Origin of the sequence: Paenibacillus oceani, assembly GCF_014705615.1 — a bacterium.
In the GTDB taxonomy this organism is placed as follows: Bacteria; Bacillota; Bacilli; order Paenibacillales; family NBRC-103111; genus Paenibacillus_AB; species Paenibacillus_AB oceani.
Genome location: NZ_JACXJA010000006.1, coordinates 173,014 through 288,356, shown reverse-complemented (window position 1 = coordinate 288,356; position 115,343 = coordinate 173,014). Strand labels below are relative to the sequence as shown.

Annotated in this window: 113 protein-coding genes and 1 other annotated feature (1 of these 114 running past the window's edge); of the genes, 88 read left to right on the top strand and 25 right to left on the bottom strand. The window is 53.8% G+C overall.

Features of this window, described 5'->3' with window-relative positions; genetic code table 11:
• The first annotated feature begins 855 nt into the window (after positions 1-855).
• Together IDH45_RS06575 and IDH45_RS06570 are read left to right on the top strand one after the other, a co-directional pair.
• A complete protein-coding gene (locus IDH45_RS06575) occupies positions 856-1,299 on the top strand; it encodes an OsmC family protein (RefSeq protein ID WP_190925841.1) in 444 nt (147 codons plus the stop codon).
• A 233-nt stretch (positions 1,300-1,532) separates the two neighbouring features.
• Positions 1,533-1,982: a carboxymuconolactone decarboxylase family protein gene (locus tag IDH45_RS06570; RefSeq protein WP_190925839.1), complete on the top strand. Its 450-nt coding sequence runs from the start codon at positions 1,533-1,535 to the stop codon at positions 1,980-1,982.
• 212 nt (positions 1,983-2,194) lie between these two features.
• On the opposite strand, the gene IDH45_RS06565 is transcribed toward IDH45_RS06570, so the two are convergent.
• Both IDH45_RS06565 and ylbJ read right to left on the bottom strand, forming a co-directional pair.
• Complete coding sequence (locus IDH45_RS06565; RefSeq protein ID WP_190925837.1) at positions 2,195-3,001, bottom strand: NAD kinase; 807 nt, start codon at positions 2,999-3,001, stop codon at positions 2,195-2,197.
• 199 nt (positions 3,002-3,200) lie between these two features.
• Positions 3,201-4,430, bottom strand: coding sequence for a sporulation integral membrane protein YlbJ (ylbJ, locus tag IDH45_RS06560; RefSeq protein WP_190925836.1), 1,230 nt, complete (start codon positions 4,428-4,430; stop codon positions 3,201-3,203).
• A gap of 447 nt (positions 4,431-4,877) precedes the next feature.
• Between ylbJ and IDH45_RS06555 the strand changes: the two genes are divergently transcribed.
• The 3 genes from IDH45_RS06555 (at position 4,878) to IDH45_RS06545 (ending at position 7,638) form a co-directional block, all read left to right on the top strand.
• A complete protein-coding gene (locus IDH45_RS06555; protein WP_190925834.1) occupies positions 4,878-5,264 on the top strand; it encodes a globin domain-containing protein in 387 nt (128 codons plus the stop codon).
• 90 nt (positions 5,265-5,354) lie between these two features.
• Positions 5,355-6,023: a DUF2225 domain-containing protein gene (locus IDH45_RS06550; RefSeq protein ID WP_190925976.1), complete on the top strand. Its 669-nt coding sequence runs from the start codon at positions 5,355-5,357 to the stop codon at positions 6,021-6,023.
• Positions 6,024-6,303: 280 nt separating this feature from the next.
• A complete protein-coding gene (locus tag IDH45_RS06545) occupies positions 6,304-7,638 on the top strand; it encodes an ABC transporter substrate-binding protein (RefSeq protein WP_190925832.1) in 1,335 nt (444 codons plus the stop codon).
• A gap of 235 nt (positions 7,639-7,873) precedes the next feature.
• Here the strand turns inward: IDH45_RS06545 and IDH45_RS06540 are convergent, their stop codons facing one another.
• Positions 7,874-9,667, bottom strand: coding sequence for a hypothetical protein (locus IDH45_RS06540; protein WP_190925830.1), 1,794 nt, complete (start codon positions 9,665-9,667; stop codon positions 7,874-7,876).
• Positions 9,668-9,731: 64 nt separating this feature from the next.
• Positions 9,732-10,844: a hypothetical protein gene (locus IDH45_RS06535; protein ID WP_190925828.1), complete on the bottom strand. Its 1,113-nt coding sequence runs from the start codon at positions 10,842-10,844 to the stop codon at positions 9,732-9,734.
• A gap of 314 nt (positions 10,845-11,158) precedes the next feature.
• Here IDH45_RS06535 and IDH45_RS06530 point away from each other — a divergent pair, with 314 nt between their 5' ends.
• Together IDH45_RS06530 and IDH45_RS06525 are read left to right on the top strand one after the other, a co-directional pair.
• On the top strand, positions 11,159-13,477 hold the full coding sequence (locus tag IDH45_RS06530; protein WP_190925826.1) for a helix-turn-helix domain-containing protein: 2,319 nt from the start codon (positions 11,159-11,161) through the stop codon (positions 13,475-13,477).
• An 84-nt stretch (positions 13,478-13,561) separates the two neighbouring features.
• Complete coding sequence (locus tag IDH45_RS06525) at positions 13,562-15,175, top strand: extracellular solute-binding protein (RefSeq protein WP_223836419.1); 1,614 nt, start codon at positions 13,562-13,564, stop codon at positions 15,173-15,175.
• An 85-nt stretch (positions 15,176-15,260) separates the two neighbouring features.
• Here IDH45_RS06525 and IDH45_RS06520 read toward each other — a convergent pair whose 3' ends face one another.
• From IDH45_RS06520 to IDH45_RS06510, 3 genes are all read right to left on the bottom strand, one after another.
• On the bottom strand, positions 15,261-16,361 hold the full coding sequence (locus tag IDH45_RS06520; protein ID WP_190925822.1) for a GGDEF domain-containing protein: 1,101 nt from the start codon (positions 16,359-16,361) through the stop codon (positions 15,261-15,263).
• A gap of 73 nt (positions 16,362-16,434) precedes the next feature.
• Positions 16,435-16,671, bottom strand: a complete 237-nt coding sequence (locus IDH45_RS06515; RefSeq protein ID WP_190925820.1) for a hypothetical protein — start codon at positions 16,669-16,671, stop codon at positions 16,435-16,437.
• Positions 16,668-16,850: a YycC family protein gene (locus IDH45_RS06510; RefSeq protein ID WP_190925818.1), complete on the bottom strand. Its 183-nt coding sequence runs from the start codon at positions 16,848-16,850 to the stop codon at positions 16,668-16,670. The genes IDH45_RS06515 and IDH45_RS06510 overlap by 4 nt, the downstream gene beginning before the upstream one ends.
• Positions 16,851-17,003: 153 nt before the next feature.
• On the opposite strand from IDH45_RS06510, the gene IDH45_RS06505 reads away from it, so the two are divergent.
• Positions 17,004-18,794 (top strand): M3 family oligoendopeptidase, encoded by a 1,791-nt coding sequence (locus IDH45_RS06505; RefSeq protein ID WP_190925816.1) that lies wholly within the window; start codon positions 17,004-17,006, stop codon positions 18,792-18,794.
• A gap of 543 nt (positions 18,795-19,337) precedes the next feature.
• Here IDH45_RS06505 and IDH45_RS06500 read toward each other — a convergent pair.
• Positions 19,338-20,597 carry a methyl-accepting chemotaxis protein gene (locus tag IDH45_RS06500; protein ID WP_190925814.1) on the bottom strand — a complete coding sequence of 420 codons (1,260 nt, stop codon included), beginning with the start codon at positions 20,595-20,597 and terminating at the stop codon, positions 19,338-19,340.
• 209 nt (positions 20,598-20,806) lie between these two features.
• Here IDH45_RS06500 and IDH45_RS06495 point away from each other — a divergent pair, with 209 nt between their 5' ends.
• Both IDH45_RS06495 and IDH45_RS06490 read left to right on the top strand, forming a co-directional pair.
• Complete coding sequence (locus IDH45_RS06495) at positions 20,807-21,031, top strand: hypothetical protein (protein ID WP_190925812.1); 225 nt, start codon at positions 20,807-20,809, stop codon at positions 21,029-21,031.
• A 786-nt stretch (positions 21,032-21,817) separates the two neighbouring features.
• Entirely contained in the window at positions 21,818-22,231 is a 414-nt protein-coding gene (locus IDH45_RS06490; RefSeq protein WP_190925810.1) for an O-methyltransferase, read from the top strand.
• Here IDH45_RS06490 and IDH45_RS06485 read toward each other — a convergent pair.
• The 3 genes from IDH45_RS06485 to IDH45_RS06475 form a co-directional block, all read right to left on the bottom strand.
• A complete protein-coding gene (locus tag IDH45_RS06485) occupies positions 22,228-23,370 on the bottom strand; it encodes a site-specific integrase (RefSeq protein WP_190925808.1) in 1,143 nt (380 codons plus the stop codon). The two genes, IDH45_RS06490 and IDH45_RS06485, sit on opposite strands and share 4 nt — an antisense overlap.
• Positions 23,371-23,461: 91 nt before the next feature.
• On the bottom strand, positions 23,462-23,893 hold the full coding sequence (locus tag IDH45_RS06480) for an ImmA/IrrE family metallo-endopeptidase (protein ID WP_190925806.1): 432 nt from the start codon (positions 23,891-23,893) through the stop codon (positions 23,462-23,464).
• Positions 23,894-23,914: 21 nt separating this feature from the next.
• Positions 23,915-24,349, bottom strand: coding sequence for a helix-turn-helix domain-containing protein (locus IDH45_RS06475; protein WP_190925804.1), 435 nt, complete (start codon positions 24,347-24,349; stop codon positions 23,915-23,917).
• Positions 24,350-24,578: 229 nt separating this feature from the next.
• Between IDH45_RS06475 and IDH45_RS06470 the strand changes: the two genes are divergently transcribed.
• The 14 genes from IDH45_RS06470 (at position 24,579) to IDH45_RS06410 (ending at position 32,421) form a co-directional block, all read left to right on the top strand.
• Complete coding sequence (locus IDH45_RS06470) at positions 24,579-24,773, top strand: helix-turn-helix domain-containing protein (protein WP_190925803.1); 195 nt, start codon at positions 24,579-24,581, stop codon at positions 24,771-24,773.
• Complete coding sequence (locus tag IDH45_RS06465) at positions 24,773-24,964, top strand: helix-turn-helix domain-containing protein (protein WP_190925801.1); 192 nt, start codon at positions 24,773-24,775, stop codon at positions 24,962-24,964. Before IDH45_RS06470 ends, IDH45_RS06465 begins: the two co-directional genes overlap by 1 nt.
• On the top strand, positions 24,961-25,107 hold the full coding sequence (locus IDH45_RS06460; RefSeq protein ID WP_190925799.1) for a hypothetical protein: 147 nt from the start codon (positions 24,961-24,963) through the stop codon (positions 25,105-25,107). The genes IDH45_RS06465 and IDH45_RS06460 overlap by 4 nt, the downstream gene beginning before the upstream one ends.
• Positions 25,104-25,331, top strand: a complete 228-nt coding sequence (locus tag IDH45_RS06455; RefSeq protein WP_190925797.1) for a DUF7667 family protein — start codon at positions 25,104-25,106, stop codon at positions 25,329-25,331. The genes IDH45_RS06460 and IDH45_RS06455 overlap by 4 nt, the downstream gene beginning before the upstream one ends.
• A 16-nt stretch (positions 25,332-25,347) precedes the next feature.
• Positions 25,348-25,806 carry a Mom family adenine methylcarbamoylation protein gene (locus IDH45_RS35405; RefSeq protein ID WP_449583067.1) on the top strand — a complete coding sequence of 153 codons (459 nt, stop codon included), beginning with the start codon at positions 25,348-25,350 and terminating at the stop codon, positions 25,804-25,806.
• Between the two features lie 213 nt (positions 25,807-26,019).
• Positions 26,020-26,196 carry a hypothetical protein gene (locus tag IDH45_RS06450; RefSeq protein ID WP_190925795.1) on the top strand — a complete coding sequence of 59 codons (177 nt, stop codon included), beginning with the start codon at positions 26,020-26,022 and terminating at the stop codon, positions 26,194-26,196.
• A 51-nt stretch (positions 26,197-26,247) separates the two neighbouring features.
• Positions 26,248-26,424: a hypothetical protein gene (locus IDH45_RS06445; protein WP_190925793.1), complete on the top strand. Its 177-nt coding sequence runs from the start codon at positions 26,248-26,250 to the stop codon at positions 26,422-26,424.
• 21 nt (positions 26,425-26,445) lie between these two features.
• Positions 26,446-26,988, top strand: coding sequence for a stage V sporulation protein T (gene spoVT / locus IDH45_RS06440; RefSeq protein ID WP_190925791.1), 543 nt, complete (start codon positions 26,446-26,448; stop codon positions 26,986-26,988).
• A 143-nt stretch (positions 26,989-27,131) separates the two neighbouring features.
• Positions 27,132-27,566, top strand: coding sequence for a hypothetical protein (locus IDH45_RS06435; protein WP_190925790.1), 435 nt, complete (start codon positions 27,132-27,134; stop codon positions 27,564-27,566).
• The gene (locus tag IDH45_RS06430) at positions 27,563-28,780 is read left to right on the top strand and encodes a DUF2800 domain-containing protein (protein WP_190925788.1); all 1,218 of its coding nucleotides are present in this window, start codon (positions 27,563-27,565) and stop codon (positions 28,778-28,780) included. The genes IDH45_RS06435 and IDH45_RS06430 overlap by 4 nt, the downstream gene beginning before the upstream one ends.
• 172 nt (positions 28,781-28,952) lie before the next feature.
• Positions 28,953-29,549, top strand: a complete 597-nt coding sequence (locus tag IDH45_RS06425) for a DUF2815 family protein (protein WP_190925786.1) — start codon at positions 28,953-28,955, stop codon at positions 29,547-29,549.
• Positions 29,550-29,652: 103 nt separating this feature from the next.
• A complete protein-coding gene (locus IDH45_RS06420) occupies positions 29,653-30,075 on the top strand; it encodes a nucleoside triphosphate pyrophosphohydrolase family protein (protein ID WP_223836418.1) in 423 nt (140 codons plus the stop codon).
• Positions 30,072-30,458 carry a hypothetical protein gene (locus IDH45_RS06415; protein ID WP_190925785.1) on the top strand — a complete coding sequence of 129 codons (387 nt, stop codon included), beginning with the start codon at positions 30,072-30,074 and terminating at the stop codon, positions 30,456-30,458. The genes IDH45_RS06420 and IDH45_RS06415 overlap by 4 nt, the downstream gene beginning before the upstream one ends.
• 7 nt (positions 30,459-30,465) lie before the next feature.
• Positions 30,466-32,421: a DNA polymerase gene (locus IDH45_RS06410; RefSeq protein WP_190925783.1), complete on the top strand. Its 1,956-nt coding sequence runs from the start codon at positions 30,466-30,468 to the stop codon at positions 32,419-32,421.
• Between the two features lie 3 nt (positions 32,422-32,424).
• On the opposite strand, the gene IDH45_RS06405 is transcribed toward IDH45_RS06410, so the two are convergent.
• Positions 32,425-32,610, bottom strand: a complete 186-nt coding sequence (locus tag IDH45_RS06405; protein WP_190925781.1) for a hypothetical protein — start codon at positions 32,608-32,610, stop codon at positions 32,425-32,427.
• Positions 32,611-32,699: 89 nt separating this feature from the next.
• On the opposite strand from IDH45_RS06405, the gene IDH45_RS06400 reads away from it, so the two are divergent.
• Positions 32,700-33,953, top strand: a complete 1,254-nt coding sequence (locus IDH45_RS06400; protein WP_190925779.1) for a phosphoadenosine phosphosulfate reductase domain-containing protein — start codon at positions 32,700-32,702, stop codon at positions 33,951-33,953.
• Complete coding sequence (locus IDH45_RS06395) at positions 33,950-34,471, top strand: hypothetical protein (protein WP_190925777.1); 522 nt, start codon at positions 33,950-33,952, stop codon at positions 34,469-34,471. Before IDH45_RS06400 ends, IDH45_RS06395 begins: the two co-directional genes overlap by 4 nt.
• Positions 34,472-34,483: 12 nt before the next feature.
• Here IDH45_RS06395 and IDH45_RS06390 read toward each other — a convergent pair whose 3' ends face one another.
• Positions 34,484-34,810, bottom strand: coding sequence for a hypothetical protein (locus IDH45_RS06390; RefSeq protein WP_190925776.1), 327 nt, complete (start codon positions 34,808-34,810; stop codon positions 34,484-34,486).
• Positions 34,811-34,928: 118 nt separating this feature from the next.
• On the opposite strand from IDH45_RS06390, the gene IDH45_RS06385 reads away from it, so the two are divergent.
• The 33 genes from IDH45_RS06385 (at position 34,929) to IDH45_RS06225 (ending at position 61,748) form a co-directional block, all read left to right on the top strand.
• Complete coding sequence (locus tag IDH45_RS06385) at positions 34,929-37,271, top strand: virulence-associated E family protein (protein WP_190925774.1); 2,343 nt, start codon at positions 34,929-34,931, stop codon at positions 37,269-37,271.
• A gap of 524 nt (positions 37,272-37,795) precedes the next feature.
• Positions 37,796-38,077 carry a VRR-NUC domain-containing protein gene (locus IDH45_RS06380; protein WP_190925772.1) on the top strand — a complete coding sequence of 94 codons (282 nt, stop codon included), beginning with the start codon at positions 37,796-37,798 and terminating at the stop codon, positions 38,075-38,077.
• The gene (locus tag IDH45_RS06375) at positions 38,074-39,450 is read left to right on the top strand and encodes a DEAD/DEAH box helicase (protein ID WP_190925770.1); all 1,377 of its coding nucleotides are present in this window, start codon (positions 38,074-38,076) and stop codon (positions 39,448-39,450) included. The genes IDH45_RS06380 and IDH45_RS06375 overlap by 4 nt, the downstream gene beginning before the upstream one ends.
• Positions 39,447-39,737 (top strand): DUF3310 domain-containing protein, encoded by a 291-nt coding sequence (locus IDH45_RS06370; RefSeq protein WP_190925768.1) that lies wholly within the window; start codon positions 39,447-39,449, stop codon positions 39,735-39,737. Before IDH45_RS06375 ends, IDH45_RS06370 begins: the two co-directional genes overlap by 4 nt.
• 111 nt (positions 39,738-39,848) lie before the next feature.
• The gene (locus IDH45_RS06365; RefSeq protein ID WP_190925766.1) at positions 39,849-40,385 is read left to right on the top strand and encodes a hypothetical protein; all 537 of its coding nucleotides are present in this window, start codon (positions 39,849-39,851) and stop codon (positions 40,383-40,385) included.
• 144 nt (positions 40,386-40,529) lie between these two features.
• Positions 40,530-40,688, top strand: coding sequence for an HAD family hydrolase (locus tag IDH45_RS06360; RefSeq protein WP_190925764.1), 159 nt, complete (start codon positions 40,530-40,532; stop codon positions 40,686-40,688).
• A 21-nt stretch (positions 40,689-40,709) separates the two neighbouring features.
• Positions 40,710-41,153, top strand: a complete 444-nt coding sequence (locus IDH45_RS06355; RefSeq protein WP_190925762.1) for a terminase small subunit — start codon at positions 40,710-40,712, stop codon at positions 41,151-41,153.
• Positions 41,150-42,412 carry a PBSX family phage terminase large subunit gene (locus IDH45_RS06350; protein ID WP_190925760.1) on the top strand — a complete coding sequence of 421 codons (1,263 nt, stop codon included), beginning with the start codon at positions 41,150-41,152 and terminating at the stop codon, positions 42,410-42,412. The genes IDH45_RS06355 and IDH45_RS06350 overlap by 4 nt, the downstream gene beginning before the upstream one ends.
• Before the next feature lie 4 nt (positions 42,413-42,416).
• Complete coding sequence (locus IDH45_RS06345; RefSeq protein WP_190925758.1) at positions 42,417-43,796, top strand: phage portal protein; 1,380 nt, start codon at positions 42,417-42,419, stop codon at positions 43,794-43,796.
• A 181-nt stretch (positions 43,797-43,977) separates the two neighbouring features.
• Entirely contained in the window at positions 43,978-45,384 is a 1,407-nt protein-coding gene (locus IDH45_RS06340; RefSeq protein WP_190925756.1) for a minor capsid protein, read from the top strand.
• The gene (locus tag IDH45_RS06335) at positions 45,360-45,512 is read left to right on the top strand and encodes a hypothetical protein (RefSeq protein WP_190925754.1); all 153 of its coding nucleotides are present in this window, start codon (positions 45,360-45,362) and stop codon (positions 45,510-45,512) included. Before IDH45_RS06340 ends, IDH45_RS06335 begins: the two co-directional genes overlap by 25 nt.
• A 53-nt stretch (positions 45,513-45,565) precedes the next feature.
• A complete protein-coding gene (locus IDH45_RS06330) occupies positions 45,566-45,913 on the top strand; it encodes a hypothetical protein (RefSeq protein ID WP_190925752.1) in 348 nt (115 codons plus the stop codon).
• A 7-nt stretch (positions 45,914-45,920) separates the two neighbouring features.
• The gene (locus tag IDH45_RS06325) at positions 45,921-47,408 is read left to right on the top strand and encodes a polysaccharide deacetylase family protein (RefSeq protein ID WP_190925751.1); all 1,488 of its coding nucleotides are present in this window, start codon (positions 45,921-45,923) and stop codon (positions 47,406-47,408) included.
• Between the two features lie 115 nt (positions 47,409-47,523).
• Positions 47,524-48,153, top strand: coding sequence for a DUF4355 domain-containing protein (locus IDH45_RS06320; protein ID WP_190925748.1), 630 nt, complete (start codon positions 47,524-47,526; stop codon positions 48,151-48,153).
• Positions 48,154-48,167: 14 nt separating this feature from the next.
• Positions 48,168-49,085, top strand: a complete 918-nt coding sequence (locus IDH45_RS06315) for a hypothetical protein (protein ID WP_190925746.1) — start codon at positions 48,168-48,170, stop codon at positions 49,083-49,085.
• Positions 49,082-49,336 (top strand): hypothetical protein, encoded by a 255-nt coding sequence (locus tag IDH45_RS06310; protein ID WP_190925744.1) that lies wholly within the window; start codon positions 49,082-49,084, stop codon positions 49,334-49,336. The genes IDH45_RS06315 and IDH45_RS06310 overlap by 4 nt, the downstream gene beginning before the upstream one ends.
• Before the next feature lie 27 nt (positions 49,337-49,363).
• Positions 49,364-49,681, top strand: a complete 318-nt coding sequence (locus IDH45_RS06305; RefSeq protein WP_190925742.1) for a phage head-tail connector protein — start codon at positions 49,364-49,366, stop codon at positions 49,679-49,681.
• The gene (locus IDH45_RS06300) at positions 49,662-49,982 is read left to right on the top strand and encodes a hypothetical protein (protein ID WP_190925740.1); all 321 of its coding nucleotides are present in this window, start codon (positions 49,662-49,664) and stop codon (positions 49,980-49,982) included. Before IDH45_RS06305 ends, IDH45_RS06300 begins: the two co-directional genes overlap by 20 nt.
• Positions 49,979-50,416: an HK97-gp10 family putative phage morphogenesis protein gene (locus IDH45_RS06295; protein WP_190925739.1), complete on the top strand. Its 438-nt coding sequence runs from the start codon at positions 49,979-49,981 to the stop codon at positions 50,414-50,416. Before IDH45_RS06300 ends, IDH45_RS06295 begins: the two co-directional genes overlap by 4 nt.
• Positions 50,416-50,769 (top strand): hypothetical protein, encoded by a 354-nt coding sequence (locus IDH45_RS06290; protein ID WP_190925738.1) that lies wholly within the window; start codon positions 50,416-50,418, stop codon positions 50,767-50,769. The genes IDH45_RS06295 and IDH45_RS06290 overlap by 1 nt, the downstream gene beginning before the upstream one ends.
• A gap of 17 nt (positions 50,770-50,786) precedes the next feature.
• Positions 50,787-51,209: a phage tail tube protein gene (locus IDH45_RS06285; protein WP_190925737.1), complete on the top strand. Its 423-nt coding sequence runs from the start codon at positions 50,787-50,789 to the stop codon at positions 51,207-51,209.
• Positions 51,210-51,258: 49 nt separating this feature from the next.
• On the top strand, positions 51,259-51,603 hold the full coding sequence (locus IDH45_RS06280) for a DUF6096 family protein (protein WP_190925736.1): 345 nt from the start codon (positions 51,259-51,261) through the stop codon (positions 51,601-51,603).
• A gap of 14 nt (positions 51,604-51,617) precedes the next feature.
• On the top strand, positions 51,618-52,052 hold the full coding sequence (locus IDH45_RS06275) for a hypothetical protein (protein ID WP_190925735.1): 435 nt from the start codon (positions 51,618-51,620) through the stop codon (positions 52,050-52,052).
• Positions 51,979-54,672, top strand: coding sequence for a phage tail protein (locus IDH45_RS06270; protein WP_190925734.1), 2,694 nt, complete (start codon positions 51,979-51,981; stop codon positions 54,670-54,672). The genes IDH45_RS06275 and IDH45_RS06270 overlap by 74 nt, the downstream gene beginning before the upstream one ends.
• 13 nt (positions 54,673-54,685) lie before the next feature.
• On the top strand, positions 54,686-55,036 hold the full coding sequence (locus IDH45_RS06265; RefSeq protein ID WP_317891154.1) for a DUF6711 family protein: 351 nt from the start codon (positions 54,686-54,688) through the stop codon (positions 55,034-55,036).
• A 3-nt stretch (positions 55,037-55,039) separates the two neighbouring features.
• Positions 55,040-56,596, top strand: a complete 1,557-nt coding sequence (locus IDH45_RS06260; RefSeq protein ID WP_190925733.1) for a hypothetical protein — start codon at positions 55,040-55,042, stop codon at positions 56,594-56,596.
• A gap of 1 nt (position 56,597) precedes the next feature.
• Positions 56,598-57,011 (top strand): hypothetical protein, encoded by a 414-nt coding sequence (locus IDH45_RS06255; RefSeq protein ID WP_190925732.1) that lies wholly within the window; start codon positions 56,598-56,600, stop codon positions 57,009-57,011.
• A complete protein-coding gene (locus IDH45_RS06250) occupies positions 57,011-58,096 on the top strand; it encodes a pyocin knob domain-containing protein (RefSeq protein ID WP_190925731.1) in 1,086 nt (361 codons plus the stop codon). Before IDH45_RS06255 ends, IDH45_RS06250 begins: the two co-directional genes overlap by 1 nt.
• A gap of 16 nt (positions 58,097-58,112) precedes the next feature.
• Entirely contained in the window at positions 58,113-58,484 is a 372-nt protein-coding gene (locus IDH45_RS06245) for a hypothetical protein (RefSeq protein ID WP_190925730.1), read from the top strand.
• Between the two features lie 69 nt (positions 58,485-58,553).
• Positions 58,554-58,958: a phage holin family protein gene (locus IDH45_RS06240; protein ID WP_190925728.1), complete on the top strand. Its 405-nt coding sequence runs from the start codon at positions 58,554-58,556 to the stop codon at positions 58,956-58,958.
• Complete coding sequence (locus IDH45_RS06235; protein ID WP_190925727.1) at positions 58,948-60,339, top strand: phosphodiester glycosidase family protein; 1,392 nt, start codon at positions 58,948-58,950, stop codon at positions 60,337-60,339. The genes IDH45_RS06240 and IDH45_RS06235 overlap by 11 nt, the downstream gene beginning before the upstream one ends.
• 121 nt (positions 60,340-60,460) lie before the next feature.
• Complete coding sequence (locus IDH45_RS06230) at positions 60,461-61,231, top strand: stalk domain-containing protein (protein ID WP_190925726.1); 771 nt, start codon at positions 60,461-60,463, stop codon at positions 61,229-61,231.
• Between the two features lie 112 nt (positions 61,232-61,343).
• On the top strand, positions 61,344-61,748 hold the full coding sequence (locus IDH45_RS06225; RefSeq protein WP_190925725.1) for a hypothetical protein: 405 nt from the start codon (positions 61,344-61,346) through the stop codon (positions 61,746-61,748).
• Positions 61,749-62,340: 592 nt separating this feature from the next.
• Here the strand turns inward: IDH45_RS06225 and IDH45_RS06220 are convergent.
• A complete protein-coding gene (locus IDH45_RS06220) occupies positions 62,341-63,753 on the bottom strand; it encodes an extracellular solute-binding protein (RefSeq protein WP_190925724.1) in 1,413 nt (470 codons plus the stop codon).
• Positions 63,754-64,026: 273 nt separating this feature from the next.
• Here IDH45_RS06220 and IDH45_RS06215 point away from each other — a divergent pair, with 273 nt between their 5' ends.
• From IDH45_RS06215 to IDH45_RS06190, 6 genes are all read left to right on the top strand, one after another.
• Positions 64,027-65,046 carry a Gfo/Idh/MocA family protein gene (locus IDH45_RS06215; protein ID WP_190925723.1) on the top strand — a complete coding sequence of 340 codons (1,020 nt, stop codon included), beginning with the start codon at positions 64,027-64,029 and terminating at the stop codon, positions 65,044-65,046.
• Positions 65,043-66,341: an enolase C-terminal domain-like protein gene (locus IDH45_RS06210; RefSeq protein ID WP_190925722.1), complete on the top strand. Its 1,299-nt coding sequence runs from the start codon at positions 65,043-65,045 to the stop codon at positions 66,339-66,341. The genes IDH45_RS06215 and IDH45_RS06210 overlap by 4 nt, the downstream gene beginning before the upstream one ends.
• On the top strand, positions 66,338-67,273 hold the full coding sequence (locus IDH45_RS06205; protein WP_190925721.1) for a Gfo/Idh/MocA family oxidoreductase: 936 nt from the start codon (positions 66,338-66,340) through the stop codon (positions 67,271-67,273). The genes IDH45_RS06210 and IDH45_RS06205 overlap by 4 nt, the downstream gene beginning before the upstream one ends.
• A 41-nt stretch (positions 67,274-67,314) precedes the next feature.
• Positions 67,315-68,109, top strand: a complete 795-nt coding sequence (locus IDH45_RS06200; protein WP_190925720.1) for an alpha/beta hydrolase — start codon at positions 67,315-67,317, stop codon at positions 68,107-68,109.
• A gap of 40 nt (positions 68,110-68,149) precedes the next feature.
• Positions 68,150-69,154, top strand: coding sequence for an SGNH/GDSL hydrolase family protein (locus tag IDH45_RS06195; protein ID WP_190925719.1), 1,005 nt, complete (start codon positions 68,150-68,152; stop codon positions 69,152-69,154).
• A gap of 220 nt (positions 69,155-69,374) precedes the next feature.
• Positions 69,375-70,679 carry a neutral/alkaline non-lysosomal ceramidase N-terminal domain-containing protein gene (locus IDH45_RS06190; protein WP_190925718.1) on the top strand — a complete coding sequence of 435 codons (1,305 nt, stop codon included), beginning with the start codon at positions 69,375-69,377 and terminating at the stop codon, positions 70,677-70,679.
• 252 nt (positions 70,680-70,931) lie between these two features.
• Here IDH45_RS06190 and IDH45_RS06185 read toward each other — a convergent pair whose 3' ends face one another.
• The gene (locus IDH45_RS06185) at positions 70,932-71,159 is read right to left on the bottom strand and encodes an alpha/beta-type small acid-soluble spore protein (RefSeq protein ID WP_190925716.1); all 228 of its coding nucleotides are present in this window, start codon (positions 71,157-71,159) and stop codon (positions 70,932-70,934) included.
• A gap of 253 nt (positions 71,160-71,412) precedes the next feature.
• Here IDH45_RS06185 and IDH45_RS06180 point away from each other — a divergent pair, with 253 nt between their 5' ends.
• Entirely contained in the window at positions 71,413-71,943 is a 531-nt protein-coding gene (locus IDH45_RS06180; protein ID WP_317891153.1) for a hypothetical protein, read from the top strand.
• A 103-nt stretch (positions 71,944-72,046) separates the two neighbouring features.
• Here IDH45_RS06180 and IDH45_RS06175 read toward each other — a convergent pair whose 3' ends face one another.
• The 5 genes from IDH45_RS06175 to IDH45_RS06155 all read right to left on the bottom strand — a co-directional run bounded on the left by IDH45_RS06175 (position 72,047) and on the right by IDH45_RS06155 (position 77,805).
• Positions 72,047-73,000: a carbohydrate kinase family protein gene (locus tag IDH45_RS06175; protein ID WP_190925715.1), complete on the bottom strand. Its 954-nt coding sequence runs from the start codon at positions 72,998-73,000 to the stop codon at positions 72,047-72,049.
• A gap of 16 nt (positions 73,001-73,016) precedes the next feature.
• Positions 73,017-73,970 carry an aldose 1-epimerase gene (locus IDH45_RS06170; RefSeq protein WP_190925714.1) on the bottom strand — a complete coding sequence of 318 codons (954 nt, stop codon included), beginning with the start codon at positions 73,968-73,970 and terminating at the stop codon, positions 73,017-73,019.
• Between the two features lie 238 nt (positions 73,971-74,208).
• Positions 74,209-75,219, bottom strand: a complete 1,011-nt coding sequence (locus tag IDH45_RS06165) for a TIGR03943 family putative permease subunit (RefSeq protein WP_190925712.1) — start codon at positions 75,217-75,219, stop codon at positions 74,209-74,211.
• A gap of 61 nt (positions 75,220-75,280) precedes the next feature.
• Positions 75,281-76,441: a permease gene (locus IDH45_RS06160; protein ID WP_190925711.1), complete on the bottom strand. Its 1,161-nt coding sequence runs from the start codon at positions 76,439-76,441 to the stop codon at positions 75,281-75,283.
• An 833-nt stretch (positions 76,442-77,274) separates the two neighbouring features.
• On the bottom strand, positions 77,275-77,805 hold the full coding sequence (locus IDH45_RS06155; protein ID WP_190925710.1) for a MogA/MoaB family molybdenum cofactor biosynthesis protein: 531 nt from the start codon (positions 77,803-77,805) through the stop codon (positions 77,275-77,277).
• Positions 77,806-78,033: 228 nt separating this feature from the next.
• Between IDH45_RS06155 and rpmG the strand changes: the two genes are divergently transcribed.
• Positions 78,034-78,183: a 50S ribosomal protein L33 gene (gene rpmG / locus IDH45_RS06150; protein WP_120751850.1), complete on the top strand. Its 150-nt coding sequence runs from the start codon at positions 78,034-78,036 to the stop codon at positions 78,181-78,183.
• A 19-nt stretch (positions 78,184-78,202) separates the two neighbouring features.
• Positions 78,203-78,462 (top strand) — a binding site (T-box leader).
• A 44-nt stretch (positions 78,463-78,506) separates the two neighbouring features.
• Complete coding sequence (trpS, locus tag IDH45_RS06145) at positions 78,507-79,490, top strand: tryptophan--tRNA ligase (RefSeq protein ID WP_190925708.1); 984 nt, start codon at positions 78,507-78,509, stop codon at positions 79,488-79,490.
• Positions 79,491-79,661: 171 nt separating this feature from the next.
• On the opposite strand, the gene IDH45_RS06140 is transcribed toward trpS, so the two are convergent.
• The gene (locus IDH45_RS06140; protein WP_190925706.1) at positions 79,662-79,874 is read right to left on the bottom strand and encodes a DUF5325 family protein; all 213 of its coding nucleotides are present in this window, start codon (positions 79,872-79,874) and stop codon (positions 79,662-79,664) included.
• Between the two features lie 342 nt (positions 79,875-80,216).
• On the opposite strand from IDH45_RS06140, the gene IDH45_RS06135 reads away from it, so the two are divergent.
• Complete coding sequence (locus tag IDH45_RS06135; RefSeq protein ID WP_190925705.1) at positions 80,217-80,441, top strand: alpha/beta-type small acid-soluble spore protein; 225 nt, start codon at positions 80,217-80,219, stop codon at positions 80,439-80,441.
• 263 nt (positions 80,442-80,704) lie between these two features.
• On the opposite strand, the gene IDH45_RS06130 is transcribed toward IDH45_RS06135, so the two are convergent.
• Positions 80,705-81,694, bottom strand: coding sequence for a metal-dependent hydrolase (locus IDH45_RS06130; RefSeq protein WP_190925703.1), 990 nt, complete (start codon positions 81,692-81,694; stop codon positions 80,705-80,707).
• Positions 81,695-81,782: 88 nt separating this feature from the next.
• Here IDH45_RS06130 and IDH45_RS06125 point away from each other — a divergent pair, with 88 nt between their 5' ends.
• The 12 genes from IDH45_RS06125 (at position 81,783) to IDH45_RS06070 (ending at position 103,959) form a co-directional block, all read left to right on the top strand.
• Entirely contained in the window at positions 81,783-82,067 is a 285-nt protein-coding gene (locus IDH45_RS06125; RefSeq protein WP_190925701.1) for a hypothetical protein, read from the top strand.
• An 866-nt stretch (positions 82,068-82,933) separates the two neighbouring features.
• Positions 82,934-84,757, top strand: a complete 1,824-nt coding sequence (locus tag IDH45_RS06120) for an ABC transporter ATP-binding protein (protein WP_190925699.1) — start codon at positions 82,934-82,936, stop codon at positions 84,755-84,757.
• Positions 84,754-86,877: an ABC transporter ATP-binding protein gene (locus IDH45_RS06115; protein ID WP_190925697.1), complete on the top strand. Its 2,124-nt coding sequence runs from the start codon at positions 84,754-84,756 to the stop codon at positions 86,875-86,877. Before IDH45_RS06120 ends, IDH45_RS06115 begins: the two co-directional genes overlap by 4 nt.
• A gap of 320 nt (positions 86,878-87,197) precedes the next feature.
• Entirely contained in the window at positions 87,198-88,850 is a 1,653-nt protein-coding gene (locus IDH45_RS06110; protein WP_190925696.1) for an extracellular solute-binding protein, read from the top strand.
• A 78-nt stretch (positions 88,851-88,928) separates the two neighbouring features.
• Positions 88,929-91,211, top strand: a complete 2,283-nt coding sequence (locus IDH45_RS06105; RefSeq protein WP_190925694.1) for a helix-turn-helix domain-containing protein — start codon at positions 88,929-88,931, stop codon at positions 91,209-91,211.
• Between the two features lie 344 nt (positions 91,212-91,555).
• Complete coding sequence (locus IDH45_RS06100; RefSeq protein WP_190925692.1) at positions 91,556-92,899, top strand: ABC transporter substrate-binding protein; 1,344 nt, start codon at positions 91,556-91,558, stop codon at positions 92,897-92,899.
• A gap of 25 nt (positions 92,900-92,924) precedes the next feature.
• A complete protein-coding gene (locus IDH45_RS06095) occupies positions 92,925-94,928 on the top strand; it encodes a glycosyl hydrolase family 28-related protein (protein WP_190925690.1) in 2,004 nt (667 codons plus the stop codon).
• 462 nt (positions 94,929-95,390) lie between these two features.
• Complete coding sequence (locus IDH45_RS06090) at positions 95,391-96,020, top strand: TraX family protein (RefSeq protein ID WP_223836434.1); 630 nt, start codon at positions 95,391-95,393, stop codon at positions 96,018-96,020.
• A gap of 116 nt (positions 96,021-96,136) precedes the next feature.
• On the top strand, positions 96,137-97,276 hold the full coding sequence (locus IDH45_RS06085) for a response regulator (protein WP_190925686.1): 1,140 nt from the start codon (positions 96,137-96,139) through the stop codon (positions 97,274-97,276).
• A 262-nt stretch (positions 97,277-97,538) separates the two neighbouring features.
• On the top strand, positions 97,539-102,929 hold the full coding sequence (locus IDH45_RS06080; protein WP_190925684.1) for a SpaA isopeptide-forming pilin-related protein: 5,391 nt from the start codon (positions 97,539-97,541) through the stop codon (positions 102,927-102,929).
• A gap of 102 nt (positions 102,930-103,031) precedes the next feature.
• Positions 103,032-103,715 carry a class D sortase gene (locus tag IDH45_RS06075; RefSeq protein ID WP_317891152.1) on the top strand — a complete coding sequence of 228 codons (684 nt, stop codon included), beginning with the start codon at positions 103,032-103,034 and terminating at the stop codon, positions 103,713-103,715.
• Between the two features lie 43 nt (positions 103,716-103,758).
• Positions 103,759-103,959 (top strand): CHRD domain-containing protein, encoded by a 201-nt coding sequence (locus tag IDH45_RS06070; protein WP_190925682.1) that lies wholly within the window; start codon positions 103,759-103,761, stop codon positions 103,957-103,959.
• A gap of 185 nt (positions 103,960-104,144) precedes the next feature.
• Here IDH45_RS06070 and IDH45_RS06065 read toward each other — a convergent pair whose 3' ends face one another.
• Positions 104,145-106,037: an FtsX-like permease family protein gene (locus IDH45_RS06065; protein WP_190925680.1), complete on the bottom strand. Its 1,893-nt coding sequence runs from the start codon at positions 106,035-106,037 to the stop codon at positions 104,145-104,147.
• Positions 106,012-106,776, bottom strand: a complete 765-nt coding sequence (locus IDH45_RS06060; RefSeq protein WP_190925678.1) for an ABC transporter ATP-binding protein — start codon at positions 106,774-106,776, stop codon at positions 106,012-106,014. Before IDH45_RS06060 ends, IDH45_RS06065 begins: the two co-directional genes overlap by 26 nt.
• A gap of 229 nt (positions 106,777-107,005) precedes the next feature.
• On the opposite strand from IDH45_RS06060, the gene IDH45_RS35190 reads away from it, so the two are divergent.
• The gene (locus IDH45_RS35190) at positions 107,006-107,155 is read left to right on the top strand and encodes a winged helix-turn-helix domain-containing protein (protein WP_223836417.1); all 150 of its coding nucleotides are present in this window, start codon (positions 107,006-107,008) and stop codon (positions 107,153-107,155) included.
• Between the two features lie 134 nt (positions 107,156-107,289).
• Positions 107,290-107,472, top strand: a complete 183-nt coding sequence (locus tag IDH45_RS35185; protein ID WP_397326985.1) for a transposase — start codon at positions 107,290-107,292, stop codon at positions 107,470-107,472.
• 675 nt (positions 107,473-108,147) lie between these two features.
• On the opposite strand, the gene IDH45_RS06050 is transcribed toward IDH45_RS35185, so the two are convergent.
• Positions 108,148-109,308 carry a TolB-like translocation protein gene (locus tag IDH45_RS06050; protein WP_190925674.1) on the bottom strand — a complete coding sequence of 387 codons (1,161 nt, stop codon included), beginning with the start codon at positions 109,306-109,308 and terminating at the stop codon, positions 108,148-108,150.
• 134 nt (positions 109,309-109,442) lie between these two features.
• Here IDH45_RS06050 and IDH45_RS35180 point away from each other — a divergent pair, with 134 nt between their 5' ends.
• From IDH45_RS35180 to IDH45_RS06025, 5 genes are all read left to right on the top strand, one after another.
• Complete coding sequence (locus IDH45_RS35180; protein ID WP_397326984.1) at positions 109,443-109,709, top strand: LPD29 domain-containing protein; 267 nt, start codon at positions 109,443-109,445, stop codon at positions 109,707-109,709.
• Positions 109,710-109,804: 95 nt separating this feature from the next.
• Positions 109,805-111,337, top strand: a complete 1,533-nt coding sequence (locus IDH45_RS06040) for an extracellular solute-binding protein (RefSeq protein ID WP_190925671.1) — start codon at positions 109,805-109,807, stop codon at positions 111,335-111,337.
• A 22-nt stretch (positions 111,338-111,359) separates the two neighbouring features.
• On the top strand, positions 111,360-113,720 hold the full coding sequence (locus IDH45_RS06035; RefSeq protein ID WP_190925669.1) for a helix-turn-helix domain-containing protein: 2,361 nt from the start codon (positions 111,360-111,362) through the stop codon (positions 113,718-113,720).
• 238 nt (positions 113,721-113,958) lie between these two features.
• On the top strand, positions 113,959-114,927 hold the full coding sequence (locus IDH45_RS06030; protein WP_397326983.1) for an exo-alpha-sialidase: 969 nt from the start codon (positions 113,959-113,961) through the stop codon (positions 114,925-114,927).
• Positions 114,928-115,000: 73 nt separating this feature from the next.
• On the top strand, positions 115,001-115,343 hold the start of the coding sequence (locus tag IDH45_RS06025) for an ABC transporter substrate-binding protein (RefSeq protein ID WP_190925665.1). Its footprint extends 992 nt past the window's final position; 343 of the gene's 1,335 nt are visible here — the first part of the coding sequence; it begins with the start codon at positions 115,001-115,003; its stop codon lies beyond the right edge, outside the window.

Below are 115,343 nucleotides of genomic sequence, written 5' to 3'. Positions count from 1 at the left end.
ATGACAGCATTGCTTGCTGAAAAAATCATACGGCGGGTTTCTGGGTCAAGGCAGCTGCATGTTGCGCAAGGGGCATTCGACGCGAGAAAGCTTCACTTGATAGCTTTTCTCTTACTGGCTTTTCACTTAACGGACATAATGCCTCAGGTGCGTTCACCGTAGCAGCTTGTTCGAATCTTATCCCCGCTTCTGGGCAAGCGGGAAGCGATTAGAAGTGGTATGTACCTCTTATTTTGTCCAAAAACCCGTTTGGACACGGAATAAGAGCGGTTTGAAGCTGCAAAAATCCGCGAAAAGGGTGCGGCCCCCACCAGTTGGCTGAAATAAGGGGTGAAGATCGCCTCTATTCGTCTCCGTCACCTTCATATGCCAAAAATAGAGGATGCCAGAGACTCTTATGTTGTGTAGTTCAGCTTAGCTGATAGCTTGTTGCTGTATTCCCTTCGTTTCAGCGCCGCCGAACCCGATTGGTTCGCAAGAAAGTTGTTTACGGGCGTATCTGAAGTCCGGTTGTGACCTTACAAGCAATCTCATCAACAAGTGGCTGGCGCTTAAGGTACCGTTCCCTCCCGTGCACAATCGTATGGGGTTGCACGTCAAAGGCTCGTATGGACGCCTAAGCTCATCAAGAGGCCGTTTCGTGGCATGGCGGAGCGTGTCTCGTTATGTTTGAATATTCGTCACAGGAAGGGGAGGGCGTTAGGAGGAAAAGGCTACCTGTTGTCGAATCTTGGAAGTAACCGAGAGGCAAGTTGAAAAAAATTGCCGATCCTTGATAATTCCGATTAACAATATAGGAATTATGTGATATTATGTGAGTAATGGATGGACAACCCGAACGAGGAGCTGAGAGAAATGGCAGTAGAAACATTTAAAGCGACCGCGCATCTGCAAGAAGGAGTCGTCGTAAAAGTACGCTCGAGAAATTTTGAATTGACGATTGACGAGCCGAAAAGCTTGGGTGGCACGGATACCGGCATGAATCCGGTGGAAGCGGTGCTTGGCGCACTGGGCGCATGCCAATCGATCGTGGCCCGCGTATACGCCAGAAAGTTTGATGTGAAGCTCGACGATTTCTGGGTGGAGCTGGAAGGCGATCTCGATTTGGACGGCTTTTTCAATAAATCCGATGTCCGCAAAGGATATTCGGATATCCGCTACACGTTCCACATCAAGACCGACGCCCCTCGTGAGCGAGTGGAGCAATTCGTTGAATTTTTGGAGAAGACATGCCCGGTTGGAGACACCATTGCCAACCCGGTTAATTTGAAGTTAAGCGGCATCGTAATTGAAAATTGAGCAGCAATTCCAATTGAAATAAAGACGTACATATAGCCGCCGGCTGATTACCTGAGGGAGCCGGTCGTCCGTTGCAGGTTTCCTCGCATGCGCCTATTTGGCGCATTTTTTTTGAATTACGGCATGGACTCCTCAAGTAAACTTTTGTAAAAAATAAAATTCGGCTGCACTTGTCACAAATCGGAATGCTCACTCGTCATGTGGATGAAACTTATATGACGGAGGGATTTGCGATGAATCAACGTATGAACATTCAACAACTGGAACCTAAAGGTTATGAGGCGATGAGCGGGCTGGAGCGCTATATCCGGTCGGGCTCGATTCCGGTGTCACTGCTCGAATTGATCAAAATCCGCTCTTCCCAAATAAACGGCTGCGCGTTTTGCATCGATATGCACACGAAGGATGCCCGCAAATACGGCGAGACCGAACAGCGGATCTACGCCTTGAACGGTTGGCGGGAAACTCCGTTTTTCACGGCGGAGGAACGTGCGGCGCTAGCTTTGACCGAATCAGTCACATTGCTGGCCGATACCCATGTGCCGGATGACGTGTACGAGGAAGCGGCCCGGCATTTCGAGCCGAATCTGCTGGCGCAGATTATTATGGCGATTGTGACGATTAACGCCTGGAACCGGATCGCGGTCACGACCCGGATGATTCCAGGAACGTACAACCCGTAACGGCAGAGCACAGCAGCATGAAGAGGCTGGCCCGAAGTCAATTTGCGATTATTGAGCTCATTTAAACTGAGTTTCCTCGAGAAAAAGACCTCAGCCTCACGTTACAGTGAAGTTGAGGTCCTTTCTTTTGGAGTTCGGGACGTACCCGGTCATGTGAACATGGTGGGGACCGCCCGCTTTCCCCGCTTACGCAGGATTCGTTAAGCTTTTGTTTACTCCACAATATCCCCGATAAACGCTTCCTTCACCCGGTTCCAGAACGGAAAAGGGCGGTACCGCACGAAGCTGACCTTCCGGTCCGCAACCATGCAGCGGATCGAGACCAGGTCGGTTAGTTGCATGTTCAAATGGTCCAGCGAAAACAATATTTTTTGACCCGGTTTCGGATAAATGTCGCAATGATGATGCTTCGGCAAAACGATCGACGAGCCGAGCGAGCGATACACGCGGTTGTTCAGCGAAGCCATCTCGGCAATCTGCACGGCCTCCAGGGACGGATGCAGGATAGCTCCGTTCAAGCTCCGGTTGTAACCGGTGCTTCCCGTGGGGGTGGAGATACAGATGCCGTCGCCGCGGAACATCTCGAACCGCTCGTCGTTAATGCGAAGCTCGGCGACAAGCGTTCCTTCTACACCTTTGAGCGTACATTCGTTAAGCGCCAAGTACGTCTCTGTTCCTTGTCCGGTCGTGATCTGGATTTCCACGATCGGGTATTTGACAGTACGGATCGGTTCAGAGGAATCGGCGGCCATATGCTGGATAAGCGTTTCAAATTCTTTAGGCTTCCAATCGGCGTAAAAACCGAGATGCCCGGTATGAATTCCGACGAAGGAGGTTTGATCCAGCCGGTCTGCGTATAAGTGAAACGCGTGCAGCATCGTACCGTCGCCGCCGATGGACACGACGATGTCCGGGCAGTCGGGATCGAGCGTCAGACCGGACGCTGCGGCCAGCTCGTGAAACCGGTCTTTGGTTCGGACGGACGTTTCGTCGCCGCGATTCACTACGTTGTACTTCACTCGTCATCCTCCTCAGAGCTTTGCCGAAGGCAAAGCTGGCATCGTAAGCAACTACAGAGCTTTGCCGAAGGCAAAGCTGGCATCGTAAGCAACTACAGAGCTTTGCCGAAGGCAAAGCTGGCATCGTAAGCATGTCTTCTTCATCATAATCAATATCGGCATACAAAACAATGCCGGAAACAGAAGGCGCACAGCGGATCTAATGTCTTCCGCGAATGAGCGGACGAAAACAACGGTAGAGGAGGAACAAAATCCCGATGATACCCATGCACCCTGCAAACAGCAAGCCCGATATGGAATACAGAAAAGGTAAAGCCGGGTAAAAACCGTCAGCGGGCGAGAATGCCGGAACGGCCGCTGCAAAGGCGGAGCCGGCCGAGGACAGCGGTCTCCACAGGACGAATACGAGCGCGGCCGCCATCAGGCCGTGCAGCAGCCGGGCGATAACAAACGGGCCGTAGCGCAGGTCGGTCCGGCTCAGCAGACTGACGACTTGAGCGTGCACGGACAGTCCGCTCCAGGACAAGATAAAAGCGGCAATTGCCACTTTGCTCATAAGCGTAAGATGAACTCCGGCGCCGGCGGCGGATTTGGCGCCCAGCGTTACTTCGAACAAGCCGTTTACGATCGCCTGGGACAGCTCCGGAGGGAAGGCAACAAGCTGCAGAACGGCATCGATTCCGAGGTACAAGCCGTTCATAATATGCGACTTCGTTAACACTTCCAGAACGACGCAGAAAAATACGACGAGCCCGCCTACGACGAGAATTAGCTTCAGCGACGATTGCAGCGCATCCCGCAGCATATCGCCGAAGGAGCGCCCGTCGCGCAGCCGTGCCTGATGCATCGCCTGCATGGCGCGCCATAACAAAAAGCGGCCGGACCCGATTTCAACGGCGGCTGTCTGCGTTTTGCCGCCGTGAAACCGCATCAGCAGGCCGAGCGCGATGCCTGATCCGTAATGGGCGACCGCGAGGATAACCGCTAGTCCGACATCATGAAAAAAACCGACCGATACGGCTCCGATCAGAAAGATCGGATCGGAAGTCGTCGTAAAGGCGACGAGCCTCTCCCCCTCTTCCCGGTTAACGAACCGCTGCTCCCACAGCTGGGCCGTCAATTTAGCCCCGACCGGATAACCCGAAGCGAACCCCATCGCCATAACGAAGCCGCCGATTCCCGGCACACGGAACAGAGGACGCATCATCGGATCGAGCAGCGCTCCGAAAAAATGCACGAGTCCGAAGCCGAGCATCAGCTCCGCAATAACGAAAAACGGCAGCAGAGCCGGAAACAAAATATCCCACCAGATCGACAACCCGCGAAGCGCGGCAGTCAGCGACGGCCCCGGAAACAAGGTCATCAGAAACGCTACCGTACCTAAACAAGCCGCCATCCCCGCCGTCTTCCAGACTCGAGCCGACACCATACCCGACACATCCCTTGCCATTCGCTGAATTTAGGTAAAAGGCGGCGAGGGACGAGAAGACAAGAAGCAGCTTGCCTTCCCCCGTCGTCTTCCGCCGCGCTTCTACATACTTATGTTTCGAACCTTGCGGACATGCAGGGACAAATCGAGTTGAAAACGGATTCATTTTTTTAGGTAAAGGGCTGATATTTCGGACCGGATATGGTAAACTAGAAAAAAGAAAAGACGGAGTGATGCGATATGATGAGTGTTGTCACCGGATTAATTGTATGCGCCTTCGTTTTTGTCATCAAGGAGACGCTCATGAGCTCGGCGGAGGAAGACATTGACAATTAACGATCCGGCCTTAAGCCGGTTAAAACGCATGGCGCCGCTTAAAAATAAGTTGGCGCCTTTTTGTTTGCTTGGTGTATAATTTAGAGAATATAGATAGGACAGGTGACGCATATGAATCCGCAGAATAGTGGGAGAAAATCCTTATACGAAGCGATCGGCGGAGCGGATACGGTCCGTCGACTGGTCGAAGCGTTTTATCCGAAAGTACAAGCTCATCCCGAGATAGGACCGCTTTTTCCGGAAGACATCACACCGGTCATGGAGAAGCAATATATGTTTTTAACGCAGTTTTTTGGCGGCCCCCAATTGTTTTCCGATGAGTACGGTCATCCGATGATGAGAGCCAGACATATGCACTTCGCCATTACGCCCGAGCGGGCCGACGCGTGGCTGGGCTGCATGAAGCAGGCGCTTGCCGAGGTCGGCCTCGAGCCGGAGCTGCAGGAATTCGTTCTCGAACGGCTGAAGGCGCCGGCCTACCATTTCGTCAATTCATAAGCTGTGTAACAATCGTGTCGGTATCGGCCGAGAAAGGATGTCGGTTCAGTGTCGGAACTGGAGCCCCTGTTTTCCATAAATGTAACGTGCATGTGCTGCGAGCAGCCGTTCAATACGTCGAGAGTGCGTCCCAGTTTCAAAAAGGCGACCGTAACCGACAGCGACTTCTGTATTCACTACAAGGCGGTCAATCCGGATTATTATGTCGTCCGCGTATGCCCGTACTGCGGATTTTCTTTTTCGGAAAGTTTCTCGGAGAGTATGACCGCGAAGCACAAAAGCGACTATTACGAGAAGCTCGGCCGCAGCTGGAACGCGCTGGATCTGACCGGCGAACGCGGCTGGAACGAAGCGCTGCAATCGTACAAGCTGGCACTCTTATGCGCGCAGATCAAAGGAGAGAAGGACCGGGTCATCGCCGGCCTGCTTCATCATATTGCGTGGATGTATCGCTATAAAGCGAATAAGGAGCAGGAAAGCCGCTTTTTGCAGTTTGCTCTGGATGCGTATGTGAGGGTGTACGAGGTCGAAGGCACGGATGTCAATAACGCGCGCCTGATGTATCTGATCGGGGAAATCAACCGGAGGCTCGGCAACTATCATAAGGCCGTCTTGTGGTTCGGGCGAGTGATCAACGATAAAAGTATTATGGATGCGGCTATGATCCGCGCTTCCCGGGAGCAATGGGTGCAGACGCGGGAAGATATGCTGGCGGCCCAGATGGAGCTGCCGGAGGAAATGAAGCAGGGCAGCAGTTAAAGCGGCGGCGCAGCGGCGCATTCACCGGGAAAGTACCGATTCATAAAGAGAAACCTCCTTTGCCGATTTAATGGCGGGAGGTTTTTTCCTTTTTAAGGAGTCTCTCCTTTGACACTGGAACAGCCGCTCTATAGTAAATCCGGTTGCATCCGCTGAAAACGGATCGTGTCGGAACTAGGAAACAGTTGCCGTATCGCAAGTATAGGCGATAGAAGCTGGCAAACTCCCTTGATAAGATTGGTGACGTATTACAGTTACTATTCAAGGGGAGGATCAACGGATGAAGAAACGTTGGATGCCGGTTTGGCTCGGAGCTGCGATCGTTATGGCAGCAGGCTGCGGCACGACTGCAGAAACGGGCGGGACGGGCCAGAAGGAGCAAGCCGAACAAGGAAGCGGGAGCGGTCTAGATACCATCGATCAGCCGGTTACGCTCGTCGTATTCGATACGACCGGCAATTGGACGAAGGACACGTTTGCGGAATCGTTCAGCGGCGACAGTATCATGAAGAAGTTCCCAAATGTTACGTTGAAATTTGCGCCGTTCCACAAAACGAGAGGCGGGCTTACGACGGATGAAATGATTGCCGCCGGCGAACAGATCGACCTTGTCGTCGGCACGCCGGGAACGATTGGGATCAGCTTTTACAACCAGAAGCTGGAGACGGACGTCGCTCCTCTCGTAAAGACGACAGGCTTCGATTTGAACCGGCTCAACCCGGGAGCGGTCCAGATCGTCAAGGAGGTCGGCAACGGAACGCTGCACGGCATTCCGTTCGCCATGAGCCATACGGCCATGATGTACAACAAGGACCTATTCGACAAATTCGGAGTGCCTTATCCGAAGGATGGGATGACCTGGGACGATACGTACGATCTGGCCAAACGGCTGACCCGGACGGAGGACGGCAAAACCTACTACGGGATGTTTGTCTCGTTTTACCATGCCGCTCTGCGCAACCAGTTGAGCTTGGACCTGTTCGATCCGGCCACCGGAAAGGCGATATTCGACAGCGGATCATGGAACAGCTTCTACGGCAATTTCTCCCGCTTCTACGATCTGTACCGGTTGAATGCGACACAGGTGATAGCCGCTCAGCAGAAAAAAATGTGGGAAGAAGACCAGATCGTGGCGATGTTCATGCCGGTTGCCGGGGATCCTGCAGTGAAAGTTCTCAAAAACTACGATTACGTGCAGTCTCCGGTGTTTAAGGAAAAGCCCGGCGCCGGTCCGCAGGCTTATCCGTTCACGCTGTACATTTCGCAGACGAGCAAACATAAGGAAGAAGCGCTCAAGATTATCAACTACATGGTCTCGGACGACTATCAGCAGATGAAGGCCGAGGACGGCACGTTCGTTCCCGCGCTGAAGAACAACAAGTTTCTCGACGTGTTCGGACGTTTGAATCCGAGCTATCAAGGCAAAAACGTGAAGGCGCTGCTGCCGTCCGTCCATGCCGATTCCAGCAAATGGAACGTGTTCATCGGCACCTATGCCAAGGAAGCGCTAAACAGCTTTATCGAGATTGCCCAAAATACGAAGGATTACAATACGGCGACCCGGGAAGCGGCGGAGCGGGCAGACAAGGCCGTGCAGACAGCGACGTTTAAGTAGACAGAAACACACGGTGTACAGCCAAGAAGGCTTCCAGGCGGCGAATGCCGTCCCGGAAGCCTTCTTGTGGTGCTTGCGTAGAGATTAGCGGGAAAGCTGATCTTTCTTTAGAGATAACAGATTGTTTACGTTCCTCACCGTCCGAAAGCGGAACGATACCGTTACTTGCTAGTAATGAGATGGCTGGCTTGGCGCCGATAAGCCTGTTCTAGCCGCTAAGAGAAGCTCTCTGCTCTTAGAATAAGCTTCTCAAGTAAGGCTGAGCGGTAAACTGGTCGGCCTGATAGACGAATATGCCGGCCGCCCCCTGAGCCGTATACGCATCGATCGCCTCGACAACATCTTTCGGGGTATGATGCATCATCATGGCCCCGATGCGCGGATCTAGCGACATGTACGAGGTCCAGCCGTCTATGCACCCATATACTTTCACGCCGGTATTGCGGCACAGCCGGACGTAGGGCTCGATGGCGGGCAGCGGATGTGTCGTGTTCAGGTTGGACGGAATCAGACCGTCCACATAACGTTCCGCGATGCATGTCTTCAAGCCTTCATAGTAGTTCCGGTGATCGGCGGGGAAGCGCACCTTCAGCTCCCGCCGTCCGCCGTCTTGACGCTTCCGCCGGTCGAGGAGTGCCCTGGCGCCTCCAATAATCTCGGTCAGCGTATCGGGCGTCTGGTGGAGCCAGTGGCGCATATAGTCCAGCACGAGCCCGTCCACCTCGTAGTTGTCGACGATTTCGCCGATCAGACGAAGGGCGTATTGCCGTACTTCCGGGAATTCGTAATCGAAATCGCTGCCACGGATCCATTGCGGGTTGTCGCGCGTAAACTTCTCCGATACCGTCGGATTCCACAAATACGGCCGGTTCATCCCGACACAGGAGGTGATCCGGGTACCGCTTCCCTGCGCATACCGGACCGTTTCCTGCAAGACGTCCCCGTTTCTAGCCAGTTTGACGAAATCGTCGTTGACCGTATTGTCATCGGCTCTGGCGGCTTGGTCGAAGCTTTCGAGAAACCCGCTGCGGTGCAGCGCCTTCGAGCCGATTCGCACGGTCTGGCAGGCGATCTCGGCCGGTCCGAGGCGGAGAAATTCCTCCAGCATATGTTGGTTCATCGTGTCGGTATCGTGAATGCCGCTGTTGATCGCATAACTGTACGGCTCGTAGTACAAGATCAGCTCGGCGGTGCGCCTTCTGCCGTAACGGGCGGCCGATGTGTTCGCGGGCTCGGCGTTCAAGTCGCGGCAAGGGACGAGCTTGACGTACGAAAGGTAGCCGAATTCGTGGTGCCCCCCGGCGGTCCGATGCGTAGGAGCGATGGAAAGCGGCTCCCCGTCCAACTGCCGCCTTCCGGCGTACAGCTCGATGTTGATCTTGGTCTCCGGTGCGGCCGTATACCGGGAACCGTTGCCCTCGAAGCGGGCGTACGGCTCGCTGCCGAATTTCAGCAGACAACGGAGACCGCCTTTGGCGATGCCGAAGTAGATGTCGTACCACCCTGCAGCCGGCAGCGAAATGGAGAGCGGGCCGGGCAGGTCCCCGCTTTTGCCTTTCAGGCACAGAGCCGAACCGGCCTGCGACGGGACGACGCCCCACGCGCGCTGCGCGGAGTCTGCGCTGTCAGACGGCATCGCTGCGACGAGCGGCTTCCAGTCATCGAGGAATACGACTCCGCGATCGTCGAGCGTAAGCGCGGCCTCTTCCTCATAGCTGCCTTCCGCCGTGATAAAGAACGCTTGAAGCTGCACGGCACCGCTATAATCGCGGACGTTCAGGTACGGGTTCCAGTACAGCCGGGGGGCCGCTAAGCCCTGCAGCCGGACGGTCCCGACCGTCTGCGCCTGGTTCCACAAGTAGGCGCTGCCGTTCAGCGCCGTTTCCGGGTCGAGGTCGGGGTAGAGACTGGCCGGTTTCCACGGTTGTCCGGCTATGCGGTAACAGATTTGACACGATGCATAAGCAAGGCCCGGCTTCAAAACAATTTCCACCAGATGACTATCCAACTGCGAAACGCTTTCGATCATAACAGAAATGCCTCCTTAAAGCGGTAAGGGAAGTGGGATATAAAGGTTTGCGAAGTCGCAACGGTTACTGCACGACGCCATTCGCGTCTTTCCAATCGCCGTTATGCGACCATAAAGGCTTGCCGATCGTCGTATCGAATATCATCGTGCCGACGGGTACGGCGGACGGATCAGGCCGGCTTGCGGAATCGTAGCTGCCGCCGCCCACTCCGCCTGCGAAAGAGCCGGTGCCGCCGGCTGACAGGCGCAGCGCGTCTCCCACAGCGCCCGATTTCGTGATGACCAGATCGCCGTTGTCCTCTTCCAGCTTGAATTTTCGTTCCTGTGTCTTCGTTCTCAAAATCAGGTAGACGTCCCCGTTCACTTTCGTCTGCTGAATCAGAAATTCGGTGTCGGGCTGGCGGCCGGCGAATGTAAATTCTTTGCTCGGCGTCTGGTTGTTGAAACCGAAGTAGCCGTTCGTTTTGCGGATCGTCATCATGTTGGTCAGTCCGGTTCCGCCGTTGATGTTGTTGCCGACGATTTTGAAATCGCTCAGTTGGTCGTCGCTTCCTCCGGGAATCGTATTCGTGCCTTGGCCGACTCCCCAGTTCACCCTGCCGCGGTTGCCGAAGAAGAGAGTCGCCCGCCGGTTGTCCGACGTTGTGCTATTGTTCATGATCATTAGCGCCGGATGATGGTTGCCCATGAACCAGGTCGTATTGCCGTCATGCTGGCCGTCGGGTTCATTGCCGGACGTGCTGGAGAAATAGCGCACCTGCATGCCGTCGCGGGACAGCGGATTCGTTGAGCCGGCATACGTCTCTCCCTTGGAGTAGTCGATGACGAGAATATCGGTATCGGTGGCGGAGAAGTCCGGGTGGGTGGATACCGTATTGCGCTTGTAGCCATAGGGCGTATCGTACGGCATGAGAATGACGCCGCCGCCCTGCGCGTCCACAGCCGCGATCGCGTCTTGCAGCGCTTGTCTGTTTTGCGCCTTCGTGTTGGAGGGGGAAGCGCCGTATAACGTCGCCTCCACATACGCGGACGACGCTCCGTAGGTCGACGAGTGCACCGAGAGCGCTTTCGCCTCCTCGCGCGGTTTGTCCGCCATAGTAGGCAGGCCGGTAAACCCTGCGGCGATCACGACCCCGGCCAGAACGAGCGAGAGCGACTGGGCTGTTTTCCGCTTCATAAGGCAACAACACCTTTCAGTTGGAGTGACTTTAGTATAGGCGGAGGATCAACTGTGGAATAGCATACGGCTGCCGGATCGGGTATACATTATTCCTTTCGGGTTGAAACCCCTTTTAAGATCATGTATCCGGATTTAAGATAGCCGGACGAGGGGGGGCGGAGGAAAAGCGCGGAACGGCACGCGCTGCGGGCTATAGCGGTAAAATCCGCTTCCAATCCCAGCGAAATCGAGGCTTCCTTGCGGACGGCCTCACCTGCTATAGTAGTTACGAACAGTAAGGTTATCCGAAGGTTCGGGGGGAATACCTTATCATGCTGCATCGCAAAAGCGTATTTGTCACCTTGCTTGTCTCCTACTGTGCGCTGCTGTTCCTTTCTCTTGCCGCAGGAGGGCTCGTCTACCGGATTATGGAACGGTCTTTGACGGCGAATGTCAACAAGGCCAACTTCGGCATGCTGGAGCAAATTCAGCAAACGGTGGACGGACGTCTGCGGGAAATCGAGCGGATGATGCTGCAACTGTCCATGAACGCGGACGTGCAATGGCTTCTGCACAATGCGGAGAGCGAACACGGCGATGCCCAGATCCGGGCGATCAGCCTGATGAAAAGTATGAACGCGCAGCTAAGTGTAAGCGATTTCCTCGATTTTGCCTTCATTTCGTTCCAGAGCCGGGACATGATCGTGACGCCTACTTCGCAAACCGGCCATGATTTGTATTTCAGGCGGATACAGCAGTTCGGCATCGCGGGGAATATGCGGCAATTTTTGGAGGAAAGCCGTCACAAGGCGTTCCTCCCTTCGCTGCAGGTGACGGAGAACGGTTCCGCCCGGACGATGCTTGCGTATGTGCAGTCGCTGCCGCTTGACGAGACGGAGGATCCGAAAGGTTCGATTGTCATTCTAGTCGACGAGCGCAAAATGGCCGGCTTGCTGGATCGTATCGAATGGGGAGGGGAAAGCTCCGGTTACGTGCTGGACCGGGACGGAAATGTGATCATCGCCACACGGGCGAACCAGGAGCTGGACGCATCCTTGCGGGCCCGCCTCGGAACGGCTCACGAATCGTTCACAGCCCGGCATGGCGGGACCGAGATGATGGTGTCGTATACGACGGGGGACAACGGGTGGAAATACGTGTCGGTCGTACCGAAATCGATCGTGATGGAGCCGATCGAGCCGGTCAAGACTTTGATTGTTCAGTTGCTCGGTTTCGCGGCCGCAGCGGGCCTGATCGTCGCTTGCGCGTTCGCCTACCGGAGCTATAAGCCGGTACGGGATATGCTCGGCGTTATCGCCAATCGGAAGAGCGGTCTTCGCCGTGAATCGATGAACGAATACGAGCTGATCCGCAGCGCTCTGATCCGTTCGTTCGAGGAGGAGAAGGCGCTCCAGCAAACGCTCGACCGGCAGGCGCCGATCATCCGGGCCAATTTCTTGTCCAGGCTCATTAAAGGCAGCGTCGACGTCAGCGTACTGGACCGCCAGTCACTCGACTTTATGGGCGTCAAGCTCGATCACCGCTCGTACCGGGTCGTGCTGATCGAAATCGAGGACGGCAGCAAGTTGATGCAGACGGAAACGGAGCGGGAATGGGCGCTGCTCCGGTTTATCGTCGCCAATCTGAGCGGCGAGCTGCTGCGGGGCAACGGTTTTGTTGTCGAGCTGGAGCGGAACCGTCTCGCGGTACTGGAGGTTGATGCCGATGATCGGCGGGAGGACGTCTGGCTGCATGAGCTTAAGCAGGCGGCCGAAGTCCGCTTCCGGATGAGCCTTGCAATCGCGGTCAGTCCGACTCGGGATGAACCGCAGCATATATGGCGGTGTTATTCGGATGCGTTGCTGGTTCTGGAGCGGCGCTTCGTGCGGGGGCCGCAGCCGATTATGTACCATGAGGAACCGGCTCGTGCCAAGCAACACATCTACCGATACCCGCCCGAGCTGGAAGTGCAGCTTATTAATCACGCCAAGACCGGAGACTACGATAAAGCGGCAAGCCTGCTGGATCAGATCGTCGAGGCTAACTTTGCGGAGGAGCAGTTATCCCCGGAGATGGGGCGGTTTTTGTTTTTCGAGGTGCTGGGTTCGCTGCTGCGCGCCGCTCATTCGACGGATTCGGAACTTTCTCCTCCCGAAGGGCTGGACGATCCGATCGCTTTTTTCGCTGAATGCGCGACGGCGGGGCAGATGCTGGAGCGGCTGAAGGAGACGCTGCGCAGCATTTGCCTGGCGGCAAAGGGCGGGCGAACTGATCAGGGGGAACGGCTTTACGGGGGGATCGTATCGTTTATCGAACGGCATTACGGGGACGGGAACTTGAGCCTGACGATGATCGCCGATCATTTTGGCATTACGGCGCCTTATTGCTCGGCTTTTTTCAAAAAATACGGGGGCGGGAACTTGTCCGAGCATATTGCCGAATACCGCGTCGCTCAAGCCAAGCGGATGCTCGCCGAGACGCCGATGACGATCGGGGATATATCCCGCAAGGTCGGCTACGCGAACCATATCGGCTTCGGCCGGGTATTCAAAAAAATCGAGGGGATTACGCCGGGCCAATATCGGGATCTGCAAAATAGGGACAAAACGGTGAGCCCGATCCCGCTCAATGAGAACGCCGGCCGGCCGTAAGGGAGCGAAGACGCTGTTGCGCCAGGGGGGATGCGAAGGCATCGTCCGGAACATAACGAGGCTGGGATGAAGGAGGAGGACGTTATGAACAAAAGATCGCTGCCGCTTCTCTTGTTGGCGATTGCCATAACGGCGGCCGCGGCATCCGGCTGCAAGGACACGACGGCGGAGCGGAGCGGCTCCGGGGAAGAGGGCGAAGCCGCAGTCAAAGCCAAAGTTTCCCCCTATCCGGCTGCTCTGTCGTATTGGGTTCCGATGAACGCCAATGTTGCCGCGACGATGGACAGCTTTGCGGAAATCGGCGTTTACCGGGAGATGGAACGGTTGACGGGGACGAAAGTCGACTTTCAGCATTCGCCGATGGGTCAGGACAAGGACCAGTTTCACTTGATGATCGCTTCCGGCAAGCTGCCTGACGTTATCGAATATTCGTGGAGCGGTGTAACCAAAGGCCCGGACAACGCGATCAAGGAAAATCGGATTATCCGGTTGAACGAACTTGTGGAGAAGTTTGCTCCGAACTTGTCGAAGGTGCTTAGGGACAATCCGGAATTTCGCCAACTGGTGTTGTCCGACGAAGGCAACTTGTACATGTTCCCCTCCTTTACGCCCGATCCCGGCTCGCTCGTCTACAATGGACTGGCGATCAGGCAAGATTGGCTGGACCGGCTCGGCTTGCCGATGCCCGCCACGCTGCCGGAATGGGAACGGACGTTGACCGCCTTTCGCGATATGGACCCGAACGGCAACGGCAGGAAGGATGAGATTCCGCTTCTGCTGGACTTGAAGGTCATGAACACGGGCCACGCCTTGATCGGCGCGTACGGCATAACGACCGGCTTCTACAACGACAGCGGCGAAGTGAAATACGGTCCGGTCGATCCGAGGTTCAAAGAATTGCTGATCGTCATGAATCGCTGGTATAAGGAAGGGCTGATCGATAAAGACTACGCTACCGTCGATCAGAAGCTGAAGGATGCGAAAATGACCGAGGGCATTGTCGGAGCGATGGCGATGAATATCGGCTATGGAATCGGCACTTATACGTCGGCTATGGCGCAGGTTGACCCGGATTTTCGGCTGGAAGGAGCCCCGTACCCGTCCCTGGAGCCCGGCGGTACGTCGATCGGCCAAATGGCCTACTCGTTCAACGGCAGGGGGGCGGCCATTAGCGCCTCGGCTGAGAACCCCGAGAAAATCGTCAGATGGCTCGATTACGCCTACGGCGAAGCCGGACAGCTGTTGTTTAATTTCGGCATCGAGGGGGAGAGCTACACGTTGAAGGACGGCTACCCTACCTTCTCCGATACGGTGGTCAACAATTCCGGCAAGCTGGGAGTCGGCTACGCGATGACCCGTTATGCGCGTGGCGCCTTCGCCGGCCCGTACATATCCGACAAGCGGTTTAACGAGCAGTACATGTCGATGCCGCAGCAAACACGTGCGGTCGCCGTCTGGTCGAAGGCGGATCATGCGAGGCTGCTGCCCCCTCTCACCCAGAACTCTGCCGAAAGCGTGAAAATAACCGCAATGATGAACGATATCCAAGCTTATTATGAGGACAGGGTTAACAAATTTATTATGGGGGTAGAGCCGCTGGAGCAATTCGACAACTTTACCGCCTCGATCCGGCGGATGGGTATCGACGAGGTTCTGCGGATGAAGCAGGCCGCCCTTGACCGCTTTATGAAGAGATAATCCGGACGATGGCAGCATCCGGAAATTTCTGGACGGCAGCATGCAAAATACCCTGCCGGTTCCGTTCCTCTCCGGACAGGGTTTATTAGTAGCGGACGGTAGCCTCGCGTCCTTCGTATAACGAGTAGCGGTTTTTTCCCTTTTTTTTGGATTCGTACAAAGCTTGGTCGGCTTCGGCGATCAGTTGGTACAGGTCGTCGCCCGCGCGATCCGCTACGGCGATTCCGATCGAGATGGAGATCGCTTTGCCGGGCTGCACCTCCCGGCCTACGAACGGATACTCGGCTGTCGTGTGACACAGCTTGTGTGCCAAGTAACTGAGCAAGCCTCTGTCGATCGAATCGCACATGACGATGAATTCTTCCCCGCCGTACCGGGCGATGTAATCCTTCTCCCCGATCGCCGCCCTCAGCAGTTGTCCCGCTTCGCGGAGCAGCTTGTCTCCTTGTAAATGCCCGAGCGAGTCGTTGAAGTTTTTGAAATTATCGATGTCGATCATCAAAATGCCGAGTCGTCTTTTGCGCAGCGTCCGGTCGGCGATCTCCAGAAAGCTTCGCAAGTTCGGCAAGCCGGTCAACCGGTCCTGGTTCGCTTCGAGCTCGAGCTGCCTTTGGATGAGCCAGCTTTTGTTCTCCTCGTTGTGCATGGCGATCAGTACGATCAGGCAAGCCAGCGTAACTGCGAACATGTACCCGTTCATCCATAAATAATCGGGGCGCAGTCCGGTCAGGACAAAATAACCTCCGACCGCTTTGACGGCAAACAGCAGCACCGCCAATTTGACCGCGACGGATAGCCGGATTCGCTCGAAACCCGCCCGGTACTCCTTCTGGTGCAGGAAGGAGCTGATGAGCGCGGGGAACAGCAGTCCGTGCAGAAGCTCGTACAGCACGTACGGCTCGTTTAAATACAACGTAAAGATCGCCGGGGGAATAACGGAAAGCAGCGCAAGCGGCAAGCCTAACCGCAAGCCTGCCATCATGATCGGAATATACCGGAGATCCTGAATGATCAGATCGGTCGGGATCGGAAGCAGCATCATAAGGATCGAGGAACACCCGGTGAACAGGGGAACGAGAATCATTTCGTTCATGCCGCCCAATACGCGGGTACGCAGCTTCAGCGCGACGTAGCTTAGAGCAATCAAGGTACAGGAGTTCGTTACCGGTATGAGGTATTCGTTCATGCTAATCGCTCCTGATGGGCTGCATACATGTACGGAAAAACGATAACGGCACGATCGCCGTTCAGGCCGGCAATTAGTGCCGCCGGATCGGACGGCTGGCCAGCAAGTAATCGCGATCGGCGTTTACGGCGGTTATCTGCTCCCGGCAGCAGGGAAAGACGATCAGCCGCTTGCGTCCTTCGCGGATCGTCTCCAGATGCTCCGCCTTAAGCGGCAGAAGCACGTTGCGCTCGCCGCAGTACGGGCATTCGATCAAGTAAACGTCCTGCTGAATCGTTTCGTAAGGCAGCGTATTCTCAAATGGAATCATTGGTCTTTATCGGATGTCCCGGACGCAGATTCGTCCGGGCTGCCGGTTTCACTGCGCGACAGCTCCGCGAGCTTTTGGATTAAGATGTGCTGGGGCATATGCATAAGCCTCTCTAGCGGCACGTTCAAAGCTTTCGCAAGCTTAACGGCGGTATCGGGCGATATTTGCAGCGGTCTCAAAGGTCATTCCTCCAGAGGTCTTTTGGCTTTTTTTTGCTGTGCTGTACCCATTATACATCAGATCGGGGCAGTTCTCGACTAGTTTTGCGTTTCATTATTTCAAGGAAATATGGTTTAATGTTGTCATATCCGATGAAGAAAGGTGAGATCGCGATGGCACAACCGTACAGCTTGGTATGGGACTTGGATGTCTTTTTTCCGGGAGGAAGCTCCTCTCCCGAATTCGCGTCGTTCCTCGAGCGGATGGAACGGAATGTAGAGGAATTCCGTACTAGGGTGCTTGCCGTATCCGGTCGTGAAGAAGCCCCTGCTGCGGACACGCTGGCGGCTCTGGTCGAGCAGTTGCAGCAGGTGACGCTTATGCTCCGCGAAGCCGATTCGTTCGTCAGTTGTCTCGCCGCGGAGAACCAGTCGGACAAAAAAGCGGTGCAGTTGAACGGACGCATCACCTCGATCGGCGCTGCTTATACTTCGGTGCTGACCCGGTTCGACGAGCTGCTTCAGCGCGTTCCGGACGAGAGCTGGGCCCGGCTGCTGCAGTCGGAAGCGTTCACTGCGATCGCATTCCCGCTGGACGAACGCCGCCAGAGCGCCAAGGAGAAGCTGCCGCCCGAGCAGGAGTCGCTGATCGCGGACTTGGCCGTGGACGGGTACCATGGATGGGGAGAGGCGTACAACACGGTTGTCAGTCATCTCAAAATCCCGTTCGAGGAAAAGGGAGAGACCGTTTATTTGTCCGCCGGCCAGGCGGCCAACAAGCTAAGCAGCGGCGACCGCGGAGTTCGTACCCGGATGTTCTCGCTGTGGGAGAACGCGTGGGGCGAATCGGCCGATTTCTCGGCGGACGCGCTGAACCGGCTTGCCGGCTTCCGCATCCAGACTTACAAGCACCGGGGATGGGAATCGATTCTGAAAGAACCGCTGGATATTAACCGGATGTCCGGGAAGACGCTGCAGGTCATGTGGGACGTGATCGACCGGAACAAATCCGTGTTCGTCGGCTATTTGAACCGCAAGGCGAAGCTGCTCGGCCTGGAAACGTTGTCCTGGCACGATGTAGACGCACCTGTAGGCGAAGCGGCCAATGAGATTACGTTCGAACAGGCGGCGAATCTGATCATCGAGCAGTTCCGTAAATTCAGCCCGAAGATGGCCGATTTTGCCGTGCAGGCGTTCGAGGAACGGTGGATTGAAGCGGAAGACCGGCCGGGGAAACGTCCGGGCGGATTTTGTACCGCATTTCCGATCAAGGGTCAGACCCGGATCTTCATGACGTATGCAAACAACGCTTCCAACATGTCGACGCTCGCACACGAGCTCGGACACGCGTACCACCAGCACGTGATGAACGACATGCCGGCGCTTGCCCAGGAGTATGCGATGAACGTGGCGGAGACGGCATCCACATTTGCCGAAATGATCGTATCCGACGCCGCTGTCAAGCAGGCTTCGACTGACGAGGAGCGGCTTGCTTTGCTGGAAGATAAGATTCAGCGCTCGGTGGCGTTTTTTATGAATATCCACGCCCGCTTTTTATTCGAGACGGAGTTTTATGAGGAACGTCAAAAAGGGCTGGTCAGCGTCGAGAAGCTGAACGAGATGATGGAAAGCGCGCAGCGCCGCGCCTTCAAGGATGCGCTAGGGGAATACCACCCGCACTTCTGGGCGTCGAAGCTTCACTTCTACATAACGAGCGTCCCGTTCTACAATTTCCCTTATACGTTCGGCTACTTGTTCAGCTCCGGGCTGTACGCAGCCGCTCAGCGCGAGGGTGCGGCGTTCGAGGATAAATATATCTCGCTGCTTCGCGATACCGGCAGCATGACTGTGGAGGAGCTTGCCTCCAAACATCTGGGCGTCGATCTGACGCAGCCGGACTTCTGGCAAAGCGCGGTTGATTTGGCGGTCGCTGATGTAGAACAGTTCCTGCGCATGACGGAGTAGCTGAGAGCGGCCTTTGTCGTACGACGCGAAGGATGAGGCAGAGCGGTACGAAGTAGATTCGAGCGGAAGAGAGTAGAGCAAGGCGGGTCAAGCCAGGGCAGGTCAAGGCAGGGGTAAGACAAGCAGAAGTCGGACATAACCAGCAGGGCGGAGCCGTGGGAACGCAGACGGACCGCCCTGTGTTTTTAGATTGCGAAACTTGAATAGCGTTTTTGATCACAGATTGGGCATACTCAACGGTCGCCATCGAGTAGCGGAAGTGTGACTTCCGTTATTTCCGCAAAGTACGTCATTCTCATGCTATAGCGGAAGGATCGTTTCCGTTATTTCGGTTTTCTGGGGTGAAATAGACGGTTTTGCTGAAAATAACGGAACTAAATGTTCCGCTATGCGCCGTATTCCTGCATCGTTCATCAGATAACGGAAATAAAACTTCCGGTAAGTAGAAGCTTTATAAGTGGCAGAAGTCTCCCACGCTCGGTTCTAAGTGGGGTTCGAAAATTTGCAAGATTTGCAGACAGCCCCTTCACTTCCGTCTGACATTTAAATTTTGAATATTTGAATCGTGCGCTGGAGCTGTCCGGCCGTCTGCATCAGTCGTTCGGATTGGGTGACCAGTGCGTCGACGACCGAGATCTGGTCGTTCATCGAGGCGGATACTTGTTCCGTGCCTGCAGCGGATTGCTCGGTGATTGCCGCGATGTTCTCCATCGTAGCCGACACGAGGCTGGCGCTTTCGAGCATCCGGTCGCTTTCCCGGGCGAACTGGGCGATCGTCTCCGCTATGTATTCAATGCTGACTACGATTTGCGCAAATATGGCTTCCGTCTCGTGGATCAAGTTCGTCTGCATCTGCACGATTTCCTGGTTGTCGGCCATCTGGCGGAGAGCGAGCTCGATGCCGTCGTCGATGCTGCGGACGAGTCCGAACACTTCCTTCGTCGAGGAGGTCGCTTCCTCCGCGAGCTGGCGCACTTCCTGGGCAACGACGGCAAAACCTTTGCCGTGCTCGCCGGCTCTGGCCGCTTCGATCGAAGCGTTCAGCGAGAGAAGGTTCGTCTGTTCGGCGATTTCCGAGATCGTTTTGGTAATCCGGGAGATGCCTTTCGCCTGCTCGGCGAGACGGTCCATCGTCTCGGATACGGTTGCCGTCGCCTCGACGTTGCGCTTCATCCCTTCGCCCTGGCTGACGACTGCCCGCTGGCCTTGCTCCACTAGATGAATCATCGCTTCGGACTTGTCGTTCATTTCTTTGGTCGAGCCGGTGTAAGCGGTTACTTTAACTTCGATATCTTTGATTGCGGAAGAGATGTATGTAATCTCCTCGGAAATTTTGCTGGAGCCGGACGCAAGTTCGTTGGCCGATTGCGTCACCTGGGTCATAACATCCTTCAGTTGCCTGTTCTTATCGCTTCCTTCGCGGCTCGTATCGACTACAGAACGGGTGATGGTCGTCGTTTCGTTGAGGATGCCCCGCAGCTTGTCGATCATCTGGTTGAAGGTTTTGCCGAGCTCGCCGAGCGCGTCGTTGGAATCGACTTGAACTTTCATGGAAAAGTCGCCCTTGGCGATGTTGAGGGCTACCCGGGAGATGCTTTCGATCGGTCCTGTAAGCGCTCTCTCCAGAAAGCTGATGAAAGGAATGCTGGCGCCGATCAATACGAGCAGGATCAGCAGCGAACTGACCAGCGAAACGTCCGACATCGAGGCGAACACGAGTGTCAGAAACGAGAAAACCGCGACGATCGTATAGCAGCCGAGCTGCAGCTTCCTTTTGAATGATAAATTGTGGAAAACGTTCACGATGATTCGACCCCATTTCCCATATATTAGTACGGATGACTCTGATTATAGCATGACGGGTGTTTATCGGTCTATTGTCTTATTTCGAATGGGTAAAAGTACTCTACCCGGCGGAGCGGAGCGTACTATAATAATCATAAGGACCCCCGAATTTTAGCGAAATGCTGCGAAAGTTATACGTACCACGCGGGGAAATGAGGGAGACACGAATGCCGCTCGACAACTGTAAAAGCTGCGGGAAGCTGTATATCCGGCACCAGCGGACGTATTGCGAGGCTTGCCAGCTTCAACATAACGAATACTATTTTACGATGCGTGACTATTTGAAATCGAATCCGCGAAGCACCGTCCTGGACGTGCACGAGAAAACCGGAATCCCGATCTCCAAAGTGCTGGAGATGCACAAGGAAGCCTACACCCCGTTCGGCCGCTGAGTCCGGAACGCCATATATATACAGGAAGACCCGTCCTTTGCTGGAGCGGGTTTTTTGCGCGTTTCATCCGAGTACCGGGGGAGACGCGAATGCCGCTCGACAACTGCAAAAGCTGCGGGAAGCTGTATATCCGGCACCAGCGGACGTATTGCGAGGCTTGCCCGGTTATTCGCCGCATCTTTGTGGTGGCGAAGCCATCGCGATTGCTTCTTCGGAGAGGAGAGAGGATGAGCAAGGATCGCGCCGGCAGGTACCTTTATGGGTAAGAGCGATTTGTACCCCTTATTGGTTTAAAAATCCGAGCTGGTGCGAGAATAGGAGCGGTTTGCAGCTTCTAATATCCCCTCAAGCCCCGATATTCCACCGAACCGGCAGGAATAAGAGGTGCAGACCGCTCTTAATCTCAAGCTTCCAGACGGAAGCGCTCTAATAAGAGGTCCAAATCGCTCTTAACCTCAAACAGGCAGGAGAGAGTCGGAAGAAGGGAGGAGCGAAGAGAGGCGCGAAAACAGGCGCGAAAACAGGCACGAAAAGAGGACTGACCTGACCCGGGAAGGACGAAGATCGGATCGCTATGTCTTCCACTAACCCATTTCTTACTGCAAGTTCTAATCGTTTGTTATAAGATTTTGTTACAAATTTCGCATAGTTAGGACCAATTTACTAAATTTCGTGGCTTATTTTGTAAATTGTTGTTGAAAAAGGAGGAGAAGGTGATTATAATGAGACGTAAGACCCACATAAATTACACCAAATGTCATATTATTGAAAGAAAGGAGGGAACTTATGATTTCGAATCAGCTGTCACTGTCCCGGCAGCTGGACATGATGTTTAAAGAACTGCAGCCAGAGCTTTCCCAACTATGCTCCGGGACCATTTTCGTACAAATTCGCAATAACATTATCGGAAAATTTGGGATTCGTCATCTGCCTTTCGAAGGAGCGGACGGAAAGGTTGAACCGCAATCGTCCGGTCTGTCCGATATTCAGCAGCGTTCGTTGCAGAAAATGTCGATGGAGGCACTGAAGTACAAAACAAGCTGGACGCACGGAGAGATCAATTTCGACTTCACCGTCCGCCAAAACAAGCTTTGCGCAAGCGTGCAATTTGAGTCGAACTACATTGAACCCTATTATATCAAGCACTACAAGGCGAGTTTTCAATTTTGCCCACATTTTGCCCACGTTAGTTTGTGTTAAAAAAGGACTTCGCTTAATTGTTTGGCGGCGTCCTTCTGCATGTTGGGGAGGACATGAGCATACGTATCGAGTGTCGTTTTTATTGTTGCATGCCCGAGCATTTCTTGTACAACCTTTGCATTCACACCGTTCGCAAGTAAGGTCGTTGCAAAGGTATGCCTAGTCCCATGAGAAGATATTTTCGCAACCCCTGCACCTTTGACAAAAGAGTCGAATCTTTTATCAAACGAATTAGGATATAAAATGCCGTTTGTTTTCGGGCTGGGGAACACTAGGTTTAAAGGATTTGTAGGGCAAGCAACCTTCCACTTTTTTAATTCTTTTACTGTTTGCGGAGGAAGTTGTATACTTCTGATTGAGCTTTCTGTTTTTGGCATATCTTTTAGATAAAGCTCTTTGTTCGCTATAACCGCAGTCCTTTTTACTGTTACCATCCCATCTTTTGTGTTCACATCCCCCCATTGCAGTCCGATCAACTCCCCTTTGCGCAATCCCGATGTTAAGGCCAATAAGAACATAGTGTAACACCAATGAGGGCCTGAACCTGCAACAAAGTTTAGGAACTGCTTTTGTTCTTCTGTTGTCCATACTTTTATCTTAGTGTTCTTTCGAGAAGTCGAAGGTTTTCGCACAAGTGAAAAAGGGTTACGGAAAATCAAATTCCAACGTACTGCTTGATTGAATGCCTTATTAAGTAGATTTCCGATGTTTTGGACATGTCCAGCACTATGTTTCTCGCGCAAATCATTATAAAATTTTTGGATTTGCTGGGGTGTTAATTCGGCTAGTAGGATCGCACCTATATGCGGCTTTATGTGATTTTCAACAAACGCCAGGCGTTGCTCATACGTATTAGGTGCGACTTCTTGCTTGAGCGTATTTTCTACATAATCTAGCAAATATTCACCCACTGTTTTTTTCTTCAACTCAACATATGTGCCATTAAGAAGCTCCGACTGTATACGCGTAGCGGCGTCCTGGGCTTCCTCCTTAGTGCGAAAACCGCCTATCTCCTTTTGTTTACGCTTCCCTGTCTTCGGATCAGTGATGTCATACCGATAATACCACTTTGCACCGCATGTACAGCGCTTGCGCTCGGGTGGGCATTTACAGCCGCGCCGACGGAATGTGCCGGCCATTTTGCATCCCTCCATGGGAACGTATGTTCTATTTTTATGTATGTTAAACAGCCTTGCGGCTGGAAAGCGCAAAGTTCATATAACTGATTTACTATGTACGTCTTTTCGGAGCTGTTTTCAAATGAGCAACTTCCCCAGGAACGCCGCAAGCTTCCGCAGCTTCGTATATCGACATGCCCTCTAATAGAAGCTCGTCCGGTATTAAAAGATCCACTGCGAACTGGTTTGCCTGGCGCTCTATTTTGTCGATTGAGTGAAAGGTATTTGCTCGCAGAAAAGGTACATTAACGTTCGGGTGGAGGATGCGATGGGCCAATTCATGCGCAACGATAAACGCTATTAGGGTTTCGGGAAGACCCATCGCAACATGGATCACTGGGATACGGCGATATGTTTGATAGTACCCTAAGACCCCCTTCAAATTTCTGAATTGAATAAGAATCCCCATCATTGCTGCGATTTTTATTGGATCGCGTGTCCCGTACTTACGGATGAGCTTGTCCACGATTTCTTTGATGGTCATATACGCAACGAACCTCCAATGTCATTCCTTGCGATATTTTTTTGGAGTAAATTTCTTCTTTGCTAATTGTTTTGCAAGACGCATCGTCTGTTCCATTGACATGCGAAGCAACTCTTTTGCTTCTTCGTCGAACTCCACTTCCTCCCCGTAAAAAGAAAGGGCTTCCTTACTTTCCAATTCGCTCATCATTCGCTCCAAATCGCGGGCAATATCCCGTTCGTCTTTCGCCGTGAGCGCATAAGGGTCGGCCGGCTCCGCAACCGCAGTTAATCCCCCAGTGAAGTAATCAAGTGGCTTACCAAAGTAATCGGCTATTTTCTGGAGCTTGTCCTGTTTTGGGGTGTATTTGCCTTGCTTCCAACTTGTAAAAGTTGCTGTGGTAATACCGGTTTCTTTGGCGACGCGGTAGGGTGTGACATTCTGTTCTTTCAATAATTGCTCGAATTTCTCGTACATAGTCTTCCCTCACAATTTCTTATTTGAAAAAATGGGATAGAAAACTAAGTCAAACCTGTTGACACACTTAGAAACCTATGCTAATATACAGACATGGCTTAGATTTCTAAGTCAAAATCAAAGGTAAGACTAAGATTTCTTATATAACTTAGGTGACACTCTGATTATATAAGAAACCTTAGCTATTCGTCAATATGTCTATGTAAATATTTTGAAGGGAGGGTGTGATGTGTACGAAAGATTCCTTTCGCTATTGAACGCTTCCGGGAAAACGTCATATCAAGTATCGAAAGATACGGGTGTTTCTACTGCAACTCTATCAAATTGGAAGCAAGGGAACTATCGTCCCAAGACTGACAAGTTAAAGACTTTAGCTGATTACTTCGGTGTAACGGTGGATTATTTTTTGGAGGATGAAGCTTAATGAACAATCTCCCTGAATACCTGTCCGTTAAGCAGGTCGCTGAATTATTGGGCTGGCATCCGAACACTGTATATTTTCGCTGTACGAGTGGGGAACTGCCGAGTTTTAAAAGCGGCAATATCCGGCGGATCAGAAAGGAAGCGTATCTGCAGTGGATCGCAAAGCTGGAACAGGAGAGTGTCGCTCAATGACCCAACAAGAGCGCTTGATCAACGTATGTAAGCTGCTGGAGCTGGCCGATTTTGCAAGCCCGCAAGTATCCCGGATCACCCGGAAGGTAGCTAGGGCGCAGATCGAGCGGTATAAGACACTTAAGGCAGTCGGTGCGTCATGAGCACCGTCGACAAGCGGCTACTGGAGATCGTCGGCGCCATGCTTGAGAGGGAGCTTACCGAAGCGGAGGCTCACGAGCTGCGCGAGTCGCACAAGTTTATCGTGTACCGGGAATGGCGATACGCGGCGATCTTGAACAAGATGTGGATCGCTAGGCGGACGAAGGATTGGGCATGGTTCGAACAGCTTATGCCCGAGTACGACAAAGTAATGAAACTGTATTGAGAGAGGGTGAGAGAGATTGAAACTCGAGCTTTGCACGACAACGGAGCTCGACAAATGGATCGCTGAACGCCACTATCTCCAGTCCTCACCAGCTGGCGCACGTCTCCGGCTTTGGGTGTTAGACGACGGCGGCCGACGGATCGGGGCTATGATGTGGGGCAGGCCAACAGCACGCAGCTTGGACCGCGAAAACATCCTGGAACTTACCCGCATGTATCTGATTGACGATACGGAGGGATTCGCAGAAAGCAAAGCGCTAGCAATGGCCCGTAAGCACATTCGAAAGAACTATCCCAAGATTAAAGGGTTGCTGGCCTACAGCAGCACGGGGGAAGGTCACGAGGGCAAGATTTATGAGGCAGACAACTGGTTCCCTTTGGGGCTGACAAAGAAGCGATCGAGCGGGTGGACGTCGCGGGATGCCCGACTGGATCGGGACTTATCGCAAAAGATTCGATGGGTGAGAAGTCCTTGAAGGAGGTGATAAAGCATATGCGCGGGGCTCAGCAAACGGCGAAGGAACTAATAAGCCGTAAGGCGCTGCTGGATTGGCTGGACGTTGAGATCGACTTGTCCAGTGGAAGCGATCCGGTATTAAAAGCGGATAGATGGGCATTTCGGCAAGTTAAAAAAGCAATCGAGTCAGGGCGCTTTGATATTCCGACGACGAAGGGAGGTGATATAGCAGATGCGCGAGGCTCAGCAAACCGTGAAATGGATTGCCGATGCTTGTGACGGCGACCGCCAGGACACGGCCCGGGTGATTCCGATCGGGGATGCAGTCGAAGATTTCGAAGTGTTTTACGGGAAAAGCGAAAACGCCGCCTTGTCCCGAGGCGACGTTATCATTAAACACCAAATGTAATATTCCAACATAATCGTACCAGTCCCGGTGCGATTGCGCAAGGAGGAACGTATGTTTCCGAAAAATGGTAAGTCGTATGAGCAAATCGACGAGTGTGCGCTCGACAGCTGCAAGCAGCCGATCTATCCCGATGAAAAGGTTTGGAAGTTCGGCTGCGACGCCTATTGCACATTGCAGCATCTTGCCGAGGGGATCGGCGCCAAGAAAGTAAGCGTGGAAGACAATTAATCGAGGAGGAGTCCTTTCGATATGAAAGCAACAGGTATTGTGAGACGAATTGACGATCTTGGTCGGATCGTCATCCCGAAAGAAATCCGGCGTGTATTGCGGGTTCGCGAAGGCGATCCAATGGAGATTTTCGTGGATCGTGATGGTGGGGTCATCTTGAAAAAGTATTCACCGATCGGTGACCTAGGTGATTTCGCCAAGGAGTACGCCGAATCGCTTCATGAAAGCACTGGCCACATTGCAATCATTACCGATCGTGATACGACAGTCGCTGTTGAGGGTGGGTCGAAAAGGGACTACTACGAGAAAGATGTCAGTCCGCTGGTCGAAATGGTTATGGAGCGTCGAATTGCAACGCTTGAAACGGATTCTGGTAAATACGAAATTTGCAAAGGATTGATCGAGTTCTATAGCTCATGTGTGATTGCTCCGATCGTTCAAGGCGGGGATCCGATCGGTTCGGTCATCCTGGTGAGTAAGGACGAGGCTGTCAAAATGGGCCGCATGGAACTGAAAATGGCTGAAACAGCGGCTTCCTTCCTGGCGAAGCGGATGGACATCTAGTATGAGCAAGGTCGATATTTATCTACTACTTCCCGAGTGTGACGTTTGCGGCCAGGAGGCACACCCGACGTTTTTGAAAGAATGGAACGGTATTATGGCTTGCACTTATTGTATCCGCGAAATTAACAAGGAGGCTATCATTCATGCCAGTACAAATCACAATTAACGGCGCTGACGCCGCTGAATCTCTACGCGAATTATCCGCTTTGGCCGTAGGTCTCACAGGAAGTACTGCGGCCCTTGCAACTGCCCCAGCTCCTGTAAAGCCTGTGGAGACGGAAGCTCCAAAGCAAACCCGGCGCACGAAGAAAGAAGAGCCGGCTGTCGAAAAGAACGATCCGGTCGATGAGGATCCGGCTGCTAAGCCTGATGACAGCCGTGAAGATGACGAGGGCGACCACCGGGGCGAACCGATCCCGACAGATGTGGAGCTACGTGCCAAGGCTCAGGAAGTAGGGAAGAAGGCGGGAAAGGAAGAGGTTAAGGCTCTTCTGGATAAGTACGAAAGCTCCAACATCACCGGCATTCCGGATGACAAAAGAGTTGCATTCATGCGCGATCTGGAGGCGCTGCTATGAGTCAGCAGGCACACGCTGAACGGGCTCACGCCCTTCTGGGTGCATCCAAAGCGGAGCAGTGGATTAACTGCCCGCCAAGCGCCCGGCTGCAGGAGAGTGTACCGGATAAACGAAGCAGCTATGCCGACGAGGGGACTACCGCGCACGAGCTTTCCGAGATCAAGCTGCGGCGCCGCCTTTTCCCGTGTGATTCCAAGGAGCGTAAGAAGCTTGATGCAGCACTCGAGTACCTCAAACAAAATCCACTCTACGATGCAGAGATGGAGAATGCCGTCCAGGAGTATGTCGAGATCGTCGAAGAACGTTTTATGGCCGCCAAGGCTCGGAGCACGGACGCCATTGTACTTTTGGAGGAACGGCTGGACTTTTCCGAGTGGGTACCAAACGGCTTCGGCACCGGCGACGTTGTCCTGATCGCTGACGGCGTGATGGAGATCGTGGACCTAAAATATGGAAAAGGCGTCCCGGTCAGCGCGATCGGCAACCCGCAGATGCGGCTTTATGCCCTTGGGGCGCTGGATGGATTCGGATTCCTGTACGACATTCGCGAGGTCCATATGACCATCGTGCAGCCCCGGCTCGACAGCGTCAGCACCAACATTATGCAAGTCGACGAACTGCTGGATTGGGCGGAGACGGTTGTCAGGCCGGCGGCCGCGCTGGCCGATGCAGGCGAAGGCGAGTTCAAGCCGGGTGATCATTGCCGTTGGTGCAAGGTGAAGGCAACTTGTCGAGCCCGTGCTGACGAGAATATGCAGGCTCTCCAGTACGAATTCCAAGATCCGGCGCTGTTGTCTCTTGATGAGATCGGCTCGATCCTTTACGTGGCCGAGAAGCTGGCGTCATGGGCGAAGGATATCGGGGATTATGCTTTCGAGCAGGCCAAAGCCGGTAAACGTATCCCTTCATGGAAGTTGGTCGAGGGACGGAGTAATCGGGCTATTACGGACAAGGATGCTGCTTGGAATGTACTTGAGGATGCCAAAATCAACGGGGAGAAGCTGGATAAAGACAAGTTCCTCAAACCTCAGGAATTGCTCGGCATCGGCGAGCTGGAGAAGCGAATCGGTAAGAAGGAACTCGGAAAGCTGATCGGTGATCTGATCGTCAAACCTGCTGGGAAGCCGACGCTCGTTCCGGAGACGGATCCGCGGGCGGAGCTGAATAGTGTGGACGCTGACTTTGCGGGAGAGGATTTCTCAGATGCTGTGTAAGGATTGCAAGAATTTAAAGACCAGATCGGTCGGTTATGTGTCCACACGCTCATTCTGTGGATTGATCGGCGACAAGGGTAGAAAGAAAGGTATTGGTGTAGAACCGTGGCGGAATAAGCCACATCCACGCTGCCCATTAAAAAATCAACCATTCAAAGGAGAACGATCCAATATGGCAATCGACAATCAAGCAACCAAAGTAATCACGGGTAAAGTACGGCTCTCTTACTGCAATATCTTCGAAGCACGCGCAGATGATCAAGGCGTTGAGAAGTACAGCACGGCCATTTTGATCCCAAAGTCGGACAAAGATACACTTCGCAAGATCAAAGCGGCGGTAGACGCGGCGAAGGAGCTCGGAAAGAGTAAGTGGGGCGGTAAGATCCCGGCCAACTGCAAGACACCGCTGCGGGATGGCGACGAAGAGCGTCCAGACGATGAGGTATATGCCGGCCACTACTTCCTGAATGCGACAAGCAAAAACAAGCCGGGGATCGCGAAGCCGATCGGCAAGAGTGCGGATGGCAAGACCAAGTTTCAGGAGATCACGGACACGACGGAAGTCTATTCCGGCTGCTATGCCAAAGTGTCGCTTAACTTTTATCCTTTCGACGCGAAGGGGAACCGCGGCGTTGCAGCAGGTTTGAATAATGTGGTCAAAGTGCAGGACGGCGACTTCCTGGGCGGCCGGAGCAATGTTAACGATGATTTCGCCGAAGAGGATTTTGATGTCGACCTGGACGGCGATGATGACGATTTCATGAACTAATTCGATATAGGGGATTCGGCAACGGGTCCCTTTTCCTATCTAAATATTCGGGAGGGTGAACCCCATGCTAAGGTGGAATTCAAAACCAGGCTGTCGAGCAGCTTTGGAAGATACAGAAGCGGTAATGGAGCGGATCTTATCGAATAAAGAACGCGACTTGTTCGAATATGCGTACAGAAAAGGGTACGACGGGAACTTAACCAACATCACAACGCTAGTGAAGGCAGCGCATCAGAATGCAATTGACAAGGGCTGGTACGAGGAGCCGCGAAGCTTCGGCGAAGTTATCGCCCTTATGCATTCGGAGCTGTCGGAGGCGCTGGAGGACCACCGGAACGGCCGAGGATTAACGGAAATCTATTACGAAGGTGAGAAGCCTTGCGGTATTCCGACTGAGCTGGCGGACGTCGTTATCCGGATATTTGATACGTGCGGTCATCTTGGCATTGATCTGGAGGCTGCGATCCGAGATAAGATGGCATATAACGCGACGCGGGAGCGCCGGCATGGAGGTAAGAAGCTATGAAAATAGCTATTAATAGATGCTTTGGCGGGTTCGGCTTGTCACATAAAGCATTTCTGAAATTAATTGAGCGTGGCTGGAGGGTTACTGTTTACAGCAAGGATTATGAGTACGCCGACCCTTCGGCACAGATTGTTGATGGATCATCGATCGGTGGGTATAAACCACTTTCCGGATTCAGTTATTACAGTTTTACAAGGGATCGAGATTGTAAGTCACTGCGGACAAACCCTGACGTTCTTTCTGTTATTGAGGAGTTAGGAAAAGAAGCAAATGGGCCTTGTTCTGATTTGAGAATCGTTGAGATTCCTGATGATATCGAATGGACCATTACGGATTACGACGGGCTTGAACAGGTGGAAGAAGTCCACCGTGTTTGGAGTTAATGCCATCATGACCGTCCTCCAAATCGACATAGAAACCTATTCTTCCATCGATCTAAAAACCTGCGGCGTCCATCGCTATGTCGAGGCGCCGGACTTCGAAATCCTGCTGTTCGCCTTCGCTTTTGACGACGATCCGGTGACGGTGGTCGATCTTACTGACTACTTCGGGGTTATCCCGAAAGACGTCATGCAAGCGCTGCGGACAGACGTCACCAAGACAGCTTTTAACGCCGCTTTTGAACGGACCAACATTTCCCGGCACTTCGGTATCGATTGTGACCCGAGATTCTGGCGCTGTACCGCTGTCCATGCGCTGGCGCTCGGGCTGCCGGGCTATCTGGAAGGCGCTGCCGAGGTCCTGAAGCTTGATGCCCAGAAGGACGCCAAGGGTAAAGCTCTCATTAAATACTTTTCCGTCCCGTGCAAGCCAACAAAGACGAACGGCCAGCGGACCCGGAACTATCCGCATCACGATCCAGATCGATGGCAGCAGTACATCGAATACAACCGGCAGGACGTCGTTGTCGAACGGGAAGTGCGCCGCAAGCTGGAACGCTTCCCGGTGCCGGAGAAGGAATGGCGGCTGTGGGCGCTCGATCAGCGAATCAACGATCGCGGCGTCCGGATCGATCCGGTTCTTGTGCAGCATGCTATCGCCTGTGCAGAGCAGTATTCCGAACGGCTGACAATAGATGCAAAGGAACTGACGGGGCTTGAAAATCCGAACAGCATAAAGCAGCTTAAAGGCTGGCTAGCGGAGCGCGGATTGGAAACCCCGGATGGACTCAGTAAGGAATTTATGCCGGCGCTTCTTGATGCCGCACCTGATGACGACACGCGGAAGATGCTTGAGATCCGGCAGGAGATGGGGAAGACCAGCAACAGCAAATACGACGCCATGGCGCGAACTTATTGCGCTGACGATCGAGTAAGAGGAATCTTGCAGTTCCTCGGCGCGAACCGGACATGGCGCTGGGCTGGCCGTAATGTGCAGATGCATAACCTGCCTCAAAACCACATCGACGACCTTGCCTTGGCTCGCGAAGTGCTTCGTTCCGGGGATTATGAGATGTTGGAGCTGCTGTATGGGGCGCCGCCGTTTGTACTGTCCCAGCTCGTGCGTACCGGGTTGATTCCTTCCGAGGGCTGCCGGTTTATCGTATCGGACTTTAGCGCTATCGAGGCACGCGTGATCGCTTGGCTGGCTGATGAGCATTGGGTACTGGATGTATTCCAGGGGCACGGCAAGATATATGAAGCAACGGCTTCCCGCATGTTCGGCATCCAATTCGAGACGATCGTCAAGGGGCACGAGAATTACAAGTACCGGCCTTTCGGCAAAGTTGCCACACTGGCCTGCGGCTTTGGCGGCGGAGCTGCGGCGATGATGAAAATGGACAAGAACAAGGAGATCCCCGAGGACCAGTATGACCCCTTAGTGAAGCAGTGGCGGAATGCAAATCCGAATATTCGCAAGTTGTGGTATCGGGCGGAAGAGGCTGCGATGGAGGCTGTTCGAGGGAAGACGACGGTTAAATTAGCCCACGGCGTCCGGTACCGGTATGAAGGCGGCATACTTTTTGCCGATCTGCCGAGCGGCCACAGTCTTGCATACCCTCAGCCGGCTATCAAGCGGGACACCAAATTTGATAAAGATGGACTTATCTTTTACGCGCTGGATGAAAGGAATAAATGGGTGCCCCAGCGGACGTGGGGCGGAACGCTTGTCGAGAACCTGGTGCAAGCGATCGCCCGGGACTGTCTGGCCGAGAATCTAATGCGCCTTGATGCAGCCGGCTATCCGATTCCGCTGCATGTGCATGACGAGATTGCCGCGGATTGCCTGCGCGGCTTCGGTTCGGTCGAGGAGATGACCGGGATTATGGGTCAGCCGATCGAATGGGCGCCGGGGCTGCCACTATCGGCAGCCGGCTTTGAATGCGACTTCTATCAGAAAGATTGATGTCTATTTATCGAATTCTTGTTTGGTGAGCTCGACTTTGACTTCATGCCCGTTTTCAAGACAAATATCCATAAACTCTTGCATTTTTCCTTTTTCACCCTTTGAAAATCTAAATTCCGGGTCTTGCACATCGTCATAGACGGTTCCAATGATAAGGGAGACCTTGTAATACCATTCTTCGGAACTCATATTTATTCTCCTCCTAAGAAGTTAGTAGTAAAAGTATAACACAAAGAGATTCCTAATAGATGGAAAATGCACTCGAGGAAGTGAATGAAATGGACTTGCAAACACGGACTATGGCGACTGTGGCGGAAATCCTTGAGCAGTATTTGGACCCGGCCACAGAGGGGCAGCCGTGGGCGGTGAGCTGGAGTGGGGGCAAGGACAGCACCGCGGTGCTTGTCCTCGTCTGCCGGGCGATTCAGATGCTCAAGCCTCAGCAGCGGACACGTTGGGTTAACGTCATTATGTCCGATACCAAGATCGAAAACCCGATCCTCGAAGACTACATGCGCCGGCAGGTCCGGACGCTGAATCGCTGGAGTCGGCAAAACAATATACCTATCGCCGCGGAGATTGTATCCCGCAAGGCAAAACGGAGCTTTTGGGTCGGTATCATCGGATGGGGCTGGACGCTGCCCACGAACGGGGACGACCGTTACTGCACACACGCCCTCAAGATCGAACCGCAGAATGCCCGGCTGTCCGAAATCAATCCCTGCCTACAGCTTATTGGCAGCCGGACGGAGGAGTCCACCCGGCGGGCTACGACGATCGATAAGTACCGCGAGGAGCGCGGCAGCAGGTTCAGCGTCAGCCCATATACAGATGGCCGTAGGTTATATATGCCGATCGTTGATTATACGACGGATGAGGTTTGGCAAATCCTCCTTAACCCGTTACCGTGGGGGCCGTCGGATGAGATCAGGAGGCTGTACAAAGACGCGACCGGCGAGTGTGCGCTGATCAACCCCGGCGGCTCAGTGAAGGCGACGCAGGCCTGTGGAGCGCGCTTCGGCTGCTGGGTTTGTCCGCCGATCACGAAGGACCGGTCGACGGAAAACATGTCCAATGTGTACGAGTGGATGAAGCCTCTCACAGAATGGCGGCAGCTCCTAAAGGACGTCCATAACCCGAAGAAAAACCCACAATTGCGCAGTGGATACCGCCGGAACCGGACGCCGATGGGGCCGGGCAAAGGTTGTCTCGCCATTCATGCTCGCAAGCATTTGCTTGAACGGCTGCTTCAAACACAAGCTGATGTGAACCGGCTCCGGGAACTGGATGACAACCCGTTGCACCGCGTTCCGATCGAGCTGATCAGTCAAGAGGAAGTCGACATGATTCAAGCAGCTTGGGCCGAGGACGCGGCAAAGCGTCCTTGGCTGATTGACAATCGTGAGATGGAGCCGGGGGACTTTGAAAGGGCCGAGAAGCTACTCGCAGAGAAAGCGGAGATCCGCAAGGGCAAACGGGAAGAGAAGAAAAAGCTTTTAGCGGAAAAGGCATTTCCGGCGGTGACAATATGAACCCCTACGACTTCTACATTACGCCGGAGGAATACGCGGCTGCTGCGGCAAGGGGCATATCGGCGCGGACGCTCACGTGGCGCATCCGGGAAGCCTGCTGGCCGAAAGAGAAGGCCCTCACGACTCCAAAGCGGCAAGTCCAAGACCGAAGCCGCTGGATGGAGGTTGCCAGGATGAACGGCATTGCGTCGAAAACGGTACGGAACCGGGTGCATGTGCTCGGTTGGAGCTGGGAACGTGCGGTTACGGAGCCTCCCCGGACCGAGGAACAGACTCGGCGGATGATGCGCGACCATAACCCGGCTCGGCGCAAATATCCGCCGGAGATGCTGGCACTCGCCCGGCAAAACGGAATTAAGGATACTACATTCAGGTGCAGAATCACTAAATTAAAATGGTCGCCGGAGCGTGCAGCGACAACGCCCGTAATGAGCTCTCAGGAGAAAGGGCAGCTCGCTATACGGGCGCTGCGGGAAAAGCGCGGCGATATTAACGGCCCTATTTTTAAGAGGGTATAACCTAGAGCTTTCTTAGATTAGTAATGACTTCTTTTCAAGTCGCCCATTTATAAATCTCAAGTGAAATTCTCGTGGATCGTAGATGGTTTTAAATGTAATCTTAAATTTTTCGATATAGATGTAGTCTTGGCGAACATAGCCGTCACTAGCAGTTTCATAATCTAAATACCCTTCACCAAGAATATCTATCGTTTCTTCCAAGGTCATGCCAACTTCTAATTTATTGTACTGCTCAACGTCAATCCTGGGCATTTTCTTCTGCTCAAGTAACATGATCCCTGTTGGTATACCGATGATCAAAATTACAGTAATCAATAGTTTTACTATGAGATTTCGCATTTTCTTAACCCCTTATATGAATGATGGAATACCATACGATTCTTTATCGGAAAAGTTACATGAAAATTTAATATTTTCCAATGCAGGAGTGTAAGACCAAATGTTTTGAGGTGAGCACATGGACGAACTTGATATCTCATTCGGTAAGCACCGCGCCGACACATCATGGAAAGTTGAATATCTATCCTGGGACGAGTTCGTGGAGCGACTGCGGAAGGTGCGGCGGACAGCGGAGACAATGGCGCAGTATGACGCGATGCCGACAGCCGGGAAAGGGAAAGTCAAAGACGGGGCCGCTTTTGTCGGCGGCCTGATCCGCGGCGGCCGGCGCAAAAAAGAAAACGTGGATACCCGGTCCCTCATCACGCTGGACGCGGATCATGCCGATGACGATTTCCTGTTCGCCGTGGAGCTCGTCCTGGGCGGCTCCGCCTACGTCGTATATTCCACGCACAGCCATCGGCCGCATAAGCACAAATACCGCCTGATCGCGCCGGCTGATCGCAATATGAGTCCGGACGAGTACGCCGCAGTAAGTCGGAAGCTGGCGGAGCAGATCGGCATGCACTACTTCGACAAGACGACGTTCGAGGTGCATCGCCTCATGTACCTGCCGAGCTGCAGCAAGGACGCGGAGCCGGTGCTGGAGGTCTACGAGGGCGGCCCGGTCAGCGTAGACGGGCTGCTGGATGAGTACGACGACTGGCAGGACGTGGCGGCGTGGCCGCGACATCCGGAGGAGAGCCGGGCGCTCCGAACGGCTGCAACGAAAGCGCAGGACCCGCGGGAGAAGTTCGGCACGATCGGTTTATTTTGCCGGGCGTTCACGATCGAGGAGGGCATCGATACGTTCCTATCGGACATCTATGTCCCCGGAACGATGCCGAACCGGTACACCTACGTTCACGGCACGTCGGCGAACGGGTTGGAGGTCTATCCGGATCAGGACCTCGCCTTTTCTCACCAGGACAGCGACCCGGTCGCCGACGGCCGGACGTACAATCTATTCGATCTTGTCCGGGTTCATAAGTTTGGCGGGTTGGACGATCACGTTAAGGAATTTACGCCGGACGCCAAGAAGCCGAGCCATTTGGCGATGGAGCAGTGGGCGATCCGGCAGCCGGGAGTTAAAAGACAGGCTGGGGCGGAGATGCCGTCGGTGTCAGAGGACTTTGGAGATGTAGACTTTGATGACGATCCGGAGGACGACACGTGGAAGCAACAACTGGAGAGGCATCACAAGACCACGGATCTGCTGTCCACGCCGAAGAACGTCGAGCTGGTGCTGACTCATGGAGCATGGAAAGGCATTCTTGCTTATGACGCGTTTGGGAATACAGAGGTCATCCGGAGGGCTTTGCCGTGGAGAAGTTTCTTACGGCCAGGCATAGGTTATGAGCCGTGGCTGGGCGAGGACGATAAGCGGTTGAGGCACTGGTTCGGGGTAACACACGGGATACGGGGCGCAAGTATTATCCTTGACGCCTTTACCGAAGCCAGTCGGCAGAACCGATTTCACCCGATCAAGGAGTTTCTTGAATCGACTACGTGGGACGGAGTTCCCCGGATGGAAACGATCTTCATCGACTACCAAGGAGCTGCGGACACGCATTACGTCCGGCAGGTAACGAGGAAAATGCTGATAGCTGCGGTGGCCCGCATTTACGACTCCGGATGTAAATTCGACGAAATGCTGGTGCTGGTGGGCAAGCAGGGCACAGGTAAAAGCTCGTTGCTTGCCCGGCTCGGCGGCCGCTGGTTCAGCGACAGCCTGAAATCGTTTGAAAATAAAGAAGCCGGGGAGCATCTCCAAAACGGCTGGATATTTGAAATCGGCGAAATGCATGCGATGAAGAAAACCGAGGTCGAACACGTAAAGGCGTTTTTATCCAAGACGGAGGACCGGTATCGCGTGGCCTATGACCGGCAGGTGTCGGAGTTCCCACGGAAGTGTGTTTTCTTCGGTACGACGAACAACAAGGACTTTTTGACGGACGATACCGGAAACCGCCGCTTTTGGCCCGTAGACATCAATATCGACCAAGCAAAGTATAACCAGTGGACGCATCTTACCGACGAGGTTGTGCGCCAAATTTGGGCGGAGGCGCTGGTTTATTACAGATCCGGCGAGTCGCTTACGTTGGATTCCCGCGCACGGGCTGACGCCGAAGTGCAGCAAGAAGCACACTACGAGAGCGATCCCCGGGAAGGGACTATAAGGGAATGGCTGGAAGCTGAAATTGAAGACGATATGGGACAGCCGACAGGGCAGAAACGTCAACGCGTATGCGCGGCCCAAGTATGGGTGGAATGCTTGCACAAGCGGATCGGCGATCTGACCAAGTGGGAGTCCCGGGTCATCTGCGGTGTTTTGCGGAACGCGCCAGGGTGGAAGGAGCGGAACGGTCGAGCCCGGATAGATAGGTATGGGCAGGTTATCGTGTTCGAACGCGAAAAATAACCGTGGTCTTTATGCATCTTTTTATAAAGAACAATGAAGAACATAAAGAACAGAAATGTGCGTCAAGTTCTTCATTGTTCTTCATTTTAAACGTAATAAAGAACAGCTAAATCCCATACGGGTCAAGGGTTTTCGGTCAATTGTTCTTTATGTTCTTCATTTTATTAATAAAGTTATTAAAATAGCGTTTAACCCTAATTAACCTATAAAAATATAGGTTAAACGTAATTCATCACATAACGCGTAACGCATGAGGATAAAGAACACGTCGAAAGGAAGATTGAGATGGCGAAAAGACGAATATCGGAACAGCTCATGCGAGAAGAATTGCCGTACGGAATGTACTGGTACGAAAACGGGGCGAAAGAGCTTTTCAACCGAAAGTACGAAGTGGTTCGTAGCAAAGGACCTGAACCGGTCGGAGCTCGAAAGCCGGCATACTACTACGATGACTCGAATCCACCTTGGCGGAACCCAAAGACAAAAGCTCGTTGTGAAGCTGTGCTTCGGGAGTGGGACCGACCGTGAGAGAATCGACCATCGAGGCCCGCCTGGTCCGAGAGGTGGAACGGATCGGCGGACTCGCCCCGAAATTCGTAAGCCCTGGGAATAGCGGCGTTCCCGATCGGCTCGTGATCCTACCGAACGGACAGACCGTTTACGTCGAGACGAAGGCGCCGGGGAAGCCGCTTAAACCGTTGCAGGCGAAATGGGCGAAAGAGCTTACGAAACGAGGCCATCGCCATTACAAGATCGATAGTTACGCGGACATAGATAGATTCATAGCGGAGGTGATGCCAAAGTGAAGTTCATCCCACACCAATATCAGGAATATGCAACAGAACGGATACTGGATACGCCTTACATCGCGTTGCTGCTTGAGATGGGACTCGGCAAAACGGTATCTACCCTGACCGCGATCGACAAGCTGCTGAACGATTATTTCGACGCCGAGCGCGTACTGGTCATTGCGCCGCTGAGAGTGGCTGAAGATACTTGGGCTCGCGAGGTCGGGAAGTGGGACCATCTCCAGCATTTGCGGATCGCGAAGGTTCTCGGCAGCGCCGAACAGCGGCGCCGGGCGCTTCGAGCGGAAGCTGACATCTGGGTCATAAATCGTGAGAACGTCGAATGGATTGTGAGCGAGTACGGCAGCAAATGGCCGTTCGACACGGTCGTCATCGACGAGTCAAGCAGCTTTAAGAATCCGCAGGCCAAACGCTTCAAGGCTCTCCGGCGTGTGCGGCCAATGATAAAACGAGTAGTCGAATTGACTGGTACGCCGGCACCTAACAGCCTTATGGACCTGTGGCCGCAAATCTATCTGCTGGATCAAGGCGAACGACTCGGCAAGACGATAACCGGTTTTCGGGACCGCTACTTTACGCCGGGAGCCCGTAGCGGCCATGTCGTTTACGAGTGGAAGCAAAAGCAGGAAGCCGAACAGCGGATTTACGAGTCGATCGCGGATGTCGTTGTCAGCATGAAGGCTGCTGACTGGCTGGATCTTCCCGAGAGAATCGATCGCAAGGTTCCGGTAAAGCTGAACGGCCAGGCCCGGGAGCTGTACAAGAAGATGGAACGGGATCTGCTGCTGCCGTACGCCGACGCCGATGTCGTCGCCAACACGGCGGCCGTCCTGAGTAACAAGCTGCTTCAGATGGCCTCCGGTGCCGTTTACGACGAGGACCGCGGTGTCAAGCTGATCCACGATGCCAAGCTTGACGCTTTGGAGGATATCATCGAGGCTGCACAAGGCAAACCGGTCATGGTGTTTTACAACTTCAAGCATAGCCTTTCCCGGATCCAAGAGCGGTTCCCGCAAGCCCGCATTCTCCGGAAGGGCAAGGACGGGAACGAAGACATCCGGGCTTGGAATAACGACGAAATACCGCTGATGCTGCTGCATCCGAAGAGCGCCGGCCATGGCCTTAACCTGCAGGAGTCGAGCTGTCAAACGGTTGTCTGGTACGACCAGAATTGGAGCTTGGAGGAGGACCAGCAGGCAAACGCCCGGGTGCATCGGCAGGGGCAGACCCGGCGTATCGTGGTCCTGCGCCTTGTCGCTGAGGGGACGATGGATGAAGAGGTCGTCGAAGCTTTGGAGCGTAAAGCAACCGGTCAAGAGAGCCTAATGCAAGCCGTCAAAGCCAGAATAGAGAGGGTGAAAGCTGGATGAGTCATGATCCTGTAAATAGCCCGTCGCACTACACACGCGGCGGGATCGAAACGATCGAATTTCTCGAAGCGAAACTTTCGGATGAGGAGTTCGCCGGCTACTGCCGCGGGAACATCCTGAAGTATATCAGCCGGGCGCCGGACAAGAACGGACTGGAGGATTTCCGGAAAGCCCGTTGGTATTTGAATCGTTTGATCGAACGTTTGGAAAGGCAGGTGAAACCACATGAGGACACCAAAAAAGCGATTCGTGGGGCAGTCCTATCGTGCAACCGTCATGCCGATTAAAATCAAAAATGACATCCCGACCGTCATCTCGGTCGGTGGGCACTTATATATTCTGCAGGCGAAAGACGGATTTACCGGGAAGAAGACGGAGCCGAAAGAGGAGGAACGCAGATGGCAAAAGTATTGAGCAAAGAGCAGATGGAAGTCATTACGCAGGCAGCCGTTGCGGCCATGAACGAGTACATGGAGAAAAAGGAGCTGCAGCGCAAGAAACAGGAACGGGATCGTCGGCTTCGGAACACGAAGCTGCTGCTGAAACATTACCGATCGTTTGTAGCGCACGCAGAAACCCTTCTCGCGCGTCCGGATGACGGGGAATGGGATAACACTCTGGATGATTTGCGCGAGCAGGAATACGCCGTCAGCGCTGTCAAGCGAAGTCGGGAGAGGACGGCCACGATGGTCCGCTTTATGCGTGACATGATGGGCGTTTATCGGGCAATGTGTGAGCGGAGCCCGCAGCCCGAGGATTTGCGGCGGTACCGGATGGTCGAAGCGTTGTATATTGCGGAAGAGGTTACGACGGTGGAACAGCTTGCTGAACAGCATGCAATTGACACCAGTACCGTCTACAAAGACGTGAACAATGCCTGTAAAGTCTTGTCCGTATTGATGTTTGGGGTCGATGGCATTCGTTTGGAACTGTGAGAAAACCGCGCCAAAAATCCGCCATTTTCGCGCTAGTCCGTCCGTGGTAATATGATAGTGTGCAATACTTTTAATCCGATACCTTCCCTCCTCAACATAGCCGCCATTATTGGCGGCATTTTGTTTTCTAGGAGTTGAAATCATATGCGAGAAATTAAGGGGATCGAGCTGATCAAGAAGATCGAGGCGATTGCCGAACGTGATGATACCGATCCGGTACAGCCTGAACAATGCGCCGGGTGTGTTTGGGGAACCTGGACGGGTGTGAAGCAGTATTGCCCATGGCAACATTGCAAGAGATAAACTAGCGAGGAGGTGGCCGCCGTGAAGTTGACCGAAAAGCAAAAACGGTTTGCGGATTTTTTTATTGAGCTGGGAGACGGAACGGAGGCTTACCTCCGAGCAGGATACAGCGTAAAGAGTCGTGATGTGGCAAAGGTAAATGCTTCAAGGCTGCTAACGAACGCTAACGTAAAATCTTACATCGACGCCCGCATTGCCGAGAAAGACGCTGACCGAATAGCCAAACAGGACGAGATACTAGAGTTTCTGTCAAGTGTGCTCCGGGGCAAGGTGAAGGAGCAGTTTCCCCTTGGACTCGGTATGGGTGAACAGCAGCTCGTCAAGAAAGAGCTTGACGGTAAGGATCGCATCAAAGCGGCGGAACTGCTTGGCAAGCGATACGGCATGTGGATCGATAAGCAGCAGGTCGACGTCCAGGGCGCCGTGCAGATCGTGGACGATGTGCCGAAAGGCAATAGTTCATGAGGGTTCCGCTTACGAACCTAATTGCGCCGAGCTTCTACGAGATCCATCACGCCCTCAAAGAGGAGCGTTTTACGCATTACTGGTTAAAAGGTGGCCGAGGCTCGACCAAGTCGTCCTTTGTGGCGATAGAGATTATCCTCGGCATGATGAAGGACCCGAATGCAAATGCTGTAGCTCTGCGGAAGGTCAAAGAGAACCTGCGGGAGAGCGTTTATGAGCAGTTGCTTTGGGCAATTGACGTCCTGGGAGTCTCGCACCTTTGGCATGATAGCGTAAGCCCGATGGGCCTGACGTATCTGCCAACGGGGCAGAAAATCATTTTCCGAGGCGCTGACAAACCGAAGAAGGTTAAATCCAGCAAGCTCCGGCGCGGATATATCAAGTACGTTCTGTACGAAGAAGTTGACGAGTTCGAGCCAGGCGATATTCGAACGATTAACCAGACCTTTCTTCGCGGTGGACCCAAATTCGTTGTATTCTACTGCTTCAACCCGCCGAAATCACAGCGTAATTGGGTTAACGCAGAAGTAACCGAGCAGCGAGCTGATCGGCTCGTTCACCATAGCACGTATGAGACTGTTCCCCGTGAGTGGCTTGGGGAGCAGTTTTTTATTGAGGCCATGGAGCTTAAGAAAAAGAACCTTGATGCCTATAAACATGAATACCTGGGCGAAGTCACTGGAACCGGCGGTGAAGTGTTCCTGAACCTTACGTTCCGTGAAATTACAGACGATGAGATTAAGGTGTTCGACCGGATCAAACGCGGTGTGGACTTCGGATATGCGAAGGATCCGCTGCACTACGCTGTTATGCATTACGACAAGACGCGGCAGCGCTTGTTCATCTTTCATGAGTTACACAAGCTCCGCATGAGCAACCGGTCGGCTGTTATGGAGATCAAGAAGGAGAACACCGGTAATCGGCCTGTTACGGGCGACAGCGCAGAGCCACGGACGATAAACGAGTTCCGCGAGCTCGGGCTGAACATCGTACCGGCCAAGAAGGGACCAGACAGCGTGGAGCATGGCGTGAAGTTCTTGGAGGATTTGGAGGAAATCATAATCGACCCGGTCCGATGCCCGAATACAAAACGCGAGTTTTACGGCTACGAGCTGGAGCGCGATGCAAACGGAAACTTTAAAGATGGTTACCCGGATAAGGACAATCACAGCATTGACGCCGTACGATACGCGCTCGAGGACGATATGCGGAATGCAAGGCTTAAGGTCGGCAACAAGGCAAAACTGGGGGTGAGATAAGACAGTGGCAATCATACGGGACCGGGATCTGATCAAGGATTGGAACGATATACCGATCGACTTGATCAAGAGCTGCATCCAGGAGCACCAGAAAAGTATTCCGCGTCTGGATCTGCTGGAGAACTATTACATGGGCAAGCATGCGATCCTTTCCCGCAGCATGGGAAGTGACACGGGGCTGCCGAATAACAAGCTCATCGCCAACCACGCGAAGTACATTACCGACATCGCGGTCGGGTATGTGGCCGGCGATCCTGTCAAGTACGACGGTAAGCAGGTCGACGAGATCCTGGAGGTGTACAAGCAAGGCGACATCGTTTCCCACGATGCCGAGCTGGCGAAGGACCTTTCCATCTTTGGTGTTGGCCGGGAACTATATTTTACGACGTCAAACGATAGCCCGATCCCCAAGGCGACGGCGATCGACCCGCGACAAATCTTCCTGGTCGTCGACGATACGGTCGAGTATAAGTCCCTGTTCGGCGTTCACTACTACCCTAAACGCGATCTGTCGAACGCGGTTATCGGGTACAGCGTGAACGTCTACACGGAAAAATACGTGATCAAGTACAACGTGAAGGACTTGAACGGCCAAGGGTACGATGTGGCGGACCGCATTCCGCACTATTTCGATGGCGTGCCGGTCGTGGAATTTTGGAACAACGAAGAGCAGCAGGGCGATTTCGAGCAGCAGATCAGCCTCATCGACGCCTACAATCTGCTGATGTCGGACCGCTTGAACGACAAGGAGCAGCTTGTCGACGCAATCCTGATGTTAAAAGGCGGCATATCAATCGGTGATGACGAAGAGGAGGCCGGCCGGACGATCCGGATGCTCAAGAAATACAAAGTGCTGGAGCTTCCGGCAGATGGGGACGCCAGTTGGTTGATCAAGAATCTGAACGAAGCCGACGTCGAGGTACTGCGGAACGCGATCCGGGAGGACATTCATCAGTTTGCTATGGTGCCGAACCTGACGGACGAGAACTTTGCCGCTAACGCGTCCGGCGTGGCGATGAAGTATAAGCTGCTTGGACTTGAACAACTCGCGAAGAACAAAGAGCGCTATTTCGTTCAGGGGCTCCGTGAACGCCTGAAACTCTTTGCCAACGTCTTACGAGTCAAAGGGAGAGCCGTCGACGTGTCCGACGTGACGATCACGATGACGCGGAACCTACCGGCGAACGACCTGGAGACAGCGCAGATGATCAGTACGCTTTCCGGCTCCGTAAGCACCGAAACGCTGATCACTCAGCTCTCGTTCGTAGATGACCCAGCCAAAGAGATGGAGCGCCTGAACGCCGAGAAAGACGTCGATATGAAACGCCAGCAGAAGGCGTTCGGCATGCCGATCAATCAGGACGTGACAGTCGATGCGGAGTAATGCGTATTGGGAACGGCGCTCCATGCAGCGCATGGCCGAGTACCATCGGGCCGCCGACTCCACTGTTCGGACGATCAATCAGGCATACGATAAGGCAATTCGGGACATACAGACCGAGATCGAGAAGATATTTCACACGTTCGGTAAGAACGGCCAGATGGACCCGGCGCAGGCTCGCAAAGTGCTGAACCAGCAAATTCCGAATCCGCTCCTGAGTTTTGCGAAGAGAATGTATCCGAGGGTGAAGAACGAACGGATTCGGCGCTGGATGCTTAACCGGATGAACGCTCCGGCGTATCGGGCCCGTATTACCCGGCTACAGGCGCTTAAGGAGCAAGTGTACCTGCAGTCGAAGATGATCGCCGACGCCGAAATTACGGCCAGTACAGTCGGTTACGTGCGGATCATTAACCAGGCGTATTACCGGACGATGTTTGATCTGCAGAAAGGGATCGGCGTCGGCTTCAATTTCGCGGCTATGCCGGCCAGGGTGATCGAGACGATCCTCAAGCGCCCTTGGAGTGGAGAGCACTACAGCAGCCGCATATGGGACAACACCGACGCACTGGCTCGTCTGCTGAACGAAGTGCTGACTGGTGGTTTTATGTCCGGTACGGGCGTCCGCAAGATGGTCGAGGAGCTGCTGGAGCGAACCGAGGTCGGCAGGCATGCGTCGAACCGGCTTGTCCGGACGGAAACGACGTATATGGCGAATGCAGCTGAGCTGGAGAGCTACGAAGAGGCGGAGATCGACCGGTATCGTTTTGTAGCGACGCTGGACAATCGCACATCGTCACAATGCCGCTCCCATGATCTGAAGGACTATCTGGTGTCCGAAGCAGTCCCAGGCAAGAATATGCCGCCGTTGCATCCGTTCTGCCGATCGACAACTGTCGCGGTCATCGGGGACGAAACAGTCCAGGGTGCCCAGCGGCGTGCCCGGGACCCGGAGACGGGAAAGACCATGCTTGTCCCGGCGAATATGAGCTACGAGCAATGGCGTACAGAAACCCAGCGCTTGCAAGAACCGTCCAAAGGCAAACTAACGGCCATTACCGATGAAGCTATTAACGGTGTGCCTTACGCTAAATTGCATGGATTGGATGACAACCAAAGTGCCATCATCCAAGAACAGCATAAAGAGTTGCTACGGTATGCCCGCGATGAGAACGGCGGCAACGAATGCGCCTTTATTTTCGACCGTAAGCTAGCGAAACGTGCAGCTGAAACCGGCCAAAGCGATAAGCTTGATTTTACATCAAAGGCATCGCTGGACGCGTTGTACTCGGGAACTGACTTGTTTATCATGCACAATCATCCTAAGAATAAGAGCTATTCGATGACGGACCTTATGTTTTTTATGGGCGATAACATTAAGACCTTGTCGATCGTAAAGAACAATGGTAACGTAGAAGTAATAACAAAATTGGAAGGCTTTGATAAACAGGAAATGTCGAGATCTCTTGCTCGGCGGATCAAAAAAGCCGTTAAGCAAGGATCTGACGCCGAATATGATAGAGTTGTCAAAGCTTGCCTTGAAGAGTGGAACGGAGGGATGGTCGAGTGGATAAAATCAGAACGAGATTAGACGGACCGAACGAAGACGCGGTGAAGGCTTTGAAGGAAATGCTTGGACTTAGGCCGGATCAGTCGTTCGACGATCTGCCGGACGAGGAGCTCGATACAAAAGAAAAGAGCGACAAAAATACGCAATGATAACCACTGATTCCATGGATCGGTGGTTTTTTATTTTCAGGGGGTGAACCGACGTGAACATATACGCAAATAACAAGGTTGTGAGTGACGCTGATCCGTTGCCGATTAAGATGACAGGCGGCAGCATCGGCGGCGCTTCCGAATTGTATATCTTGGAGCAGCGAACCCATGCGGATTTGGTTGGCGGAAATATTACATTGTCACAACCAGCGACGACACCAATCGAGATTTATAACACGGACCCCACGAACGACGGCGTTTTCCGAATTAACGGAATGGGTCTAAATGTACCGGCAGGAAGTCCGCCATTTATGGCGAGAGTCAGGGGAACGCCATTGAACGTTATTCAAGTAAGCGGTTCGACGTCGTTCGTTATTACCGTATACGAAGGGGAGTCGTGATCCGGTCATGAGTTTTCAAGGATCGAGTTTTAGACCGCTGGTCGTCATCGATAACAAAGAAATCCGAGAGAAATTTAACGAGTTCAAAAATAGGGGAATGAACGCACGCGGGCGTAGCACAACGCGAATACCGCGCGCCATGGTCACGTTTGGCACAGACGACGGCGCTATTACCGATAAGACTCATTTGCTGCCGATTACCCGCGCTACTGGTATCGGCATGGTCAACGCGGTCATACCTACACGGGTCCAAGCCGGGAACCATTTGACGCTGGCCGACCTCCAGACGATGCAGGCGGAGGGCTGGGAAATCACGTCGCATACGTGGTCGCACGCGGACCTGATCACGCTGACGGACGCGGAGTCTGAGGAGGAAATCCGCAAGGCGGCCGAATGGATCGAGGCGAATGGTTTCGGTGGCCGGACGCTCTGTATCCCGTATGGTCACTACGGCGACCGCGAAAAGCTGATCGCGCAAAAGTACCATCGGGCCGTACGAGTATCTAATACCGACGCAAAACTGACGATCAACAAAACGCCGATCCCTACGTTTGAGCTTAAATCGCTATGGTTCTCGAATCTGACGACGATTGATGCGGCTGCGGGCTTCCCGTTGAACAGCTTTGAGCGTTACAAGTGGTGGATCGACAAGGTAGTGGCGGAGGGCGGCTGGCTCGTCCTGTTCACGCACGGTTGGGAAATAGCGGAGTGGGGCGCGTCGCAACTTCTGACCGACGTCATTAACTACGCGAAGACGGTCGCGGACATTGTCACGTTTAACGAAGGTTTGGACCGGATGGATAACGTCATGGAAAGCGGCCTGTACTCGAACAATTACGAGCGCGGTTACGATCCGCATTTCGCAATGTCGATGGATGGTAAGATTAGCAGTAACTATCAGCTTATTACCAAAATTAAAAAGAACGAAATCAAGTCGACAATGTTGCCCATGGACTTTGAAAACCAAACGATCACGCTATGCAATGTGGATTCGACGCAGACCGGCTGGCCGATGTTGCCGGGTGGGTATAAGGCAGGCGTACTGACAACCTATGCCATACAGCCCATTGGTGCAACATGGGACATTGGGTACTACTGGCAGGAGTTTAAGCCGTACGGAACGGTCAGCAGTACACGGTTTATCCGATCGGCTAAAGATGGCGAAAACCTGTGGCACCCGTGGACCCGTTGGGACCCGTCTGTAACGATCAATGCGAGGATAAATACGTACACGGCGGCAACGCTTCCTAACGAACTTCCGGTGGGTTTCCGCATCCAATGCTGCGTTAATTCCGCAAACTCCACAGGAATGCCAGCAGCGGCTACGGGGCTGTTTATTATCGACACAACAGGACTTGCAAACAGCTCTCCGACAGACTTCGGTTTCGTCTACCAAGAATATCACCGTTATGCGACGAACGAGGTATGGCGTAGGGTTGCTACAAACGGCACGACATGGAGTTCTTGGCAAAAGCTGAGCTATGTCTCAACTTAATAAAGGATACTGCCCCGAGCCGATCGGGGTTTTCTTATGTCCAAAACGCGAGCATGACGCCATAAACTGCTAAACGCGAGCATAGCCGACGGGCGCAAAACGGGAGGATACGACGATGGAAAAGCATAGATTCTGGTTACCTTTGAATTTGCAATTATTTGCTGCTGATGGCGGCGCGGGCGAGGGCGCAAGTGGTGGTTCTGGCGATGGAGGGGCCGGCGGATCTGGCGGATCTGGCGGGGAAGGCGAAGGGAAAGACAGCGGTCAGGGCCAAGGCGAAGGGGAGAAGACCTTTACTCAGGCGGACCTCGATAAGGTCGTGAATAAGACGATCGCGCGAGAGCGCACCAAATGGGAAAAGGACTTCGAAACCAAGCTCACGGAAGCCAAGACGGAGGCCGAGAAGCTGGCCAAGATGAACGCCGAGCAGAAGGCCGATTATGAGCGCCAGCAGCGAGAAACGAAGCTCACAGAGCGCGAAGGCGAGATTAATCGCCGGGAGCTCCGGGCGACCGCACTCGAGACGCTGGCCGAGAAGGGGCTGCCGAAGCAGCTCGCCGACATCCTCGTGTACACGGATGCCGACAGCACCAGCAAGTCGATCGAGTCCGTGGAAAAGGTGTTCCGCGACGCGGTCGAGGCTGCCGTGAACGAGCGGCTGAAAGGCGATCCGCCGAAGGGCGGCGGCGGGAAAGGGAACGCCGCATTCGATGAAATTTCTAAAATTTTCGCTAAACGCGGATAAGGAGATGATTGGTAATGGCAATTAACACATTAGAATATGCAAAACTGTTCCAAACCGAATTGGACAAGCAAGTCGCGCAACAAGCGACTTCGGGATGGATGGAGAGCAATGCCGGCCAGGTGAAATATAACGGCGGGGATGAGATCAAAATCCCTAAGATCGCCACTCAGGGACTGGGAGATTACGACCGTGACGATGGATTTGCCCAAGGCTCTGTGACGTATGAGTACGAGACGCACAAACTGACACAGGACCGCGGCCGGACTTTCCAGCTTGATTCGATGGACGTCGATGAGACTAACTTCGGTGCGAGCGCTGCGAATGTCATGAGCGAATTCCAACGGCTCCAGGTCATCCCGGAAATCGACGCCTATCGCTATAGCCGCATCGGAGCTTTGGCTACCACTGCAGGCAATAGCGAAACGTATACGCTGGCCGAGGCGGATATCGTCAAAAAGCTGTACTCGCATATCTTTAAACTCGCTGACCGAGGCGTGGACTTGGCGCAACTCGTTATTACGATGGCTTATACCGCTTATGAAACACTGACGAACAACAGCTCGATCCAGAAGAAGATCGATGTGGCGCAATTCTCGCAAGGCGGTATTAACCTTACGGTTAAGGCCATCGAAGGTATCCCACTTATTCCTGTTATGTCCAATCGTATGAAAACGGCCTACGTTTTCAACGACGGCAAGACGACGGGGCAGGAAGCAGGCGGGTTTGTTCCTGCGGCTGGTGCAAAAAGCATTCACTGGATCGTTTCGGCAAGAAATGCACCGATCGGAATCAGCAAAACTGATAAAATCCGGATCTTCGACCCGAACACGAACCAGAAAGCCGACGCTTGGAAGATTGACTTCCGGAAATACCATGACTTGATCATCCCGGACAACAAGCTGGCGACGATCCAAACGGCGGTGAGCTCGTGATTACATTGAAACGGCTTAATGTCGTAAAAAAGGTCGAGTCGGAGTTCAGGGCGGAAGCCCTGATCCGTCAGGGCTTCGAGCTGGTCGAGGAGCAGGAACCGAAAAAAGATCAGCAGGTTAGCGAAGAAATGCTTGAGCTTCGCGAACGAGCTGCCCAGCTTGGGATTCCTCGTGCTTCCCAAATGGGCGAGAAGAAGCTTCTCGAAGCAATTGCAGAAAAGGAACTAGAGCTTCAAAAGGGCGGCGAATAGTCGCCCTTTTACTATGGGGTGATAACGTTGACGCAGCTCGAAAAGTTGAAAATCATGCTCGGAATCAAGGACGGGAACCAAGACGGCGAGCTGCAGCTGCTGCTCGATGACGTCTCTGCCGATTTGCTTACCTGGACGAACCGGAGCACGCTTCCCGCCGCTCTGGAGTCGACACAGCGGCAGATTGCCGTTATCCGCTACAACATGCAGGGGGTCGAGGGCCAGACTGCACACTCGGAAGGCGGCACGAGCCGATCCTTCGAGGAGCTGCCTGCTTCGATCCAAAGCAGTATCTCTCAATACCGGCTCCTAAAGGTGGTGCGCTATGCGGCTCCGACAACGTGACAAGCGTCCTGTCGTATTTCGCGCCCGCATCACGGTCAAGGAGCCCGACGCTACGACCTACGAGGACTGGGGCGACCCGATTACGGTTTACGGGAACGTGCAGCCTGCTGGTGGCCGAATGATGGCAGAAATGTATGGCGAGAGGCTGGCCTATATGCAGGTGATGTATGTCGAGGGTAAGCCGGCTATTTCTGAGGGCGCCGGAGCTTGTCTGTTCACGACCGATCCGGACTATCGGGTCGTCGCCATACGGCCTTGGAGCGCCCATACCGTTATTGATTTGGAGGCGATCCGACCATGATCAATCTCAGCAGCTTAATGCGTAAACTGGATCGTTTGGGCGGAGACAGCCGGAAATCGTTAAGGATCGGAATGCTCCAGGCGACCAAGCAGGTGCAGGGCGACGCCAAAATGCTGGCTCCTGTGGCAAACGTCGACGGCGGCCGGCTGCGGAATAGCATTGAGGCGACGGTCGAGGAGCAAGGCGGCGAGTTGGTCGGTAAGGTGGCGACCAATGTCGAGTATGCGGCCTATGTGGAGTTTGGGACCGGGCAGCGCGGCGAAGAGTCCCCATCCCCGCCGAAGTCCCCGGAGAAGCTTAGCTATCGGCAGGATTGGGCAGGGATGCCGGCGCAGCCGTACCTATATCCTGCAGCTGAGCAGAACAAGGAGATCGTTCCGAAGATCGTAGCAAGTCAGCTCCGGAAGGATATCCGAAAGCTGGGTGGTTCGTGATGTATGACGTAAAGCCTGAGATCAATGCCCTGCTGGAATCGATTCCCGGCGTAACAGTGACGGACGCCTTTCCTAAAGGGCCGGCAGACACACCGCGGATTACGTTCTATGAACTGGGGAATAGTGACCCGCTGACAATCGCAAACGAGCCTCTCTCGGACATCGCAATCCAAATCGATGTTTGGCATAAGCGATCAACCGGACCTCTTGCAGCGGCCGTAGACGACGCCATGAACGGCATCGGATTCCGCCGGCAGATGGCCGCCGACATCCCGGACCCGTCCGGATTAAAACGTAAGACCATGCGTTACCGGGGCGTAGTCGATACGCGGACCGGGCGCGTTACTCAATAAAGGAGGATGATCAGAATATGGCAGGTATTTTGACGAAAGATACCACGCTTTCCTATAAAGCCAGCGGTGGATCGACGTTTACGGAGATCGATCTGCTTATGGAAGTGCCCGAGCTCGGCGGCGATCCGGAACAAGTGGACGTCACGACGCTGAAAGACAGCGTGCGCAAATATATACCCGGCGTTCGTGATCTTGGCGATCTGGCCTTTAAGTTTCTTTACGATAATGCTACAACGACGTCCAATTACCGGGTGTTGAAAGGGCTGCAAGACGGCAATACCGCGGCGGACTTCAAACTCGAGTATCCGGATGGCACGGCGCATGAGTTTTCCGCCTATGTCAACGTAAAGATTGACAGCGGCGCGGTTAACGCGGCCCTTACCTTTACGGCGACGATGTTCCTGCAATCGGAAATTACGACAACCAATCCAGCACCGTAACGATAAGAGCGCTCCTTTGTGGGCGCTTTTTATTCGAAGGAGGAAGCTTATGAGATACGTGTCTTTTGAAATGGGTGGCAACGAATATAAGTTGCGGCTGACGGCGCAGACGACGATGGAGCTAGAAAAACGGCTTGGTGGTCAAAATCCACTCAATATGCTGATGGCTGTTGAGTCCGGACAAATGCCGCCTCAGACGAGTGTTTTACTGACCTTGCATGCGGCGATGCAGAAGTTTCACCACGGCATGACGCTGCAGAAGGTGATGGAGCAATACGACGAATATGTCGATTCCGGCAAGGATTATACCGACTTGATCCCCGTTATTACGGAGGTTTTTGAGGTCAGCGGTTTTTTTCCGAAGAGCAAGGCGGCGGAGATGGCGAGCCTATAACCACGGTTAAGGAATTGTTTGAAAAGCTGTACCCTATCGCCTGCGAATGCGGCGCTGATCCCGTTGCTTATTGGGATATGACGTATGGCGAGATCATGGCCGCAATCCGCGCTTACGAGAAACGAATGAAATTCGAAGCCGACAAACTTGAAGCAGAAACGCGCATACGGGCTGTCATCGCCTATCGGCAAGCGGACCTTACATCTGTGATGGTTGCGCGTGTATTCGGGAGCAATGCCAAGCAGCCGACGATTCACGAGGCGTTCCCAGGTATCTTCCCGGAGGAGTCGAAGCCAAGGCAGCAAAACTGGCAGTTGATGAAAGCCCGCATCGAGGCATACGCAGCAGAGCGGCGAAAGCGAGGTGAGATGAAGCGTGGCAATGACCATCGAGGAGCTGCAGATCCTGATCACGGCCAAGACGGAGGGGCTGCGGAAAGAGCTGAATAAGGTCAAACAGCGAATGGGCGAGACATCACGGGAAGTGGGGAAAATCACCAGCTCGATGTCTTCCGCGTTTAAAGGGCTGGCGGCAACGATCGCGACCCTCGGAATCGGCGCCGTGTTCCGAAGTGCAAAAAAGGACGCCATGCTTTACGAATCCTCGCTACAGCAGATCAACCGGATGATGGGTGAGCATGCAAAGACGTTTGTCGAGTGGTCCAATACGCAAGCCTCCGCGTTCGGCTTGGCCCGATCCGAGGCGGTCCGCTACGGCGCGACCTACGCCAACCTGATCAGTGGCTTTTCGAAGACCACGGAGGAGACGACCCGGCGGACACAGGATTTGCTTAAAGCGTCGACCGTTGTCGCCTCCGCGACAGGGCGCGCGCTTGAAGATGTTATGGAGCGGATCCGGTCCGGTCTTTTAGGCGAGACGGACGCGATCGAGGACTTGGGCATTAACGTCAACGTCGCCATGCTGGAGTCGACCAAAGCCTTTCAGCAGTTTGCCAACGGCAAGAGCTGGCAGCAGCTTAGCTTCCAGACGCAACAAACCATCCTTTATTACGGCATCCTGGAGCAAGCGGCCAAGAAGTACGGTAACGAGCTCGCGCAGAACACGGCCACGAGTCAAGCGATGTTTATCGCCCAACTCAAGGATGCAAAGCTTGCACTCGGTCAGGCGTTCCTTCCGATCTACAATCTTGTGTTGCCGGCGTTGACCCGGATGGCAGCTGCCCTGGCGACGGCTATGCGTTATATTGCGGCGTTCTCCCAGGCGCTGTTCGGCGGCGGTCAGACGCAGCAGAACAAGGCGACCGACGCACAGGCCGCATCGGTTGGCGGGCTGGGGGATGCCTACGAGAAGGCCGGGAAGCAAGCAAAAGGTGCCGTTGCCGGGTTTGACGAGGTGAACGAACTGGCCGGCGCTGGGGGAGAGGCCGGGGAAGGATCGGCACCAGCATTAGGTTTTGAGGGCTTGGACGCTTCGGTATTGGGCGGTACAGCCGATGCGATCGACAACGTGTCTTCCAAAGCGGAGGAGATGGCTAACAAGGTCAGAGCAGCATTCCAAGGGCTTCTGAACGAAATAGCCAGTATTGGACAAACCATTTCTCCTTATCTGCAACCGATTCTGGATGCAAAAGAGCCTATCAAACAGTCCTTCATGGAGATCGGTGATTCCGCGCGAACGCTGAATGATAACTTTCTAAAACCAGCAGCGAATTACATTCTCTCGGAATTCGTTCCCGCGATCGCCGGATCGTTTCTTAATTCCTTTGTCCCGATTTTTACTGGTCAAGCGATCTGGTCGGTACAAGAATTTGCGCGGGTATTCAAAAACCAAACGCAAGCTTTATCGGACCTTTGGACAGGGACGTGGCTGCCTAATCTCGATAAGCTAAAAACGGCTTTCGTTGAAGCCTTCCCTAAGATAGGGAGATCCGTAGATGATCTGCTTAAGGGGTCGATCCAGCCGTTTTCGCGTCAGTTGAACGATTTCATCGTTGACATATCGGATCAGATGGCAAGGTCACTCGTCCCCGTATTTGCTGATGTCGGCGTTTGGGCGATTACTGAATTCGTTAATACTTTCCGCTGGGCAGGCAACATGGTTAACAATATTTACAGCACGATTATCAAGCCTGTCTTTGATCTGATTAAGGATATCGTGACGGATACGTTAAAGATTGTTTCTGAGCTTTGGGACCGGCACGGCAGTAACCTGCTCAAAAATCTATCTGCTACCGTACAAGGTGTGCTGGACCTTTTCCAAAAGCTGTGGGACGACATTTTAGAGCCCATAATCCGGCCATTTTTAGAAATGCTGTCTTGGTTGTGGGACAAACATCTGAAAGACTTGGTCGCGCAGATCGGCGATTTCATCTTAAGACTGGTTAACGGGGCGCTGGAAATTTTCAACGAGTTTATTCTCCCGATTATCGGGTGGCTAGTCGACAAACTCGGCCCAACGTTTACCGAAGTTTTCCACTTCATACTAGACGTGGTCGGAAGTGTTATCGGCGCAATCGCTGACGTTATTAAAGGGTTGATTAAAATCCTTGGCGGCATAGTCGACTTTCTCGTGGGCGTTTTCACGTTAGACTGGAAAAAAGCCTGGGAAGGAATTAAGGATATATTCGGCGGTATATGGGATGTCATTGTTGGAGTCCTTAAAGGCGCCTTGAACATAATGATTGATCTGATCAACGTGTTTATCCGATTCTGGAACAATATCAAGCTTGATGTACCTAAGATTGATATGGGTCCGCTCGGTTCGTTCGGGGGCTTTACAATTGGCGTCCCGAAACTTCCGGAGATTCCAAAGCTCGCCAAAGGCGGTATAACGAACGGTCCAATGCTCTCGTGGATTGGAGACAACCCCGGAGGACGCGAAGTGGTTTCGCCGCTCAGCGATTTAAAGGCCATGATAGCCAGCGCTGTCGGAAATGCCTTCATGACAGCCGCGCAAATGTCAGGATTCGGTTCACAGCAACAAGAATCAGGTAATGGTTCTGGTGACATCGTTATTAACGTTGACGGAACTACAATAGCGCGGGTTACGTACCCTTACCATCAACGAGAGCAGCAACGGCGCGGGTCTGCGGCCATTGTCCAAATCTGAGGAGGGGATTCGAGTGTCACTTTTAATAATCAACGGCGTTGAGATGCCGACCCCTTCCTCGATGGTTCCCGGTGAGGAGGATATCGGGAAGTGGGAACGGAACGCACGGGGGACGATGATCGGGGAGATTATTGCCACAAAAGCAAAACTTGAGCTCTCTTGGTCGTATCTCGATGCAGAACATTTGCAACAATTATTAACCGCGATAAAGCCGCAATTTTTCAACGTGACGTATACCGACCCGGTAACCAATGCCCTACGGACTGCCTTGTTCTATAAAGGCGGCAGGAGCATGCCGATTATGGATTACATTAACGGTGTACTCCGCTACAAAGATGTGAAATTCAATATTATCGAGAGGTGACGTATGGAAAACGTAAGCCCAGAATTCCAAGCCGCCGTATACGCTCCTGTGAGACGCACGGCGGCCAGCGTCACCTTTGACATATCAGACGTAACCGCAGCCGACGACGCAACGGAGCTCGTAACCAGCGAGGCCGAGATCAGCCGCAAGGAGCAGCTAACGAACCAGCGGCTGGACCGCCCGGCTTATGCGACCTTCGAAGAGGATTATTGGAAGCTTGACGGTTCCTTTGTCCTGCCTCCGAAGGTCACAGAGCCGGGGTTTGAGGTCGGTTGGTATTCGGCTGCAATGAGTGGCGCGGACGGGGTATTCAGCCCACATCAGGTGATGGAGTTTACCTTCACCGCGCCGCATAGCAGCATAGGGATAACAATCACCTTTGATATGCCCGCCAACGAATACGCCGTAGACTTCGACATCGTCGTATACGACGGAGCTGGAGCAATCATTAAAAGCATCCCAGTAACCGGCAATACAATGAGCCGCTATGTGATCGACCGTGAGCAGCTTTTTGAGTATCGAAGGATCGTCGTTACGCTGAAAAAGTGGTGCAAGCCGAACCGCAGGGCCAAGGTGACGGAAGTATCGTTTGGAGTGGTCCGGGAGTACGGCGACGACCAGCTCATCAAACTTAACCTGATCGAGGAGATCAGCCCAACAAGCGATACAGTCCCGGCCAACGAGCTTAAGTTTACGGTCGATAACAGCAGCCGGGAGTTCAACATTCTTAATCCGGACGGATCGTACAAGTTCCTGCAACAACGGCAGGCGGCGACTGTCCAGTTCGGCGTCGAGATCAGTCCGGGAGTGTTCGAGTATGTCGGGGCCGGGTATTACTTCTTGACCGATTGGCAGAGCGACGAGGGCAGCCTGACAACGACGTTCACGGCCCGAAACCGGATCGACTTCATTCCGTCCGTGGAGGTCGAGAACCTGACGCCGGGAAGCACGACGTTGCACGCCTTGGCTTTATCGATCATCAGCGCAGCAGGAATTACAAACTATCGTCTCGATCCGGCTTTGACGTCGATCACGACCCAAGGCGTTTATAAAAAGCAGACCTACCGGCAGTTGATGCAAAATATCGCGATCGCCGGGCAATGTGCTATGTTCGTGGACCGCGAGGACTTTTTGTGCATCATCCGGTTACCATCGGGAAGCCCGGTCGATACAATCGACTTTGACAACGTATACCGGGAGCCGCAGATTCGGCTTGATAAACTCGTTACCCGCGTGGAGGTGGCTTATTACTCCGGGGAGACGGTAACCGGCACACATGTCCTTACCGGGCTGACAGACGGCGGCGCTACGCTTAAGGTGGAAAATACGTTGATCAACAGCCTGCAACACGCGGAAGACGTCGCCGCTTGGGTTATGGCTGAATCCAATAATCGGGCGCTCTACGAGGTCAACTGGCGGCAAAATCCGGCGCTGGAGTGCGCGGACATCGTTACCATCGAGGACACATACGGAGCGAATAAAACAAGCCGGATTGTAGGTCAGGAATACGAGTACGCCGGGTATTTGTCAGGAAAAACGAAGTCGAAAGGGGCGGTGTAGAGTGGCTTGGCAGACACCCAAAACGGACTGGAAGTTCGATGATTTTTACAACTTCGGCGACCTGGACCGGGTAGAAAGCAACACCGCCCACGTAGCCGCTACGATGACGACATACGGCGGCGGTCAGCCGGTAACCGTGGTCGTGGTAACCAACCGAAATACAAGTCGGTTTGAGTTTTTTGACTCCATGAACCGGATCGAGGGGAACCTCAATATCCTAGCAGATAATTTCTATAGGCCGACAGGATGGGAGAATCCAAAAACAAACTGGGCTTCTGGTCAGGCGTTTTCATGGCGAGACGCGCGGCGGCTGGAGAATAACCTGCTGATCATCTATGACTTGCTTCTTAAGTCGATAGACAGCTTCAAATACTGCGGCACATTTTCTTGTGGTGAGGACGGTGATATTTACTAATGGCTTACACCCCAATAACTTGGAAAGACCGAGCGGTCGAAAAGCCGAGAACCTACACGATACAGGATAACGGCGACGGAACGGTTACGCTTATTCCGGCTCCGGGGACTGTCTACGAAGGCGGTACTCCAGTTAACGCAGGAAATATGAATCATATTGAACAAGGCATAGCGGCGGCATGGGACCATGCGAATAGGATTGCAGAGGACTTATTACCGGCAGGCACGGATTTTAACATCGTAACAAAATCAGGATTTTACCGCATACAGGAAGGTAACTATAACGCTCCACCAGGATCGGATTGGGGCACGATGGTCGTAACCCATAAACCCGGAACGGATACGATTTCGCAACTCGTGTTCGCTGCAACGGCTCCGCGGATGTGGGTCCGGACCGGCAATCCGCCTAATGTCGGCGGCGCTGGCGCGTGGTCGGCATGGGTCGAGCTCATCACCTCCGCAGGAGGACAGACAATAAACGGTAACCTTACGCTGGCTGCTGGTGGGGCCATTATGTTTAATCCGGGGGATGGTCTGGAGGCACGATGGATAAGCAAGTACCACGGTTCCGACGTCCTCAATGCGACTAGTGCGGAGTTTCGTGTGCAAAACAATATAGTATGGCACACCGGAATGCTCCGCATTAACAACGGAGTCTTAGAAGTATTAATAGGAGGGGAGTGGATACCAGTGGGAGGAGGAGGTCCGTTATCGGAGTCGCGTCGGCTAGCATCAGCCAGTACTGCGGTCCCTCAAAATACGTGGACGACGCTGATCGATCTAAACATGAGAGGACGCGTCGAATTCTTGGATTTTAAATCAAGTAGTGCTGACGATCAAGATCCAAGCACTTATTATACTGCAACGTACCGCATTACGATGGATGGTAAAGTTGTTTCAACGCCTTCCCAGTTTGTGACGACGCACCCGGGAATGATTTTCACCTATCTATACAATCCAGTCGGAGGTACTACTCAACCCGTGCCTGCGCCGATTTATTTTAACCAGCGTTTCTTGCTCGAAGCTCACTTCGACAAACCCGGTAACACCTCATCGTACACTTTGGATTACAGACAAGCATATTAAAGGAGGATTGCTCTCTATGTCCGCAGTAAACAAATTCTTTTACATTGACAGTGGTGTCGTTTACAAAATGGAGGTATTCGCTCAGTCTGCGATTGGCGGCGAAAAACAAGTCGCCTTCACCTCTACCGGGCCGAACGCGGCAACCGTAGGTGTCCCGGTTGATATCGAGGTAGAATGGCAAAAGTTTGATCAAAGTACGGCTGATTATGTAACCGACACGGCCCGCGCGGACGTAATCAACGTATTCGACGGTACGGCAGCTCATGCGCTCACGCCGGTAGAAGGCAAAGCTACGCTGGATTTTACACCGACGGAGCCGGGCGAGGTTACCTTTACGATAATTGGTACGATGCAGACGCTTAAAGTAACTGTTACGGAAGCTGAATAATAACGAGTACCGCGCCCCGAGCAATCGGGGCTATTCTATTGCCCGCAAACGGGCAGAGAGGGGACAGGCATGGACACGATTGTGAAGAGCATTATTGCAGGCGGGGGAGCTGCCACGTCATTCTTATTTGGAGGGTGGTCGCAGCTAATGACCGTTCTGGTTGTATTTATGGTGATCGATTTTGCAAGCGGTTTGACTCTGGCCGGTAAGGAAGGAAGGGCGACAAGCTGGGAACTATGGGTCGGGGTTACTCGCAAAATCGGGACACTCGCAATCGTTGCCGTCGCACATCTGCTTGACACAACCATCGGGGATGCCCATTTGATCCGGGACGCGGCCATCTTCTTTTATCTCGCCGGAGAGCTTCTATCCCTGATCGAGAATACGGGGCGGCTCGGGGTGCCGATCCCGCCGGTGATCAAAAAAGCGGTCGAAGTTCTTCGCGGAAAAGGCGGTAAAGACGATGTGGCGTGAAGAACTGATTCCAATCAATCCAATCACAAGGCCGGGGACTCCTCTCCGGCTTGTTCGTAATATCGTCATACATTATACCGGCAACCCTGGAGCGTCGGCGGCGAATCATGTTCGCTATTTCGGTAAGACGCTCCCCGCATCCAAGGAACGCTACGCATCGGCTCATTATTTCGTCGATCCGGGCGACGCCGTGCTCATTATTCCGCTGGCCGAGCTTGCGTATCATGCCAGTCAAGCAAATCCATACAGTATCGGCGTAGAAATGTGCATCGAAAAAGACGGATCGTTTCATCCTGAGACGGTCCGGCGCACCGTGGCGATCGTTGCGGAGCTATGCAGGCGGTACGAGCTGAACCCCTTGCGGGATGTGATCCGGCATTACGATGTAACCGGGAAGCACTGTCCGGCCCATTACGTAGACGATCCGGGAGCGTGGGAGGACTTCCGGCAGGCGGTAGAAAAGGCGATCAAATCCAAAGAGGTGTATGTACCAGTGAATAGACCAACCGTTATCAAAGAGCGGATCATCGCCCGGGACGGCATGTTGGAGTATCTGCCCTTCAATTACAATAAGCCGGGAACCGATGTCCGGCTGCTTAAGATTGAGCGCGGCAAAGCCAAATTTAAGCTTGTCGCCCGACCAGACGCAAAGGTATCCGAGCTGGTCAAGGAGCATGACGCCGATTTCGGAATCAATTTCCCTTACTTCGATCCGTCGGCCAAGCTCCCGGTCGGCACAGTATGGGACGGTACCAAATACGTCAACGGTGCGTGGGGCAAGACTCACAAGTGGCATTTCCTCGCATTTAAAGATGGCTGCGCGGAAATCCGCCTGCCGGGATCGGCCGTCCATGATAGCGACTGTGCTTTCTCGGGATCGCCGTTATTGGTCAGCAACGGCCGGGCAGCCTGGGACTATTACAGGGAGGTAGAGGAGACGGCGACAGATATCGGCCGGGACGCAAACGGAAACCTGGTGCGCTGTCAGCGGACGTTTGCCGGGATCGACGCCGAAGGGAACCTGCTGCTTGCGGTCTCCGATGGCCGTACTCGATCCGATCAGGGGCTGACCCTTGAGGAGATGGCGCTTTACATGCTGGACAAAGGAGCGGTATGGGCGATTAATGGCGACGGCGGCGGCAGCTCTGTGATCGCGGACCGGTCCGGTGGGATTAACCAGGACGAAAATGTCGGAGCAAATGAGCGGGCTGTCCATCATGCGCTGCTGATCTTCCTGCAGCCGGTCGAGCAGTCGAAGGACTGGAAGCAGGAGTCTGTCGAATGGCTGAATGCTCAAGGGCTGACTGATGCCGTCCGCGACCCGGACACCACGCCGACTTGGGCAGAGCTTGGGGCGGTATTGCGTAAAATGATGAGATAGGTGAATCCCCGCTGGCTTCGGCTGGCGGGGGATTTTTTCGTTTCTGGAACTTTGGGATTGCTGAAACGTAAATAGATGCTAGAATGGAGTAGGAACAATTTCCCAAAGGAGATGACGAATTTTGAAGAAATCCTTGAAGGTTGGTCTCATTACGGCCGTTGCTGCCGTCTCTATGTCGATTGGAGCTGTCGCGGACACGGCCCTGGAGGAAATTAAAGCGTATTTGAACAAAGGCGTATCCATTGAATTGCAAGGGAACGTGTGGACCCCGAAGGACGAAGACGGGAATGTGCTGCACCCGATTACATATAACGGCAGTACATATCTCCCGGTTCGTGCCGTTGGGGAAGCCGTTGGCCTGAAGGTCGGTTGGAATGCTGAAACACAGACGGTAGTGCTTGGTGAGGGGCAGCCTGCCGCGCCGGCATCGGGACAGTCCTCGCGGAGTAATCCCGCTAAGATTGGGACTAAAGTAAACGTTACCGCTGACGGGTTTATCGATAATTACAAGGCGGCGATCTCCGTAGACGAGACTTTACGCGGAGATGACGCGTGGAAAAAAGTATCGGCAGCGAATCCATTTAACAGCAAGCCGAAAGACGGTTACGAATATCTCTTAGCCAAAATAAGCGTGAAGATGGACTCTGTCGGCAAGGAAGGCGCAAAGGTAGATATCTCGCGGGTTAACTTTACGCTGGTTTCTGGCGAAGGTAAGGATTATGACACTCTAATTGGTGTGGTCATCGATCCGGACATTCGCACAAGCCTTTATGAAGGCGCCTCGCATACCGGGTGGGCCGTGTACCAAGTTAAAACAGATGATCTGAAACCAGTTATCACGTTTGGTCGAGAGTATGACGGCAGCGGCGGTGCCTGGTTTTCGACAAAATGATAAGGACGTCCCCGCTGGCTTCGGCCGGCGGGGATTTTTTTTTTTATTTGCCCGTATATCTCATCTCGGATATAATGAGAACACATGTTCTTATTATGGAGGTGCAAACCCAGTGGCAAAGATGCTCCAAGCGCAGCTGCCGTCCGAACGGGAGATTCAGTTGATCAAAAATTTCATCATCCTGCCGCTTGTCTTAAATGTGTTTAGCCGTGACATGAAGAAAGTCGAACAAGAGCATTTGTTTAAAACGTTCAAACCGTATTTAGCCATGTATGGGCAGGTCCTGGATAAAATCACGAAGGACATCACCAAGGTAAAACGCGAGCTCGTTAAGGCCGGGATCAAGGTGCATGACGGGACCCGGACGAAGGACGAGCTGATCCATGAATACTTATGCCGGGGGTATACGGGGAAGTTCGCGATGCTATGGAAAACTCTGGCCGCTGAGGTGGAAATCTTAATGAATCATTATCTGGGCGTGTACGAGGCGGAGCTGATAAAAAATTCTTTAATATAGGCTCGAAGAAACGAAGCCCCTACCAGCTTAATGCCGGTGGGGGCTTCCTACGTTTGCCCACAAATTGCCCACAATGGGGGAAATTCTGGCCTGTTTTGGCCTGTTTTAAGAAGGGCAAAGACGGGCAATGGAAAACGCCGAGATGCCTTGACGGGAAAGGGGCGAACGGGCATAGAAGGGCAGGGACGGGCAACCTAAAAGCAATTTGAGTCGAACTACAATATGTCGAATTTGCTGTACCGCCAGACGAACTAATTTCCGTTCTTCCGATTAGTCATATCTCAGAGTAAGAGGCTGTGGAACTGTCCCAAAAGGGCGTCGGCGTGTTAGCCGGTCCCACAGTTATGTGCAAAAGACGCTTCCCGAACCACTGTAGAGGTGGTGAGGGAAGCGTCTTTTTGTGGTGCAATTTCTGGCCGGGCCGGGCGGAACACCAAAAAATGACGGGGCAGCCCCTTTTGGCGTTGTACCGCCCAATCCGCCAAGCAGCCTAACACGCTGTCGGCAAGACTCCGTGTTAACCCCGCCGTGAGAAAGTTGCCCGTGGCCTCTCCCCAATCCGCAGTAATACCGATTTAACCACAGCCAGTCTTTACCGCGGCCCGGTAACCTCTTCGCGAATGCGGCGGCACAGCTCGTCCTCGCCGATCAGCCCGGACCAATACTTTTTGAGCAGCTGGCGCAGGGCGGTAAAGGCGGTGTAAGACAAATTCAGTCCGCTGTGGAGCCGGTACGACGCCATAATCTCGCGGAACAGAAAATAACGCGAGGGCCGGTTCATCCCTTCGCCGGATTGCAGCGGAGCTTCAGCCGCCTCTTTCCTCACCGGCAAGCTGAGCGTCCCGGCCCGGATGAGGCGTTGGGCCCGCGGCGAGGCGAAATAATCGGCGAGCTGCCGAGCGGCTTCGACATGTCTGGAATGCTTGGATACGGCGACGCCGATGACGTTGACGAGCGAGCGCTGCTCGTACGAGTAGGGCAGCGGCGAGATATCGTAATCGAGATTCGTATTTCTGAACTCGTTAATCGTCATATAGTTCGTCATGATCATCGATACTTTGCCTTGCTGAAACAGCTCATTGACGTCGTCGCTGTTCTCGGACAGATAGCTCGGGAATATCGAGCGGTCGGAGATGATCGTTTTGCACAAACGAATGCAGTCCAGCATCGCCGTTCCTTCCAAGTTGTCCGAAGCTTCGCCGCTCTCCCCTTGCCCGAACTTCATGCCGCTTTGCAGCAAAAAGGCCGGCCATCGGTTGTCCGACAGCAAATAAAAGTACAGCCCGTGGCGAACTCCGGGCACGGTCAGCTCCGCCGCGCGCCGGATCGCTTCCGCCCACGTCCAGCCGCCGTCCGGTTCGGACACTTGCGATTCCCGGAAATGGGCCCGGTTGTACGCAAGGATGATCGGCGAGAAAATGACGGGACGCACGTAAAGTTCCCCGTTATAAGTGAACGCTTCCTGCGCAAACGGGTACAGCGATTCGTCGGCGGGCAGCCGTTCCAGCAGTTGTTCCTGGAGCCAGTTCCGGTCGATCATATTTTGAAAATCGAGATTATTAATCGTAAATACATCGAACATTCCGTTGTCGACATATTCCTTCAACGTATCCATATAGTCGGGGCTTGACTTGATGGGCAGCGTCTTGACGCTGATGGACGGATGGAGCGAGCGGAAATCGTCCAGCAGAGCGGCCAGGCCAATATCCCGTTCGATGGAACTGTGATAGCCGAGGGTCAGTGTGGCGGCGCCGGCAGGGACCTTCTCCGTAACTTTGCTCCCGATCCGGTCGAGCTTGACGATAAGACCTTCCTCCACAAGGGTGTCAAGCCCTTTGCGGACCGATTTGTTGCTTAACCCGTATTTCTCGGTCAGCGCTTTTTCCGAAGGAAGGTAGTCCCCGGGGCCGTACGCGCCTCTCCCAATCTCCGAACGCAGGCTGTCGATCATGGATTTCAGACGGGTGCCGAACGTTTTGCGGCTTGGCTTGTCGGAATCGTTCATCAGCTCAAAACCTTTCCGTAGACAATTTCAAATCCATCATACCGGAAGTAAATCAAAAAGTACAGCAGACTGCTGTATATGGGGTAGAAATGAAGGCGAATAGGCACTGGAAAATAACAATTGACACATTCAAAGCTCGTAGTTATGATAAAAGCGAAAAATATACATCAAGTTGTACATCAGTTTTAACAAAATACAGTCGGTTTCGAATAAGATGTACATCAGTTTGAGGTATGTCGCGGGCGAATCGGCAATCGAGGGGAGAAAAAACGGATGAAAACGGTTAAAGTCGGTATCATCGGCTGCGGAAATCTGGGGAAAACTCATGCCAAATGCATTGCGGAACTGGAAGGAATGGAGCTGACGGGGTACTGCGACGTCTATGAGGAAAGCGCCAAGGCGATGCTGGAGCAATTCGGGGGCAAATTCGCTACGAGCGACACGGAGACATTTTTTAACGATCCGGAGCTGGACGCCGTCTACGTTACGACCCAGCACGATACCCATGCCGAATACTGCATCCGTGCGCTGAATGCCGGCAAGCACGTGCTTGTAGAGAAGCCGCTGGCGATGACGATGGAAGATTGCCTGCGGATCGGCGAAGCGGTGACGCGCAGCGGCAAGACGCTGTTTACGGCGTTTAAGATGAGATATTACGAGCTGCTCTGGAAAGCGAAAGAGCTGATCCCGCAGCCGGTCATGGTGACGATGCAAATGATGGACAACCGCTGGGGAGACGGGATCTGGGCGAATGATCCGGTGAAGGGCGGCGGTAACGTGCTCAGCCAAGGCTGCCACTCCGCCGATATCCTGCGCTTCGTCGCGGGCGGCGAGCCGGTTGAGGTGTATGCCGCTGGAGCGAACTATTATCAGAAGAGCGGCGTCGTCGATAACATGACAGCTGTCTTCCGCTTCGACAATGGCGCTGCCGGTTGTCTGGTGCAGGGGGACAGCGCCTGCCCGCCGCTGACGAGCAAGTTTTTCATGCAGCTGTTCGCCGAAGGCAAATCGATTACGATCAGCGATCGCCTGACTACGCTTACGTATACGGAAGCCGGCAAGGAAACGCAGGTGTTCCAGGGGACGGAGTCCGGATTTATGGAGGAGAACAAAGCGTTTCTCCGCTGTCTGCAGGACGGAACGCCGGCGCCGATCGACCACGTGGACGGTTTGTACGCCACGCTGATGATTCTTCAGGCGTTCGAGTCGCTGGGCAGCGGCAAGCCGGAGCCGATCAAGGAGGTTGTCGAGCGGGCGATTTCGAAGGATGGCGGGAAGGTGCTGCCGGCATGAAAATCGTTCAGACGAAGCATGCGGTTCAGAAAGAGCCGCTGCTGTCACCGTTCGGTTTTAAAGGAGCGTATTTGTCGGAGCTGTGGCAGTCGGTAACGCTGCTTGCGGGCGACAACGGCGAAGCGGGGATCGGCGCGGGCGTTCAAAGCGTGCTCTGGTCGGATGCCCGGGTATTCGTCCAGTACGGTGAGGCGGCGGGGAATAAGATGATGGCGGACATGACCCGCCACGCTCTCTCCAAGCTGGCTGGAGTGTCCTACGACACTCCGTTCGAACTGCTGGACCAATTGCTCCCGGACGTGTACGAATACGGGAGAAGCTCGATCGGATTGAGCGATCTGAGAAGCACATTCGCCTTGAACGCGCTGGTTACGGTCGATCAGGCCGCCTGGGGGGTGTACAGCAGAGGGAAGAGCAGCCGTTTCGGGGAACTGGTGCCGGAAGAATACCGCTCTGCCCTCGCCGAGCCGCAGGACAATCTCGCAAGTATACCGCTCATCCCCTACGGGATGTCGGATAGCGGGATTAAGCAGGTGCTGGACGAAGGATACTTTCTGCTCAAAATCAAGGTTGGGGCCGATCCGGATCAGGACGGCTGCCAGGATAAGATGCTCGAGTGGGACTGCAACAGGCTGACGGCGATTCATAAGCTGGCCTCGGCCTACGGAACCGAGTATACCCGCAATGGCAAAATCGCTTATTATTTGGACGCCAACGGCCGGTACGACGGCAAAGAGCGGCTGAAGAGGCTGCTTGATCACGCTTCGCGAATCGGTGCGCTGGAGCAGATCGTTCTCTTCGAAGAGCCGTTCGCGGAGGAGAACAAGGAAGACGTCTCCGATCTGCCGGTCCGGCTGGCGGCGGACGAAAGCGTTCATGACGAGCACGACGCGCTGGAGCGGATCGGCCTCGGATACGGCGCGCTGGCTTTGAAGCCGGTCGCCAAAACGATGAGCATGAGCCTCAAGGTGGCGAAGCTGGCGCGGGAGCGCAACGTGCCGTGCTTTTGCGCGGATTTGACCGCGAACCCGTTCCTGGCCGATTGGAACAAAAATCTGGCGGCCCGGCTCGCTCCGCTGCCCGAGCTGAAGGTCGGCGTCATCGAGACGAACGGTCACCAAAATTATCGCGACTGGGAGCGGATGTTAAGCTGGCATCCGCGTGCGGGGGCCGGGTGGATCGAGGCGCAGAGAGGCATGTACCGGCTCGCACCGGACTTCTACGAGACGGCGGGTGGAGCGCTCGATATCGGGGCGCATTATGAAGCGTTATTTCAAGGAGGAGCAGAGCAATGACTGTACTGAAAATCGGACTCGTCGATCTGGATACGTCCCATCCGGGCAGCTTTGTCCCGATTCTGCGCAAGCTCGGACACGAAGTTGCGGCCGTCTATGACGGAGGCATCATCAACCCGGAAGGGTATGCGGCCAAGTTCGCTCAGGATCAAGGGATCGCCACAGTGTGCGAATCGGTAGCCGATATGGTCGACCGGGTGGACATAGCGCTGATTCACAGCTGCGACTGGGATATTCATATCGAACGCGCGCGGCCGTTCGTGGAAGCCGGTAAAGCGGTGTTCCTCGATAAGCCGATCGCCGGCAACGTACGCGACCTGAACCAGATCGTCCAGTGGGTAAAAGACGGCGCACGCATCACCGGCGGCTCTTCGCTGCGGAGCTGTAACGAAGTGCGGGAGTGGCGTACGCAAGACGTCCCTGCCGAGGAGTGGGTATATGCGCTCGCCGGCTGTGCCGTCGACGAATTCAACTACGGCATCCATGCGTATTCGATGCTGCACGGGCTGATGGGACCGGGCGTGCGCCAGGTCCGGTATATCGGCGGTTCGGCTGAAAGCCAGCGCCAGTACGAGCTGATGTGGGAGGACGGACGCCGGGGAGTCGTCAGCGTAGGCAAAACTTCGGGTTACTTGCCGTTTTACGCGAATGTCGTCACCCAGAAACGGGTGGATTACATCAAGGTGAACAACGGCAATCTGTACCAGTCTTTATTGGAAACGGTGCTGCCTTATTTGGCGGGTTCCGCTCCGGCCGATATCGCCATCGAACAGCTGGTGGAAGTGGAGCTGGCCGCGATTGCAGCCAAGCTGTCGTTCGAGCAGGGAGGCGCTACGATCGCCTTGAACGAAATTCCGGAGAGCTACGCGGGATATGACGGGGCAGTTTTTGCAAAATCGTACAAGGAATTAAAGTACCCTTCAGCGAAGTAATGGACGTTGCAGATCTGGAAATTGAAGGGGATGGAAGACCGATGGAGTTAATCACGTTGTATCACGACGATCCGATCGTGGTAAAACGGGCTACGGACATTGCGAAGCCAATAGGAGCAGCTAAGGACACGGCGCTGTTTTACGTACACGGCGGCGGCTGGAGCGCGGGAGCCCGGGATGCGTTTCACCCTCACCTGGAGCACTTCTCCAAGCTCGGCTACTGGTGTGCGAGTGTAGGCTACCGGCTCGCTCCGGGCGCCAAATGGCACGAGCAGTTGGCGGACATTATGGACGGTTACGACCGGTTCATCCGTTATCTGGAGCAGTCTGGCGCAGAGATCCGGAAGATCGTTGTGCTGGGCAGTTCCGCAGGCGCCCATCTGGTATCGCTGCTCGCTCAGATGGAGCCGGAAGAGGCGGTAAGTGCAGGAGCGTCGCTTCACCTGCAGGGACCTTGGCGGAAGCCGGATGCGTGCGTATCGATCAACGGTCCCGGGACTCTGGAGTTATGGCCGGATATGAACGAGGAAATCAAGACGAGCATCGAGAAAGTGATCGGCGCTTCTTATGGCGATGCGACTGACAAATTCGCCCTCGCTTCGCCGGACCGGTACGTGAAGGCGGGTGGGCCGGACTTCCTGTTCCTGGTCGTCGAGCATGAGAAATATTTCCCTCACGAGTATGTGTACCGGATGAGCAAGCGGATTCAGGAGCTCGGCGGATCGTCCGAGGTCGTTTATTTTGCAGACGCCCAGCACGGTTTCTTCTACGGAGTATCGAGCGCGATGCAGAAAAAAGCGATGGCGGTATTGGAACCTTTCGTAGCCGGGCTGTAAGGGCGGACCCGGATTTTCGGAGCGGAGAGGAGTCGTTCGCATGTTGCTGCGGCCGTATGAATTGCTTATGCCGCCGGTTATTCCGGCTGTCGTCGGTCATGAAGTGAACGTGTATTTCGATAATTTGATTTGCGGGGAAGCGACCCGGTACGATTTTGACGTAAATGCCCCGATCGGCCGTCACCGGAATGAAGGGTGGACGTGCGTGCCGGAGCAGCCGGGAGATTATCCGCTTACGGTGGAAGTGTACTCGGAGGAAGGCGAGAGGCTTGATGCGGGAAGCACGATCGTCCGGGTGAAACCGGCCGATGCGGGAGCTGGGAGTCATCGGCGCGTTATGTTTATCGGCGACAGCACGACGGGGGCCGGTCAATATACAGCAGAGCTGCTGCGTTTATTCTCGGGAGACCCGGCCGATCTGACGCTCGTCGGCACCCGGGGGACGGCGCCCAATGTCCATGAGGGCCGGGGCGGCTGGAAGGTGAAGGATTACTGGGAGCATCCGGAGAGCCCGTTTCTCTTTGACGGGGGGAGCTTCGACTTCACCCGGTATATGGAGACGAACGGCCGGCCGGGTCTGGACGACGTCTGCATCCATTTGGGGATCAACGATGTGTTTCACTTTCAGGAAGAAGGTTCGATGGAGCCGTTTCTGCTGAAGAACATGACGCTGCTGGAAGCGATCATCGCGAATATAGGGAAGTATGATCCGGGCATCCGCATCGGCATGATGCTCGTTATTCCGCCGTCGCGCACACAGGACAGCTTCGGCAGAAGCTACGGCGCGATTCATAGTCGCCGGAAGTATAAACGCAAATGGTTCCAGTGGAACCGGGAACTGCTGGCACGTTTCTCCGGCCGTGACGGGATCGAACTCATCCCCTTGCATGTCAACCTGGACGGTGTCCGCAATATGCCGACCGAATCGGTCCGGGGCAACGCGCGCAATCCCCGGAGCGAGATCATTCAATCCAACGGCGTTCATCCGGCGGTTGAAGGGTATCAGCAGATGGCGGATATGCTGTATGCTTGGTTGAAGGCTTAAGCTTGCGCGTGCAAGCTTAAGCGCCTGCTGCAAATCCGAAATAAAGCTGTTCCAGCGACCGCCCCGGCGGCGGGGAGCGGCTTTATTTCAATTGCCGGTGCACAGCCGAATTTTGCTCAAAAGTACAAATTTCCTGTTCATTCGGCTAAAGCTTTTTGGTATCGGCTGTGTATATGATAGGGCTGAAATCTAATGTTTATTAAAATGGGGAGTGAACGCTGTGCTGCTGTGCGGAGTGAGTGAAGCAGACATTACACCGGCGCTTGGAAGTACGATTCCCGGCTATTTTGCCGACCGGAAGTCGACGGGGATTCTGGACAGGCTGTACGCGAAGGCGATCGTCGCCGAAGCGGATGGAAGCGCTGTCGCATTTGTCGGGCTGGACACCATTTTGGTGCCGACGGGGGTAGTCCGACGAATTCGGGAGAGAGTCGCCCGATTTACGGCTATACCGCCTGATCGCGTAATGGTTTCGGCGACGCATACACATACCGGACCGGCTGTCGTGTCGACGACGTTTCTGGAGGCGGATGAATCTTACCTGGAATGGCTGGCGGACAAAGCGGCCGATACGGTCATACTTGCGTATAACAGCCGGCGTGAAGCGCGAATCGGCTTCGGGTCGGGGCATGAGGCGGATATCGCTTTCCACCGGCGGTTCTTTATGAAGGACGGCACGCTCAGGACCAATCCGGGCTTGCGCAATCCGGAAGTGGACCGCCCCGCAGGACCGATCGATCCCGAGGTCGGTGTTGTCCGGATCGACGACGCGCAAGGACGGCCGATGGCGGTCATTACCAATTATGCCGTCCATACCGACACGGTCGGGGGGACCGATTATTGCGCCGACTTCCCGGGCGAGCTCTCGGTTATGCTGAAGAAAGCGCTGGGCGAGCAGACGGTCAGCTTGTTCATGATGGGGACGAGCGGTAATATTAATCATTACAACGTGATGAACGGTCGGATCGAGGATTATGCCAAGCCGTCGCGGCATTATATCAAGATGGGACGCATTTTGGCGGGCGAAGTGCTGAAGGTCCGGGAGAAAATCGGTACCTCCGGCGAAATCAAAATCGGCGAACGGCATTCGGCCGTTACGCTGCAATACCGTCAACCGACGGAAGAGCAGATTCAAGCTGCGCATGAGGCGCTCGACCGGCTGCCTGAAGGACATGTGGAGCGGAATTTCGCCAAGGAGCTGCTGGAGGCGGCCAGACGCGGGGAAGGTTCCACGGAAGCGGAGATACAGGCGATTACGATCGGCGAGCTGGCCATCGTCGGCCTGCCTGCGGAAATTTTCGTCGAGTTCGGGCTGGATATCAAGGCTCGCTCTCCATACGGGCAGACGCTCATTAACGAGCTGTGCAACGGGTTTGCCGGAACGTATGTGTGCACGCCCGAGTCTTACCGGCTCGGAGGGTATGAACCGCGGATCACCTCGATGAACCGGCTGCAGGAGGAGACCGGGGATCTGTTCGTGCAAAGGGCGCTTGAGCATCTGGAGGAACTGAGATCGGCCACTTAGTGCGGCAGCGGGCTGTGCGCATCAGATCAGGAGAAGTGAATACGAAGTGAGTAGGACAGGCAGAGTCTTCCGTGCGAGGACGTGCCTGTTCTTTTTTGCATAAACTCGAACTCGCGGTCTCATGAAGTGTCTATCGTGATATAATGGAACAAAATGCTGGTTAACCCGGACCCGTCCGGACAAACGGAAATGAATAAAACCCGGCATCAGCTGGTTGTCCAGCGAATAACCGGGTGTTCGGTACGAATGCGATTAATGGGAGAACCCGCCGCTCAATTGTTGCTCAGCGATTTGAACCAGACGACGAGTGATATTGCCTCCGATTGCTCCTGCATCACGGGTAGCCATGTACCCCATGTACCCGTCTTGCGGGATTTGAATGCCGAGTTCCTGAGCCACTTCGTATTTCATTTGGTCCAGAGCCGCATTCGCTTGAGGGACTACCAGCGAGTTGCTGGTACGGTTTTGTCCTTGTGCCATCTATATCACCTCCGTTGATAGCTAGTACAATTTCAGAGCTGTCCGATTAGGATGAAAATGCGCCGCCAGGCGGCCAATTCCTGTCTTCAAGCCATATCTTCGCTCTAAATTTGTACTAGTAGTATGAGCAGAAAAATAAGGAATACTCATGCCCGAAACTGGAAAATCGGACCAATTCATCCGCGTTCTACAAATCCGGTGTGCCGGACAAGGAAAGCAATTCCGGGAAAAGTGGCGAAAAGGGGGAATAGCCGTGTTCGAACTGAAGGTGGGCCGGATGTCGTTCGATAAAGGGCTGCAAATTATTCAAGCGGACGTGAGGCTGTCGATCGACGGGGAACTGCTGATTGAGGAGCCGCTTTGTCTGGATGTAGGACTTCCCGCGCTTCTGTTAAGCGGCTTGGAGAGTACGGAACCGAACCGTTTTGCTTCGGCGCGGGAGTGGAAACGGATGCCGTTTTTCGTATGCGGTTGCGGCGACCCCGAGTGCAGGGCTCATTCGTTCCGGGTCAACCATCTGGGCAATGGAACGGCGGAGTGGACACTGCTTGAAGAATCGCAGGACGGAACTTCCCGCGAGCAGGAATCGTTCGTCGTAGCGGCCGCGCAGTGCCGCGAGCAGTTGCTCGAGCTGGGGGAGCGGTTCCTCGCCTACACAAGCGAGCTGGATTACCGGCCTTATTTCCCCGATACGCTGCCGGTCGTACGCGAACTGGTGGAACGTTTGAAAAGCGCGGAGGATTGCAGGAAGATGGAAGCCTGGGCAGAACATACGCCGGAATGAAGAAGAACGCCCGGTCCTTTGACCTGAGGCGCTCTTGGAAGGGCTGACGGCATATGCCGATATTCAGTTTCGGGCCTGCAAGCTTGCGTGAGCTTACCCGGATTTAGTTGACCAGCAGCGACTGAATGATCTCGTCCTTCTGCATCAGCGAATCGAGCTGCAGGCAGTTGTTCTCCGGCGATTCGATCGTCCAGCCGGCCACCTTCGTGCCGCATACGACCGCGTCTTTCAGAGCCAGCCCGCGCATCAGTCCCATCGCCGTTCCGGAGAAGAAGGCGTCACCCGCGCCGCTCGTATCCTGCACGTTCACCGGAAACGCAGACTGCTTCCCGAACTCGCCGCTTTCGGCAACCGCATACAGCGAGCCTTCCGCACCGAGCGTGACGACGAGCGAAGCGAGACCGCTTTGCCGCATATAGCCGAGCATCGCATCGCGCTGGCCGCTTTCGTCGAGCTCATGAACCGGGGTTCCGAGCAGACGCTCCGCCTCCACATGGTTGCAGATAAAGCAGGCGAGCCCGCTCATCAGCTCGGGATGGCTCATCACCACGTCGAGGTTGCCGGGGATGCCGTACACGGGCTTCCCATGCTCCTTGGCGAGCTTGAGGACGGTTCTGGAAATGTTCGCGTTCAAATCCAGTTCGAGCATAATATGCGAGGACGCGCGCACGATCTCGTCTCCGCGCTGCGATATCATCTGTTCCATCGCCGATAAATCGGGCATTTGCGAGATGGAGCCGGCGAGATCTCCCGCCTGATCCAGGACGGCGAGCCACATGCCCATACCTTCGCGTTCCGCTTCCGCTACATATTGCGTGTCCGTATTCGTGCGGCGAAGGCGCAGCAGCACCTCCTGGCCGAGACCAGCCGCGTCGACCGACGATACGAAACGGGTCGGTACGCCCATTCTCGCCAAATTCTCGGCTACGTTTCTTCCGACGCCGCCGTGTACGAATTGAATCGAGCCGAGGTTTCTTCCAGTCGGAATGTACGAATCCCGGGCAAATCCTTTGCAATCGATAAAGACGGTGCCAATCACCGCTGCTGACAAGCTCATCTCCTGATCTCTCTCCTTAACCTCGTTCGATTTCCAATACGACTACAAGTTCCAGCGTCTGTCCCGGCTCAACAGCGCGCATGCCCGTAAGCTCCGGACCGGCTTCCAGATTCGGCGCGTCCGGCGTCCAGGTAAGCGGCTCCAGGCAGATGATCTCTTTGGTTTCGCCCATCGTATAGACGACCCATTGGGTAAACGGTTCGTTGCCGCTGTAACGGATCGTATAGCCGGGCTTCGACAATACGGCGGCCGAAGGCTTGTCGCCGATCCGGAACGCCATGTCCATATCCTGCCCCTGCAAATTCAACCTGTCGTTCAGCGCTTCGTAACGGCCGAGCGGCAGGCGGTTCCCTGTGGCGAGCAGCTTCTCGTTCAGCTCCCAGATGTCCGTCACCGGCATTTTCAGCGTCCAGGCCTCAGGCTGACCGTCAAGCAAAAACCACGTATGCAGCCCAAAGCCGAATGGAGCGGGCTCCGTGCTGTCGTTGCGGAACGAGAACGTTTGCGTAAGGGTCGAGCCGTTAATCTCCGTCCGCAGGTTCACCGTCAAATCGTGAGGATACTGCGAAGCCAGCTCGGGGAAATCGGACGTCCGGAATTCGGTTGTGACCGAAGCGGCGTCCCCCTCGGCGTGCGTGTCCACAACCCGCCAAGGCCGGTTCCGTGCCATGCCGTGAATATGGTGACCGTCCGGCGTATTTACTTCCAGCTCGTACGTTCTGCCGTTAAACGGAAACGTCGCGTTGCGTACCCGGCTTGGCGGAAACAGGACCGGAAAGCCGTAGTGAACCGATTTTTCGCGGAGGCGGGCTACGCTTTCCGGTACGCGCACGACGTCGCGTTCTGCAATGCGGTCCCACAGCCGGTAAGCGTTGCTGCCGATTTCGGGTATGAGCGATAACGAAAAATTACTGTTTTCCAGTACATATACCTCTGTCTGATCCCACTGCTTTTGCTCGACTGTAGCCATTATTCGATGCTCCTTTGCGGATCGGAATTCACGCTTTCCATTGTAGCAAACGGAACCTGCGCTGTCATTCGTCATTTCCCCGGGCCGGCTGATGCGCAAAAGAAAAACTACGACCTGAAGTCGTAGTTGCGGGGTGCCAGGGTGCGGCTATCGCTGGATGCATATCCCCGGGCGAGTCACGTTCCCGGAAAAAACGAACCTGCGCGCTGAGGGGAACGGTGAGACTTACTGCCTGCGGCTACGCACCGAAGTCGTAGTTGGGGTAGACGTACTGCTCCTTGGGCGCCTCGATTTTCGACAGCTGGGGCGCTTGGATCACCATCAGCTCGGAGCCGCCGAACTTGGTTTTGCCGATCGTGCCGGTCAGCTCGATCCATTGGTCGGCCGCATACAGGTTCGCTTTGTCGGACTCGACCAGGACGCCGAAAGGTGCGGCATCCGCCGAGCAGCACTGGATGGAGAACCGCGCGATGACGAATTGCCGTTCATTCATCGTCTCGTCCCGGTAGACGAACCCGCTCAACTTGACCTTTTTGCCGGTAAATTGGTCGGCGTACAAATCCAGTGTCGTCAGCGTTTCGATGTACAGCTCCTCGGGTACGGTGATCAGGCCGGACGGGTACAGCTTGCGCGCATGTTTCGCGAACGCTTCCGTAAACATGTCGAACGGAAACAGCTTCTCGAGCTCAGCGTCCGTAAGGGACGGTTTCGGGCCGGCTTGGGTACGGGTGTCGGATAAGGCGGCCTCCTCTGCGGGAGCGGGCTTTGGCGGCGGAACGGACTCGGTCTTGGAAGGCTCGACCGCCGGCGAAGCTTCGGGAGATGCGGGGCCGGGCTGCGCACCAGACGGCGGAGAAGCGGTTTTGATGGCCGCCGCGCTGTTCAGATTCATCCCTTTTTTGGCTGCCAGGGAGCTTCCCATCATCGTGTCCGGCATCAGAAAGCCGAGCAGCAAGGGGAAGGCGAACATCCCATAAACGACGGTGGATTTCCAGGGAGAGCCGGGGGTGTGATCGTGACCGCAGTCGCAGCTGGCGCGCCGTTTCCAATAGGCGGACAAGCCGGTGTACAGCTGATGAGCGCCGACGGCGTACAGCCCCAGGGCGGACAGCTTCACGTACAGCACCATGCGCGGAGAGATGTAGTACAAGATCCGGTCGGTTTTGACCAAATAAGCGATATAAGCGGCAAAGCCGAACAGCAGCAGCGCTTTAATCGTCGGATGAACCCAGGCGCGGGTGTAACTCATAAGTCATAATCAGCTCCAATCGGCAAAATGACGGTACGTCCTCGAACGTAAGATAAGGCCCTTACAAGACAAGCAGCTCCAGCGCGCGTGCGCCGATCAGGACGACGACAGCTACCAGGGCGGTCAGCATCAGGATAAATCGGATGCGGAAGACGGACATCAGCATCAGCGTATTTTTCAAATCGATCATCGGTCCGAACACAAGGAACGTCAGCAACGAGCCGGACGTGAAGGTCGTGGCGAACGAGGAGGCGACGAAGGCGTCGGAGGTCGAGCACAACGACAGCACGTAGGCGAAGCCCATCATAAACAGGTGGGAGCTCCAATCGCCCTGTCCGACGGCCACCAGGCTCTCCCTAGCGACGACGGCCTGGATAATGCCGGTCAGCATCGCTCCGAATATTAAATATTTGCCCATCTCGAAAAACTCGTCGGAGGCGTGGCTGAGCGTCGACAGCAGCCGGTTCGTTTTGCGCGGAGCTCCGGCATGGCCGTGGTCATGATGATGATGATCGTGATGATTGTGATGTTCATGCTGGTGATCATGGTGATGGTGATGTTGATGTTGAGGGCCGTCTGCATGTTCATGGCGCGGCGTCCCGATCAGAGAGAGAAGGCTACCGGAGTTTCCGCTGCCCGGCTGCAAGGCAGTGGAAGGCGCAGCATGAAGCCCGGGCTCCCCGCGAAGCGGGTTCCGTTTGACGAACGCATAGATGTACAGGCCGATCGCGGCCGCTACGACAAAGGCGAGCCCCATTCTGGAATAGGCCATCTCGGGCCTGGAGCGGAAAGCCATGTAGGTGGAAGCATACACGACCGGATTCAGGACAGGTCCGGCCAAGATGAATGTAACGGCTATGTAGACGGGCATTCCTTTGCGCATCAGCCTGCGTACGATCGGAATCATGCCGCATTCGCAAAGCGGAAAGATCAGGCCAAGCGTGCAGGCGAAAACGACGCCAAGCACCGGATTGCGTGGAGTCCAGCGCCGGATCGTCTGTTCGGAGACGAACACCTGGAGAAGCGCCGAGAACAAGACGCCCAGCAGGACGAACGGGATGGCCTCCAGGATGATGCTGATAAAAATCGTTTTGAAGTTGGCCCACGGAAAAGCGGTAAGGATCGACAAATCGGGCAGCGGTTTGCGGGTTACGATCAGCGTTAGCAGGACGAGGCAAGCCAGCCCGGCCAGGAGCGGTCCTCTGCGCAGCAGCGTTTGCAATGGGAATTCCTCCTCAAAGTTTTGCGAAGCAAAACTGCTTCGAAAGCATAGGCTGAGTTTTACGAAGTAAAACTTAACTTCGAAAGCATGGGCTTGAGTTTTGCGAAGCAAAACTTAACTTCGAAAGCATAGACTTGAGTTTTGCATGCCAGTCCATCTCGAGAAACGTACAAAACGATCAGCCAGATCCAACGAGCAGCTGCCATGTTTGGGATTGCGGGCACTCTTCCTTTGGAAGTACCAGATTCAGGTTTTTTCAAGGTTGGAAGCTTACGGGACATAGCTGCTTAGGAAACGGATTCAAGATAGATAGCTGCTTTGCGGGCGATGGATTCGCCGGCAAGCGTGCTTCCGTCGGGCCCGGTGGCTGCGGCAGAAACAGTATAAACGTATGCGGACGAGCGGCCGGTTAGGACATGTTTTTTCCAGTATATCACGATTTATTCGTAAATGTTACTGTTTAAAGAAATGAAAGCGGGCAAATCGCTAACCGGAAACCTTTTCGTTTCCGAATGAGGGAGGCGAAACGGTTCAACTTGGCCCGAATAGCAAAGAACCCCATAACCACGAAAGCGGTCAAGAGGTTCAAGGCACTTGCGGATATGGTTACAAGGCCGTGTGCCATACTGGCGGTTAACCGACTGACCTTGATGCAGCGGCACACAGTTCTGGCATGGCATGTTGCCGGGCTTGTCCGGCAACTGATCCGGCAATGCGAATGGGCGCAGCTCCCTGCGCGCCGTGCCTGTCGTTCATAAGGTAATCAACCGCCATGTGCAAGGATGCCGCTGGGCTGCCGGACCGTCTGCGGTCTGCACTGCTGAGAAGCCGGGTTACTTGCGGTCCTTGTAAATTTCCCGCATCACATGCCCCAGCTCGGGAACGACGATTCGGGTCATCGCGAGTCGTACCGCGCCGGAAGAGCCCGGCATCGAAAAGACGGCGGTGTTGCCGCAGACGCCGGCCACGGCCCGGCTTAAAATCGCGGCAGGTCCGATATCCTCCGCATAGCTCAAATACCGGAATATTTCGCCGAAGCCCGGCATCTCCTTATCCAGCGTATCCCGGACCGCCTCGTAGGTCGTGTCCCGCATTGCGATTCCGGTGCCGCCGTTAAGCAGAACCGCCTCGACGTTAACGTCTTCCGCAGCTTGGCGCACGAGCTCGCGGATCGGTTCGTATTCGTCCTTCACGATCCGGTAGCCGACGACCTCGTATCCCCCTTCTTCCAGCAACGAACGCATCAGCTGTCCGCTTGTGTCCGTGTCGGGGGTGCGCGTATCCGATACCGTGACAACTAAACAGCGGACGGTGGACGGCGCTTCCTTGCGATGCTCCTCGACGGAGCGGGTCTCGTTGTGCATGGCAACATGCCTGCCTTTCTTTTCAACATGCTTCGACTATACGTTTTTTTGAGCTGCCGGACAAGGGGAAAGAAGGCGAGCGGGCGCAGCGCTCCGGGCTTTTCCGTAATTGACTGGGAGTGGCTTTGCTGGTATTATAGATGTTATGCTGTCATAGTTGAAAATTAGCGGACCTTTCCGCATGATTTGCGGGCTATTTGGCGTTCGATAGAAAAGGAGGTGCGTAAGATGCGCGTTATCGTTACTTTGGCGTGCACCGAATCCGGTGATCGCAATTACACGACTTCGAAGAACAAGAAGACTCATCCGCAACGGATCGAGATGAAAAAATATTGCCCTCGCCTGAAGAAGTACACTCTTCACCGCGAAACCCGCTAATCCGCAGGCAATAAGCAAGAAGCAAGCGATGACAGGAGCAAGTAGGATGACGATTTCCCGCTGCAGAGAGCCGGTTGGTGCTGCAAAACCGGTGCGGAGCGTCGTCCGAATGGGTCCTGGAGCATGAAGCCGAAACGGACGCTGCCTTTAAGGCGGCGCTTTGGAGTAGGCGGAACGGCAGTTCCCCGTTACCGGAACGTCTAAGGTTTTACGTATGAAGGCGACTTGTGCCCGGACGTAAAACGAATTAGGGTGGTACCACGACCTCTCGTCCCTTGCGGCGGGGGTTTTTTGTTTTTTCTGACGAAAAGGAGGAGCTCGAAATGAAACGCGTATTGTCCGGTATTCAGCCGAGCGGTAATTTGACGCTTGGCAATTATATTGGCGCGATGAAAAACTTTGTAAAGCTGCAGCATGATCATCAATGTTATTTTATGGTCGTAGATCTGCATGCGATCACGGTTCCTCAGGAACCGGCTGCTCTGCACGAACAAACCGAAACGGTAGCGGCTCTGTTCCTGGCGGCAGGGATCGATCCGGCGAAGGCGAGCGTGTTCCTGCAATCCCATGTCTCCGCCCATGCCGAGCTTGGCTGGCTGATGACGACGCTTGTGTATATGGGCGAGCTGGAACGGATGACCCAGTTCAAGGACAAGTCGGAAGGCAAGGAATCGGTAGGGGCCGGCCTGTTCACCTATCCTGCGCTGATGGCCGCCGACATTTTGCTGTACAACGCGGATCTCGTACCGGTAGGTGACGACCAGAAGCAGCATCTTGAGATTACGCGGGACCTGGCCCACCGGTTCAACAAGCGGTTCGGCGAGCAGTTCATCGTACCGGAGCCGTACATTCCGCAGGTGGGCGCCCGCATCATGTCGCTGGACGATGCGTCCAAGAAGATGAGCAAGAGCAACCCGAATCCGGGAAGCTCCATCGCCCTGCTCGACGAACCGGACGTGATCCGCAAAAAAATCAGCCGGGCTGTAACCGACTCCGGGCGGGAAATCAAGTACGATCCGGCGAATAAGCCGGAAGTGAGCAACTTGATGAGCATCTATTCGCATTGTGCCGATCTGAGTATCGCCGAGATTGAAGCGAAATACGACGGACTCGGATACGGACCGTTCAAAAAAGATTTGGCTGAGGCGGTCGTAGGCGCACTTGAGCCGCTGCAGCAGCGTTATCGCGACATCCGCAGCTCCGGCGAGCTGAGAACGATTTTGCGTCAAGGCGCCGAGCAGGCATCGGTTATCGCGAACGAGACGTTAAGAGGCGTTAAAGAGAAGATGGGCTTCGTGAAACCGTAAGCGTTAAGCGATGCTGGATTCAACTAAATAGGTTCTGGGCGGCTAAACGAACCCTTATCCATAACGACTGTCCTTGCGTAAACGGTAGTTTTGCTTGGGGGCGGAAAAAGTGGAGCTTGGCCCGACACGGATGCCAGATTCGAAAAAAAACCGTAGCCGATCTTTCATCGGTTACGGTTGTTTAGGTTCCGCGCTTGAATCCGCCCGGGCTTCGTTTTTGCGGCGAAGTTTGGCTTTGAGGACGAAGCCCCAGCCGATAAAGGCGATGGAGACAACAGCCAGGAGCAGCGCGCCGAGCAGGCTGCGGTAGCTGAGAGCGGCGCCTATGCCGACCAGCAGGAACGTGCCGACAAATGCGAACAGTAAAGCGAGTGTGCGACTCATGCTTTCACCCCGTTTCTACTTTAAAGTGTACAGCCTTTGCGCTTGAACGAAAAGGAGTATGGACTGCAGCGGCAAAGGATTAAGCAAAGGGACGCTTTACCGACGGCCCGGGCGGAAGCTTATAAGCTTTCGAACTGCGAAACCGTACAGCGGTACATATAAACCTACGAATCCGAAGCCGGACAAGCGATCGGATTACGGGGGGATTCCGCACCAGAAAAACTTCGAAAGTTTTTTATAAACCTCGCGCATATATTTCGTTCTACGTAACATAATAAGTTTGCAAGCTTGCAAACCACCTTTACAAACATGAACGCAGATTGAAAGGAGCGCATCATTATTATGGCAAAAGGTCAATCTCGCAGCAGCAACTCTCTGGTAGTCCCTCAAGCAAACGCAGCTCTGGACCAAATGAAGTATGAAGTGGCTCAAGAGCTCGGCATTCAAATTCCGCAAGACGGTTACATGGGTTACATGGCTACTCGCGACGCAGGTGCGATCGGAGGACATATTACCCGCCGTCTGGTGCAAATCGCCGAGCAACAACTGTCCGGCGGCGCACGCTAATCGCCGGGTCAGCCTCGCATAAGCGTTGAACAAGCTCAAGGGACCGAGTCCCTTGAGCTTTCCTATTGATTAGGGAATCGTGCCGGACACGGGTCGCACGCGCGTATGCCCGAAAATATCGCCAACAAGAAAAAGAAGCGCTTCTCGCGCTTTTTTTCCTGAAACGATACAACTTCGCAGTTCTTCCGGAGCCCGCGCCGGAACTTCTTTTTCCAGCATAGGATAAGGGGCCGACATACCCGATATTCCGGGCCGGTATGTGCTTAAGGGTTATACGTGCTGATCTTCAGCTTCTTCTCGACACGTCCTTCGCTGCGCCATCCTACATACGAGTCGATCGCGCGAAGCTCTTTATCCATCAATACGACGGCTACGAACGGGTACTGCTTGCGGTGGCGGTAGCGAACGTCGGTCCAGCGGACCTCATAACCCCAGGAATGTTCCTTCACTTCGGCGCAAGCCGTAGAGGTGAAGTACAGAAACGCGGCTACGTCCGGATGGCTCTTGGTTGCGTCGATCGCCGCATGGTCGTGACAACGGACTTTGTCGACCCAGCGAAGCTTGTTGTTGCGGAATTCGCCGATCGTGTAATGATTCGGCTCCGTCTCTTTTACCACATTCCATGCGTACAGATGGATCGTCGGTATTAAAATGTATCGGTGCGTCGGAGCGTACTGAGGGTCCTGCAGCTTAAGCCGCCTGGCCACGCCGAAATGTACGATCGTCCTCCATACATAATACAGAGCCAGCAGTCCGTAAAGTACCGTAAAAATTTGAGCGGGCGGGGCCATATGAACCGACCACATAAATATCGCGATCAAATGGGACGAGAAGATGACCGGATCGAAAATGTGAATAATGTTCCATGAAATCCACTTTTCCGTAATGGGCCGGAATGCTTGTGTACCGTAAGTGTTGAACAAATCGCTGAACACGTGAAACGCTACGGCGATAAACACCCATAGAGCGAGGTGCGGTACGGAAACGCCCCTAAACAAGACGGCTAGCATAAGCGTAATCAAGGCGGTCCAGATGGCGACGGCGGGCAGACTGTGTGATTTTCCGCGATGGTTGCGAATGTACGACGCGTTGCTGCGGAAGCGCAGCAGCCCGTCCAGGTCGGGTGCCTGAGAGCCAAGCACGGTTCCGATCAATACGGCGGTAGCCAAAGCGGAGTCAGATGCGACTGCGGGATCCACATAGGCCAATCCGGCCAAACCGAGTCCGACTACCAGATGCGTTCCAGTATCCAAAAGATGTCTCCTCCTCATCGGTCTTCCTTGTTATCATAACACGACTGGCGTTAAAATAAAAAATATAAAACGAATTGGGCGGGATTTTATGGATATTATTTTTATTGAATATAAAGTGTTCCCGGATAAGCGGGACGCATACATGAGCTGGATCAAGTCGGCTGCAGACGGAGACGTCCGGTTCGAGCTTTATGAAGGGTCGGATCAGCCCGGACTGTTCGTCGAGCAGTGGCGCGGTTTCGATGAGGACGGGTACCGGTCGTTCAAGATCAGGCGGCTGGAGACGGGCGATCCGTCATGGTCCGGTTTGGCCGACTTCGTGTCCGGAGGTTTGGCCAAGGTGCATATTTGGCATTTTCGCCGGACGATCTGATATAGAGTCAACCAAGTTGAAACGGACGTTTGCGGGAGGTTTGGATGTCCGCTCGTATTGTATGGCGGGTGCCGGGAAGGCGACACGGCGAATGACCGGCAGGCTCGAACGCCTCAGTTTGTATTCCCCCTCCCAATGCCCTCTCTCGAAATGTCTCCACCCAATGCCACTTTTGGCTCTTCTCCACGGTCACTTCCCCATCGGCACAAGATAGCGCCACGTTAAGAGCGGTTTATACCCCTTATTTAGTCGCAAAACGGGTTTAAAGCAAATATAAGAGCGGTTTGTAGCCTAATTTCCCCCAAACGCCGGATTATCAGCATAGAAGCTAAAATAAGGGGTGCAAACCGCTCTTATCTTACCCGCTATTTAGGTCACGTCCGCAATATGAGTTGCAACTCCCCACTTTTATCTACTCACTATTTGGGCAGCATCGGTCCAGATGAATCACGAATTCGCAAACTAGTCCTATTTACCCGCTATTGAACGAAGCCCGCTGCTACGAGTTATAACCCAAAAAATGGGGAAATTATCGGTCGTATCCCCTCATAAATAAATGTGCCCGCCCCGTTTCACGATGATTGGCCCTGCAAGTAGCCAAACCCGCCCCTCTTACCTCCTCCACACGAAGGTTGCATCAATATGAGGGCCAAATTCAAATCCGCTCTTATCACGCAAATTCGCTCGGCACAATCCCGTTGGACGTGAGCGCTCCATACTTGATGTGTCCGTTACCTTCGTTATGATCGGATAGTCCATTATTTAAAGCATGGATATCCATGGTCTCCTTCTTGAAGATTTTGTTAAGCTTACTATAAAGATCCGCATGAACCGCTGGAGTAGAGGAAAAACAAGGGGGACCAAGGATGGACAGGAAGCATATTATTTGGAAGCACATCAGCGAGCACCGTTTTCCGTATGTATTCGGCTTTGCATTATTGTCCATTTCTTGCGCGATGCAGCTCGTCATTCCGATGCTGTTGGGTACGTTCACAGACCAGCTGGAGCGGTCGGAACTAACCTACGAGCATGCGCTGACGATCGCCATGTGGATGGCGCTGGCGGGTCTGGGAGTCGCTATTCTCCGCTCTTCCTCGCGTATTTATTTGTTCCGGCTGTCGCGCCTGCTTGATATGCGCATCCGCAACGACTTATTCAAGCATTGGGAGACGCTGTCGACCCAATATTTCAAAAACCGCCGGGTCGGAGACCTGATGTCGCACGCGATCAGCGACGTCAGCGTCATCCGCGAGGTCACCCAATCCGGCGTCTTTCAGACGATGGAGGCGGGCGTCCTGATCTCCATCACGGTCGTTACGATGGCCACGTCGATCGATCCGCTGCTGACGCTGTTCACTTTACTGCCGCTGCCGCTGCTGAGCGTTCTCGCTTACCGGTTCAGACAGCGGATTCAGAAAGAATCGGCTAACGTTCAGGAAGCGATCGGCGATCTGACGAGCCGGGTGCAGGAGTTCGTAGCCGGCATCCGCGTGGTGAAGGCGTTCGTCCAGGAGCGGGAGCAGAACCAGCTGTTCCGCAAAGACAATGAGCACGCCGTCTCCATGAACCGCAAGCTGGTCCGGTCGAATTCGATGTTCGGCGCGCTCAGCGCGGCCGTAGTCGGAATCAGCTTCCTCGTATCCGTTGTGCTGGGCGGCATCATGGTGCTGCGCGGCCGGATTACGCTGGGGGATTTTGTTGCGTTTAACTCGTATCTGTCCCTGCTGATGGGACCGATCGAGAATTTGGGCAAGGTCGTCAATACGATGCAGCGGGGCAAAGCGTCCGAGAACCGGCTGCTTGCGATTCTGAACACCCGGCCGGACGTAGCGGACGATTCCGCTGCCGATCGTTCGATCACCGCGATCGCAGGCGATATCGAAATCCGCAACTTGTCGTTCCGGTACCCGGAAGCCCATGAAGCTACGCTAAGCGACATCTCGCTCAACGTGCCGAAAGGAAGCAGCCTTGCGATCGTAGGCCGGGTCGGGAGCGGCAAAAGCACGCTCGTCCATCTGCTCGTCCGGCTGTACAATCCGCCGAAAGGAACGGTATTCATCGACGGCCGGGATATTCACGAAATCCCGCTGCAGGTGCTCCGGGCCAATGTCGGAATCGTGCCGCAGGACCAGTTTTTGTTCTCGACCACGATCAAGGACAACATCGGTTTCGACCCGAAGCCTTACCGCGACGAAGAGATTGAGCAGGCGGCCAAGGTGGCGCAAGTGTACGACAATATTATCGAATTTCCGAATCAGTTCCAGACGGCGCTCGGTGAGCGCGGCATCTCGCTGTCCGGCGGGCAGCGGCAGCGTGTCAGCATCGCGAGGGCAATCATCAAGAAGCCGTCGATTCTCATCTTCGACGACAGCTTGTCCGCAGTCGACACGGAGACGGAAGACCGCATTTTGTCGGGACTGAACGGAGTTATGGAGGAGCGGACGACGATTATTATCGGACACCGCATCTCGTCGGTTCAGGCAGCCGACCAGATCGTCGTTCTGGATGAAGGCGCCATCGTCGAGCGCGGGACGCACGAATCGCTGCTGGAACGTAACGGCTTGTATGCCGATCTGTATCATAAGCAGCTGCTGGACGAGGCAGTCGAGCTGCATAAGCATGAATGGGAATCGGAGCAGCCGGAGCAGGGCGAAGTCCGGAGCGCTACTTCAGGAGGGAAAGCCGGATGAGCATTCATGCGGAGAAAACGTCAGTCGATATTAAGGACGGGCAGCTTCTTAAGAAAATGCTCGCTTATGCGATTCCGCACTGGAAGATGATTACGCTGTGCATAACACTTGCTTTTCTGATCGTCGTTACCGACCTGGCCCGTCCTTACATTATTAAAGTGGCGATCGACGACCATATTAACGGGCTTCATAAGCCGATGTACGCCGTAGAAGCGGAACAGGCGGACCGGTTAAAAAGCTACGGCAAGTCGATCGTCATCGGCGGGACGGCCTACGTTCGTCTGGATGCAGCTGCAGCCGAGTCCGGGGCGTCATCCGCCGGCGGCGAGGCGCTCCGGAAGGTCCAGATCGTGGAGGTCGGAGAAGGGTCGTACTTGGCCGAAGGCTGGGTGGCTCCGAATGCGAAGCTGACGGCCGAGGGCGGCGGAAGCGAGGTTCGTCTCACTGGCGAAGGGGTGCAGCTGCCAGCCGTGTACCTGGACGACGCGACGATCTCCGGGTTCCGCGACCGCGACTTTACCGGCTTCCTGATGCTGGGCGCGTTGTTTCTGATCGCTGTAATCGGGGGAGCCGTGCTCAGCTATGTGCAGACGAACCTGCTTCAATATACCGGACAGCATATCATTTATCGCATCCGCGGCGAACTGTTCGAACATTTGGGCAAAATGTCGGCTTCGTTTTTTGACCGCAACCCGGTAGGGCGGCTCGTCGTCCGCGTCACCCAGGATACGGAATCGCTCAACCAGCTGTATTCGCAGGTGATCGTCAACCTGGTGAAAGATTTTATCGTACTGATCGGGATATTAATCATCATGCTGCAGATGAGCGTGAAACTGACGGGTCTTATGCTTGTCGTCATTCCGCTTCTGGCTGCCCTGACCGTCTGGTACCGCATCGTCGTTCGCGAGGCGCAGCGGAAAATGCGCATCCTGCTCGCCCGGCTGAACTCCTTCCTTGCCGAAAATTTGTCCGGCATCCGGATTACGCAGCTGTTCGTCCGGGAGGAGCGGCAGCTGGAGCAGTTCCGCGAGCTGAACGGGGAGCATTACAAGGCGGGCATGCGCAATACCGTCATCAACTCCGTCTTCCAGCCGGCGGTCGGCTTTGTCGGCAATCTCGCGATCGCTTTGCTGATCTGGTACGGGGGCGGCTCGGTGCTGGACGGGGCGATTACGTTCGGGATCGTTTATGCCTTTACTCACTATGTCCGGCAATTTTTCAACCCGCTGATGAGCCTCGCGGAGAAGTACAATCAGATTCAGACGGCGATGGTCGGAGCGGAACGCATATTCGAGCTGCTAGGAGAGAAGCCGTCGATCGTGGACAAAGAGGAGCCGAAGCCTTTGCCGAAGCAGGTGCGCGGCGAGATCGAGTTCGATCATGTCTGGTTTGCCTACAACGAGGGCGAATGGGTGCTGCGGGACGTATCGTTCAAGATCGGGCCGGGGCAGACGGTGGCGTTCGTCGGGGCGACCGGGGCCGGCAAAAGCTCGATCATTCAGCTGATCAACCGGTTCTACGACATTCAGAAAGGAACGATCCGGCTGGACGGGGTCGATATCCGCGACCTCCCGCTCGATCAGCTGCGCCGGGCGATCAGCGTCGTTCAGCAGGACGTCTTCCTGTTCAACGGCGATATCGCCTCGAACATCCGGTTGAACGAAGCGGGAATTACCGACGATGAGGTGAAGGAAGCCGCACGGATGGTGCATATGGATGAGTTCATCCGCAAACAGCCGCTCGGCTACGCGACCCCTCTGGGCGAGCGGGGCGTCAATCTGTCGCTCGGTCAGCGCCAGCTGCTGTCCTTTGCCCGCGCGATCGTATTCCGGCCGCAAATTCTCATTCTCGACGAGGCGACCTCGAATATCGATACCGAGACCGAGCTTGTCGTGCAGGACGCGCTCAAGACGATCTCCAAAAACCGCACGACGCTGATCGTAGCGCACCGGCTGTCCACGATCCAACACGCGGACCAGATCATCGTCATGCACAAAGGCAAAGTGCGCGAGACCGGCAACCATTATCAGCTGCTCGCCCTGAAAGGGTACTATTACAAACTGTTCGAGCTGCAGTACAAAGACCAGAAGCAGGACATGCAGATGCAGCACGCACGGTAGCGTAGTGTGCAACCAAAACGTAACAAAAAGGACCCCGTTACCCGGCTTCGGTTAGCGCGGTCCTTTTTGTCGGGAGCGACGCGAGCCAGCTGCCAACGGTGCGCAGTAAGCTGGAGTCGGCATTCCGCCGGGGCATGTAAAATTCCGCATATGAGGCTAAATGATCATCATTTACACGCCCGCAGCATCCGAGTATAATTGGGTTTCATCCTGGATGCACGATTTATTCCTTGCATCTGCACGTCGCCATCAACCGTTTTTTTCGCATAAAGCCGGTCTGCCGGTTCATCGGGAAATCGGAATCAAGGGGGCTTTTTCATATGAGGAGACGCTGGATCGTTATACTCGCTGCAACCGCCGGCGCGGCGGCCATGTCCGGCTGCTACATTCAGGGACAGGAGGCCGGAGAGCTGGGCGGAGAGGCTCAAGCCGCCGGCGGCTTCGATTCGGGGCGGCCAACCGAAGGGGATATGTACATAAGCGGAATGCCGATCGTCAAAGAGAAGCTGGAGCTGAAGGCAGTCGTCAAAAAATTTGCGAACCACGGCGATTTCAATAAGATGGAGGCGCTGAAAAAGCTGGAGGCCCGGACGAATATCGCTTTGAAGTGGGAACAAATACCGGGCGAGGTTTTTAATGAAAAGAAACATTATTTGTTCACCTCCGGTCAATTGCCGGACTTGTTCTTCGCCGGGCTGGGTTCGATCGACGTCGTCCAATACGGCTCGCAAGGTCTATTAATTCCGCTGGAAAGGCTGATTGATCAATATGCGCCGAATATTCGCAGCGTGTTCTCCGCTTATCCCGAATTAAAGAAAGCGGTTACAGCGCCGGACGGCCATATTTATTCGCTGCCATTTCTGGAAGCGAACGATTATATGCAGTACCGAAACCACTTGATGATCAACAAGGTATGGCTCGATAAGCTGGGGCTGAAGGTTCCGGAGACGACGGACGAATTTCATGAAGTTTTGAGACAGTTTAAGAATAGCGATCCGAATGGCAACGGGAAGCCCGACGAAATCCCGTTCGCTTCGATGTTTACCCAGGTGAGCAACAATTACAGGGCGCTGTTCAACTCGTTCGGCGTGCTTAATCCGGACGGCAACCGGATGGCTGTCATCGGCGGACAGGTCCGGTTCGAGCCCGTACAGCCGGAATATAAGGAAGCCGTCAAATATATCCGCAGCTTGTATACGGAAGGGCTAATGGATGAGGAAGCGTTTACTCAAGATTTGAAGCAGTATATGGCGAAGGGCGGGGCAAAGGAAGTGCTGTACGGAGCGTTTACCGCCTTTTTGGGCGATATCGAACTCGGCTCGATGGACCGGCTGACACGGGAGTATGTGGCCGTTCCCCCTCTGAAAGGCCCGGGCGGAGCTCAAAGCTGGCGACGCCAGGACAACCGCATCGTACCGAATATGTTCTCGATCACCTCAAGCAACAAGCATCCGGAAGCGACGATGCGTTTAATCGACGCCATGAACGAGGAGACGACCGCATTCGAATTGTGGAAAGGTCCGGTAGGCTCCCATCTGTCCAGAACGGCGGACGGGAAAATCGTCCAAAATCCGCTCCCCGCAGACGAAAGCAATCTTGGCGTCTGGATCGGCAAAGCGGCTCCGCTCAACTACGTACCGCTCCTTCTTACGGAGGAGATGCTGGGCAGCTTCGTGCCTGACGAAGCGAGCAAGCTGCGCAACCGGACGTACGAGCTGTACAAGCCCTACATCGTGAAGGATGAGCTTACGTATCCGCAGATGATCTATTATACGACGGAGCAGACGAACCGGCTGAAAGTGCTTGATGCAGACATCACCTCCTACCTGAACAAGATGGAGTCGAGATGGATCGTAGAAGGCGGCATCGACCAGGAATGGGAGTCCTACTTGGCCGAGCTGAAGATGATGGGACTGGACGAGAAGATCGAGATCCATCAGCAGGTGTACGATGCGGTCTATAAAAGCCCTTAAGCCTTACATTCGTATGAGAAACATGCGGTTGTTAAGAGGGCGGCATAATTCCGGAACAACGAAGGGAAGAGGGTACGGATGGAGGCGCGATTCAAATCCCGGCTTTATTATAAGTACTTGCTGTCGTATGTGCTCATTTTATCCGTTCCGCTGCTCGTGATCGGTTTATTCGTATACAACCATTTCCTGCAGACGTTGAAATCCGAAGTGATCGACAATAACCTGAACATGCTCAGCCAGGTGAAAGAAATCGTCGATGTGAAGTTTAATGAGCTGGAGAAGATCGCCTATCAAATCTCGCGCAATCCGGAGCTTACTCCCTATATGGCTACCCGGAATGCGGTAAAAGGGATGAATACGATCAAGGAGCTGCGCAACTATACCGCCGGTAACAGCTTTGCGCATGAAATATTTCTCCATTACCGGAAGCAGCCTTACTTGTATTCCTCCATCAGTACGTATACGGCGTCCAACTTCATTGATGCGATATACCGTTACGAGCATTGGACGCAAGAGGAGTTCGAACGGGCCATCGACTCGCTGAATGGTCCGGCTCTGCGTCCCGCCGAGTACGTGGGGGGCTCGGACGGAGAGAGGCTGATTACTTACATGGTTCCGATCCCGCTGCGGGATGAGGTTCCATACGGAACCGTGATGTTTATGATTAAGGAAAGTTCGATTACTAATTTAATCCGCAATATTTTGCGCGATTATGGGGGCAACACGGTCATCTTCGACCGGAGCGGGCAGCAGGTTACGTATATGGAGGGGGAGCACGGGTTCGAGACGGGGAAGCTCGTCGAGATGATCGACCGGACCCGGGAGCGCGGCTCGACGACGGTCGGCATCGGCGGCAACGATTATTTTATCTCCCACATCCAATCGTCCGAGACCGGCTGGGTATACGTAACGAAGGTGGAAAAATCCCGCGTTATGGCGAGTGTGGCGAGGATCAAGCTGTTCGCCTTGGCAGGGCTCGCGGCGACGATCCTGTTCGGGGGGCTAGCAATCTTCATCTTGATGCATATCAACTACAAGCCGATCCGGCGCCTGAAGCAGCTTACCGAGGCGTTGACCGGAAGGAAGCCCGTAGGGCCCCGGGAGGATGAGCTGGAGTCGATCGGGCTGGCGGTCCGGCAAATGTCCGAGAATACGAAGGAGCTTGGTCTTGAGATTATGAAATCAAGGCCTGCGCTGAAGCAATATATGCTGATGAACCTTCTGAAGGGAAGAATCCGGCATATCGAGGAGTTTAATAGCTCGGGCCGAAGCTGCGGCATCGGTTTTTCGGGAAATTGGTTTCACGCGGCCGTATTGCTGATCGATCCGGGGGGAGCGGCAGGGCCCAAGCCGGTGAAGGAAGCGATAATCGCCTCGCTGGAAGCCGCATGCCGTGCTTCCGGGCGCATCGAAGGCTACGGTTTGGACAGTATGGACGGCAACCGTTTCCTGTTTATTTTCGGTATGGCAGACCCGGACGGCACGGCTCTGTCCCAGCTGCTCCGGTCGTTTCGCGACACGGCTGGGACCGAGTGGGCATGTCCGGTTACGATCGGCCTCGGTACCGGTTACTCTGGCATAGGCGATATCGGGAAATCGTATCTGGAGGCGTCGACGGCCGCTGATTACAGATTGATCAAAGGCAAAGACAAAGTTATCGATTTTCGTGAAGTGGCCCAAACCGAACACCACGGATACTCGGACAAGGAATTAATCGAGCTGGAGCTTTACCTGAAGCAGGGGAATATGGACAAAATCAAGCTATGCCTCGATGCGGTGGTCCGCAAAATCCAGCATCCCGACACGTCGTTGTTCACCGCCCGCTCTATCTGTTACGACCTGATTCATACGATTATCCGTCCCGTGTTCGAGCTGAACTTGCCGGCAGGCACGGATAAGCTGCCGGACGTCTGGTCGTTGCTCCGGTTCGAAACGGTCGATGAGCTGGCCGACATGGTGAAGGAGGCAAGCGTGGACATATGCGGCATCATCCAGAACAACAAGGAGAGCCGCAACTTTGCGCTGAAGGACCAGTTGATCGCCTACATGGAGCGGCACTATGCGGATCACGACTTTTCGCTGCAGACGATGGCGGAAGCGTTCTCGTTGTCGGCGCCTTACGTAAGCCGTTATTTCAAGGATCAGGCGGGCATGACCGTCTCCCAATATTTGAACACGATCCGGATCGGGGCCGCCAAGAACATGCTCGAGAATGGCGAAGACAACCTCTCCGATTTGATCGGGCGGATCGGTTATGTGAACACGTCCAGCTTTATTCGCAAATTTAAAGAAACTGAAGGAATGACTCCTGGCGAATACCGTCGTATGTATTGTCAGGGACAGCAGCGGGACGCCAAATAATACGCACCGCAAAGCATGCACATGCCGCAAATGTCGCATATGGAGAGAAAGCAGGCTTAATAGCCTCCCTCTGCAAGAGGGCGCAATCGCACGGGAAGAAGCTAGCGGCTTAGGTGTCGCCTCACGATAAAAAGTGAATATCGGTTGAGATCCGGGCCCCGGCCCGGTTTTTTTTGTATATTTCCGCACATGTGATTAAAACATCATGATTTACACCCGTAAAGAAGCTGGCATAGCATTAAAGCTGCTTACGGGGAAATCACCCGGAGCCAAGCTGCGCACAACGTGACCAACGTGCGAGCAAGAGCGCTTAACCATGAAAACTTAGGGGAGTTGAAAGCAGCATGCTAAAAAAGAACGCAGTATGGTTTACCGCAAGCATAACGGTAGTCTCGATGCTTACGGGGTGCGCGGGCAACGGTAACGAGTCCGCGGCCAAGCCGCCGGCCGAGGAGCAGGTAAAGCCGGTGCCGCAGGAGCCGATTACGCTCAAGATCGCATCGGCCCGCACGAAGGAAAACTTCGAGCAGTACATCAGACCGGTCAAGGAGAAATATCCGAACGTTACGTTGCAGCAGATGAGCCAATACAAATTCAATGCGGAAGTGATTCAGTCGATGGTCGCGGCCGGCGATATTCCCGACATTATCGACGAGGCGCTTACGAATACGCCTCTTCTGCTGGAGCTGGACCTGCCGATGGATCTCGAGCCGCTCGTGAAGAAGCTGAAGGTCGATATGGCTTCCATCGACGAGTCCGTGTTAAAAAGCGTCCGTTCGTATACGGACAACGGCAGGCTGTTTTACATGCCGACCAACCTAAATCCGCCGATGGTGCTCTTTTACAACAAGGACATCTTCGACAAGTTCGGCGTCCCGTACCCGAAAGACAACAGCACGTGGGAGGAACTGATCGAGCTGGCCCAAAAAGTAACGCGTACGGAAAACGGCGTGAATTATCGGGGACTTACGGCCGGAACCGCGCTGAACCGGACACAGACGCAGCTGTCGCTGCCGTTCGTCGACCGGGCGACGGGCAAATCGCTGGTCGGGACGAACCCGGGGTGGAAGAAGCTGTTCGAGACGTGGAAGGCGATCTACGACATACCGGGCAACTACCCGCAAGGCGCGCATTTCGGCAAAGGAGTCGACGATTTCCTGAAAACCAAAAACTTGGCTATGTTCCCTCACTTCCTGTTCCTGGCCGAGGACGCCGCCTTCGCCGAAGCGGTCAAAGGGGGATTGAACTGGGGGGTTACAACATTCCCGGTGTTCAAGGACAACCCCGGAGTCGGAGTCGGAGGCATTGCCGGCGGTTTCATGATTACGAAGGCGAGCAAAAATCCCGAGGTGGCGTTTCAGGTTATGATGGCGCTGCTGTCAGACGAAGGGCAAACGTTATTATCCAAACAAGGGGATATTACGAGCGTGACCAAGCCGGAGATCCGCGGCAAAATATTTGAGAACTCCACGGTAGTCAAGCCGCTCGTACCGAAAGAGACGCTGGCCAACATCCTGAAGATCCAGGAGCCGGCGCCGTATGCCCGCACGAAGCATGACGCGGTGGCGACGACGATCGCCACAAACTATTTGACCCAGTATTTTACCGGGAAGTTGGACTTGAACACCGCGCTTCGCAAAGCCGACGAGGACATCAACAAAAAGATCGAGGAAGAGGGCAAAAAGTAAACCGGAACGATCGGAGGGCGCAACAATGAAGGATGAGATGCAACAGGCACGGATGTCTATGAATCGGGCGACAGCAGGCCGGCTCTCTACAGACGGGGAAACGCGGCCGGACGAGGGGGCTTCGGATAAACCGATTAGCAGAAGGAAACTGCTGGCTGCGGCAGGCCTGTCGTCCGTAGCGCTGGCGGCAGGAGGTCTGCTGGGCGTGCAGGCGGCCCCCCCTTTACCGCGCCATACAGTAACCGGCGCCGTGTATGGAGAAACGGATGGAGACTGTTGTCCTGTCGTCAACGCGAAATGCTTCGGAGCCAAAGGAGACGGAGCGACCGACGATACGGATGCTATTCAGGCCGCAATCGACTCGGTTGCCGCGGCTCACGGGGGTGAAGTATACATACCGGGAGGCACGTACCTTATCTCCGATACGCTGATCATTCCTTCCTACGTGTATGTAATCGGCGCGGGCCGCGGCGCGACCCGAATCGTCATGGCGGCGGGAGCGAACAAGGACGTGTTCCGATCGGCGGGCTTCGATTCGCTGACCGGAACGGCCAATCTGCCCGCGGCGCCCAAATATTGCGGGATCAAACATCTGACGATCGACGGGAACTATTTGGCCTCGAAATGGACGGCGAATCCGAATACGATCAACAATTCGCTCGGCTCGGGCATCAAGTTTTACGCCAGATTGTTCGAAATCGACGTAGAAATCAATAACGTCCCCGAGCATGCCCTGTATACCGAAGGAGCGGGACCGCGCGAGCAGATCGACGTCCGTTCCGTGGTGCGGATCAACGGGATCGTCTCGGGCAAGGAAGGGATCGTGTTTCGCGGCGTCGGCGACATCTTTTTCGAGGAGGTGCTGTTCGGCGTCGTCGGCATCCTGCCGCTTCCCGCGGCTTCCAACGCATTGCCAGAGTCTACGCTGTTTCATGCCGCGGCCTACGGGTACCAGACGCAGATTGACGGGTTCGTGATCGACCGTTCGAGTTCGGTCTATGAAGGTGCGATTGAGCTGGGTCTCGTGCATATTTTCGCCTGTTACAACGGGGTGGGCATCCGCACGTACGGAAGCTGCCGCGTGGAAGGCGAGCATATTGTCAGCGAGAGCAATATCGGCGGCGTGGTGCTCGGCAGTGCGACGTACGGCTTTTTCCATTCGCTCAGCGTCCGCAACAACGGCAGGTATCATCCGAATCTGAAAATAACACCGCCGCCGTCCAAGCCGGGACTTCGCCTGGAGAGCACGATCGGCTTCGCCGTATCGAACTTTTACCTGTTCCGCACAGTTGCGACGAACGTAACGGAAGGGTACCCGGGTGCGATCATAACCGGCAATAACAACCGGCTGTCCATGAACCACGGCAACTCCACCAACTCCGCGACAGGGAAATGGTATGCCGGGCCGGGAGTCGTCATTGAAGGGAACAGCAACCACGTCACCGGCTTGCTTCGCTCGGTGAACGGCGACGCCGTCGTCGTTAACGGCAAAAGCAACCGGGTCGATTTTGCGGCGGACGGAGTCATCAATGGCTCAGCCCTGAACCGGATCGGCGGTACAACAAACGACAAGAGAGGCAACGTTATAACCGGAGTGATCAGCAATGCAGCCGTCGGCTTTACTGCTTCCCATACGCCGCTGCTGGAGCGGATAACGCTTACGATGGATTTGAAGACCGGGCAGATTCCGTTCGCAGGAACGAAAAGGGATGCCGCCCGCCAGCAGGACTGGGACATTACGGCCGTTGTCGGCAACGACATCCGCTCGACGGACCGGAGCTTTTCCTTCACGTTTGACGAACTCGATACGGCCGAGCAGACCGTCGTCGTCGCTCACAACTACTTATACCGTCCCTCGTTCGAGCAGATCGTATGGTCGCTCGAGGACCGGGACGTCGTGAGCGACGCCGAAGTCGCATACATCCGTCTGAATCAGATCGATGATGGGACGCTTACCTTTAAGGTCAAGCTGTCGTCTCCAGCTTCGAACGGCGGCAACAATATGCGCGTAGCGGTTCAGATCCGTTAACGCAGGCCGCCGCAGCGACAACCAGTCCGTTTTGTTACAGGGACGAAATCGACGATCACTTCGCCTACTCCCGGGTCATCTGGGACATATCGGCGATCGCTTGGCTGATCAACGATGCCTGGGTTCCGACGGTGCTTGCCCACAGCCCGGTCGTTACGGACTCGTGCACGTGGAGCTTCGACTCGTCGCGGCCTTTTATCCGCTATGCGAACTTCGTCCATCGAGATCCGATATTCAAAGATTTGTTCGGCAAGCTGGACCGGGGATAATTAAAAATAAAGCGCCGGAAACGAAGAACGGTGGGGAGGCATCGGCGTATCAGGTCTTAACATTGCCGGCGAGGGATGTTATTGTAATGGAAACGGGGAAGCTTCAACGGCGGATTAGCCTGGACGAAGCTGAAGTCCTGACAGGCAGCGCTGCAGCTTCCCTACCGTCCTTTCGAAAGTCGGGTGATCCAGTCTGCTGCAGTTCATCGCTATGATAACCATGCTTGTGGATCATGTCGGCATCGTGTTTTATCCGGATATTGCGGTGTTTCGGGTCATCGGAAGGATCGCGTTTCCGCTGTATGGCTGGTTTTTAGTTCAAGGGTACTTGCACACGAGAAATTTAAAAAGGTACGCGTTCAGATTGCTCGGACTCGCCGTTTTGTCGCAGCTTCCGTACACGCTCTCGCTGCAGCTGTGGCAGCTTAACGTTATTTTTACGCTATTGTTGGCTCTGGGGGTGCTGTACACGCTCGACTCCGGGGTAAAAGGCATCTTCAAGCTGCTTCTGGTTGGCGGAGCTGTCGGCATCGCTCTATGGGTTCCGATGAGCTACGGACTTTACGGAGTGATGATTGCCTTGCTGTTCCGTTATTTCAGGCAATGGCAGCTGGTGCATTATCATTTCTTGCTGGACACCGCCCATGTACTCGTATACGGATTCGGTTATGCGATCCAGTTGTTCAGCGTATTCGGCACTTTCCTGATCGTGTGCGCCCAGGAGCTGAATAGCCGGGTACAGCTGAACAAATGGATCTATCGCGGATTTTACCCCGGCCATTTGGCGGTCCTGTACGGGCTTCGGTTATGGATCGGGACTTAGCGGTCCTGGCGTTTCTTTTCAATATTTTGTCGAATGGCAGCGTATCACGCTACGGGAAGTGTCCCCGAACTATGATATAATAGACCTGCTTACATTTCGACAGAGCGGTGAATGTTATGATCCGGGGTATGCTTGTAGACGACGAGAGACTGGCTCTCGTCTACTTGGAGCAGTTGCTGAAAGAATTGATGGACATCGAAATAATCGCTGCCTTAACGGACCCCGTGGAGGCGGTTCAAGCTGCTCCGGAGCTGAAGCCGGACGTCATTTTTATGGATATCGACATGCCGGAAATGGACGGATTAACGGCTGCGGAAATTATAACGGACAGCTGTCCGGATACGAATATCGTATTCGTGACGGCTTATAACCAGTTTGCGCTGGAAGCGTTCGAGCTTCATGCGATGGATTACATCGTCAAGCCGGTTCAAAGCCGGAGGCTGATGAAGACGGTGAGGAGACTGGAGAAAAAATGGTCCCAGCTGGCGGAGCAGACGGCAATGCGTGAGAACAAGGCCGGCTGTATCCGCTGTTTCGGCATGCTCCAGTTCGAGCAGGAGGGGCATGCTGCGCAGCCGTTCCGATGGAGAACTACGAAGACGGAGGAGTTATTCTGTTATTTGCTCCACCATCGCGGCAGCGTGGTATACAAAGAAACGCTGATCGATCTGTTCTGGCCCGATACGGACCCGGAGAAGGCTCTGGCCCACCTGTATACGATCATTTACCATATCCGCAAAACGTTGAAGGAATCGCATGTCGATGTACAGATCAGCCGGATCAGCGGCCAGGTCGGCTACCGGCTGGACTTGCATCAGGTGGCGCTGGATGTGGAGGAGTGGGAGAACGGCATCCGTAATCTAGGACCCGTTCAGCCGGATCACCTGGAGGAACACCGGAGATGGGTGCAGGAGTACTCGGGCGATTATTTCGGGGATAAAGGGTACGCTTGGGCGGAAAGCGAGCGGCAGCGCCTTCGGATGATGTGGCTGCACCACACGGTGCAGGTCGCCGAGCGTTATACCGAGACGGGGATGCTTCCGGCGGCATTATCGCTCTATCAGCGGATCGTGCAGCTGCAGCCCTACTCTGAAGAGGGTCATCTGGGAATGATGCAGGTGTACGACAAAATGGGAGAACGTTCCGCCGTGGAAGGGCAATTCCGGATCGTTCGGGAGATGCTGGAGGGTGAACTCGGGATCGGACTTTCGGAAACGACGCTGAATTGGTTGGAGCAGTGGAAGCTTCGAGGTTAGTAAATCATATATGGTGAGAAGGCCGTCCCAGACACGAGGGGCGGTCTTTTTTGTTGCTGGCTGACCTTCACACTGAGGAGAATAAAATATCGGGGGCGGAGTGGTAGAAGCTGTTGAGAATTTGTAGAGAAATTTGTTATACGGTGATCATTGAAAATAACAAACACATTAGAGAGGAGGAGAGATATGAAAATAGCGAAGCAGGCAAGAGCAAGTGAAGTTCATAACGTTAATTCAACAGAGATGGAGGCCCATAAGAAACATGCGAAGGAAAGTATCGGTTCTCACGATCGCGCTTCTGCTATTTGCCCAAACCTTTACGGGTCTGTTTAATACGGCTTATGCAGCAGCGATTACGGACAGTATCCTATCGAAGGTAATCTTGATGGATGGCCAGGGAAAGATCATTGATGCGACTCTAGATCCTGATTATCGGGTCACGCCGGCTTCAGCCGTCAAGCTAAACTACGAATGGGAGCTCGAAAACGGACACGGATACAGGTCCGGCGATACTTTCACATTCAAAATTCACGACCTGTTTGAAGTTTATAACGACGCGACCGGTGATCTAATGATCGCTGGAAATGTGAAAGTCGGTACGTTCAAGCTGCTGGAAAGCACGCGCGAAGTAACCATGACCTTTAACGATGAAATCCAAAAACGATCCAACGTGAAGGGCACGCTTACGTTCGACACGTGGTTCAGCGAGAGCACTAAAACATCAGAATCGGAAGTCACCATTTCGATCCCGATCAAGGATAATCAGACGCAAGATCTTACGGTTTTGTTTCAACCGAACGTGACGGAAACGATCAAAAAATCGGGTTCTCCCAATCGGAACAAACAAACTCAGTGGATCAACTGGACGATCGACGTTAACAAGAAGCTCGAGAGAATAAGCAATGCTGCCTTAATTGACGAGCTTCCGCCGGGGCTTGCCAAGCCCGCTAATGTGGAAGTCTATGAGCTGATTGTTAAAAACAACGGTACTACAGTGCGTGGAAACAAATTGAATGCTGCGGATTATACATATGATCCCAATGTCGCAGCAAACAAATTTGCCGTAAATTTGGGCAATATCGATTCAGCCTACCAGATTGTGTTTACAACCGGATTTACGGATGACAAAAAGTCATTTGTGAATAAGGCTACTCTGACAGGCGGCACGACGGAGCCTCTTGCAACATCACCGACCGTAACGGTCGACCGCGGGACGCTGCTGGAAAAGAAGACCAGCGGTTATGACTCGAGTACTCAATCGGTAAGCTGGGAGATCGACTACAACTATTCGTTGAACCAGATTCCTGCTGCACAAGCGGTGCTTGTAGACCAGTTTGACAATATGCATGTATTGGACGGACAAGTTGAGGTCTATGAGGTAAGCTTTGATTCGAATGGCAACGCAGTTGTTGGAGACAAGCTGACAAGCGGGTATGCGGTAACGCCTGCTACGGCCACAGGGAAAAACGGCTTTGAATTGATATTTCCTAGCGGAGCCAGCCAAGCCTACAAAATCAAGTACAAAACCAAAGCAGCAGGGAATGTGTATGAAGACCATACCCTGAGTAACAGCGTAACGACGGGTACGACCACGAAGTCGGCTACACAGAGCATCAGCCAGAAATTTCTCGATAAAGGGTCGAGCAATCCAAACTATAACGACAAAACGATAGATTGGACTGTACGGATCAACGAGATCGGGTATACGGATGTTCAAAATCTCGTCTTTACAGATACATTCCCGTTTGGCGGCTTGCAGTTGCATGGGCCGATTAGAGTTCAAAGAGGCTCGACGACGTTGACCCAGGGCACGGACTATACGATTACTCAAGATCCGACTACGGGCTTTACGATCACGTTCTTAAAACCGGTCACGACCGAACATCGAATCACTTACACGACGAAGTTCGATAATGAATGGAAGCCGCCGCACGATAATTCGTTCGGTATTTCCCAAGGGGATCATAAGGATAATTTTTACAACCGGGGCAAGCTGGACTGGAAAGTAGTTGAAAACAGCACTACGGTGGACAAAACGAAAACGATCACAGCCCCATTTATTCCGGATACGTTCACCAAAGCCAACGGATTTAAAGAAGGTTCCTACGATGCGGTAACGAAGGAACTGACCTGGAAAATCGGTATCAACTACAACAACAGACCGATTACGGATGCGGTTGTGAAGGATATTCTCGGACAAGGTCAAAAGTATGTGTCCGGTTCTCTGAATGTGCACCATATGACTTTGTCGGGAACGGAGAACGGAATCGTAGTTGGAGCCGAGGTTAATAACAGCGAGTATACGTTCACGGAACCGAATGCGGCCAACAACAACACGTTGAGCGTAGCATTCGATAAACCGCCGGGCAAAGTGATCAACACCCCCTATTACATCACGTTCAAGACTAGTCTTGACGGTGTGAAAATTGATGAAAAGACGATCTCGAATACCGCTAATTTGTACGAAAACAGCAGCACTCCGCTTACTAGTTTCGGAACAACCGTAACGATTAAACATGGCGGCGAATTCGTCTCCAAAACTGGTGCGCTTCACTCAACCAACAAGGTCCTTATGGATTGGTCGCTGCCGATTAATAGAGGACAGTCGTTGGTAGAAAACGCTACGGTGAAAGACGAGCCGAGCGCAAACCAAATCTTGGTGGAAAGTTCTTTCAAGCTGTATCCTACATTGGTTAGTTCGAATGGAACGGTAACGAAAGACTTGACGAAACCTTTATTAGTAAAAGATGTAGACTACACCCTGTACTTTGCAACGGATGACAACGGTAAGCAGTCGTTTGTGCTGAAGTTCAAAAATTCAAATCCGAATTATGCAATCAAGGATGCCTACATTCTGGAGTATCAGACTTTCATTAACGCGTCCGGCCAAGTATCGGTAAGCAATTCGGTTACCTTTACCGGAGATCAGATTACAAAAGGTGAAAAGACTGCTATCGAAAGCGAGACGGTTCGGAAGACTACCGGTTCTGGTACCGGAAACGGCGTTACTGGCACCTTGATCATTAAGAAAACCGATCTGGACACGGGAGCCGTTCTGAAAGACGCACAGTTCAAGCTGGAGCGGGAGTCGAACGGGAAGCGGATTCTGATCAGCCAAACGGAAAACAAGACAGATGCAGACGGATTGCTGAAATACGAAGATTTGCTGTTCGGCACTTATATATTGACCGAGACTGCGGCCCCGCGCGCGTACGAGCTGGATTCGACAGAAAAAACGATCATTTTGGACGCCGCTACGGCCGGCAGTGCACCTTATGAGTTCGAAGTCAAAAATAAGCGAGCCATAGGCGATCTGATCGTCAAAAAAGTCAAAGAAGGCACGAATACCGTTCTGCAAGGCGCAACATTCAAGCTGGAGCGGGTCAATTCGGACAGTACCCGGACCACGGTCTCCAATTCAACCTATGCGACCGGCAGCAACGGATTGTTGAAGTATGCGGATTTGCCGTTGGGGAATTACATGTTGACGGAGATTATAGCGCCGTACGGGTACGTTCTCGATCCGAAGGAACATTCCATCGAACTGACTCCAGACCATGTCGGTACGACAGGCTATGAGTTCAAGGTCGAAAATAAAGCGAGAACAACAGGCAGTCTCGTTATCAAGAAAGTCGAAGACGGTACGAATGCGGTCCTGGAAGGGGCGCAATTCAAGCTGGAGCATAAGGCTTCTAACGGCACCCGGACTACGGTCACCCATTCAACGTATACTACGGACATCAATGGATTGCTGAAATACGAAGATTTGGCGTTAGGCACTTACATTTTGACGGAGACCAAACCACCGGCCGGGTACGAACTGAATCCGACGGAACGGGAGATCGTTCTGACGGTAGCCAATACCGAAGTTACGGGTTACCATGAGTTCGAAGTCAAAAATAAGGCGAGAACGACAGGCGATCTGATCATCAAAAAAGTGGATGCCGATACGACGACTAAGGTTCTGCAAGGAGCACAGTTCAAGCTGGAGCATAAGGCGTCTAACGGCACCCGGACTACGGTCACAGGTGCAACGTATACTACAGACATCAACGGATTGCTGAAATACGAAAATTTGGCGTTAGGCACTTACATTTTGACGGAGATCGTGGCACCGTACGGGTATGAGCTGGATCCGACGGAACGGGAGATCGTTCTGGACGTAGCCAATACCGAAGCTACGGGCTACAATGAGTACGAAGTCAAAAATAAGGTCAGAACGACAGGCGATCTGATCATCAAAAAAGTGGATGCCGACAACACGAGCACGGTGATGCAAGGAGCACAGTTCAAACTGGAGCATAAGGCGTCTAACGGCACCCGGACTTCGGTCACAAGTGCAACGTATGCCACAGACATCAATGGATTGGTGAAATACGAAGATTTGGCGTTCGGCACTTACATTTTGACGGAGACCGTGGCACCGTACGGGTATGAGCTGGATTCGACGGAACGGGAGATCGTTCTGACTGTAGCCAATACCGAAACTACGGGTTACCATGAGTTCGAAGTCAAAAATAAGGCGAGAACGACAGGCGATCTGATCATCAAAAAAGTGGATGCCGACAACACGAGCACAGTGCTGCAAGGAGCACAGTTCAAGTTGGAGCATAAGGCGTCTAACGGCACCCGGACTACGGTCACAGGTGCAACGTATACTACAGACATCAATGGATTGCTGAAATACGAAGATTTGGTGTTTGGCACTTACATTTTGACGGAGATCGTGGCACCATCCGGGTATGAGCTTGATCCGACGGAACGCGAGATCGCTCTGACTGTAGCCAATACCGAAACTACGGGTTACCAGGAGTCCGAAGTCAAAAATAAGATGCAAGTAATATTGCCGAAAATAGGAAATTTCTTCATCAAGAAAGTTGACGACCTCACGGGAATGCCGCTGCAGGGAGCCATCTTCAAGTTGGAGCAGTTGACTACGGTAACGGGCTCGACATATGGAACTGGAACTACGGTTACGGGTTCGACTTATGGCAAAGTTATCATTGGAACGTATACGACTGGCCAGGATGGATTGCTCAAGTTTATCGACATGCCATTCGGCACTTATATTTTGACCGAGATTACAGCACCGAACGGTTATGTGCTTGACTCGAAGGAATTGACAATTATTTTGGATGCAGCAAGTGCAGGCACTATCGGGGTAATCGAAGTCAAAAATAAGAAGCAAGGCAAGCTGGTTGATCCGGTCGATCCGGTAGATCCTGAGGATCCGACAGATCCGGTAGATCCAGGCAAGCCGGTTGATCCGGTAGATCCGGGCAAGCCGACGGATCCAACAGGTCCAGGCAAGCCGACGGATCCAACAGATCCAGGCAAGCCGACGGATCCAACAGATCCAGGCAAGCCGACAGATCCGGGCACCACAACGCCTGAGGATTCGGGTAACGCAGGGGCAGGCAATAATCAGGGGAACGGCCAGACGCCTACAGATCCTGATCCGGACAACTCCGGTACCAGCGGAAATCATTCCCTCATCGCCAACTCGGACGACAACAAGTCGAACGATGTGGAGCTGAGCCAGCTTCCAAAGACCGGAGAAGACAGCCGTTTGCCGCTTCAGGTTGCCGGTTTGACACTGGTTGCCGCAGGTATTGCCGGTCTTCTGTACAGAAGACGGGTGCGCGGCCTCTAATCGTTTTTTATGCTAGAATAGTTGTACGGGGAGAAGCCTGGATACCTTGACGGTATTCAGGCTTCGTCTCTAGATATTCGAGTCGGGGGCGTGGCTAACTAAGTGAGAAAATTGTACATCTTGTTTATACTGGCCGGTATCACGCTTCTTGCTTACCCTTCGCTCCATGAAATGTACTCGAACCGTCAACAGGAGAAGCTGCTCGCCGCGGCGGAACGAAGATTAGCTCCGATACAGCCGGATCGGACGGAAACGGATCGGCTGCTGTCTGGTCTCGATCGTGTGTCGCAATTATTTGTAGAAGAAGCGGCTGAGGAACAACAAGGGGAGGATAGATCGGCTCCCGCGTTACCCGAACCGGCGATTCACGAGCCGGAGCCATCGTCAGCCGTAATAGAGATTGCCAAGATCGGGCTGAAGCTGCCGGTACTCGAAGGGGCTACCCAGGCTAACATGAAGCACGCTGCTGCCCATATGTCCGAGACGACGCCGATCGGCCAAGTCGGTAATGCGGCTATCGCTGCGCATAGAGTGAGAGCAAAAGGGAGATTGTTCAACCGTCTCGATGAGCTGGACATTGGAGACCAAATCAAGGTGCAGACGGGAGAAGGCTCTTACTTGTATACGGTATACCAAATTTCTGTCGTAGAGCCGACGGACGTATCCGTTTTAAATCGGAACGATCAAGATCGAATACTGACGCTGATCACGTGCGACCCGATTGTGGAGGCGACGCACAGGCTGATCGTTCATGCAAAGATAGAACCCGGCGATGCGACCAAGTGAAGATAGACGATAACCGGTAGAAACCTGAACAGTCCTCTCCCGGATGGCGGCCATACAGTATAATACGCCACCGGGGAGGAGTGAGGAGTTATCCGAAACATTTAGAGTTGTATTATCGGGGCGGGAGGAAGTGCCTCCTGTCAGAACCGCAGCAAGCGGCAACGCTTTTTTCCGGCTAAGCCGCGACGGGACGAGGCTGACTTTCCGGCTGTCCGTATGTGGAAGACAACTCGTAAGAGATTAAGGGAAAGGGTATCGGAGCGGAAAGTTCACGGGCCGCATTTGAAGTCGTGTTGTAACCTTAAAACCTCAAAAAGACAACACGACTTCAACGAGCGGCTGGAGCCCGATACCCATTCCCTCTAACGCACTAGCGTATGGGTTTGCAGCGACAAAGGACCGTCCGGAGGTATTTCCGGACGGCTTTTCTTACATCACATTTTTAAGCTTTCTCACATAATTCGTCTTAATGAAGAGGAAGTATACGATCTGGATAGCCAGGAACGTGCCCAGCACAAGCGCCGAAGGCTTCACGAGATTGGCGTTAAACGTGTTTTGCAGCGTATTCAGCGCAACCGCCCCGTGAACGAGCGCGACGACTATAGGTACGAAGAACAGCAGGGCGATTTGCGTCGAGACGATCTTCGACAGCTCGGCCTCCGTCAGACCGAGCTTGGAGATCGCCCGGTACTGCACCCGGTCGTTGTCCAGGTCGGCGTATAAGCGGAAGTACAGGAAGCTGCCCGCCGCGACGAAAAAGACGGCGCCGATGAACAGTCCGGTCAGCAAAATTTGCCCGAAACTCTGGTTCATCTCGTTGATCTCGTAAGCCCGGGACGTAAAGTTGAACTGCTTCTGCTCGCCCTGAAGCTCCCCGTTGAGCGTTTTGGCCGCATCCAGCGTCTGCTCCCACTTCTTCACCTCATACACATAGGTGACCGAGCCTCGCTCCGATTCGGGAAGCGACCGGTAAGCCGCGTCGGAGATGATGACGATGCTCCCGTAGTCGAACTGCTTCAGCGGGGCCGGGATGGCTTCGTTTTTCGTCACCGCAAACGAAGAACCCCCTTCCTTCACATTCAACTGCTTGGCCTGATCGCCTTCCTCCGGCCGCCCAAAGCCCATATCGTCGGGAAAATACAGATAAGCTTGGCGATCGCCGAGTTGGATCTGCCCGTTCATCAGACGGTTGTAGTCGCCGGCCGGGATGAAGAGGTGTTGTCTGCCCGATTCGGCTACTTGCAGCCTTTTGATATTCACGACGAATTTCTCATACTCAAACTGTTCCTGCTGCAGCCGCTGCTCGATCAGGGACGTATGCTCGTCTGCGCGGGTATTACCGGCAAATGATTCGTATTTGAAAGCCGGAGTCGATTCCGACATCATGCTTACGAACATCGATTTCATCCCGACCAGCGTGCCGATCGAGCAGAATGCGACCGTCGAGATGATCGCTACGAGGAAAAACATCCGTGCGTTATCTTTCATCCGGTAAGCCAGATCGGACAATGTAATCATATTCGTATTGCTGCGGTACAGCTTTTGCTTGCGTTTCAGCTTGTTGATGATATACACGCTCAACTGGGTGAACAGGAAGTACGTACCCACGCTAACGATTACCACGACGGGAAGCAGCGCCAGCAGGACGAGCATTCCTTTCACGATAAAAGCGACGGCGTAACCGACGGCGAGCAGTACGGCGGCGAGTATAGCCAGCCAGGTGGATGCCTTCGGCTCCGGCTTCGGCTTCGCGGTTCCTTTCAGCAGATCGATCAGGGAGCTGCTTCGCAGGATGATGGCCGTAAAGAGCGAAATCACTACGAAGAGCAGCGTGAAAGCAGCCAGCGTTAACCATCCCGCCGTGACGGGCCAATAAAAGGAAAGCGGCTTCTCCAGCGCCAGCACGGACGTTCCCAGCATCAGCATCCCTTTCGACAAGAGCAGTCCGGCCGCGATGCCGGAAGCGGTAGCGGTAAGCCCGATGATCACATTTTCGAGGAAGACGAGCTTCCGGAGCTGCAGATCGGACATGCCCTGCATGATGCAGATGCCGAATTCCTTTTTGCGCGACTTCAGAAAGACGCTCATCGAGTACAAAATGAAAAGAAACGTGAATACGTAAATGATATACTGCGACACGTCCATACTTGTCTGCGCGCCCTTGCCGTAGCTGCCGTGGGTCGAGAAGTTCAACTCCGGGTGGAAGACGAACATCGAATAGGCGAAAAAGATCATGACCGAGAAGGCGCAGCTGAAAAAATAGCCGGCATACAGACGCTTGTTGCGGAAAACGTTCTTAAACGCGAACTGACGAAAATTCATCCGACGATCCTCCTATGGAAGACAATACGTTCATGATGTTTTGGAAAAAGGCTTCGCGTCCGTCCGAACGGTGCAGCTCCCGGTACAGCGCCCCGTCCTTGATGAAGATGACGCGGTCGCAGTAGCTGGCCGCCTGCGGATCGTGGCTCACCATCATCATCGTGGCGCCTTCGTCGCGATTCAGCCTCTGAAGCGTCTCGAGCACGTCTTTGGCCGACTTCGAATCGAGGTTGCCCGTAGGCTCGTCCGCGAGAATCAGCTTCGGATCGTGGATGATCGCCCGCGCGATGGCGGTGCGCTGGCACTGGCCGCCCGAAATTTCATACGTGCGCTTATTCAGGATGCCCGCGATGCCGAGCTTGTCCGCGATTTGCTGCACCCGCTTGTCCTGCTCGGCGATCGGGACGTTTTCCAGCGTTAGCGGAAAGATAATGTTTTCTTTTACAGTCAACGTCTGCAGCAGATTAAAATCCTGAAAGACGAAGCCGAGCTCCTGGCGGCGGAACAGCGCCAGCTGGCGTTTGTTTAACCGGTGGGTGTCGACGCCGTCGATAAGCACCTCGCCCGACGAAGGCTTGTCGATCGTCGAGACGACATTCAGCAGAGTCGTTTTGCCGCTGCCGGACGGTCCCATGACGCCGACGAATTCTCCCTTTTGAATCGTAAAGTTTAAACCTGACAACGCTTGATAGGCTACTTTGCCTTCATATACTTTGGATACGTTTCTGACTTCCAGCATGTACGGTACACTCCTTCAACGTTTTGCGAAGCAATATTGGCTTCGAAACCATCAGCTTCGGCGAATTCTCTATGGATATCATCGCATCCGGCCGTCCGGAGCGCCATGGATCTAACTTACGGAAAACTTTCAATGTTGTAAGCTTTGCATGCGAGAACGGAATTCAACGATCAGCAACGTCATCAGTTAGCGGGTTTGCTGGAGCATAAGCAACCAGTTGATGTAGGTTTTGAAGCGCGCTTACACCTGGACGCTTCCGCTTGTGTCGGAGTGGATCAAGCGGGAGTTTGATGTTGCGATGAGCGTTAGAGGCATTAGCGCGATGCTTAAACCGAAACGCGTCAAGTTCATCACAGGGAAGAAGAAAAGGCCGATGTAACCGCCTTTATTCGCTTTTACATGACATTCTTGCGGCATACCCGAACGGGAAAATCGCCATGATTCTGGATAACAGCCGCATTCATCATGCGATTGGCTTAAAAGCCTTTCCTGGAAGAGAATTCGCGTCTATAGTTGGTTTTTCTTCCGCCGTGTAGTCCGAATCTAAATCCTGCCGATGGATTATGGTTGTGGCTTAAAACGGACGTCGTTAATAACGTCTTTTTCGAAAAGTTCTATAAGACTCGTATTCATGGGGGCTCAAGAACAAAGGGAGCTTCATTAAATTGGTTTATGGATACATATCGAAGAGGGTAACTATTTGCAGTAGGGAGTAATTTCGAAGCTGGACGGGCTGCCTGTGTTTTGAGCGGTCAGCCCGCGCCCAAAGGTAATCACCGCCGCGGGCGGTGATCTCGGATTAAAGGGTGGCCGCCGCCTAGCTCTGGCCAGCGAAGTCAAATCAATGATGCCGAAGATCTTCTCGAAAGACAAAGGCAGAGAACACAACAAAAACGCAAGAAGCTGACGTCGATCGTACTGACGTCAGCTTCTTGCGTTTCAAAGTGCGATAAAGACTATTATTGATCTTATACATATTGCTTCAGTTTGGAGAATTTGTCCTTATTCTGAATAGCCCATTCGCTGGGGTCGACGGTTTTATTCTCCACAACATTTTTTGAATTATCTGTTAGTGCAATGACCACTGGAAATAGATATTCATCACCTTTTTCGATTTTTTCCAAGATAAATGGCAGGGCATGGGTACCCATTTCATTAAGTTTTTTACTTTTTCCGCAGTCGTTAACACTTGATCGGCGGTTACCGAATCAAACAAAGAAGGGGATAGATTTAAGATATTCAGGCCATTTTGTTTTGAACATTTTAGCCGATATCCACTTTGTAGATTCATTTTTTTTCAGATCCACTTTTGCAATACTCTCGATTGCAATGGCCAGTATATATATTCTTAGTCATAATTTTCTCTCCTCTCTACAGTTTTTCTATATCGACTACAATAGTTTCTTCCTGGTCTCTAGATGTAAGTTCGTAGATGTTTACCAATACCGTTTTGTCATCTTGCCATTGAAGAGAGCGTGCTACCTTTCCCTCTGGAATATCTAGCTTTTTAGTTGTTAAATCCTTCATATTTACAATTAATAATTCGAATTTTGGTTTTTCAGGAACAGGCTGAGCTATTATAGCGATATTAAGGTTTTTATCGGATATTACGACACTGCTTGCTCTAGCTAAACTTTCGTGTTTCAATGTTCTTGAGTTGCCGTTTGAAAGATCAATGATCTCAATTTCTCCGCTCGATTTTTGGCCCACTAAATAGGGCGACGAAACAGCAACTGAGAACATCTCACCTAGATTTTCGCTTTTCCCGGCCTTCGCGTGAATTTTCAGTAAGCTGCCAAAATGTCTCGCCACAAATTCCGTCTCGTTTATCCAACCTTCAGGCGTTATGGCCCCTTGAATTAGAGCCTTCTCTTCGCCGCTTATTAGATCTTTTACCCAAACCTCTTCCTTACCGCTACGGTTTGTAAAAAACACGAGGGTTGTACCTTGCGGGTTGATACTCGGTCGACTCCCCCACCAAACGAACGGATCTCCTCCGTTAGGACTTGGTTGCTTCGACTTAATTTTTGCATCCTCAATCGAATAGCCGCCTACTTGATCCTTAAGCAGCTTTTCAATAGTTCCTCTTTCAACATCAACAGTATACAAAGAGCCTTCAAACTCGAAGACGTTTTTATTTGTATTGGGGATCGAAATGACCGCCCCATACACTGCACCCGGTTTATGGAAACTGCGGGGTATCAGTACGATTTCGCCGTTCCTATTCACGTAATCGAATTCCAAATCAATGGAAAAACCGTCATGATTCATTTTAATTGTCTTGGTTATCAACCCTTCGGCTTTATTCTGAAGCTGCATTGCGGGTTTACCGGTTACGGGATCTATGGATTTAACCAAATTGGCCTTATCCTGGTTGCTTGGCGGTTGAAAAGTGACTCCTTCTTCCAATACAACTGGTCCCTGCACCTTCGTAAAGATTGACCACGGATTGACACTTGCTGTGACAGCACCAACGGTGAGAACGGCAGCTACAATAACAGTCCCTGATGCTATAACAAAACTCTTTTTCATAGATAGTTCTCCTTTCAATAATAGAATTCGCAGGCTGTTGTAAGCGCTACTACAACAGCTTAAACATATACACCATTCCCTTCTTAATAAATTCCGAGTATACCACAATATGTCATATTGAAGCACTTAAAGCTGTGTTTCCCAGGGTGAAATTTTCGTATCGAATTGATTACGATTCGGTTTCTTGTTACTGGACCGATGGCCCCATGAAAGAGGACGTTCAGAAGGTGCTGAATCGCTTCGAGTCCTATACTCGGATCCTTGCGCGTGACGATCGGAAAGAGGCAACAGGGTATGAATGGGGAGGGACGCTCTATGTCGGACCGAAATATCTCAATGCCAACCGGAGCCTGTCTAACGAACGCAAGATATCGATAAAGAACCACGTTCCTTATTGGTGAACAAATAATTCTTGTCTTTTTTCCATTTAGTACCTACAATTGAACCTGTATTGGCTATTGCCAAACGACCTTGTTCACAGGGAGGGGGATCTTTCGTGATCGGTTACAGGCAATCGGCTTTCAATCGAATTGCACTGGGTACGCTTCTTGCTCTGCTCCCGGCGGTCTCCGGCTGCAGTTATATGAAAGCGCAAACATCGGAACCGTTTACGCTTGAGTTAATAAGGAGCGACCATCCGGCACAGGTTCTGAGGACGGACACGCCTGTCTTAAGGGAAATCCGGCGAATAACCGGCACTACATTAAACCTGGTCCCGGTTCCGCTCAGCAGCTATTCGGACAAGAAGAGATCGCTGATGACGACCGGCCATATGCCGGATATTTTGCTGATTAATCCGAATGAGATGACTGAGTTTGCAAGAACGGGGATTTTTCTGCCCGTATCCGACTATTTGGAACAGATGCCCCATTTCCGGAGCATCCTTGAGGAAAATCCGCTGATGCAGCGATTGTATGTAGACGGCAAGCTGTACGGATTTCCTGTAACGGCTCAGCATTATATTCAAAACGCGAAAGCGCCGATGATTCGCACCGACATCTTGAAGAAGCATCAGCTCGAGGTTCCCCGTACGTTTGACGAGTTGTATACCGTACTGCAAAAGCTGAAGGAGCTGTATCCGGATTCGATTCCATGGACGGCGCGAGGAATCGGATCGTTTCTGAATGCGGTCGCCTTCGGACTCGGCTCGGGAGCGGGGATGTACTTCGATCCGGATCTGAGAGGCGGGCGGTACTTGTACGGGACGAACAAGCCGGAATTCAAAGAAGTGCTGATGTACCTGAACAGGCTGTACCGCGAGGGGCTGATCGATTCCGACTTCGATGTTAACAGTCAGCAGCGCTGGAGCGATAACCTCGGCTCGGGGAAATCCTTTTTTTATTACGACAATTATACGTTTGCGCTTAATTTCAACGAGGCGTTAAAGCGGGATCATCCGGACTATCGTCTGGAGCTGATTCCTTACCTTGCAAATGCTAAAGGCAGCGCAAGAGGATTTCTGTATCCGAAAGGTTGGCTATCCGATATTTATGCGATCAGTTCCAATGTGGAGGACCCTCTCCGGGTTATCAAACTCTTCGACTGGCTGTATAGTCCCGAAGGGGCGTTGGCATCGAATTTCGGCATTCGTGGGGAAACGTACGAGATCGTGGACGGAGAGCCCCGAGTAAGCGCCCGTCTCGCCGAAACCTACAAACAAACGGCCGACCCGGTTCGCATGATGCAGTCGGAAGTCGGGGCCGGTCTGCTGGCCATTTCTCCTCTTGTCGATGAAAGGCCGGCCATGGAGCTGTCAAGTCCCGACTTGCTGCGCTGGAGCGAGCAGCTGAAGCGCGATCCGGGGGCGATTGTCATCGACAATGTGGCTCCAAGCTTTACGAAGGAGGAACGGGACCGGTTGACCCACATCCGTTCCCGGCTGGCCCCACTCGAGCAGGAGCTGCTCAAGTTTATAATAGGGACAAGGCCGTTAAGCGAATACGAGGCTTATGCCGAGCAATTGACTGGGGCCGGCGTACCCGAGATGGAGACGATCTATAACGACGCATTGGCGCGTGTACGGCCATAGAGCGGTGTGGGGGAAGTTTGCAATGAACTTATGGAGGAAGTATTTTCGGGTCAACCGCCTTTTCGTTCAAATTTTGCTATATTTCTTATCGCTGCTGCTTCCGATCGCATTGATCGGTACGTTCACCTACGACCGCTTCGTCGATCAATTCAAGCGGGAGTTTACAGAGAAAATAACGATGAACATGCGGTCTTCAGCCCTAGCGATAGATAACGACCTGCAGATGGTCCAGGAATCGATTGTCGGCCTGTTTGGCGACACGTCCGTCATCCGGCTCATGAAGCCTTTCGCCGCTTATTCACTGGAAGAACGGACGGAGGTTCATCAACTGCTGAACGGCTTGAGGCGAATCCGTTCGATCGCAAACACGACGACGGACGAAATTTTCGTGTATGTCGATAATGATAAAGTTTACACCAGCGGAGGAGTGGAAGATTTTGGTTCCTTTTTCACCGGTTTTTACCGGTTCGCCGAGTATGACCGGAGCTTCTGGGAACGGAAACGAACCGACGCGCCGCAGGTAGAAATATTGGACCGCTCCATGGTCCAAACTCCGTTTTACGAAAGGGAGGTTGTTCCGCTCCTGACCTCGGGCGTCATTCAGGGAAACAAAGCCGTCATCGTGGCCTCCGTATCACTTGACGCGATCCGCAAAACGCTCTCGGGAAACGTCGCATACCCGAACACCCGCTTCATCGTAACCAGCGGTGACGGTCGTTTTATTCTAGCTTCGGATCAGGCGTTTCCCAATAGCGAAACCGCCGGAGAGATCGACCGGATAGCCGGCAAGCCGGCCGCCTTGTCCGAGGCGATATCCATCGAAGGGAAAAAGTATTTGGCGGCCATCGTCCAATCCGACATATACGGATGGAAGTACTACGCGCTCACCCCTGCCGCCGAATTCAATAAGCAGGCTGGGGGCATCGTCAACATGCTGCTCCTGATTTGCGCCGTATTGGGCGTAATCAGCATTGCGTTTTCATTCGTATTTACTTTTCGGATCTACAATCCGATCCGGCGCATCTCGGAAATCCTCAATCAAGGCGAAAACGGGGCAGAGCCGGCGCCCGGCCGTGTAACGCCATCAGACGAGTTTGAGAGGATCGGTCAAGGCATCGATCAGCTGCTTCGGTACAACCGGCAGTTCGAGGAGAAGCTGCGCAACGTGTCCACGGAATATTTGGACGTTGCCTTGCTTCAATTGCTGCAGGGCGGCAAGCTGTCCCGGGAACAGCAAAGCCTGCTGCTCGATCAGATGGGATATTCGAAAAGCGGCTTTGCGTGCTGTACGATCCTGTTCGAGTTTAAGACGACATTTTATTCCGGGGTGCAGGATGTCGACCGGATGCTCATTCATAGCAAGCTTAAGAAACTGATCTGGGGAACGCTTCAGGATTATGCCGATCTGTACGTTCTTGAGTGCAGGCAGCATCAATATATTTGCGTCGTTAATTTGGACGACGAGGAGGAGTTCGCCGGCATCCGTTCAGGGCTGGAGCAGTTGGCGGAAACGTTCCGGTATGATGCGATCTATTGCAGCGTCCATATCGAGACAGGCCGTTTATACCCGGGGCTGGACGGCATCCCGCGGTCTTACCGGGAGGCAATGGACCAGTTGCGAAGGAAAACGTCCTCTCCGGATTTTGTCATTCTGAGGGAGGACAAGCCAGATAGGAGAGTAGACGCTTCCTATTTGTTCTCCGACGAAAACAAGCTGCTGAATCTGCTGAAGCTGGGGGACGAAGGGGGCTTGTCGGAGGCGGTCGATCACCTTTTGAGGTCATGCGAGCTCAAGGGCGGTTCCGCCGAACAGCTTCACTCGCTCATCTCGGATATGGCCTATACTGGGCTGAGATTTGTGTCCGAGAAGGGCATCGGCGTCGCTGCGGTTTTAACGGAGCGGGAAGAGGAACAGCTATTCCGCTTCCAGGCTAGCGCCGCCGACCCGGAGGAGAGGCGGCAGCTGCTGCACAGGTTGTATAGCGGGATCGCGGAGACGATGATTCGTCAGCAGCATGCTTACAGGTCGGGGGCGCTTCTGTCCGCCATCATGAGCTACATCGACGAGCATTACAACGAAGATTTATATCTGGACAAGATCGCGGATAAAATGAACGTGTCCGTCAAGTACGTCTCCCGCGTATTCAAAGAGAAAACCGGAATGAATATTACCGATTACATCAGCCAAGTGCGAATCTCCAAAGCGAAGGAGCTGCTTCTCCATTCCGATCTGCCGATCGGCGCGATTGCGGAGAAGGTAGGAATTCATAACCGGACGACGTTTCTGCGAACGTTTAAAAAGGTGGAAGGTTTGTCCCCGAACGATTTTCGCAAATCGATTGCAGCCGACGCGAACAGAGAGGCGGCTGGAATACCGGATTGAACGCATTACGCAACAGCCAAGCCCGAAGCCGAGAGGTTTCGGGCTTGGCTGTTGTGCGTTTCTTCGAGTGGGAAACATGCATCCAGGTAGATACATGCATCATCGGTCGCCGGAGTGCGAAAATTGATGCACGGGGCGCCTGTTTTGCTTCTTGGAAACGGGTTCGTACGGGGATATAGTGATACCAGATTGCGGCCGCAGTCGGAAACGATCAAGTGTTGCGGGATGGGAGTGAGTCGTGTTGAGGTACAGCTTTACGGAAAAAGAATATATTTTTGGTGACCGCCGGCCGTTTGCCAGCTGTCATGCTTCCACCTTGGACGTATTGCCGGACGGGAGTATTCGGGCCGCCTGGTTCGGAGGCACGAAGGAAGGAATGGGCGATGTAGCGATCTGGAGCTCGAAACGGGAGAACGGGAAATGGTCGGAGCCGCAAAAGATTGCGGACCGCGAGGGGATGCCGCATTGGAATCCGGTTCTGTTTCGTACGAACGAGGGGAAGCTCCGCCTCTATTATAAGGTCGGCCATACGATTCCTCATTGGCATACGCTGACGTGCACATCTACGGACGACGGCGCAAGATGGTCGGAGCCGGTCCCGCTTGTTCAGAACGATACGGGGGGACGCGGGCCGGTCCGGAATAAGCCGATTTATTTGCGCAACGGGATGCTGCTGGCGCCGGCCTCACTCGAAACGCTGCAGCAGTGGGACGCTTTTGTCGATATCTCCTGCGATAACGGCGGTTCGTGGGAGGCAAGCAGTCTCGTCCCGATCGATCATGAATCGTTCCCGGGGAAAGGAATCATTCAGCCGACGCTGTGGGAGTCGGACGAGGGCGTTCATATGCTGCTGCGCAGCACCGCGGGAGCGATATACCGAAGCGACAGCACGGACCAAGGGGAAACCTGGTCACCCGCTTATGCGACGCCGCTGCCCAATAACAACAGCGGCATCGATCTTGCCCGGATGCAAAGCGGAACGCTCGCTCTCGTATACAATCCGGTCGGGGAGGACCGGGGGGCGAGAACGCCGCTCGTCGTTCGTCTCTCGCACGACAACGGGAATACGTGGGGGGACGAGTTTGTGCTGGAAGATGAGCCGGGGGAATTTTCGTATCCGGCTATCGTAACGCAGGGCGACCACCTATATATCACTTATACGTGGAACCGGGTAAAAATCGTTTACTGGCGCTTGAAGCTGGAATAAAGGTGCGCCCCCGCCCGGCGGACATCCGGGCTATTATTGGGCGCGTGTTACAGGAGTTAAGGGGGCTATACAAGTGAAGGCAGGAAAAGCTGCAACGATGAAGTCGATCTTGGCCGGTTTCTGCATACTTCCCGCCTTGGCGGGCTGCGGACCTGCTAAGGAGACCGTGGAGAAGGCAGCGGAGAAGGCTACGGAGAAGGCGGAGGCGTTTGATACGTCACCGGTCAAGCTGAGCTTGTTTCCGGCGGTAGGCATTGAGGAGAAGGACGTCAGCCGGTTGTTTATCGAGCCGGTCAAGAAGAAATACCCGCATATCGACATCGAGTTGCTAAAGCCCGGCAAAGGTACGATGATTCAAGATTTGGTGGCTGCTGGCCAGCCTCCGGATTTGCTGTATACGTGGAATGGCGGACTGT

What these genes read in the sequence shown, in the direction of transcription:
- IDH45_RS06575 (WP_190925841.1), top strand. Translation starts at nt 856, where the DNA reads ATGGCAGTAGAAACATTTAAAGCGACCGCGCATCTGCAAGAAGGAGTC.
- IDH45_RS06570 (WP_190925839.1), top strand. Translation starts at nt 1,533, where the DNA reads ATGAATCAACGTATGAACATTCAACAACTGGAACCTAAAGGTTATGAG.
- ylbJ (WP_190925836.1), bottom strand. Translation starts at nt 4,430, where the DNA reads ATGGTGTCGGCTCGAGTCTGGAAGACGGCGGGGATGGCGGCTTGTTTA.
- IDH45_RS06555 (WP_190925834.1), top strand. Translation starts at nt 4,878, where the DNA reads ATGAATCCGCAGAATAGTGGGAGAAAATCCTTATACGAAGCGATCGGC.
- IDH45_RS06550 (WP_190925976.1), top strand. Translation starts at nt 5,355, where the DNA reads ATGTGCTGCGAGCAGCCGTTCAATACGTCGAGAGTGCGTCCCAGTTTC.
- IDH45_RS06545 (WP_190925832.1), top strand. Translation starts at nt 6,304, where the DNA reads ATGAAGAAACGTTGGATGCCGGTTTGGCTCGGAGCTGCGATCGTTATG.
- IDH45_RS06540 (WP_190925830.1), bottom strand. Translation starts at nt 9,667, where the DNA reads ATGATCGAAAGCGTTTCGCAGTTGGATAGTCATCTGGTGGAAATTGTT.
- IDH45_RS06535 (WP_190925828.1), bottom strand. Translation starts at nt 10,844, where the DNA reads ATGAAGCGGAAAACAGCCCAGTCGCTCTCGCTCGTTCTGGCCGGGGTC.
- IDH45_RS06530 (WP_190925826.1), top strand. Translation starts at nt 11,159, where the DNA reads ATGCTGCATCGCAAAAGCGTATTTGTCACCTTGCTTGTCTCCTACTGT.
- IDH45_RS06525 (WP_223836419.1), top strand. Translation starts at nt 13,562, where the DNA reads ATGAACAAAAGATCGCTGCCGCTTCTCTTGTTGGCGATTGCCATAACG.
- IDH45_RS06520 (WP_190925822.1), bottom strand. Translation starts at nt 16,361, where the DNA reads ATGAACGAATACCTCATACCGGTAACGAACTCCTGTACCTTGATTGCT.
- IDH45_RS06515 (WP_190925820.1), bottom strand. Translation starts at nt 16,671, where the DNA reads ATGATTCCATTTGAGAATACGCTGCCTTACGAAACGATTCAGCAGGAC.
- IDH45_RS06505 (WP_190925816.1), top strand. Translation starts at nt 17,004, where the DNA reads ATGGCACAACCGTACAGCTTGGTATGGGACTTGGATGTCTTTTTTCCG.
- IDH45_RS06495 (WP_190925812.1), top strand. Translation starts at nt 20,807, where the DNA reads ATGCCGCTCGACAACTGTAAAAGCTGCGGGAAGCTGTATATCCGGCAC.
- IDH45_RS06490 (WP_190925810.1), top strand. Translation starts at nt 21,818, where the DNA reads ATGATTTCGAATCAGCTGTCACTGTCCCGGCAGCTGGACATGATGTTT.
- IDH45_RS06485 (WP_190925808.1), bottom strand. Translation starts at nt 23,370, where the DNA reads ATGGCCGGCACATTCCGTCGGCGCGGCTGTAAATGCCCACCCGAGCGC.
- IDH45_RS06480 (WP_190925806.1), bottom strand. Translation starts at nt 23,893, where the DNA reads ATGACCATCAAAGAAATCGTGGACAAGCTCATCCGTAAGTACGGGACA.
- IDH45_RS06475 (WP_190925804.1), bottom strand. Translation starts at nt 24,349, where the DNA reads ATGTACGAGAAATTCGAGCAATTATTGAAAGAACAGAATGTCACACCC.
- IDH45_RS06465 (WP_190925801.1), top strand. Translation starts at nt 24,773, where the DNA reads ATGAACAATCTCCCTGAATACCTGTCCGTTAAGCAGGTCGCTGAATTA.
- IDH45_RS06460 (WP_190925799.1), top strand. Translation starts at nt 24,961, where the DNA reads ATGACCCAACAAGAGCGCTTGATCAACGTATGTAAGCTGCTGGAGCTG.
- IDH45_RS06455 (WP_190925797.1), top strand. Translation starts at nt 25,104, where the DNA reads ATGAGCACCGTCGACAAGCGGCTACTGGAGATCGTCGGCGCCATGCTT.
- IDH45_RS06450 (WP_190925795.1), top strand. Translation starts at nt 26,020, where the DNA reads ATGCGCGAGGCTCAGCAAACCGTGAAATGGATTGCCGATGCTTGTGAC.
- IDH45_RS06445 (WP_190925793.1), top strand. Translation starts at nt 26,248, where the DNA reads ATGTTTCCGAAAAATGGTAAGTCGTATGAGCAAATCGACGAGTGTGCG.
- spoVT (WP_190925791.1), top strand. Translation starts at nt 26,446, where the DNA reads ATGAAAGCAACAGGTATTGTGAGACGAATTGACGATCTTGGTCGGATC.
- IDH45_RS06435 (WP_190925790.1), top strand. Translation starts at nt 27,132, where the DNA reads ATGCCAGTACAAATCACAATTAACGGCGCTGACGCCGCTGAATCTCTA.
- IDH45_RS06430 (WP_190925788.1), top strand. Translation starts at nt 27,563, where the DNA reads ATGAGTCAGCAGGCACACGCTGAACGGGCTCACGCCCTTCTGGGTGCA.
- IDH45_RS06425 (WP_190925786.1), top strand. Translation starts at nt 28,953, where the DNA reads ATGGCAATCGACAATCAAGCAACCAAAGTAATCACGGGTAAAGTACGG.
- IDH45_RS06415 (WP_190925785.1), top strand. Translation starts at nt 30,072, where the DNA reads ATGAAAATAGCTATTAATAGATGCTTTGGCGGGTTCGGCTTGTCACAT.
- IDH45_RS06410 (WP_190925783.1), top strand. Translation starts at nt 30,466, where the DNA reads ATGACCGTCCTCCAAATCGACATAGAAACCTATTCTTCCATCGATCTA.
- IDH45_RS06405 (WP_190925781.1), bottom strand. Translation starts at nt 32,610, where the DNA reads ATGAGTTCCGAAGAATGGTATTACAAGGTCTCCCTTATCATTGGAACC.
- IDH45_RS06400 (WP_190925779.1), top strand. Translation starts at nt 32,700, where the DNA reads ATGGACTTGCAAACACGGACTATGGCGACTGTGGCGGAAATCCTTGAG.
- IDH45_RS06395 (WP_190925777.1), top strand. Translation starts at nt 33,950, where the DNA reads ATGAACCCCTACGACTTCTACATTACGCCGGAGGAATACGCGGCTGCT.
- IDH45_RS06390 (WP_190925776.1), bottom strand. Translation starts at nt 34,810, where the DNA reads ATGCGAAATCTCATAGTAAAACTATTGATTACTGTAATTTTGATCATC.
- IDH45_RS06385 (WP_190925774.1), top strand. Translation starts at nt 34,929, where the DNA reads ATGGACGAACTTGATATCTCATTCGGTAAGCACCGCGCCGACACATCA.
- IDH45_RS06370 (WP_190925768.1), top strand. Translation starts at nt 39,447, where the DNA reads ATGAGTCATGATCCTGTAAATAGCCCGTCGCACTACACACGCGGCGGG.
- IDH45_RS06365 (WP_190925766.1), top strand. Translation starts at nt 39,849, where the DNA reads ATGGCAAAAGTATTGAGCAAAGAGCAGATGGAAGTCATTACGCAGGCA.
- IDH45_RS06360 (WP_190925764.1), top strand. Translation starts at nt 40,530, where the DNA reads ATGCGAGAAATTAAGGGGATCGAGCTGATCAAGAAGATCGAGGCGATT.
- IDH45_RS06350 (WP_190925760.1), top strand. Translation starts at nt 41,150, where the DNA reads ATGAGGGTTCCGCTTACGAACCTAATTGCGCCGAGCTTCTACGAGATC.
- IDH45_RS06325 (WP_190925751.1), top strand. Translation starts at nt 45,921, where the DNA reads ATGAGTTTTCAAGGATCGAGTTTTAGACCGCTGGTCGTCATCGATAAC.
- IDH45_RS06320 (WP_190925748.1), top strand. Translation starts at nt 47,524, where the DNA reads ATGGAAAAGCATAGATTCTGGTTACCTTTGAATTTGCAATTATTTGCT.
- IDH45_RS06315 (WP_190925746.1), top strand. Translation starts at nt 48,168, where the DNA reads ATGGCAATTAACACATTAGAATATGCAAAACTGTTCCAAACCGAATTG.
- IDH45_RS06300 (WP_190925740.1), top strand. Translation starts at nt 49,662, where the DNA reads ATGCGGCTCCGACAACGTGACAAGCGTCCTGTCGTATTTCGCGCCCGC.
- IDH45_RS06295 (WP_190925739.1), top strand. Translation starts at nt 49,979, where the DNA reads ATGATCAATCTCAGCAGCTTAATGCGTAAACTGGATCGTTTGGGCGGA.
- IDH45_RS06290 (WP_190925738.1), top strand. Translation starts at nt 50,416, where the DNA reads ATGTATGACGTAAAGCCTGAGATCAATGCCCTGCTGGAATCGATTCCC.
- IDH45_RS06285 (WP_190925737.1), top strand. Translation starts at nt 50,787, where the DNA reads ATGGCAGGTATTTTGACGAAAGATACCACGCTTTCCTATAAAGCCAGC.
- IDH45_RS06280 (WP_190925736.1), top strand. Translation starts at nt 51,259, where the DNA reads ATGAGATACGTGTCTTTTGAAATGGGTGGCAACGAATATAAGTTGCGG.
- IDH45_RS06260 (WP_190925733.1), top strand. Translation starts at nt 55,040, where the DNA reads ATGGAAAACGTAAGCCCAGAATTCCAAGCCGCCGTATACGCTCCTGTG.
- IDH45_RS06250 (WP_190925731.1), top strand. Translation starts at nt 57,011, where the DNA reads ATGGCTTACACCCCAATAACTTGGAAAGACCGAGCGGTCGAAAAGCCG.
- IDH45_RS06245 (WP_190925730.1), top strand. Translation starts at nt 58,113, where the DNA reads ATGTCCGCAGTAAACAAATTCTTTTACATTGACAGTGGTGTCGTTTAC.
- IDH45_RS06240 (WP_190925728.1), top strand. Translation starts at nt 58,554, where the DNA reads ATGGACACGATTGTGAAGAGCATTATTGCAGGCGGGGGAGCTGCCACG.
- IDH45_RS06235 (WP_190925727.1), top strand. Translation starts at nt 58,948, where the DNA reads ATGTGGCGTGAAGAACTGATTCCAATCAATCCAATCACAAGGCCGGGG.
- IDH45_RS06220 (WP_190925724.1), bottom strand. Translation starts at nt 63,753, where the DNA reads ATGAACGATTCCGACAAGCCAAGCCGCAAAACGTTCGGCACCCGTCTG.
- IDH45_RS06215 (WP_190925723.1), top strand. Translation starts at nt 64,027, where the DNA reads ATGAAAACGGTTAAAGTCGGTATCATCGGCTGCGGAAATCTGGGGAAA.
- IDH45_RS06210 (WP_190925722.1), top strand. Translation starts at nt 65,043, where the DNA reads ATGAAAATCGTTCAGACGAAGCATGCGGTTCAGAAAGAGCCGCTGCTG.
- IDH45_RS06205 (WP_190925721.1), top strand. Translation starts at nt 66,338, where the DNA reads ATGACTGTACTGAAAATCGGACTCGTCGATCTGGATACGTCCCATCCG.
- IDH45_RS06200 (WP_190925720.1), top strand. Translation starts at nt 67,315, where the DNA reads ATGGAGTTAATCACGTTGTATCACGACGATCCGATCGTGGTAAAACGG.
- IDH45_RS06195 (WP_190925719.1), top strand. Translation starts at nt 68,150, where the DNA reads ATGTTGCTGCGGCCGTATGAATTGCTTATGCCGCCGGTTATTCCGGCT.
- IDH45_RS06185 (WP_190925716.1), bottom strand. Translation starts at nt 71,159, where the DNA reads ATGGCACAAGGACAAAACCGTACCAGCAACTCGCTGGTAGTCCCTCAA.
- IDH45_RS06175 (WP_190925715.1), bottom strand. Translation starts at nt 73,000, where the DNA reads ATGAGCTTGTCAGCAGCGGTGATTGGCACCGTCTTTATCGATTGCAAA.
- IDH45_RS06170 (WP_190925714.1), bottom strand. Translation starts at nt 73,970, where the DNA reads ATGGCTACAGTCGAGCAAAAGCAGTGGGATCAGACAGAGGTATATGTA.
- IDH45_RS06165 (WP_190925712.1), bottom strand. Translation starts at nt 75,219, where the DNA reads ATGAGTTACACCCGCGCCTGGGTTCATCCGACGATTAAAGCGCTGCTG.
- IDH45_RS06155 (WP_190925710.1), bottom strand. Translation starts at nt 77,805, where the DNA reads ATGCACAACGAGACCCGCTCCGTCGAGGAGCATCGCAAGGAAGCGCCG.
- rpmG (WP_120751850.1), top strand. Translation starts at nt 78,034, where the DNA reads ATGCGCGTTATCGTTACTTTGGCGTGCACCGAATCCGGTGATCGCAAT.
- trpS (WP_190925708.1), top strand. Translation starts at nt 78,507, where the DNA reads ATGAAACGCGTATTGTCCGGTATTCAGCCGAGCGGTAATTTGACGCTT.
- IDH45_RS06140 (WP_190925706.1), bottom strand. Translation starts at nt 79,874, where the DNA reads ATGAGTCGCACACTCGCTTTACTGTTCGCATTTGTCGGCACGTTCCTG.
- IDH45_RS06135 (WP_190925705.1), top strand. Translation starts at nt 80,217, where the DNA reads ATGGCAAAAGGTCAATCTCGCAGCAGCAACTCTCTGGTAGTCCCTCAA.
- IDH45_RS06125 (WP_190925701.1), top strand. Translation starts at nt 81,783, where the DNA reads ATGGATATTATTTTTATTGAATATAAAGTGTTCCCGGATAAGCGGGAC.
- IDH45_RS06120 (WP_190925699.1), top strand. Translation starts at nt 82,934, where the DNA reads ATGGACAGGAAGCATATTATTTGGAAGCACATCAGCGAGCACCGTTTT.
- IDH45_RS06115 (WP_190925697.1), top strand. Translation starts at nt 84,754, where the DNA reads ATGAGCATTCATGCGGAGAAAACGTCAGTCGATATTAAGGACGGGCAG.
- IDH45_RS06110 (WP_190925696.1), top strand. Translation starts at nt 87,198, where the DNA reads ATGAGGAGACGCTGGATCGTTATACTCGCTGCAACCGCCGGCGCGGCG.
- IDH45_RS06105 (WP_190925694.1), top strand. Translation starts at nt 88,929, where the DNA reads ATGGAGGCGCGATTCAAATCCCGGCTTTATTATAAGTACTTGCTGTCG.
- IDH45_RS06100 (WP_190925692.1), top strand. Translation starts at nt 91,556, where the DNA reads ATGCTAAAAAAGAACGCAGTATGGTTTACCGCAAGCATAACGGTAGTC.
- IDH45_RS06095 (WP_190925690.1), top strand. Translation starts at nt 92,925, where the DNA reads ATGAAGGATGAGATGCAACAGGCACGGATGTCTATGAATCGGGCGACA.
- IDH45_RS06085 (WP_190925686.1), top strand. Translation starts at nt 96,137, where the DNA reads ATGATCCGGGGTATGCTTGTAGACGACGAGAGACTGGCTCTCGTCTAC.
- IDH45_RS06080 (WP_190925684.1), top strand. Translation starts at nt 97,539, where the DNA reads ATGCGAAGGAAAGTATCGGTTCTCACGATCGCGCTTCTGCTATTTGCC.
- IDH45_RS06070 (WP_190925682.1), top strand. Translation starts at nt 103,759, where the DNA reads ATGGCGGCCATACAGTATAATACGCCACCGGGGAGGAGTGAGGAGTTA.
- IDH45_RS06065 (WP_190925680.1), bottom strand. Translation starts at nt 106,037, where the DNA reads ATGAATTTTCGTCAGTTCGCGTTTAAGAACGTTTTCCGCAACAAGCGT.
- IDH45_RS06060 (WP_190925678.1), bottom strand. Translation starts at nt 106,776, where the DNA reads ATGCTGGAAGTCAGAAACGTATCCAAAGTATATGAAGGCAAAGTAGCC.
- IDH45_RS06050 (WP_190925674.1), bottom strand. Translation starts at nt 109,308, where the DNA reads ATGAAAAAGAGTTTTGTTATAGCATCAGGGACTGTTATTGTAGCTGCC.
- IDH45_RS06035 (WP_190925669.1), top strand. Translation starts at nt 111,360, where the DNA reads ATGAACTTATGGAGGAAGTATTTTCGGGTCAACCGCCTTTTCGTTCAA.